General features: G+C 71.9%; 77 protein-coding genes (1 of these 77 running past the window's edge). 62 read left to right on the forward strand and 15 right to left on the reverse strand.

Translation table 11 applies throughout. From position 1 onward, the window contains the following. The 4 genes in view from aroC to aroQ are tightly spaced (at most 41 nt apart) and all read left to right on the forward strand, a layout consistent with a single transcriptional unit that may run on beyond the window. Positions 1-747 carry the 3' portion of a chorismate synthase gene (gene aroC / locus J2S42_RS32885; protein ID WP_307245483.1) on the forward strand. 432 nt of this gene lie to the left of the window's left edge, so 747 of the gene's 1,179 nt are visible here — the last part of the coding sequence; its start codon lies off the left edge, out of view; the stop codon is at positions 745-747. A gap of 5 nt (positions 748-752) precedes the next feature. Further along, entirely contained in the window at positions 753-1,256 is a 504-nt protein-coding gene (locus J2S42_RS32890; protein WP_307249166.1) for a shikimate kinase, read from the forward strand. 41 nt (positions 1,257-1,297) lie between these two features. Further along, positions 1,298-2,374 (forward strand): 3-dehydroquinate synthase, encoded by a 1,077-nt coding sequence (gene aroB, locus J2S42_RS32895; protein ID WP_370879454.1) that lies wholly within the window; start codon positions 1,298-1,300, stop codon positions 2,372-2,374. Next, on the forward strand, positions 2,371-2,808 hold the full coding sequence (gene aroQ, locus J2S42_RS32900) for a type II 3-dehydroquinate dehydratase (protein WP_307245487.1): 438 nt from the start codon (positions 2,371-2,373) through the stop codon (positions 2,806-2,808). The genes aroB and aroQ overlap by 4 nt, the downstream gene beginning before the upstream one ends. Positions 2,809-2,856: 48 nt before the next feature. Here the strand turns inward: aroQ and mptB are convergent, their stop codons facing one another. Next, positions 2,857-4,413, reverse strand: coding sequence for a polyprenol phosphomannose-dependent alpha 1,6 mannosyltransferase MptB (gene mptB / locus J2S42_RS32905; RefSeq protein WP_307245489.1), 1,557 nt, complete (start codon positions 4,411-4,413; stop codon positions 2,857-2,859). Between the two features lie 196 nt (positions 4,414-4,609). Here mptB and efp point away from each other — a divergent pair, with 196 nt between their 5' ends. Further along, positions 4,610-5,170, forward strand: a complete 561-nt coding sequence (efp, locus tag J2S42_RS32910; protein ID WP_307245490.1) for an elongation factor P — start codon at positions 4,610-4,612, stop codon at positions 5,168-5,170. Positions 5,171-5,193: 23 nt separating this feature from the next. Beyond that, entirely contained in the window at positions 5,194-5,604 is a 411-nt protein-coding gene (gene nusB, locus J2S42_RS32915; protein WP_307245492.1) for a transcription antitermination factor NusB, read from the forward strand. Between the two features lie 555 nt (positions 5,605-6,159). On the opposite strand, the gene bldD is transcribed toward nusB, so the two are convergent. Further along, entirely contained in the window at positions 6,160-6,648 is a 489-nt protein-coding gene (gene bldD, locus J2S42_RS32920; RefSeq protein ID WP_033341766.1) for a transcriptional regulator BldD, read from the reverse strand. A gap of 306 nt (positions 6,649-6,954) precedes the next feature. Between bldD and pyrR the strand changes: the two genes are divergently transcribed. From pyrR to J2S42_RS33015, 19 genes are all read left to right on the forward strand, one after another. After that, complete coding sequence (gene pyrR / locus J2S42_RS32925; RefSeq protein WP_307245494.1) at positions 6,955-7,518, forward strand: bifunctional pyr operon transcriptional regulator/uracil phosphoribosyltransferase PyrR; 564 nt, start codon at positions 6,955-6,957, stop codon at positions 7,516-7,518. Further along, complete coding sequence (locus J2S42_RS32930) at positions 7,515-8,438, forward strand: aspartate carbamoyltransferase catalytic subunit (protein ID WP_307245496.1); 924 nt, start codon at positions 7,515-7,517, stop codon at positions 8,436-8,438. The genes pyrR and J2S42_RS32930 overlap by 4 nt, the downstream gene beginning before the upstream one ends. After that, positions 8,439-9,725: a dihydroorotase gene (locus J2S42_RS32935; protein ID WP_307245498.1), complete on the forward strand. Its 1,287-nt coding sequence runs from the start codon at positions 8,439-8,441 to the stop codon at positions 9,723-9,725. Continuing rightward, positions 9,722-10,840 carry a glutamine-hydrolyzing carbamoyl-phosphate synthase small subunit gene (carA, locus tag J2S42_RS32940; protein ID WP_307245500.1) on the forward strand — a complete coding sequence of 373 codons (1,119 nt, stop codon included), beginning with the start codon at positions 9,722-9,724 and terminating at the stop codon, positions 10,838-10,840. Before J2S42_RS32935 ends, carA begins: the two co-directional genes overlap by 4 nt. Further along, complete coding sequence (carB, locus tag J2S42_RS32945; protein ID WP_307245502.1) at positions 10,833-14,168, forward strand: carbamoyl-phosphate synthase large subunit; 3,336 nt, start codon at positions 10,833-10,835, stop codon at positions 14,166-14,168. Before carA ends, carB begins: the two co-directional genes overlap by 8 nt. Next, positions 14,168-15,184 carry a quinone-dependent dihydroorotate dehydrogenase gene (locus tag J2S42_RS32950; protein WP_370879455.1) on the forward strand — a complete coding sequence of 339 codons (1,017 nt, stop codon included), beginning with the start codon at positions 14,168-14,170 and terminating at the stop codon, positions 15,182-15,184. Before carB ends, J2S42_RS32950 begins: the two co-directional genes overlap by 1 nt. Next, a complete protein-coding gene (locus tag J2S42_RS32955; protein ID WP_307245506.1) occupies positions 15,181-16,467 on the forward strand; it encodes an adenosylmethionine--8-amino-7-oxononanoate transaminase in 1,287 nt (428 codons plus the stop codon). The genes J2S42_RS32950 and J2S42_RS32955 overlap by 4 nt, the downstream gene beginning before the upstream one ends. A 187-nt stretch (positions 16,468-16,654) precedes the next feature. Continuing rightward, a complete protein-coding gene (pyrF, locus tag J2S42_RS32960) occupies positions 16,655-17,494 on the forward strand; it encodes an orotidine-5'-phosphate decarboxylase (RefSeq protein WP_307249168.1) in 840 nt (279 codons plus the stop codon). Positions 17,495-17,667: 173 nt separating this feature from the next. After that, positions 17,668-17,985, forward strand: coding sequence for an integration host factor, actinobacterial type (gene mihF / locus J2S42_RS32965; protein WP_307245508.1), 318 nt, complete (start codon positions 17,668-17,670; stop codon positions 17,983-17,985). A 97-nt stretch (positions 17,986-18,082) separates the two neighbouring features. Then, the gene (gmk, locus tag J2S42_RS32970; RefSeq protein ID WP_307245509.1) at positions 18,083-18,685 is read left to right on the forward strand and encodes a guanylate kinase; all 603 of its coding nucleotides are present in this window, start codon (positions 18,083-18,085) and stop codon (positions 18,683-18,685) included. A 33-nt stretch (positions 18,686-18,718) separates the two neighbouring features. After that, positions 18,719-18,982, forward strand: coding sequence for a DNA-directed RNA polymerase subunit omega (rpoZ, locus tag J2S42_RS32975; RefSeq protein ID WP_307245511.1), 264 nt, complete (start codon positions 18,719-18,721; stop codon positions 18,980-18,982). A gap of 5 nt (positions 18,983-18,987) precedes the next feature. Then, positions 18,988-20,199, forward strand: a complete 1,212-nt coding sequence (gene coaBC / locus J2S42_RS32980) for a bifunctional phosphopantothenoylcysteine decarboxylase/phosphopantothenate--cysteine ligase CoaBC (protein WP_307245513.1) — start codon at positions 18,988-18,990, stop codon at positions 20,197-20,199. Positions 20,200-20,280: 81 nt separating this feature from the next. Beyond that, complete coding sequence (gene metK, locus J2S42_RS32985) at positions 20,281-21,474, forward strand: methionine adenosyltransferase (protein WP_307245515.1); 1,194 nt, start codon at positions 20,281-20,283, stop codon at positions 21,472-21,474. 175 nt (positions 21,475-21,649) lie between these two features. Further along, a complete protein-coding gene (locus tag J2S42_RS32990) occupies positions 21,650-22,036 on the forward strand; it encodes an NUDIX domain-containing protein (protein WP_307249171.1) in 387 nt (128 codons plus the stop codon). Positions 22,037-22,083: 47 nt separating this feature from the next. Then, positions 22,084-22,665, forward strand: a complete 582-nt coding sequence (locus J2S42_RS32995; protein WP_307245516.1) for a PadR family transcriptional regulator — start codon at positions 22,084-22,086, stop codon at positions 22,663-22,665. Beyond that, positions 22,662-23,384: an ABC transporter ATP-binding protein gene (locus J2S42_RS33000; protein WP_307245518.1), complete on the forward strand. Its 723-nt coding sequence runs from the start codon at positions 22,662-22,664 to the stop codon at positions 23,382-23,384. The genes J2S42_RS32995 and J2S42_RS33000 overlap by 4 nt, the downstream gene beginning before the upstream one ends. Continuing rightward, positions 23,381-26,080: an FtsX-like permease family protein gene (locus J2S42_RS33005; protein ID WP_307245520.1), complete on the forward strand. Its 2,700-nt coding sequence runs from the start codon at positions 23,381-23,383 to the stop codon at positions 26,078-26,080. Before J2S42_RS33000 ends, J2S42_RS33005 begins: the two co-directional genes overlap by 4 nt. A gap of 57 nt (positions 26,081-26,137) precedes the next feature. Further along, positions 26,138-26,545 carry a VOC family protein gene (locus J2S42_RS33010; protein WP_307245522.1) on the forward strand — a complete coding sequence of 136 codons (408 nt, stop codon included), beginning with the start codon at positions 26,138-26,140 and terminating at the stop codon, positions 26,543-26,545. A gap of 94 nt (positions 26,546-26,639) precedes the next feature. Next, positions 26,640-27,485, forward strand: coding sequence for an NAD(P)-dependent oxidoreductase (locus J2S42_RS33015; protein WP_307245524.1), 846 nt, complete (start codon positions 26,640-26,642; stop codon positions 27,483-27,485). Positions 27,486-27,500: 15 nt separating this feature from the next. On the opposite strand, the gene J2S42_RS33020 is transcribed toward J2S42_RS33015, so the two are convergent. Continuing rightward, complete coding sequence (locus J2S42_RS33020; RefSeq protein WP_307245526.1) at positions 27,501-27,911, reverse strand: hypothetical protein; 411 nt, start codon at positions 27,909-27,911, stop codon at positions 27,501-27,503. A 184-nt stretch (positions 27,912-28,095) separates the two neighbouring features. Here J2S42_RS33020 and J2S42_RS33025 point away from each other — a divergent pair, with 184 nt between their 5' ends. The 5 genes from J2S42_RS33025 (at position 28,096) to J2S42_RS33045 (ending at position 33,353) form a co-directional block, all read left to right on the forward strand. Then, the gene (locus J2S42_RS33025; RefSeq protein ID WP_307245528.1) at positions 28,096-28,938 is read left to right on the forward strand and encodes a zf-HC2 domain-containing protein; all 843 of its coding nucleotides are present in this window, start codon (positions 28,096-28,098) and stop codon (positions 28,936-28,938) included. 79 nt (positions 28,939-29,017) lie between these two features. After that, a complete protein-coding gene (locus tag J2S42_RS33030; RefSeq protein WP_307245531.1) occupies positions 29,018-29,599 on the forward strand; it encodes a sigma-70 family RNA polymerase sigma factor in 582 nt (193 codons plus the stop codon). Further along, positions 29,586-30,938 (forward strand): S8 family serine peptidase, encoded by a 1,353-nt coding sequence (locus J2S42_RS33035; RefSeq protein WP_307245533.1) that lies wholly within the window; start codon positions 29,586-29,588, stop codon positions 30,936-30,938. Before J2S42_RS33030 ends, J2S42_RS33035 begins: the two co-directional genes overlap by 14 nt. 199 nt (positions 30,939-31,137) lie before the next feature. Continuing rightward, positions 31,138-32,688, forward strand: a complete 1,551-nt coding sequence (locus tag J2S42_RS33040) for a GGDEF domain-containing protein (RefSeq protein ID WP_307245535.1) — start codon at positions 31,138-31,140, stop codon at positions 32,686-32,688. A 125-nt stretch (positions 32,689-32,813) separates the two neighbouring features. Next, the gene (locus J2S42_RS33045; protein ID WP_307245537.1) at positions 32,814-33,353 is read left to right on the forward strand and encodes a sigma-70 family RNA polymerase sigma factor; all 540 of its coding nucleotides are present in this window, start codon (positions 32,814-32,816) and stop codon (positions 33,351-33,353) included. Here J2S42_RS33045 and J2S42_RS33050 read toward each other — a convergent pair. Continuing rightward, a complete protein-coding gene (locus J2S42_RS33050; protein WP_307245539.1) occupies positions 33,295-34,623 on the reverse strand; it encodes a sensor histidine kinase in 1,329 nt (442 codons plus the stop codon). The two genes, J2S42_RS33045 and J2S42_RS33050, sit on opposite strands and share 59 nt — an antisense overlap. After that, positions 34,620-35,282: a response regulator transcription factor gene (locus J2S42_RS33055; protein ID WP_307245541.1), complete on the reverse strand. Its 663-nt coding sequence runs from the start codon at positions 35,280-35,282 to the stop codon at positions 34,620-34,622. The genes J2S42_RS33050 and J2S42_RS33055 overlap by 4 nt, the downstream gene beginning before the upstream one ends. Positions 35,283-35,471: 189 nt before the next feature. On the opposite strand from J2S42_RS33055, the gene J2S42_RS33060 reads away from it, so the two are divergent. The 10 genes from J2S42_RS33060 (at position 35,472) to J2S42_RS33105 (ending at position 66,692) form a co-directional block, all read left to right on the forward strand. Next, positions 35,472-36,614 (forward strand): branched-chain amino acid ABC transporter substrate-binding protein, encoded by a 1,143-nt coding sequence (locus J2S42_RS33060; protein ID WP_307245543.1) that lies wholly within the window; start codon positions 35,472-35,474, stop codon positions 36,612-36,614. A 66-nt stretch (positions 36,615-36,680) separates the two neighbouring features. Further along, positions 36,681-37,631 carry a branched-chain amino acid ABC transporter permease gene (locus J2S42_RS33065; RefSeq protein WP_307245545.1) on the forward strand — a complete coding sequence of 317 codons (951 nt, stop codon included), beginning with the start codon at positions 36,681-36,683 and terminating at the stop codon, positions 37,629-37,631. Then, a complete protein-coding gene (locus J2S42_RS33070) occupies positions 37,628-38,713 on the forward strand; it encodes a branched-chain amino acid ABC transporter permease (RefSeq protein ID WP_307245547.1) in 1,086 nt (361 codons plus the stop codon). Before J2S42_RS33065 ends, J2S42_RS33070 begins: the two co-directional genes overlap by 4 nt. A gap of 4 nt (positions 38,714-38,717) precedes the next feature. Then, on the forward strand, positions 38,718-39,596 hold the full coding sequence (locus J2S42_RS33075) for an ABC transporter ATP-binding protein (RefSeq protein ID WP_307249172.1): 879 nt from the start codon (positions 38,718-38,720) through the stop codon (positions 39,594-39,596). 1 nt (position 39,597) lies between these two features. Continuing rightward, positions 39,598-40,308, forward strand: a complete 711-nt coding sequence (locus J2S42_RS33080) for an ABC transporter ATP-binding protein (protein WP_307249174.1) — start codon at positions 39,598-39,600, stop codon at positions 40,306-40,308. A gap of 181 nt (positions 40,309-40,489) precedes the next feature. Then, on the forward strand, positions 40,490-50,935 hold the full coding sequence (locus tag J2S42_RS33085) for a hypothetical protein (protein ID WP_307245549.1): 10,446 nt from the start codon (positions 40,490-40,492) through the stop codon (positions 50,933-50,935). 13 nt (positions 50,936-50,948) lie between these two features. Next, entirely contained in the window at positions 50,949-52,991 is a 2,043-nt protein-coding gene (locus J2S42_RS33090; protein ID WP_307245551.1) for a class-II aminoacyl-tRNA synthetase family protein, read from the forward strand. Between the two features lie 202 nt (positions 52,992-53,193). Continuing rightward, positions 53,194-63,504, forward strand: coding sequence for a hypothetical protein (locus tag J2S42_RS33095; RefSeq protein WP_307245554.1), 10,311 nt, complete (start codon positions 53,194-53,196; stop codon positions 63,502-63,504). A gap of 13 nt (positions 63,505-63,517) precedes the next feature. Beyond that, positions 63,518-65,539, forward strand: coding sequence for a hypothetical protein (locus tag J2S42_RS33100; protein WP_307245555.1), 2,022 nt, complete (start codon positions 63,518-63,520; stop codon positions 65,537-65,539). A gap of 238 nt (positions 65,540-65,777) precedes the next feature. Beyond that, positions 65,778-66,692 carry a Kelch repeat-containing protein gene (locus J2S42_RS33105; RefSeq protein WP_307245557.1) on the forward strand — a complete coding sequence of 305 codons (915 nt, stop codon included), beginning with the start codon at positions 65,778-65,780 and terminating at the stop codon, positions 66,690-66,692. Here the strand turns inward: J2S42_RS33105 and J2S42_RS33110 are convergent. Both J2S42_RS33110 and J2S42_RS33115 read right to left on the reverse strand, forming a co-directional pair. Beyond that, positions 66,653-67,621, reverse strand: coding sequence for a LysR family transcriptional regulator (locus tag J2S42_RS33110; RefSeq protein WP_307245559.1), 969 nt, complete (start codon positions 67,619-67,621; stop codon positions 66,653-66,655). The genes J2S42_RS33105 and J2S42_RS33110 overlap by 40 nt on opposite strands. Before the next feature lie 18 nt (positions 67,622-67,639). After that, positions 67,640-69,619 carry an APC family permease gene (locus J2S42_RS33115; protein ID WP_307245561.1) on the reverse strand — a complete coding sequence of 660 codons (1,980 nt, stop codon included), beginning with the start codon at positions 69,617-69,619 and terminating at the stop codon, positions 67,640-67,642. Positions 69,620-69,714: 95 nt separating this feature from the next. Between J2S42_RS33115 and J2S42_RS33120 the strand changes: the two genes are divergently transcribed. Next, entirely contained in the window at positions 69,715-70,668 is a 954-nt protein-coding gene (locus tag J2S42_RS33120; RefSeq protein ID WP_307245563.1) for an alpha/beta hydrolase, read from the forward strand. Positions 70,669-70,742: 74 nt separating this feature from the next. Here J2S42_RS33120 and J2S42_RS33125 read toward each other — a convergent pair whose 3' ends face one another. Genes J2S42_RS33125 through J2S42_RS33135 form a run of 3 tightly spaced genes read right to left on the reverse strand, consistent with a single transcriptional unit; the run spans position 70,743 to position 72,305 of the window. Next, positions 70,743-71,228 (reverse strand): hypothetical protein, encoded by a 486-nt coding sequence (locus J2S42_RS33125; protein WP_307245564.1) that lies wholly within the window; start codon positions 71,226-71,228, stop codon positions 70,743-70,745. Positions 71,229-71,266: 38 nt separating this feature from the next. Beyond that, the gene (locus J2S42_RS33130; protein ID WP_307245566.1) at positions 71,267-72,007 is read right to left on the reverse strand and encodes a VOC family protein; all 741 of its coding nucleotides are present in this window, start codon (positions 72,005-72,007) and stop codon (positions 71,267-71,269) included. Positions 72,008-72,047: 40 nt separating this feature from the next. After that, the gene (locus J2S42_RS33135; RefSeq protein WP_307245568.1) at positions 72,048-72,305 is read right to left on the reverse strand and encodes a hypothetical protein; all 258 of its coding nucleotides are present in this window, start codon (positions 72,303-72,305) and stop codon (positions 72,048-72,050) included. 115 nt (positions 72,306-72,420) lie between these two features. Between J2S42_RS33135 and J2S42_RS33140 the strand changes: the two genes are divergently transcribed. Both J2S42_RS33140 and J2S42_RS33145 read left to right on the forward strand, forming a co-directional pair. After that, positions 72,421-72,657: a hypothetical protein gene (locus J2S42_RS33140; protein WP_307245570.1), complete on the forward strand. Its 237-nt coding sequence runs from the start codon at positions 72,421-72,423 to the stop codon at positions 72,655-72,657. 137 nt (positions 72,658-72,794) lie between these two features. After that, positions 72,795-73,187 carry a nuclear transport factor 2 family protein gene (locus J2S42_RS33145; RefSeq protein ID WP_307245572.1) on the forward strand — a complete coding sequence of 131 codons (393 nt, stop codon included), beginning with the start codon at positions 72,795-72,797 and terminating at the stop codon, positions 73,185-73,187. Positions 73,188-73,197: 10 nt separating this feature from the next. Here J2S42_RS33145 and J2S42_RS33150 read toward each other — a convergent pair whose 3' ends face one another. Then, positions 73,198-73,935 (reverse strand): GntR family transcriptional regulator, encoded by a 738-nt coding sequence (locus tag J2S42_RS33150; protein WP_307245574.1) that lies wholly within the window; start codon positions 73,933-73,935, stop codon positions 73,198-73,200. Positions 73,936-74,066: 131 nt separating this feature from the next. Between J2S42_RS33150 and iolC the strand changes: the two genes are divergently transcribed. From iolC to J2S42_RS33225, 15 genes are all read left to right on the forward strand, one after another. Further along, a complete protein-coding gene (gene iolC, locus J2S42_RS33155) occupies positions 74,067-75,014 on the forward strand; it encodes a 5-dehydro-2-deoxygluconokinase (protein ID WP_307245576.1) in 948 nt (315 codons plus the stop codon). Further along, complete coding sequence (locus J2S42_RS33160; RefSeq protein ID WP_307245577.1) at positions 75,007-75,894, forward strand: Cgl0159 family (beta/alpha)8-fold protein; 888 nt, start codon at positions 75,007-75,009, stop codon at positions 75,892-75,894. The genes iolC and J2S42_RS33160 overlap by 8 nt, the downstream gene beginning before the upstream one ends. Continuing rightward, positions 75,891-76,712, forward strand: a complete 822-nt coding sequence (gene iolB, locus J2S42_RS33165; protein WP_307245579.1) for a 5-deoxy-glucuronate isomerase — start codon at positions 75,891-75,893, stop codon at positions 76,710-76,712. Before J2S42_RS33160 ends, iolB begins: the two co-directional genes overlap by 4 nt. Further along, entirely contained in the window at positions 76,709-78,574 is a 1,866-nt protein-coding gene (gene iolD, locus J2S42_RS33170; protein ID WP_307245581.1) for a 3D-(3,5/4)-trihydroxycyclohexane-1,2-dione acylhydrolase (decyclizing), read from the forward strand. Before iolB ends, iolD begins: the two co-directional genes overlap by 4 nt. 92 nt (positions 78,575-78,666) lie before the next feature. Further along, positions 78,667-79,629, forward strand: coding sequence for a sugar ABC transporter substrate-binding protein (locus tag J2S42_RS33175; protein WP_307245583.1), 963 nt, complete (start codon positions 78,667-78,669; stop codon positions 79,627-79,629). Continuing rightward, on the forward strand, positions 79,629-80,678 hold the full coding sequence (locus J2S42_RS33180) for an ABC transporter permease (RefSeq protein ID WP_307245585.1): 1,050 nt from the start codon (positions 79,629-79,631) through the stop codon (positions 80,676-80,678). The genes J2S42_RS33175 and J2S42_RS33180 overlap by 1 nt, the downstream gene beginning before the upstream one ends. 2 nt (positions 80,679-80,680) lie before the next feature. After that, positions 80,681-81,517, forward strand: a complete 837-nt coding sequence (locus J2S42_RS33185; protein WP_307245586.1) for an ATP-binding cassette domain-containing protein — start codon at positions 80,681-80,683, stop codon at positions 81,515-81,517. Between the two features lie 44 nt (positions 81,518-81,561). After that, positions 81,562-82,377 carry a TIM barrel protein gene (locus J2S42_RS33190; protein WP_307245588.1) on the forward strand — a complete coding sequence of 272 codons (816 nt, stop codon included), beginning with the start codon at positions 81,562-81,564 and terminating at the stop codon, positions 82,375-82,377. Continuing rightward, entirely contained in the window at positions 82,374-83,528 is a 1,155-nt protein-coding gene (locus J2S42_RS33195; protein ID WP_307245590.1) for a Gfo/Idh/MocA family protein, read from the forward strand. The genes J2S42_RS33190 and J2S42_RS33195 overlap by 4 nt, the downstream gene beginning before the upstream one ends. Further along, positions 83,525-84,514 carry a Gfo/Idh/MocA family oxidoreductase gene (locus tag J2S42_RS33200; RefSeq protein ID WP_307245592.1) on the forward strand — a complete coding sequence of 330 codons (990 nt, stop codon included), beginning with the start codon at positions 83,525-83,527 and terminating at the stop codon, positions 84,512-84,514. Before J2S42_RS33195 ends, J2S42_RS33200 begins: the two co-directional genes overlap by 4 nt. Positions 84,515-84,798: 284 nt before the next feature. After that, positions 84,799-86,148 (forward strand): NAD(P)/FAD-dependent oxidoreductase, encoded by a 1,350-nt coding sequence (locus tag J2S42_RS33205; protein WP_307249176.1) that lies wholly within the window; start codon positions 84,799-84,801, stop codon positions 86,146-86,148. Between the two features lie 306 nt (positions 86,149-86,454). Continuing rightward, positions 86,455-88,602: a hypothetical protein gene (locus J2S42_RS33210; RefSeq protein WP_307245594.1), complete on the forward strand. Its 2,148-nt coding sequence runs from the start codon at positions 86,455-86,457 to the stop codon at positions 88,600-88,602. 86 nt (positions 88,603-88,688) lie between these two features. Further along, positions 88,689-105,995, forward strand: coding sequence for a hypothetical protein (locus J2S42_RS33215; protein WP_307245597.1), 17,307 nt, complete (start codon positions 88,689-88,691; stop codon positions 105,993-105,995). Between the two features lie 32 nt (positions 105,996-106,027). Continuing rightward, positions 106,028-106,219, forward strand: coding sequence for an MmyB family transcriptional regulator (locus tag J2S42_RS33220; RefSeq protein WP_370879456.1), 192 nt, complete (start codon positions 106,028-106,030; stop codon positions 106,217-106,219). 224 nt (positions 106,220-106,443) lie between these two features. Further along, positions 106,444-107,442, forward strand: coding sequence for a glycosyl hydrolase family 18 protein (locus J2S42_RS33225; RefSeq protein ID WP_307245599.1), 999 nt, complete (start codon positions 106,444-106,446; stop codon positions 107,440-107,442). 54 nt (positions 107,443-107,496) lie between these two features. Here the strand turns inward: J2S42_RS33225 and J2S42_RS33230 are convergent, their stop codons facing one another. Further along, a complete protein-coding gene (locus tag J2S42_RS33230) occupies positions 107,497-108,699 on the reverse strand; it encodes a cytochrome P450 family protein (protein WP_307245601.1) in 1,203 nt (400 codons plus the stop codon). 278 nt (positions 108,700-108,977) lie between these two features. On the opposite strand from J2S42_RS33230, the gene J2S42_RS33235 reads away from it, so the two are divergent. Both J2S42_RS33235 and J2S42_RS33240 read left to right on the forward strand, forming a co-directional pair. After that, positions 108,978-109,655 carry a GOLPH3/VPS74 family protein gene (locus J2S42_RS33235; protein ID WP_307245603.1) on the forward strand — a complete coding sequence of 226 codons (678 nt, stop codon included), beginning with the start codon at positions 108,978-108,980 and terminating at the stop codon, positions 109,653-109,655. A gap of 171 nt (positions 109,656-109,826) precedes the next feature. Then, a complete protein-coding gene (locus J2S42_RS33240) occupies positions 109,827-110,555 on the forward strand; it encodes an SDR family oxidoreductase (RefSeq protein WP_307245604.1) in 729 nt (242 codons plus the stop codon). 166 nt (positions 110,556-110,721) lie between these two features. Here the strand turns inward: J2S42_RS33240 and J2S42_RS33245 are convergent, their stop codons facing one another. Both J2S42_RS33245 and J2S42_RS33250 read right to left on the reverse strand, forming a co-directional pair. Then, the gene (locus J2S42_RS33245; protein ID WP_307245606.1) at positions 110,722-111,063 is read right to left on the reverse strand and encodes a hypothetical protein; all 342 of its coding nucleotides are present in this window, start codon (positions 111,061-111,063) and stop codon (positions 110,722-110,724) included. Positions 111,064-111,369: 306 nt separating this feature from the next. Beyond that, the gene (locus J2S42_RS33250; RefSeq protein WP_307245608.1) at positions 111,370-111,771 is read right to left on the reverse strand and encodes an SRPBCC family protein; all 402 of its coding nucleotides are present in this window, start codon (positions 111,769-111,771) and stop codon (positions 111,370-111,372) included. An 87-nt stretch (positions 111,772-111,858) separates the two neighbouring features. On the opposite strand from J2S42_RS33250, the gene J2S42_RS33255 reads away from it, so the two are divergent. Further along, positions 111,859-112,806, forward strand: a complete 948-nt coding sequence (locus J2S42_RS33255; protein ID WP_307245610.1) for an asparaginase — start codon at positions 111,859-111,861, stop codon at positions 112,804-112,806. A gap of 26 nt (positions 112,807-112,832) precedes the next feature. Continuing rightward, positions 112,833-113,447, forward strand: coding sequence for a formylglycine-generating enzyme family protein (locus J2S42_RS33260; RefSeq protein WP_307245612.1), 615 nt, complete (start codon positions 112,833-112,835; stop codon positions 113,445-113,447). Here J2S42_RS33260 and J2S42_RS33265 read toward each other — a convergent pair whose 3' ends face one another. Then, a complete protein-coding gene (locus tag J2S42_RS33265; RefSeq protein ID WP_307245614.1) occupies positions 113,448-115,169 on the reverse strand; it encodes a CocE/NonD family hydrolase in 1,722 nt (573 codons plus the stop codon). Between the last annotated feature and the right edge of the window lie 174 nt (positions 115,170-115,343).

The raw sequence follows: 115,343 nt of genomic DNA on the forward strand, positions 1-115,343 counted from the left end.
GTCGCGGTCGGCACCGTGGCCAAGGCGATCATCGAGCAGACGCTCGGCATCCGGATCGTGTCGCACGTGGTCGAGCTCGGCTCGGTCGCGGCCAAGCCCGGCCTGCAACCGCGCCCGGAGGACTTCGACCGGATCGACGCGGACCCGCTGCGCTGCCTCGACCCGGAGGCGTCCGCGCGGATGGTCGCGGAGGTGGACGCGGCGAAGAAGGACGCGGACACGCTCGGCGGCATCGTGGAGGTGCTGGCGTACGACGTACCGCCGGGCCTCGGTTCTCATGTCCAGTGGGACCGCAAGCTGGACGCGCGGCTGGCCACCGCGCTGATGTCGATCCAGGCGATCAAGGGCGTGGAGATCGGCGACGCGTGGCTGCAGGCCCGCTCGCGCGGCTCGGTCGCGCACGACGAGATCGCGCCGACCGCGACCGGCGTCAAGCGTCTCACCGACCGGGCCGGCGGCCTGGAGGGCGGCATCACCACCGGCGAGCCGCTGCGGGTGAAGGCCGCGATGAAGCCGATCTCGTCGCTGAACCGCGCGCTCTCCACGGTCGACGTGGCCACCGGCGAGGTCGCCACCGCGATCAACCAGCGCTCGGACGTCTGCGCGGTCCCGGCCGCCGCGGTCGTCGCGGAGGCGATGGTGGCGCTGGTGCTGGCCGAGGCCGCGACGGAGAAGTTCGGTGGCGACTCGGCCGACGAGATCCGCCGCAACCTGGCCGGGTACGTCGACCACCTGATCATCCGGTGAGCCCGGTGCGGCCCGCCTGCGTGCTCGTCGGCCTGATGGGCGCGGGCAAGACCACGGTCGGCACCGCGCTGGCCGAGCGGCTCGGCGTCGCGTTCCGGGACACCGATCACGACGTCGAGGCGGTCGCCGGCAAGCCGGTCTCGGAGATCTTCATCGAGGACGGCGAGGACCGGTTCCGCGCGCTGGAACGCGCGGCGGTCGCGACCGCGCTGGAGACGTTCGGCGGCGTGCTCGCGCTCGGCGGCGGCGCGATCCTGGCCGAGGAGACCCGGGCCCGGCTGGCCGGGCACACCGTGGTCTTCCTGTCGGTAGAGCTGGCCGACGCGGTCAAGCGCGTCGGCCTGGGCGCTGGCCGGCCGCTGCTGGCGATCAACCCGCGCGCCACGCTCCGGCACCTGATGTCGCAGCGCGCCCCGCTCTACCGCGAGGTGGCCACGCACGTGGTGGTGACGGACGGCCGCGAGCCCGCCGAGGTCACCGACGAGATCCTGGCGCTGCTCAAGCGATGACCCGCGAGACGCTAGGCTCAGCGCCGATGGATGAGCTGACTGTGACCGAGCCGACGCGGATCGACGTCGGCGGCGAAACCCCGTACCAGGTGCTGATCGGCCGTGGCCTGCTCGGCGAGCTGCCCGCGCTGCTGACCGGCGCGGAGCAGGCCGCGCTCCTCTACGCCGAACCGCTCAAGGCGCACGCCGAGGCGCTGGCCGCCGGGCTCGACCGGGCCGGGTTGCGGACGCTGCCGATCGAGGTGCCGGACGCGGAGGACGGCAAGAGCATCGGCGTCGCGGCCGGCTGCTGGGACGCGCTCGGCGCGAACGGCTTCACCCGCAGCGACGCGGTGATCGGCCTCGGCGGCGGTGCGGTGACCGACCTGGCCGGGTTCGTGGCCGCGGCCTGGCTGCGCGGCGTGCGCTGGGTACCGGTGTCCACATCGCTGCTCGGCATGGTGGACGCCGCGGTCGGCGGCAAGACCGGCGTGAACACCGCGGCCGGCAAGAACCTGGTCGGCGCGTTCCACCCACCGGCCGGCGTGCTCTGCGACCTGGCGATGCTGGACACGCTGCCGCACGCCGACCTGGTCGCCGGCCTGGCCGAGGTGGTCAAGTGCGGGTTCATCGCGGACCCGGCGATCCTGGACCTGATCGAGGTCGATCCGGCCGCGGCGCAGGACCCGGCCTCGCCCGCGCTGCGCGAGCTGGTCGAGCGCGCGATCCGGGTGAAGGCGCACGTGGTCACGCACGACCTGCGCGAGTCCGGGCTGCGCGAGTTCCTCAACTACGGGCACACGCTGGCGCACGCGATCGAGAAGGTCGAGCACTACCGCTGGCGGCACGGCCACGCGGTCTCGGTCGGCCTGGTCTACGCGGCCGCGCTGTCGGTCGCGACCGGGCACCTGAGCCCGGACGTCGCGGCCCGCCACCGCGCCGTGCTGACGTCGCTCGGCCTGCCGGTCACCTACGAGGCGGACGCGTGGCCCGCGCTGCTCGCCGCCATGCGGGTGGACAAGAAGGCGCGCGGCAGCAAGCTGCGGTTCGTGGTGCTGGACGGGCTGGCCGCCCCCACGATCCTGGCCGGGCCCGCGGACGACGTGCTGGCCGCCGCCTACCGCGAGGTGGTCGCGTGACGCGCGCGCTGGTGCTCAACGGCCCGAACCTGGGCCGGCTCGGCAAGCGGCAGGTGGACGTGTACGGGCTGACGTCGTACGACGCGCTCGTGAATTTCTGCGTGGACGCGGGCCGCGAGGCAGGCCTGGACGTCGAGGTCCGGCAGACCGACGCGGAGCACGAGATGCTGGCCTGGCTCTACGAGGCGGCGGACGGCGGGATTCCCGTCGTGCTCAACGCGGGCGCCTGGACGCACTACAACTACGCGGTCCGCGACGCCTGCGCGATGCTCACCGCGCCGCTGGTCGAGGTGCACATCTCCAACATCCACGCGCGCGAGGAGTTCCGGCACCACTCGGTGCTCTCCGCGGTCGCCACCGGCGTCATCGCGGGCCTCGGCATCGAGGGCTACCGGCTCGCGCTGCGCTACGTCGCGGCCACCGAAGATCGATAACCCGCGCCGGTACGCCGTGCGGCGTACCGGCGAAGGGTTCTGTCCGTTCTAGGCGGCCGTCTCGGCCGGGATCGCACGCTCGCGGTAGAGCGACTCGGCCCGCTCCACCACGGGTTCGCGGCGCGGCAGCCACCACAGCAGCACCGCACCCGTGGTCACCAGCACCACCGCGCCGCCGGTCAGCCCGACCGCCACGTCCACGGCCGAGGCCGGGCCGCCGGTCGGCACCACCAGCACGGCCAGCAGCGAGCTGCCCAGCGCCACCCAGCGCCGCACCGGGCTGTCCTCCTGATGCGGCGCGCCGGCTGCGACCAGCAGCACGCCCCACAGCAGGTACCAGGGGTGCACCACCGGGCCGAGCAGCACCACCGCGAGCAGACCCAGGCCGACCGCGTAGACCGGGCCGAGCACCCGCGCCCGGACCCAGACCAGCAGCCCGCAGCCGACCGCGGCCGCGAGTCCCACGCCGCGCCAGAACGGCACCGCGTGATGTGCGACCCCGGAGCCGATCGCGTCCAGCAGCTGCGCGGTCAGCGCGCCCGCGGTGGTGCTCAGCGACATCCAGTTGTGCACCACCGCGGGCGTGTCCAGCGCGCCGATCCAGCCGATGCCGGTGCCGGCCAGCGCGTGCACCACGATCGCGGCCGCGGCCGCGATCAGCACGGTCAGCGGCGCGGTCCGCAGGAACGCCAGGATCGGCCACCGCTCCCGCGCCGCCGGCGTCCGCTGCGCGCGTTGCGCCCACAGCAGCGCGCAGAACGGCAGCGCCAGCGCGGCCGGTGCCTTCACCAGCGCGGCCAGCGTCACCAGGATCACGCCCAGCACCGGCCAGATCGCGCCGGGCCGCCGGGAGACCGTCGCGGCCAGGCCGGCGGCCAGCAGGCCCAGCATCAGCGCGTCGTTGTGCGCGCCCGCCACCAGGTGCGTCAGCACCAGCGGGTTCAGCACGCCGAGCCAGAGCGCGGCCCCGGGTGAGACGCCCAGCCGGCGGGCGAGCACCGGCACCGCGAACGCCATCAGCGCCACCCCGGCCACCGCGACCAGGCGCATGCCGAACACACCCGCGATCACGTGCGTTCCGGTCAGCGTGGTGACCGCCGCGGCCACGGCCAGGAACAGCGGACCGTACGGCGCGGGGGTGTGCTGCCAGATGCCCGGCACCTCGGCCGCGAGCGGGCCGCCCAGGCTCGACGGCCCGTACACGTAGACGTCCAGCCCGCGCGCGAACATCGTGCCCTGCGCGAGGTAGCTGTAGACGTCCCGGCTGAACAGCGGCGGCGCCACCACCAGCGGCGCCGCCCAGAGCCCGAGCGTGATCTGCATCGAGCGCGCGGCCGGGTTCTCCGTACCCAGCCGCCACCAGGCGACCACCAGCAGAGCCAGTCCCGCGTACGCCACGACCAGGCCGGGACCGATCAGCCCGGCCCGCTCCGCCGCCTGTTGATAGGGCAGCGCGCCGGCCGTGGTTCCACCGAGCGCGAGCATCACGGCGCCGGCGAAGCCGAGCCATCGGGGCACGCCACCGATCACGATCGGGCGGGCGGCCGGCAGGAGGCGCGATGCGCGGTGCGGCAGGCTGTTCGGCAGGCTGGAGGCAGTCGGCACGCCCGCAACTTGCCAGTAACGGGTGTCTATTCGGCGACGACGAGGTAACGATTGATTGATCGTCAACGGGCGGCCGGGCAGGTTACCGGCGCATGACCGGCCCGGGAAGCGGCGGGCCGGGTGCGCCGGTAGACTGGGCTATTGTCCGCGAACGTAGTGCCGGTTTCACACACACGGCTTCACACCAAGGCAGGAAATGGCGACCACCAACGACCTCAAGAACGGCCTGGTCCTCAACCTCGACAAGGAGCTGTGGTCCGTCGTCGAGTTCCAGCACGTGAAGCCCGGCAAGGGCCCGGCCTTCGTGCGCACCAAGCTGAAGAGCGTGATGTCCGGCAAGGTCGTCGACAAGACCTTCAACGCCGGCACGAAGGTCGAGACCGCGACGGTCGACAAGCGGACCATGCAGTACCTCTACCTCGACGGTGAAGAGTTCGTCTTCATGGACCACCTCGACACGTTCGAGCAGTTCCACGTGCCGAAGGCGGTCGTCGGGTCGAACGCCGACTTCCTCCTCCCGGAGGCGGAGGTCACGGTCGCGTTCCACGAGGGCGTCCCGCTCTACGTCGAGCTGCCGACCTCCGTGATGATCGAGGTCACCTACACCGAGCCGGGCCTGCAGGGCGATCGCTCCACCGGCGGCACCAAGCCCGCCACCGTGGAGACCGGCGCGACGGTCCAGGTGCCGCTGTTCATCACCACCGGCGAGAAGATCAAGGTCGACACCCGCGACGGCCGCTACCTCGGCCGCTCCTAATGGCGGAGGGTCCCAAGCAGTCGATGCCCGCCCGCCGAAAGGCGCGCAAGCGGGCGCTCGACGTCCTCTACGAGGCCGACCTGCGTGACCTCCCGCCGGTCGAGGTCCTGGCGAGCTACCTCGAGCGCATCGAGCAGCCCCGCCCCGACCACATCGGCTACACGATCCACCTCGTCGAGGGCGTCGCCGCCCACCTCGACCGGGTCGACGAGCTGCTGGCCAGCTACGCCGAGGGCTGGACGATCGACCGCATGCCGGTCGTCGACCGGAACCTGGCGCGGATCGCGGTCTACGAGCTGCTCTACGCGGACGACATCGACGACGCGGTCGCGATCACCGAGGCGGTCGAGCTGGCCCGCCAGATGTCCACCGACGATTCGCCCCGCTTCCTCAACGGCATCCTCGGCCGCATCGCCGAGTACGCCACGCGCTGAGTTCTTCGGAAGCCCGTCCGGCCCCCTTGGGTCCGGGCGGGCTTCTTCTTCGCCTCCGGCGGGCCGGGTCGATGCGGCAGGCGAAAGCTGAGCCGGTGCGGCGGGTGGGCGTGCCTTTGAAGATCCTTTCATACGTCAGGGCCCTTTCGAGTCGCCTGAAAGGGCCCTGACGTATGGAAGGATCTTGATACGCGCCTGACTTCCGGAGACGGGCGCTGAGCGCAAACCTGTCGCGGCCGGTCGGCGAGATCGGGGGCGATGCCGGAAGTGGGCCGGTGGGGCCCGGGGGCGGGGCCGGTCGAAGGGCTGGTGCCCGGGGCTTGCCGCTGCGCGGGGGAGGAGTGCGAAAAACCGCGCAGCGACGATGGCTGCGCGGGGGCCGGGGCGCTCTGCGTAGCGATGCGCGGCGCGGTGGGCCGGAAGCGTGAGGGGGATGGAGTATGCGGTCGGCGGAGGGGGTGGCCGGCCGGTTTGGCGGGTGGGCGGTCCGTGCTGGGTCGGGGCACGGGCCGCCCGGTGCTGATAACGGCCCGGGGAAGGCGGGCCGGAAGCGCCTTAGGAGGCGAAGAAGGCGCGCGGGTCGGCGACCAGCACACCGGCCTCGGTGAGGCGCTCGATCAGGCCGGAGGGGGAGATGTCGTAGACGATGGCGAGCGCGCGCAGGTCGTCGGCCCTTATCGAGAGGACGCGGCCGTTGTAGTCGCCGCGCTGCTGCTGGATGGCGCGGGCGTAGCGGGCGACGTACGCGAGGTCCTCGCCGGCCTCGTCGTAGAGCTTCTCGAGGTCAAGGACGATCTTGTTGGTCGGCTCGTGCCGGATGCCGCTGCCGTCGGGCAGCAGCTCGGAGACCGGAACCCGGTAGAAGTCGGCCAGCTCGGCCAGGCGGGAGACGGTGACCGCGCGGTCGCCGCGCTCGTAGGAGCCGACGACGACGGCCTTCCAGCGCCCGTTCGACTTCTCCTCCACACCCTGCAGGGAGAGACCCTGCTGCTGGCGGATAGAGCGCAGGCGGGCGCCCAAAGACTTGGCGTACTCAGAGGGCATCAGGACACTCCAGTGCTGGCGTGGGCTTCGGGCCCACCGCGCGATCGCTACGCTGCGTGACGGTACGTCGCTAAAGACACGCGGTCAAGTGGCGATTACGGTCCAGTTGGCGAGATCATAGGACTTGACCGGTTTTTCGCTTTCCTGAGTCGGCAGTCAGTCAGATCACTCCCAGGTCAACCGGAGTGACGTGTGGGAACACTGGTAACGTAGCGTGCTGACCGGCGCAGACATCCTTTAACGACCCGTCCAGTGAGGCGGGGAAGGAGGTCCCACGTGGCGTTGCCAGACGCTGCCCCAGACCAGGTGAGAACAGGCCCAAAGCAGGCTAGAACGGGCAAAGTGATTCTCGCCGATACCGACGTCTCCCGCGTCGTCGACCGGATCGCGCATCAGATCCTGGAGAAGACCGAGGGCGCGCGGGACACCGTGCTCTTCGGGATTCCCACCAGAGGTGTACCGCTGGCGCGACGGCTCGCGGCGCGAATTCACGCTTTCGAGGGTATCGACGTTCCGGTCGGCATCCTCGACGTGACGCTCTACCGCGACGATCTCCGGCTGAAGGCGGCCCGCGCGCTCGGGCCCACCGACGTGCCCCCGGGGGGCGTCGACGGCCGCCGGGTGATCCTCGTCGACGACGTGCTCTTCTCCGGCCGCACGGTCCGGGCCGCGCTGGACGCGCTCGGCGACCTCGGCCGGCCGTCCTCGGTGCAGCTTGCCGTGCTGGTCGACCGCGGCCACCGCGAGCTGCCGATCCGCGCCGACTACGTCGGCAAGAACATCCCGACCGCGCTGAGCGAGAGCGTCCGGGTCACGCTCGCCGAGACCGACGGCACGGACGAGGTCAAGCTGTACGGGAGCGACTCATGATCCGGCACCTGCGCGAGGCGGGCGACCTGGACGCCGCCGACGCCACGCTGATCCTGGACACCGCCCGCGAGCTGGCCCGGCTGACCGGCGGCCGCGAGGTGAAGAAGCTGCCCACGTTGCGCGGGCGGACCGTGGTGAACCTGTTCTACGAGGACTCCACCCGTACCCGGATCAGCTTCGAAGCGGCCGCGAAGCGGCTCTCCGCCGACGTGATCAACTTTTCCGCCAAGGGTTCCAGCGTCTCCAAGGGCGAGAGCCTGAAGGACACCGCGCTGACGCTGCAGGCGATGGGCGCGGACGCGGTGGTGGTCCGGCACGGCGCGTCCGGCGCCCCGCACCGGCTGGCGAACTGGGTGGACGGCTCGGTGGTGAACGCCGGCGACGGCACGCACGAGCACCCGACCCAGGCGCTGCTGGACGCGTTCACCATGCGCGAGCGGCTCGGCCGGCTCGCCGGGCTGAACGTGACGATCGTCGGTGACGTGCTGCACAGCCGCGTCGCCCGGTCGAACGTGGTGCTGCTGAACACGCTCGGTGCCAAGGTGACGCTGGTCGGCCCGCCCACGCTGATCCCGGTGGACATCGCGAGCGCCCTCGGGTCCGGCATGACGGTCAGCTACGACCTGGACGCGGTGCTGCCGGCCAGCGACGTGGTGATGATGCTGCGCGTGCAGACCGAGCGGATGAACGCGTCCTACTTCCCGTCCGCCCGGGAGTACAGCCGCCGCTACGGCATGGACGGCGCACGCATGCGCCGGTTGCCGGAGCACGCGATCGTCATGCACCCCGGCCCGATGAACCGGGGCATGGAGATCTCCCCGGAGGTGGCGGACTCGCCCCGATCCACGATCGTCGAACAGGTCGCCAACGGCGTGAGCGTCCGGATGGCCGTCCTCTACCTGCTGCTCGGAGGAAAGTAAGTGGCGTACCTGATCAAGAACGTCAGCGTCCTCGGTGGCGCTGCCCGTGATCTCCTGATCGAGGACGGGGTGATCAAGGAGCCGGCCGGCGAGAACCCGCAGAACATCATCGACGGTACGGGTCTGGTCGCGCTTCCCGGCCTGGTCGACCTGCACACCCACCTGCGCGAGCCCGGCCGCGAGGACGCGGAGACCGTGGAGACCGGCTCCCGGGCCGCGGCGCTCGGCGGCTACACCGCGGTCTGCGCGATGGCGAACACGTCGCCGGTCGCGGACACCGCGGGTGTGGTCGAGCAGGTCTGGCGGCTCGGCCGCGAGGCGGGCCTGGTCGACGTGCAGCCGATCGGCGCGGTCACCGTCGGGCTGGCCGGTGAGCGGCTGGCCGAACTGGGCGCGATGGCCGACTCGGCCGCGACCGTGCGGATCTTCTCCGACGACGGTCACTGCGTCGCCGACCCGCGGCTGATGCGCCGGGCGCTGGAGTACGTGAAGGCGTTCGGCGGCGTGATCGCGCAGCACGCGGAGGAGCCGCGGCTGACCGAGGGCGCCCAGATGCACGAGGGCGAGGTCGCCACCCGCCTCGGCCTGACCGGCTGGCCCGCGGTCGCCGAGGAGGCGATCATCGCGCGCGACGTGCTGCTGGCCGAGCACGTCGGCTCCCGCCTGCACGTCTGCCACCTCTCCACGGCCGGCAGCGTCGAGGTGGTCCGGCAGGCGAAGGCGCGCGGCGTCCGGGTGACGGCCGAGGTCACGCCGCACCACCTGGTGCTCACGCACGACCGCGCGGAGAGCTACGACCCGGTCTACAAGGTCAACCCGCCGCTGCGTACCGCCGATGACGTGAAGGCTCTTCGGGCGGCGCTGGCGGAGGGCATCATCGACATCGTGGCCACCGATCACGCGCCGCACGCGGTGGAGGACAAGGAATGCGAGTGGGCGTACGCGCGCCCCGGCATGGTCGGCCTGGAGACCGCGCTCTCCGTGGTGCTCTCCACTGGCGCGCTGACGACCGGCGACGGCACCATTGACTGGGACCTGATCGCGGAGCGCATGTCGCGCACGCCGGCCCGGATCGCGGGGCTGACCGAGCACGGGCACGACCCGCTGCCCGGCGCACCGGCCACGTTCACGCTGGTGGACCCGGCGGCGACCCGGACCGTGGACCCCACGGAGACGGCCAGCCGCAGCACGAACAACCCCTACGCGGGCATGAGCCTGCCCGGACGGATCGTCGCCACGTTCCTGCGCGGCGAGCCGACGGTACTGGACGGAAAGGCACAGAAGTGAGGAAGCCGGCGATATTGGTCCTGGAGGACGGCCGCGCGTTCCGCGGTGAGTCCTACGGCGCGGAGGGGGAGACGTTCGGCGAGGCCGTCTTCACCACCGGCATGACCGGTTACCAGGAGACGCTGACCGACCCGTCGTTCCACCGCCAGGTCGTGGTGCAGACCGCGCCGCACATCGGCAACACCGGCGTCAACGGCGAGGACGACGAGTCGTCCAGGATCTGGGTCGCCGGGTACGTGGTGCGCGACCCCGCCCGGATCGGCTCCAACTGGCGCGCGACCGGCGGGCTGGGCGAGCGCCTGGCCGCCGAGGGCGTGGTCGGCATCTCCGGCATCGACACCCGCGCGCTCACCCGCCACCTGCGCGAGCGCGGCGCGATGCGGGTCGGCGTCTCCACCGTCGACCTGGACCCGGCGTCGCTGCAGGCCCGCGTGCAGGCCCAGCCGGAGATGCTCGGCGCGGACCTCTCCGCCGAGGTGACCACCGCGAAGCCGTACACGGTCGAGGCCGAGGGCGAGCACCGCTACACGGTCGCGGCCGTCGACCTGGGCATCAAGGCGAACGTCGCCCGCCGGCTCGCGGCCCGCGGCGTGACCACGCACATCATGCCGGCCACCTCGACGCTGGAGGAACTGCTGGCGGTCTCGCCGGACGCGGTGTTCTTCTCGCCCGGCCCCGGCGACCCGGCCACGGCCGACCACCCGGTGGCGCTGGCCCGCGAGGTGATGAACCGGAAGGTGCCGCTGTTCGGCATCTGCTTCGGCAGCCAGATCCTGGGCCGTGCGCTCGGCTTCGACACCTACAAGCTCGGGTACGGCCATCGCGGCATCAACCAGCCGGTGCTGGACCGGACCACCGGCAAGGTGGAGGTCACGTCGCACAACCACGGGTTCGCCGTGCAGGCGCCGCTGAACACCGTGATCGACACCGACTTCGGCGGCGTCGAGGTCTCCCATGTCTGCCTTAACGACAACGTGGTCGAAGGGCTGCGGGCGCTCGAGGTGCCCGCCTTCACCGTGCAGTACCACCCCGAGGCGGCGGCCGGCACGCACGATGCCGACTACCTGTTCGACCGCTTCGTCGAGCTTGTCGAAGGGCGTAAGGCCAATGCCTAAGCGGGACGATCTCAAGCACATCCTCGTCATCGGCTCCGGCCCGATCGTCATCGGCCAGGCCTGCGAGTTCGACTACTCCGGCACCCAGGCCTGCCGCGTGCTGCGCAGCGAGGGCATCCGGGTCAGCCTGGTCAACTCGAACCCGGCGACGATCATGACGGACCCGGAGTTCGCGGACGCCACCTACATCGAGCCGATCACGCCGGAGTTCGTCGAGCTGGTCATCGCGAAGGAGCGCCCGGACGCGATCCTGCCCACGCTCGGCGGCCAGACCGCGCTGAACACCGCGGTCGCGCTGCACGAGAACGGTGTGCTGGAGAAGTACGGCGTGGAGCTGATCGGCGCGAACATCGACGCGATCCAGCGCGGCGAGGACCGGCAGCTGTTCAAGGAGATCGTGGCCAAGGCCGGTGCCGAGACCCCGCGCTCCCGCGTCTGCAAGTCGATGGACGAGGTCCGCCAGACCGTGGCCGAGCTGGGCCTGCCGGTCGTGGTGCGCCCGTCGTTCACCATGGGCGGCCTCGGCTCCGGCATGCCGCACACCGAGGAGGACCTGGAGCGCATCGCCGGCGCCGGCCTGGCCGCGTCCCCGGTGCACGAGGTACTCATCGAGGAGAGCGTGCTCGGCTGGAAGGAGTACGAGCTCGAGCTGATGCGCGACCGCAACGACAACGTGGTGGTCGTCTGCTCGATCGAGAACGTCGACCCGATGGGCGTGCACACCGGCGACTCGGTCACGGTCGCGCCGGCCATGACGCTCACCGACCGCGAGTACCAGACGCTGCGCGACGTCGGCATCGCGGTGCTGCGCGAGGTCGGCGTGGACACCGGCGGCTGCAACATCCAGTTCGCGATCAACCCGCGGGACGGCCGTCTGGTCGTGATCGAGATGAACCCGCGGGTGTCCCGGTCGTCCGCGCTGGCGTCCAAGGCGACCGGCTTCCCGATCGCGAAGATCGCGGCGAAGCTGGCCATCGGCTACACGCTGGACGAGATCCCGAACGACATCACCGAGGAGACGCCGGCCGCGTTCGAGCCCGCGCTCGACTACGTGGTGGTGAAGATCCCGCGGTTCGCGTTCGAGAAGTTCCCGGGCGCGGACGCGGAGCTGACCACCACGATGAAGTCGGTCGGCGAGGCGATGAGCCTGGGCCGCAACTTCACCGAGGCGCTGAACAAGGCGATGCGCTCGATGGAGACGAAGTCCGGCGGCTTCTGGACCACGCCGGACCCGACCTCCTCGGTGGAGGAGACGCTGGAGGCACTCCGGGTCCCGCACGACGGCCGTCTCTACACGGTGGAGCGTGCGCTTCGCCTGGGCGCCAGCATCGAGCAGGTGCACGAGGCCAGCGGCGGCATCGACCCCTGGTTCCTGGACCAGATCGTCTCGCTGCTGGAACTGCGCGCCGAGATCGAGGCCGCGCCGGTGCTGGACGAGACGCTGCTGCGGGCCGCCAAGCGGGCCGGGCTCTCCGACCGGCAGATCGCCGCGATCCGGCCCGAGCTGGCCGGTGAGGACGGCGTCCGCGCGCTGCGCCACCGGCTCGGCCTGCGCCCGGTCTACAAGACCGTGGACACCTGCGCGGCCGAGTTCGCCGCGAAGACGCCGTACCACTACTCCACGTACGACGAGGAGACCGAGGTCGAGCCGTCGGACCGGCCCAAGGTGCTGATCCTCGGCTCCGGCCCGAACCGGATCGGCCAGGGCATCGAGTTCGACTACTCGTGCGTGCACGCGGTGATGGCGCTGCGCGGTGGGGGTCCCCTCGGGGGTGCCGGTTTCGAGACCGTCATGGTCAACTGCAACCCGGAGACGGTCTCCACCGACTACGACACCGCGGACCGGCTCTACTTCGAGCCGCTGACGTTCGAGGACGTGCTGGAGGTGTTCCACTCCGAGGACAGCTCCGGCAAGGCCGCGGGCGGGCCCGGCGTGATCGGCGTGATCGTGCAGCTCGGCGGCCAGACCCCGCTCGGCCTGGCGCAGCGGCTCAAGGACGCGGGTGTGCCGATCGTCGGCACCAGCCCGGAGTCGATCCACCTGGCCGAGCACCGCGGCGCGTTCGGCGCGGTCCTGGCCAAGGCCGGGCTGCGCGCGCCGGAGCACGGCACCGCGGTCAGCTTCGACGACGCCAAGGCGATCGCGGACGAGATCGGCTACCCGGTCCTGGTGCGTCCGTCCTACGTGCTCGGCGGGCGCGGCATGGAGATCGTCTACGACGAGCCCACGCTGGCCGACTACATCGGACGGTCCACCGAGATCTCCGAGGACCACCCGGTGCTGGTCGACCGGTTCCTGGACGACGCGATCGAGATCGACGTGGACGCGCTCTGCGACGCGACCGGCGAGGTCTACCTCGGCGGCGTGATGGAGCACATCGAGGAGGCCGGCATCCACTCCGGCGACTCCTCCTGTGTGCTGCCGCCGATCACCCTCGCGGGCCCGCACCTGGAGCAGGTCCGCCGGTACACCGTGGAGATCGCCCGCGGCATCGGCGTCCGTGGCCTGCTCAACGTGCAGTACGCGCTCAAGGACGACGTGCTCTACGTGCTGGAGGCGAACCCGCGCGCGTCGCGGACCGTGCCGTTCGTCTCCAAGGCCACGGCGGTGCCGCTGGCCAAGGCGGCCGCCCGGATCATGCTCGGCGCCACCATCGCGGACCTGCGCACCGAGGGCCTGCTGCCGGCCGAGGGCGACGGCGGCCACCTGCCGGACACCGCGCCGATCGCGGTCAAGGAGGCGGTGCTGCCGTTCAAGCGGTTCCGCACGCCGGCCGGCAAGGGCGTGGACAGCCTGCTCGGCCCGGAGATGAAGTCGACCGGCGAGGTGATGGGCATCGACACCGGCTTCGGCCAGGCGTTCGCGAAGTCGCAGGCCGGCGCGTACGGCTCGCTGCCCACGTCCGGCAAGGTGTTCGTCTCCGTCGCCAACCGGGACAAGCGCGGCATGATCTTCCCGATCAAGCGGCTGGCCGACCTGGGCTTCGAGATCATCACGACCGCCGGGACCGGGGAGGTGCTGAAGCGGTACGGGATCCCGTGCGAGATCGTGCCGAAGCACTACGAGGGCCCGGGCACGAACGCGGTCGAGCTGATCGCGCGCGGTGAGATCACGCTGGTGATCAACACGCCGCAGGGCTCGGGTGCGCACGCCCGCTCGGACGGCTACGAGATCCGCAGCGCCGCGGTGACCGCGGACATCCCGTGCATCACCACGGTGCCGGGCGCGTCCGCCGCGGTGATGGGCATCGAGGCCACGATCAACGGCCAGATGCAGGTACGTCCGCTGCAGGACCTGCACGCCCAGCTCAAGGCGTCCGCGAAGTGATCTGGGAGCAGTTCACCCGCCCCGCCCTCTTCCGGATCGGGGGCGGGGACGCGGAGACCGCGCACGAGTGGACGCTGCACCGGCTGGCGCAGCTGTCCGGCGTACCGTCGGCGCTGGTGGCGCTGTCGCGCCGGTATGCGACGGACAATCCGGTCGAGGTGTTCGGCGTGCGGTTCCCGAACCCGGTCGGGCTTGCGGCCGGCATGGACAAGAACGGGATCGCGCTGCCCGCGTGGCCCGCGCTCGGCTTCGGCTTCGTCGAGGCCGGCACGGTGACCGCGCTGGCCCAGCCGGGCAACGACAAACCGCGGGTGTTCCGGCTGCGCGAGTCCGCCGCGATCATCAACCGGATGGGGTTCAACAACGAGGGCGCGGCGGTGCTGGCCGAACGGCTCGCCGCGCTCCCGGCGAAGCTGCCCGTCCCGCTCGGCATCAGCCTGGGCAAGTCCAAGATCACGCCGCTTCCCGGCGCGGTCGAGGATTACCTGACCTCGCTGCGGCTGCTGCACCCGTACGCGGACTACATCGCGGTCAACGTCTCCTCGCCGAACACGCCCGGCCTGCGGCAGCTCCAGGGGCGCGAGCACCTGGACGAGTTGCTCGGCGCGCTGGTCAAGGAGGCGAACGGGCTGCCCGTCCTGGTGAAGATCGCTCCTGATCTGACCGACGACGCGATCGGCGAGGCGCTGGCGGTCTGCGCGGACACCGGCGTGGCCGGCGTCATCGCGACCAACACCACGCTGGCCCGCAACGGCCTGGCGCCGATCGACCAGGAGCTGTCGGCACAGGCCGGTGGTCTCTCCGGCCGGCCGGTAACCCGGCGGGCGCGTGAGGTGGTGGCGTTCGTGCACCGGGAGACCGGCGGCCGGCTGCCGATCATCGGCGTCGGCGGGATCATGACACCGGACGACGCGGCCCGGATGTTCGACGCGGGCGCCTCGCTGATCCAGCTCTACACCGGATTCATCTACGGCGGGCCCGCGCTGGTGCGGGCCGCCGCGTCGGTCCGGCGATGACCGCGCCGGACGAGCTGCTGCGGCTGGACCGGGCGCACGTCTGGCACCCCTACGGCCCGATGCCCGGCCGCTCCGAGCCCTTCGTGGTCTCGGAAGCGGCCGGCGCGGTGCTCACGCTCGCGGACGGACGCGAGCTGATCGACGGCATGTCCAGCTGGTGGTCCGCGATCCACGGCTACCGGCACCCGGTGCTGGACGAGGCGGTGCGCGACCAGCTCGGCCGGATGAGCCACGTGATGTTCGGCGGGCTCACCCACGAGCCCGCGGTCACGCTGGCCCGCACGCTGGTCGAGCTGACGCCGGACGGGCTGGAGCACGTGTTCCTCTGCGACTCCGGCTCGGTCAGCGTCGAGGTCGCGGTCAAGATGGCGCTGCAGTACCAGCGCGGCGCCGGCCGGCCGGAGCGGCAGCGGCTGGCCACCTGGCGAGGCGGGTACCACGGCGACACCTGGCACCCGATGAGCGTGACCGACCCGGACGGCGGCATGCATGCGCTGTGGACCGGTGTGCTGCCCCGGCAGGTCTTCGCGCCGCCCCCACCGGGTGGTTTCGGCTCCCCGATCGAGGGTTCCTATGCGGACTCACTCGTTCGCATGGTGGAGGAGCACGCGGACGAGCTGGCCGCGGTGATCGTCGAGCCGGTGGTGCAGGGCGCCGGCGGCATGCGGTTCCACAACCCGGGCTACCTGCGGATCCTGCGGGAGATCACGGCGCGGCACGGCATTCTGCTCATCTTCGACGAGATCGCGACCGGCTTCGGCCGTACCGGTGCGTTCTTCGCCGCCGACCACGCGGGCGTCGCGCCGGACGTGATGTGCGTGGGCAAGGCGCTGACCGGCGGCTACCTCACGCTGGCGGCCGCGCTGTGCACGACCGAGGTGGCGCGGGCGATCTCGGACGGCGAGGGCGGCGGGCTGGCGCACGGTCCGACGTTCATGGGCAACCCGCTGGCCTGCGCGGTGGCGAACGCCTCCATCGCGCTGCTGCGCAGTCAGGACTGGTCAGGGCGGGTGCACGGGCTGGAGAAAGGGCTCACGGCCGCTCTGGAGCCGCTCAGCGGGTTTGCCGGGGTTCGTGAGGTGCGCGTGCTCGGCGGCATCGGCGTGGTGCAGCTGGACCGGCCGGTGGACATGCGGAAGGCCACGGACGCGGCCGCTCGCGAGGGCGTCTGGCTGCGGCCGTTCCGGGATCTGATCTACACGATGCCGCCGTACGTCAGCACGGACGCGCAGATCGCCCGGATCGGACGCGGCATCGCGGCCGCGGTCGCCGCCCAAGCCTGACCGAGCGTCGTCTGATCTGCAAGTTGCACGTCGGTGAACGCCTCGCGGTGAGTGCGGCGGGAAAAGCAAGACCCCCGATCGGGGGTAGGGCCGCAGGTTGCCCTGTCGGTTATCGGACTAAAACGCGATTTAGTGGCAGGAATGCCACGTGGCCGCCTCGTGGCGGCTCGACGAGAGGGGTGTGCCGGTGGAGAGCTTCGGAACCCGGCTGGAGCGGCTGACGGCCGCGCGCGGCCCGCTGTGCGTGGGGATCGACCCGCACGCGGGTCTGCTGGAGCGATGGGGTCTGGCCAACGACGTGGCCGGTCTGACGCGGTTCAGCGAGACCGTGGTGGAGGCGCTCGCGGACCGGGTCGCGGTGTTCAAGCCGCAATCGGCCTTTTACGAGCAATTCGGATCTAAGGGACTCGCCGTCCTTGAGTCAACTATCCGACAGTTACGCGAGGCCGGAGCGCTTGTCCTGCTGGACGTGAAGCGCGGCGACATCGGCTCGACGGTCGCGGCGTACGCGGCGGCGTACCTCGATCCATCCAGCCCGCTCTATGTCGATGCGATCACCGCCAGCCCGTTCCTCGGCGTCGGATCGCTGGCTCCGATGTTCGACCTCGCGGCGAAGAATGGCGGCGGCGTTTTCGTTCTGGCGCTCACGTCAAATCCGGAAGGCGGTTCCGTTCAGCGCGCGGTCGCCGCGGACGGCCGGACCGTCGCGCAAACTGTGATTGACGAGATTTCCCAGCTCAACGCGGGTTCGACGCCGATCGGCAGCATGGGTCTCGTGGTGGGCGCCACGGTGGGTGACACCGGACATGATCTTTCTCGGGTGAACGGTCCGCTGCTCGCGCCGGGTCTCGGGGCCCAGGGTGGTACCGCTCAGGACCTACGCACCGTGTTCGGCTCCGCGATCGGCTCGGTGCTTCCGTCGTACTCCCGTGAAGTTCTCGGAAAGGGTCCGGAAATCGCGGGGCTGCGCGCTGCCGCGGACCGCGTGCTGGACGACGTCCGGGCGGCATTGTCCGCCGCGAGCTGAGTAATTCCCTAGTCACGCTTAGTCGATCATGGTGTGCCCACGTTGCCGAATGCGGCGCTGACCGCTAGTTTTCCCCGCGCTGGGAACCACATGCCCCTTTGGTTCCTGGTCACACCACGTTTCACAGAGCGCCGGTAGTGGATGCCGGCGCGTAAGGGACCTGAGGAGAACTGGTGCCGCTCCCGTCACTGAGCCCCGAACAGCGTGCTGCCGCGCTGGAGAAGGCTGCTGAGATCCGTAAGGCTCGTGCTCAGCTCAAGGAGGAGCTCAAGCAGGGCAAGACGACCCTGGCTTCCGTGCTGAACCGTGCTGAGGGCGACGACGTCGTCGGCAAGCTGAAGGTTTCGGCCGTCCTCCAGGCGCTGCCGGGCATCGGCAAGATCCGGGCCACCCAGATCATGGAGAAGCTCAAGATCGCCGAGAGCCGTCGCCTTCGTGGCCTCGGCGAGCAGCAGCGTAAGGCTCTGCTCGCGGAGTTCGCGTCGAACTGACCGCGGAATTCGCTCCGTGCGGGACTGCTCCGGCGCCGGGAATCCGGGGTTCGCTGCAGGCCCGTACGGGGCACCGTGTAGGAATTAGCTTGTGAGCATGAGTGACGACGCCCGCCCGCCAGCCCGGCTCACCGTCCTCTCCGGCCCGTCAGGGGTCGGCAAGGACAGCGTGATCGAGCTGATCCGTCTGCGCGCGCCCTGGATCTGGCTGTCGGTCTCGGCGACCACCCGGCGCATGCGCGACTACGAGGTCGAGGGCGAGCACTACTTCTTCGTCGACCGCCCCGAGTTCGAACGGCTGCGGGTCGGCGACCAGCTGCTGGAGTGGGCCGAGTTCGCCGGCAACCTCTACGGCACGCCCCGCGGCCCGGTCGAGGCCCGGCTGCGCGAGGGCGCACCCGTGCTCCTGAAGATCGACCTTCAGGGCGCGCGGCAGGTCAAGGCCGCGATGCCCGACGCCCAGCTGGTCTTCCTGGCCCCGCCCTCGGTCGAGGAACTGCGCCGCCGCCTGATCGGCCGCGGCACGGACGACGAGGAGACGATCCGCCGCCGGCTGGCGCACGCGGACGAGGAGCTGGCCGCGCAGTCGCTGTTCGACGTGACCATCGTCAACGACTACGTCGAGCGTGCCGCGGACGAGCTGGTAGGGTTGCTCAGTTCGCCGGTCTTGACACCGGCGCAACCACAGCCTCAAGCTTGATCGTTTGTCACGACCCGAGGGGTTTGAAACACCGTGGGAATCATCGCTGACCCGCAAGGCATCACCAGCCCGCCCATCGACGAGCTGCTGGAGAAGACCACCTCCAAGTACGCGCTCGTCATCTTCGCCGCGAAGCGCGCCCGCCAGGTGAACGCGTACTACAGCCAGCTCGGCGAGGGCCTGCTGGAGTACGTCGGTCCGCTGGTCGAGACCACGCCGCAGGAGAAGCCGCTCTCCATCGCGATGCGCGAGATCAACACCGGCCTGCTCACGGCCGAGCCGACCGACCAGCCGTAAGACCGATGAGTGGTCCGCAGGTCGTCCTCGGGGTCGGGGGCGGAATCGCCGCGTACAAGGCGTGCGAGCTCCTGCGGCTCTTCACCGAGTCCGGTCACCGGGTCCGGGTGGTGCCCACCGCTTCCGCGCTGCGGTTCGTGGGCGCCCCGACCTGGGCCGCGCTCTCCGGGCAGCCGGTCTCCGACGAGGTGTGGGACGGCGTGCACGAGGTCCCGCACGTGCGCATCGGCAAGTCCGCCGACCTGGTCGTGGTGGCACCGGCCACCGCGGACCTGCTGGCCAAGGCCGCGCACGGTCTCGCCGACGACCTGCTGACCAACACGCTGCTCACCGCGCGATGCCCGGTCGTCCTCGCGCCGGCCATGCACACCGAGATGTGGGAGCACCCGGCCACGGTGGCGAACGTGGCGCTGCTGCGGTCCCGCGGCAATCTGGTGATCGAGCCCGCGTCCGGGCGTCTCACCGGTACGGACACCGGCAAGGGCCGGCTGCCGGACCCGTCCGCGATCTTCGCGTTCGCCCGGCGGGTGCTGGCCCGTGGCGTGCCGGTGCACGATCTTTCCGGGAAGCACGTGGTGGTCACCGCCGGCGGCACGCGGGAGCCGCTCGACCCGGTCCGGTTCCTCGGGAACCGGTCGTCCGGCAAGCAGGGCTACGCGTTCGCCACCGCCGCGCTCGCCCGCGGAGCCCGGGTGACGCTCGTCTCAGCCAACGTCTCGCTGCCCGACCCGGCCGGTGCGGACATGGTCCGGGTGGGCACCACCGAGGAGCTGCGCAAGGCGGTCGTCGCGGCCGCGGACGGCGCGGACGTGGTGGTGATGGCCGCGGCGCCGGCCGACTTCCGGCCCGCCGGGGTGGCCGACCGAAAGATCAAAAAATCCGACGACGGTACGGCGCCGGTGATCGAGCTGGTGACGAACCCGGACATCGCGGCCGAACTCGGGGCGCGCAAGGCGCCCGGGCAGGTGCTGGTCGCGTTCGCGGCCGAGACGCACGACGCGATCGACAACGCGCGCGGCAAGCTGCTGCGCAAGCGGGCGGACATGATCGTCGTCAACGAGGTCGGCGTGCACAAGGCCTTCGGGTTTGACACCAACGCCGCTACCGTTTTAGCTGCTGACGGTTCCGTGACAGAGTTGGGCGAGCGGCCCAAGGAAGATCTGGCGGACGCCGTACTGGATCTGGTAGTCAGGCAGCTAAGCTCGACCACCGCATAGGGTTTGCCCCCCAAACCCAGGGGTTTGGTAGACAACTAGGCTGCATCCGCAGTTCCAATTCGACTTACCTTGAGGAGCACCGTGGCACGCCGTCTGTTCACCTCCGAATCGGTCACGGAGGGCCACCCAGACAAGATCGCTGACCAGATCAGCGACGGCATTCTGGACGCGCTGCTCGCGCAGGACCCGGCCTCCCGGGTCGCCGTGGAGACGCTCATCACCACCGGTCAGGTGCACGTCGCCGGCGAGGTGACCACGAAGGCGTACGCCGACATCCCGACGATCGTCCGCGACACGATCCTGAAGATCGGCTACGACTCCTCGAAGAAGGGCTTCGACGGCGCGTCGTGCGGCGTCAGCATCTCGATCGGCGCGCAGTCCCCGGACATCGCGCAGGGCGTCGACACCGCGATCGAGGCCCGTGAGGGCGAGTCCGACCACCTGCTCGACTCGCAGGGCGCCGGCGACCAGGGCATGATGTTCGGCTTCGCCTGCTCGGAGACGCCCGAGCTGATGCCGCTGCCGATCGCGCTGGCCCACCGTCTGGCCCGCCGCCTGTCCCAGGTCCGCAAGGACGGCACCGTGCCGTACCTGCGGCCGGACGGCAAGACCCAGGTCACCATCGAGTACGACGGGCTCCGCCCGGTCCGCCTCGACACGATCGTCGTGTCCACCCAGCACGCCTCGGACATCTCGCTCGAGTCGCTGCTCACGCCGGACATCCGCGAGCACGTGATCGCGCCGGAGCTGGAGGGCCTCGGTATCGACACCGAGGGCTACCGCCTGCTGGTCAACCCGACCGGCCGCTTCGAGATCGGCGGCCCGATGGGCGACGCCGGCCTCACCGGTCGCAAGATCATCGTTGACACGTACGGCGGCTACTCCCGCCACGGCGGCGGCGCGTTCTCCGGCAAGGACCCGTCCAAGGTCGACCGCTCCGCCGCGTACGCGACGCGCTGGGTCGCCAAGAACGTCGTGGCCGCCGGCCTGGCCGAGCGCTGCGAGGTCCAGGTCGCCTACGCGATCGGCAAGGCGCACCCGGTCAGCCTGTTCGTCGAGACGTTCGGCACCGAGAACGTGCCCGTCGAGCGGATCGAGAAGGCCATCACCGAGGTCTTCGACCTCCGCCCGGCCGCGATCATCCGCGACCTCGACCTGAAGCGCCCGATCTACCAGCAGACCGCCGCCTACGGCCACTTCGGCCGCGAGCTGCCGGAGCTGCGCTGGGAGTCCACCGACCGCGCCGCCGACCTGAAGTCGGCCGCGGGCGCCTGACCCTCCCGCCTCACCTGGCCCGGAAGCACCGTGGGTGCTTCCGGGCCTTCGTGTTGCCCGGAGCCCGCGGCGCGCGCCGGGCGCTTCGGTGGGCGCGGCGCCGCGGAAAACCGGTCGGGGTGCCGGGGCGGGGGCGGTAGCGTGCCGGGACGTGGAGCTTTCCGGCGTACCGCGGGTGTCGTGTGTTTTCGTGTGTCATGACGGGGGTGGGCGGGTGCTGCTGGCCCGGCGCGCGGCGGGTGCGCGCGACGAACCCGGGACGTGGGACACCGGGGCCGGCGCGCTCGAGTTCGGGGAGACGTTCGAGCGGGCGGTGACGCGCGAGGTCACCGAGGAGTACACGGCGCAGCCGCAGGAGATCGTGACGCTGGGCGTGCGGAACGTGCTGCGGTCCGATCCGCCGTCGCACTGGGTGGCCGTGGTGTTCGCGGTGCGCGTCGACCCGGCGGAGGTGCGGATCGGCGAGCCGCACAAATTCGACGCGATCGGCTGGTTCGCGCCGGACGCGCTGCCGGAGCCGGCCCACTCGCAACTCGCCGGGACGCTGGCGCTCTGGCGCTGAGCCGCACTCCTTGCGCGATGCATACTCGGTATGCATACTCCGTAGGCATGTCCATTCGTCATGGCCTGCTGGCGCTCCTGGAGCGCGGTCCCATGTACGGCTATCAGTTGCGCGCCGCGTTCGAGGAGAGCGTGGGCGGCACCTGGTCGCTGAACATCGGGCAGGTCTACACCACGTTGTCCCGGCTCGAACGGGACGGGTTCGTGCACCCCCTCCCGGAGAACGAGGGCGGGCAGCGGCCGTACGAGATCGCCGAGGCCGGGCGCACCGAGCTGGCTCGCTGGTTCGCCACGCCGATCGAGCGCACCGACCGGCCCCGCGACGAGCTCGCGATCAAGCTCGCGCTCGCGATGACCACGCCGGGTGTGGACGTCGCCGCGGTCGTGCAGAGCCAGCGGACCGCGGGCGTCCGGGCACTGCAGGAGTACACCCGGCTCAAGCGCGGCCAGGACGCCGGAGATCTGCCCTGGCTGCTGGTGCTGGACGCGATGATCTTCCAGTGCGAGGCGGAGATCCGCTGGCTGGACCACTGCGAGGCCATGGTCCTGCGCCACCGCCCGCCCACCGCCGTCCGGAGCACCGCGCCGGCCGCCGAGCCGGCCCATGACCGGGAAGGAGCCGGTCGATGAGCGACGCGGTACTGGAGATCGTCGACGTGCACCGTACGCACGGCACCGGCCCGGCCGCGGTGCACGCGCTGCGCGGCGTCGCGCTGCGGGTCCGGCCCGGTGAACTGGTCGCGATCATGGGACCGTCCGGGTCCGGCAAGTCCACGCTGCTCAACCTGGCCGGTGGCCTGGACCGCCCGACCGGCGGCGAGGTGCTGGTCGAGGGCCGGTCGCTCGGCACGCTGAGCAACCGCGAGCTGTCCCGCGTGCGCCGCCGCACGATCGGCTACGTGTTCCAGGACTTCAACCTGCTGCCCAGCCTCACCGCGGCGGAGAACGTGGCGCTCCCGCTCGAACTCGACGGCACCGGCATCCGCGCGGCCCGCCGCGCCGCCATCGCGTCGCTGACCGAGGTCGGGCTCGCGGACCTGGCCACCCGCTTCCCGGACGAGATGTCCGGCGGTCAGCAGCAGCGCGTCGCGATCGCCCGCGCGCTGGTCGGCGAGCGCCGCCTGGTGCTGGCGGACGAGCCGACCGGCGCGCTGGACTCGCAGACCGGCGAGGCCGTGCTGCGGGTGCTGCGCGAGCGGGTGGACGCGGGCGCGGCCGGCCTGCTGGTCACGCACGAGGCCCGGCACGCGGGCTGGGGGGACCGGGTGATCTTCTTGCGGGACGGCCTGGTCGTCGACTCGTCGGGCCCGCTCGGCAGTGCGGACGACCTTCTGGAGCGCACCTCATGAGGTCCTGGCTGACCGCGCTGCGCATCTCCCGCCGCGAGATGCGCCGCGCCAAGGGCCGGTCCGCGCTCGTGGTCGCCATGATCGCGGTGCCGGTCTGCGCGCTCGGCTACGCGGCCGCGTCGTACGACATGTACACGCTCACGCCGGCCGAGACCGCCACCCGCACGCTCGGCGCGGCCGACGCGCTGCTGCTGCCCAGGCTCGACGAGCCGATCATGCAGGGTGCGGACGCCGAACTGTGGATGCCCGCCGCGCCCCAGGACGAGGAGGGAAGCGGGCGTGCCGGCATGACCGAGGCACAGGCGCTCGACGTGCTGCCGGCCGGCAGCCGGGTCGTACCGATGTCGTTCGGCGGGCTGGAGTTCCGCACCGCCGCCGGTGGCCTCGCACCGGCCGAGTTCGCGCAGCTGGACCTGGCTGATCCGATCTTCGACGGGATGGCCGAGCTGCTGGACGGCCGGGCACCGTCCGCGCCCGGCGAGGTCGCGATGTCCGAGGCCGCCCGCGACCGGTTCGGCGACACCATCGAGTCCCGCGAACGGGACCGCTCCTGGACCGTGGTCGGCACCATGGAGTTCCACGCCGACCTCGGCGAGTTCCTGATCTTCCCGACCGGCACGTTCCCGGAGCCCGGCGTCGAGGGCGCGAGCCAGTGGCTGGCGGACACGCCGCAGCCGGTCGACTGGTCCCAGGTCAACCAGATCAACCGGCGGGGCGTCGCGGTCACCTCCCGCGCCGTGCTGCTCGACCCGCCGGACCCGTCGATCACGGCGCTGCCCTGGGACGGCATCGCCCCGCCGGAGCGTGGCCTGAACCTGGTGACGATCGTCGCCGGCCTCGCCATGCTGGAGATCATCCTGCTGGCCGGGCCGGCGTTCGCGGTCGGCGCGCGGCACCGGCAACGGTCGCTGGCGCTGGTCGCCGCGAACGGCGGCACCCGCGCCCATCTGCGGCGCATCGTGCTCGCGGACGGGCTGACGCTCGGCGGCACCGGCGCGGTCCTCGGCGCGGTCGCCGCGGTGCTGCTCGCCGTGCTGGCCCGCCCGGTCACGGAGCAGCTGGTGGTCGGCGCCCGGTTCGGCGGATACCGGTTCGACCTGCCCACGCTGGCCGGGATCGTGGGGCTGGCGGTGCTCACCGGGCTGCTCGCCGCGGCCGTGCCCGCGTTCACGGCCGCGCGCGCCGACGTGGTGGCCGCGCTGACCGGACGGCGTGGCGTGGTCCGGTCCAAGCGCCGCTGGCTGATCACCGGTGTGGTGACGACCGCCGCAGGCGTGGCCGTCGTCGCGCTCGGCCCGCAGGACGGTGCGGACTGGGGCGCCGAACGGATCGTGGCCGGGCTGGTTCTCGCCCAGCTCGGGCTGGTGCTGTGCACGCCGTCGCTGGTCGGGCTGATCGCCCGGCTCGGTGGCGTGCTGCCGCCCGCGCCGCGGATCGCGCTGCGCGACACCGCGCGCAACCGGTCGTCGTCCGCACCGGCCGTCTCCGCCGTGATGGCCGCGGTCGCGGGCACCGTCGCGATCGGCGTCTACCTGGTCAGTGCCACGGAGAAGGACGAGGCCGGCTACCTGGCCGGCCTGCCGCAGGGGTACGTCGGCGTCGACTACCAGAGCTACCGCGACGACTACGACCCGGCGTCCGAGGACCGGGCACGCGCCGCGGTCGCACGGCTGCTCCCGGGCGCCGCCGTGACCGAGATGTCCCAGGTCGCGTGCGCGGATCCGGCCACCTACCAGGGCTGCAACCTGGTCGCGGTGCGGCCACCGGCCAAGCGGTGCCCCGGCGAGGCGAACGAGCCCACCAGCCGCGAACAGGTGCTGGCGCTGGCCGAGGATCCGCGGTGCGAGCGGACCTGGCACTACAGCAGCCCCACGTTCCGGGAGGCGGTCGGCGGCCGGGAGACGCTGGTCGCGCTGACCGGTGCGTCCGGTGCCGACCTCGACCGGGCCGTGGCCGTGCTCGACCGCGGCGGCGTCGTGGTCGGCGATCCGTCGCTGATCGACAACGGCACGGCCGTGCTGCAGGTGCTCGCCACCCCGGCCGGGGCGGACGAGTCGGAGAGCCGCGAGATCACCGTCCCCGGTCACCTGCTGGAGTCCGGCCGGTTCGGCGCCACCGTCGTGCTCTCCCCGGCCGTGGTGCGGCAGGCCGGGTTCGCCGTCGCACCGGCCGGGCTCGTGGTCGCGGCCGGGACCACGCCGGCGGTCGGCGAGATCGACCGGCTCAACCTGGCGCTGGCCGAGGCGGGCAGCGGTGCCGCGTTCGTCGAGCGCGGGCCGGCCGGCAACGAGTCGCCGATGCTGTGGATGCTGGCCGCCGCGTCCACGCTGATCACGCTGGGCGCGGCCGGGATAGCGACCGGCCTGGCCGCGGCGGACGGGCGCGCCGATCTGTCCACACTGGCCGCGATCGGAGCGGCGCCGCGGGTCCGGCGGCTGCTGTCGCTGAGCCAGTCCGGTGTCATCGCCGGGCTCGGGTCACTGCTCGGCCTCGCGGCCGGCATCGGGTCCGCGTTCGCCGTGCTGGCCGCGCGCAACGCGGCGATCGCCGGCGAGTGGCCGCTGGTGGCGCTCTACCCGCTGTCCGTACCGTGGGCGAACCTGGTGTTGATCCTGGTCGTGCCGCTGGTCGCGATGCTCGGCGCGGGCCTGCTCACCCGGTCCCGGTTGCCGATCGAGCGCCGCCGCCCGACCTGACCCGGCACCCCGCCGCCGGGCCGTGTCATCCGGCCCGGCGGCGGGCAGAATGCCGTCATGAGACTGCGGCAGACCGTCCTCGACACCACGGACCCGCGCGCGCTTGCCGAGTTCTACCGGGAGCTGCTCGGCCTGGCGTACCGTCCGGGCGACGAGCCACCGGCACCCGGCGCGGACGACCCGCTCGGCCGCGACTGGCTGGTGCTGCGCGAGCCCGGCGGCGTGCCGAGGCTCGCGTTCCAGTACGTGTCCGAGCTGCCCCGGCCCACCTGGCCGGTCTCCCACGAGATTCCCCAGCAGCTGCACCTGGACATCGCCGTCGACACCGCCGCCGAGCTGGACGCGCAGCACCCGCGCGTGCTCGCGCTCGGTGGCACGCTGCTGCTGGAACGCCTGGACGACGACGAGCCGCTGCGCGTCTACGCCGACCCGTCCGGCCACCCGTTCTGCGTCTTCGTAGGCTGAGGGCGTGAGCTGAGCCATAACCGTCGAACCAGGAACGGTTACAGTGACGTTTCTTCGGTCACCTGACGTGGCATCGGAGGACACTGTGACAACCGTGGGTTTCATCGGGCTGGGCACCATGGGTCAGCTGATGGCGCTGAACCTGGTCCGGGCCGGCACCGACCTCGTCGTCTGGAATCGCACGGCGTCCCGCGCCGAGCCGCTGCGCGCCGCCGGTGCCCGCGTCGCCGGGACCTCGGCCGAGGTCTTCACCGGTTCCCAGGTGATCATCCTGATGCTCGCCAACGCCGCCGCGGCGGACGCGGTCCTGGAGGACGCCGACGTCGCCGGGCGGATCGTGGTCCACATGGGAACGATCGCGCCGGAGGACTCCCAGCGTCTGGAGTCGGCCGTCCGGGCCGGCGGCGGCAGCTACGTCGAGGCGCCGGTCTCCGGCTCCCGCGTCCCGGCCGAGCAGGGCGCGCTGGTGGCCATGCTGGCCGGCGACCCCGAGGCGATCGGGACGGTACGCCCGCTGCTCGCCCCGATGTGCCGCGAGACCATCGTCTGCGGCCCGGTCCCGGACGCGCTCACCATGAAGCTGGCCACCAACATCTTCATGCTGAGCAGCGTCATGGGCCTGGTCGAGGCGTTCCACTTCGCCGCCCGCAACCACCTCGACCTGGGCACGCTGCGCAGCATCGTCGACAACAGCCAGATGACCAGCGACATCTCCCGGGTCAAGTCCGGCAACCTGGTCGCCCGCGACTTCACCGTCCAGGGCGGCGCCGCCGACGTCCTGAAGAACCTCGCGCTGGTCGCCGGCGCGGCCCGCGCCGCCGGTGTCTCCGCGCCGCTCACCGAGACCATGCACCGCCTGATGGAGGAGACCGTCGTTCTGGGCCACGGCTCCGACGACTTCACCGCGGCCATCAAGGCCCTCGAGGCCCGCGACGCCTGAACGGGCCGGCGCGGGTCAGCGGAGCCAGTCGTTGACGTCGTCGTGGAACAGGAGGCGGATGAGGGCGATGTTGATGACGATGCCGAGGATGGACTGGAGGGCGGCGCCGGTGAGGATGTTGATGACGCCGCCGAGGACGTTGAGGCCGCAGATGGCGGCCGCGGCCGTGCGGGCCCACGCGACGCCGCGCCAGATCAGGATGCCGGTGACGATCTGGACGGCGGAGATGACCAGCTGGGCGATGAGCAGCGCGTAGGACCACGCGGGTACGTCGGAGCCGCGGCCGGCCTCCTCGCCGAGCAGCGCGATGAGCGCGACCGAGACGACCAGGCCGAGCGCACCGAGGACGGCCAGCATGACGGAGACGAGTTTGACCTGACGGGGGCGGGTGCGCGGCGGCACCGGCGAGTGCTGGATGTCACTCATCGACCCATGCTATTGTCCCGCGTCAATGTTTTTGATCTTGCGGCCGTGGATCGTGCCGGGAGGCGGATCGTCCGGCCGGCGGTGTCGGGTATCGAGGCTCACCGGTTGTTGCTCCAGTGGCCACAGTGGTGGGAGCATCGTGACTCGCGGTTCCTGCCCCGAAGACCCGAGGTTCAACGTGCTGATGGACGACACGGATCGGCATCCGGTCACCGAGCTGCTCGGTGCCTACTACATGGATGCGCTGCCGATCGAGCAGGGTGACGAGATCGAGCGTCACCTCGCCGAGTGCGCCCGCTGCCGGGAGACCGCGGACGAGGTGATCGAGCTGGTCGCGACGCTCGCGCTGGTCGAGGGGGAGGGCCGGCAGCAGGTCATCGACGAGTTCGGTGCCGGGGCGGCGACGTCCGTGGCCGGGGCCGCGCCGGAGGTCGTGCCGGTGGTCTCGGTGCGGCGCCCGGAGGAGCAGCCGGAGAGCCGCCCGGAGCAGCGTCCGGATCAGCCGGCGCGCGGGAGCCGGGACCGGACCGGGCCGCCCGGCAGCCGGCGGCCGTCGGGGGCGCCGGGGCCCGGCAGTCAGCGGCCGCGCAGCCGGCGGCGGGCGCTGGCCGTGACCGGCGCGCTCTTCGCGGTGGCGGTCATCGCGGCCGGTCTGGCCGGGGTGGCGCTGTTCCGTGGGCTGACCGGGTCGCCCGCGGACGGGTACGAGACGGTCGCGGCCACCGGCCGGGAGGGCGCGGCCTCGCTCTCCGTGGTGGTGAGCGAGCAGGAGGAGGGCGACGTGCTCGTCGAGGCGACGGTGTCCGGTCTGACCGCCGGCACCGGTTACCGCCTCTACGCCACGACGGCCGACGGGGAGATCGCCCTGGTCGCGAGCTGGACCGACACCGGGCAGGCGCAGAACCCGTCCGGCCGGCTGGACGTCGAGATCGCCGCACTCGTGTCGTTCACCGTGACCGGCCCGGGTGGCGGCCCGGTGGTGACCGCCGACTTCCGCACCGCGACCAGCAGCACGCCGCCGCGCTGACCCGCGAGCGGCGCACGGATCACGCAATCAGACGACGGACATGCCCACACGCGCGTCCACCTGATCTCCTTGGTGGTGAATGGTGAACAGCACGTCCTCGATCCCTCGCAAGGACGCCGGGGACTCCGAAGCGACGGGTGAGACGCCGGAGGCGGCGCTCGAACACCTGCAGCGGGTGCACCGGCCGGTGCTGCTCGCCTACGTCCGGCAGCTCGTCAAGGGCGACGTCCACTGGGCCGAGGACGTGGTCCAGGAGACGATGGTGCGCGCCTGGAAGAACCCGGACGCGCGCATGCAGGACGGCCGGTGGAGCCGCGGCTGGCTGTGCACCGTGGCCCGGCGGATCGTGATCGACAACATCCGCGCGGCCGCAGCGCGCCCGGCGGAGGCGCCGGACGAGCTGATGCCGGAGATCGCCGCGGCCGAGGTCGATCTGGCCGCCCGGCTGGACGACCGGGAGATCCGGGCCGCGATCGCGATGCTGCCGGAGCGGCTCCGGACGGTCCTGGTGGAGATCTTCTACCAGGAGCGGACGGTCGCGGAGGCAGCCGAGGTGCTGGACGTGCCGGCCGGGACCGTGAAGTCGCGGACGTTCTACGCGCTGCGGGCGCTGCGGGGCGCGCTGGACGAGCGGGGCTACAAGCGGCATGACCAGGATTGACCGGCTGACCCACGCGGCCGCGGCGGTGCTGGTCGTGCTGGCGCTGGCCGGGGCGCCGGCCGGTGCCGCGCCGCCGGAGCAGAGCTTCGTGAAGTACTACGTGGTGCGGGACGGCGGCGAGACGCTGTACGACCTGGCGGCACGCCTGCTCGACGACCGCGACCGGTACTCGCAGATCATGCACCTGAACACCGGGCGTGCCCAGCCGGACGGCACCGTGCTGACCGACCCGGGGCGCCTGCGGGCCGGGTGGGTGCTGGTGCTGCCGTGGGACGCGTACGGCGAGGGCGTGACGTACGGGATCCCGCCGGCGAGCGAGCCACGGCGCCCGGACCCACCCGAGGACGCGTGCGCGCGCGACGGGTCCGGCGCCGACCCGGACTGGGCGGTGCTGCGGGTGGCCGCGAACCAGGCCTGGGGACACAGCCGCGGCGAGGAGCAGGTGGTCGCCGTGGTCGGCTCCGGCGTCGACGGCACGCTCCCGGAGCTGACCGGCCGGGTCGAGCCGGGCGTGAACGCGGCCGGCACGCCGGACCGGGCCGACGCGGACTGCCTCGGCCCGGGCACCGCGATGGCGGCGATCATCGCGGGCCGCGCGCCCGGTGCCGGCGGGTTCAACGGCGTGGCACCGGACGCGACCGTGCTGCCGGTGCGGATCCTGACCACCGCGCCGGACGCTTCACCCGAGGTGCAGGCCGCCGGCGTCGAGGCCGCGGCGGAGGCGGACGTGGCGGTGCTGGCGCTGAGCGCGGCCGTGGACGTCACCCGCGCCGACGTGGCCGAGGCGGTCGCGTCCGCGGTCGAGGGCGGCGCGGTCGTGGTGGTGGCCGCACCGGCCGGGCCACCGGCCGGGCCGACGCTGTCGGACGGCGTCATCCGGGTGGCCGGCGTCGGCGCGGACGGCCGGACCGCGGCGGAGTACCGGCACGGCGCGGTGGACATCGCCGCGCCGGGTGTGAACGTCGTCACTCCGGGCACGGACGGGCCGGTCAGCGGCGGTGACTACGCGGTCGCCTACGTGGCCGGCGCGGTGGCGCTGGTCCGTGCCGCGTACCCGGAGCTGACCGTGACCGAGGTGCGGCACCGGGTGCTGGACACCGCGGAGCCGATGACCGAGGCCGGGCGCCCGGACGCGCGGTACGGCTGGGGCATGGTGGACCCGGCCGAGGCGGTGAGCCGGGATCTGCCGGGTGAGACCGGCGGTGATCCGGGTACGCCGCTGACCGCCGGTGGGCGGCCCGGCGGGGACGGCTCGGTCGCGCTGGTGATCGTCGTCCTGGCCGGGCTGGTCGCTGCCGCGCTGCTCGGCCTGCGCTTCCGGCGTCTCTGGCAGGAGTGACGCCGAGCTACAGTTCGTCCGACAACGAACCGGACACCGCGCGTTCCCGGGCCGTCGGGGTACGAACGGTGCGTACAATCCGCGTCTGCGGATCGGCGATGTCGTGAACCCGCGCGGGACACCTCACCTTCACGGTTTCGCCGCCGACCGTAGGGGTCGGCCGGAGTTCGAGCACGGGGCAGGACGGGAGGACACGCTGGTGCGTAGTGACCGCCTGCCGGTGCCCGTGTCCCCGTACGGCCCGTGGCCCGGCCTCGCGCTGCACGTGCACGACCTGACCATCCGTGGTCACCACACCGAGGGGCTCGCCGCGGCGGACGAGTCCGAGGGGATCCTGCTGATCCTCGGCGACCAGCGCACCTGGCGGGTGGCCCGGCTCGGCCGGATGTACGCGCTGGCCGCGCTGGGCCGGCACGAGGAGGCGCTGGGCATCGGCGAGGCGCTGATCGCGGACACCTACTACGGCGGGCCGCGGGCCACCGATGCCAAGATCATGGCGGACACCGCGCGGGCGTACATCAGCATCGCCCGGATCGACGAGGGCCTGAACTACATCGCGCGCGCCACGCTGGTGCTGGACACCGTGCCGACCGGTGGGCCGCGCTACTTCTCCGCGATGGCGTCGCTGTGCGAGGCCGCGAAGTACGCGGAGCTGTTCGAGCTGGCCGACGACATCATGCGGCGGACGCTGAGCGCGTCCGAGGCGCCGGAGCTGTGGCGCACCTCCGCGGAGCTGCAGTACGTGGAGCTGCTGCTGGAGTGGGCGGTCCGGCTGGAGCAGGTGGACCGGGCCGAGGAGGCGGCGGTCGAGGTCGCCAAGGCGGTGACGCTGGTCCGCCGGTGGACCGACCTGGACATCGACTCACCGCTCGCGTTCGCGCTCCTCGCGCTGGGCGCGGCCAAGCAGGGCGACCACGCGGAGGCGATGAAGCAGGTCGACCGGCTGCTGGTGGCCATGCGCGCGGCTGGGCAGAGCCACGAGGCGCGGCTGCTGCACCTCGCACACGGCATCGTGCTGCGCGACCAGGGCGACCTGCGCGGCGCGCGCCGGGAGTTCCAGGCCGGCCTGGAACTGGCCGTGCTCGCGTCGCAGCGGCTGCTCTACCGGTACGAGCTGGCCCGTCTCGCGCTGCGCGAGTCGCCCGGCGAGGCCACCGCGACCGTGTTCGCCGCGCTGCGCGTGCACGTGGAGTCGCTGTGGCGGCTGCGGCTGGACCGGCGCACCATGCTGCGCCAGGCGATGCGCCGGGTGGAGCTGGAGGCGGCGAGGTTCCGCGCCGACCTGGCGGCCAGCTCGGACGCGCTGACCGGGCTCGGCAACCGGCGGATGTTCGACCGCCGGATGGAGCACCTGAACGACGTCGGCTCGCTGCTGCTGATCGACGTGGACGAGTTCAAGGGCATCAACGACCGGTACTCGCACGGCGTCGGCGACCGGGTGCTCGGCGAGATCGCGGCCGTGCTGCGCGCGCACTGCCGCGCGGACGAGGTCGCGATCCGGTTCGGCGGCGACGAGTTCGCCATGTTCCTCGCGGTCGGCGAACGCGAGGCCCGGGTGGTCGCGGAGCGCATCCGCCAGGTGATCCTGTCCCGCGACTGGCACCAGATCGCGCCCGGCCTGCGGGTCACGCTGTCCATGGGCCTGGCCCAGTGCGTGGCCGGTGAATCCGGGCGCGACCTCTACGACCGCGCGGACGCCCGGCTCTACCTCGCCAAGCGCGGTGGACGTAACCAGCTGGCTGCGGCCTGACCACTTACCCGCCGGTGGGTGGGTTGCCAGGCTCATCGAATCCTCATCTTCCGTCGCACAAACTGTCGCGCAACCGGCGGAGCTGCCGGACCATCGGATCGGATCGGCGAACCCGAGGGGCGAGGATGAACGCAGCCACCGACATGATCAGCCGCATCTACCTGGAGTACCGCACGGTGCTGATGCACGACGTGCTGTCGATGACCAAGGGCGACTGGCAGTGGGCCGAGGACGTGGTCCAGGAGACGCTGATCCGCGCCTGGCAGCACGCGGACACACTGGACCCGGCCAAGGGCTCGGTGCGCGCCTGGCTCGGCCGGGTCGCCCGAAACGTGCTGATCGACAGCGTCCGGACCAACCGGGCCCGGCCGTCCGGCGACTCCTGGCCGGTGCCCTCGGGCGAGCAGCGCGACCGGGAGACATGGCGGCACGAGTCCCGGTTCCGGACCAGCGGCGACCCGGCGGACCGGGTGGCGACCGCGATGCTGCTCTCGACGGCCGTCGGGCGGCTGCGCCCGGAGTACCGGGACGTGCTGATCCAGCTGTACTACCTGGACCGGACGGCGGCACAGGCGGCGGACGCGCTCGGCATCCCGGTCGGCACCGTCAAGTCCCGGGCGTTTCACGGGCTGAACGCGCTGCGCCGGCTCGTACCCCGGCACTGAGCCTCTCGGGTTCGGGGAGGCGTAGACGGGCGATGGTGCCGCCGCCGGGGCGCGGGATCAGGTCGAGCCGGCCCTGGTGCAGGCGGGCGACCCAGTCGACGATCGCCAGCCCGAGTCCGGTGCCGTCCGCGCTGCCGGAGCGGAACCGGCCGGTGAGCACGCGCGGGTCGGCGCCGGGGCCGGGGCCGCGGTCGGCCACCACCACCTCGCCCGGGTGGACCGAGACCGTGAGCTCCGCGCGCCGGCCGTCCGTGCGGCCGTGCCGGACCGCGTTCTCGATCAGGTTGCGCACCGCGATCCGGACCACGGCAGGGTCGCCGTGCGCGATGGTGGCCGGCAGCTTGGCACCGACCGTGTTGGGCGGGCGGACCGTCTCCGTGACCACCTCCTCGACCAGCTGATCCAGCCGGAACGGCTCCTTCTGCAGCGTGCGCGTGCCGGCCACCATCCGGGCCCGGGTGAGCAGCGCCTCCACCGAGGCGGTGAGCCGGTCGGCGGAGCGGACGATGCGGGGGAGGAGTTCGCCTGCCCGGTCCGGGTCGCGGATCATGGTCTCCGCGCCGGCCCTGATCGCGGCGAGCGGGTTGCGCAGCTCGTGCGCGGCGTCCGCCAGGAACTGCTCCTGCTGGGCCAGCGACTCCAGGCCGGGCCGGGTGCTGCGGCGCGCGATCAGATGGCCGCCGAACGCGCAGAGCAGTGCGAACGCGGCGCCGCCGCCGAAGAGCGCGCCGAGCAGCAGCCGGTGCTCGCCCTCGGCCGGGCGCGGGTCCGCGGTGGTGATCACCACGCCGGTCGGCCGGGACACGGACTGCACCTCGAACGGGATGGCCAGCATGCGCAGCATGGTGCCGTCCACGGCCTGCACCTCGCCGGTGACCTCGAGTCCGCCGTTCATGGCGGTGGTGGCGAGCGGACGCAGCCGTTCCATGTCGACGCCGGCGTCGTCGCCGTGCCGGGCGAACGCGGGACCGAGACCGGCGCCGCGCAGCTCGAAGACGTACAGGCCGGTGGTGGTGCCGCTGGCGGTCTCGCCGACGCCGGAGAGCCGTAGCGTGCCGGCCTCGCGATAGATGAGCGCGGTGACCGTGTTCGCGGTGATCCGCAGGTCGGCGTCGAGTGCTTCGTGCCGCTGCCGGTTGTCCACATAGGCCGCGACCGTGCCCATGCCGATCAACCCGGCCACGTTGAGCGCGGTGAACAGCACCGTGATCCGGCGCTGCAGCGCGACCAGACGTCCGGCGGTCTGCAGCCGGGCCGGATCCGGGCTCACCGGGCGGCCACGCGGTACCCGACGCCACGGACCGTCTCGATGACCGGCGGGTCACCGAGCTTGCGGCGCAGCTGGGCGATGACCACGTCGACCACGTTGGAGTTCGGGTCGGTGAACTCGTCCCAGCAGTGCTCGCGCAGCGCGGATCGGCTGACCGCCGCCGGATGCCTGGTGACCAGCGCCTCCAGCACGCCGAACTCCTTGGGGGTGAGCGTGAGCAGTACGCCGTCCCGGCGCGCCTCGCGGCGGGCGGTGTCCACCGAGAGGCCACCGACCCGCTGGACCGCGGGCATGGTGCGGGCGTTTCGCCGGCAGAGCGCGCGTACCCGGACCACCAGTTCTTCGATGGCGAACGGCTTGGGCAGATAGTCGTCCGCGCCGGCCTCGAAGCCGGCCACCCGGTCGGCCAGCTCGTCCAGCGCGGTCAGGAACAGCGCCGGCACGGCGCAGCCCTGCTCCCGCCGCTGTCGCAGGTGGGTGACGGTGTCGCCGTCTGGCAGCATCCGGTCGAGGACCATGCAGTCGTACTCGTTGACGCTGAGCTCCAGGTCGGCCTGGACCCAGTGGCCCGCCTCGTCGACCGCCATCCCGGCGGAGCGCAGTGCGGAGACGACCGCGAACCGTAGATCGGGGTCGTCCTCCACGACCAGAATTCGCATAGCGGGAGGTTAGATCCTCATCCGCGCACGGCACCATTCGTAACGTGCTGTTAACGCAACGTTGACGGACTGGCCAGTGTGGACGCCTGTTCATGAGGATTCCGTGAGATCGGGGTGTGATATTTACCGAGAACTCTTCGGCGGCTCCGCTGCGTATATGCGGCAACACACCATCTCGAGGAGTTCACGGTGAACAGACTTTCGAAGATCGCCGCCGCCGCGCTGGCCGTGACGGTCGGTCTCTCCGGCTGCGTGTCCACGAACGCGGCCGCGGGTGGCGACGCCACCTGTGGTTTCAAGATCGGCTACTTCGGCGCGCTGACCGGTGACAACGCGAACATCGGCCTGGCGCCCCGGGACGGCGCGAAGCTCGCGGTCGACCAGTACAACGCGAAGCACGCGGACTGCACGGCGGAGCTGGTCAACTTCGACTCGCAGGGTGACCCGAAGCAGGCACCCGGCCTGGCGCAGCAGATCGTCCAGGACCCCAAGGTGCTGGGCGTGGTCGGTCCCGGTTTCTCCGGCGAGTCGGAGGCGGCGAACCCCATCCTGAACCAGGGCGGCGTCACGATCATCACGCCGTCCGCGACCCGGCCGAGCCTGGCCAGCCAGGGCTGGCAGGTGTTCCACCGGGCGGTCGGCAACGACGCGACCCAGGGCCCGGCCGCCGGCAAGTACCTCCAGGGCGTGCTGAAGACACAGAAGACCTTCGTCATCGACGACACCGGTGCGTACGGCAAGGGCCTGGCCGACGAGGTGCGCACCGTGCTCGGCGCGGCCGTGGTCAAGAGCGCGACCATCCAGCCGAAGCAGACCGACTTCTCCGCCGTGGTCACCGAGATCAAGTCGACCGGCGCGGACGCGGTCTTCTTCGGCGGCTACTACGCGGAGGCCGGCCCGCTACTGCGCCAGATGCGCACGGCCGGCATCAAGGCCACGTTCGTGGCCGGTGACGGCGTCAAGGACCAGGGCCTGATCGAGGGCGCGGGCGTCGAGGCGGCGCAGGGCGCGGTCCTGACCTGCCCGTGCACGCCGGCGGAGAAGGCCAAGGGCACGTTCCCGGCGGACTTCAAGGCCGCGTTCGGCCGTGACGCCGGCACGTACAGCGCGGAGGGCTACGACGCCGCGAACATCCTGCTGGCCGGCCTCGAGTCCGGCGCCACCACCCGCAAGGCGCTGCTCGACTTCGTGAAGGGCTACTCCGGCGAGGGCGTCGCGGGCCGCTACAAGTTCGACGCCACCGGCGAGAACGACATCTCCGCGGTCTCGGTCTGGGCATACAAGGTCGAGGGCGAGGCGATCGTCGCCGACCAGCAGATCCCGCTCGGCTGACGTCATCCGCCAGGGGACCCGCCGGACTGCGGTCCGGCGGGCCCCGGACAAATCCTGGAGTTCCGCGTGAACATCGACTTCCTGCTCTCCGATTTCGGGGAGCTGACCATCACCGGCCTGACCCAGGGCGCCATCTACGCCCTGATCGCCCTCGGATACACGCTGGTCTACGGCGTGCTCCGCCTGATCAACTTCGCCCACTCCGAAGTCTTCATGATCGGTACGTTCGCGTCGCTCGGCGTCTGGACCGCGGCCGGCTTCGGCCTCAACTCCGGCGACCCGGGCACGCTCGCGGTGCTCGGCCTGCTGGGCCTGGCGATCGTGGCCGCGATGCTGGCGTCCGGTGCCACCGCCGCCGTGCTGGAGATGGTCGCCTACCGGCCGCTGCGCCGGCGCAACGCCCCCAACCTGGTCTTCCTGATCACCGCGATCGGTGCGTCCGTGGTGATCGCGGAGGCGGCCGGTGTGCTCACCGGCCGTCGCCCGAGCGGCCTGCCCACGCTGGTCCGCCCGGTCGAGGTGCTCAACATCGGCGGCGCGTCCATCACCAACCTGCAACTCGGCATCCTGGCCTGCGCGCTGGCGATGATGGTGGCGCTGGACCTGTTCATCAACCGCACCCGGATGGGCCGCGGCGTGCGCGCCGTCGCCCAGGACCCGCAGACCTCCGCGCTGATGGGCGTGGACAAGGACCGGGTCATTCTGCTGATCTTCGTGCTCGGCGGCATGATGGCCGGCGTCGCGGCGGTGCTCTACAACATCAAGATCGGCAGCACCACGTACAACGTGGGCTTCCTGCTGGGCATCAAGGCGTTCGCGGCCGCGGTGCTCGGCGGCATCGGCAACCTGCGGGGCGCGCTGCTCGGCGGCCTGCTCATCGGCCTGGTGGAGAACTATGGCGCCGGCCTGTTCGGCAACGAGTGGATGAACGCGGTCGCCTTCGTGGCGCTCGTCGGGGTGCTGCTGTTCCGCCCGACCGGCCTGCTCGGCGAGTCGCTGAGGGGAGCCCGGGCATGATGGACGCACTCCGCGCGGCGGACGGCCGACGGCTGGCCGCGCTGGCCGCCATGCGCGAGCGCTGGCGGGCCTTGCCCAAGCCGATGCGCTTCGCCGTGGTGGTGGCGCTGGTGGCGCTGCTCTACGGCCTGCCCAACCTGAACATCCCGCTGATCCGTACGCCGGACACGGACTTCACCTCCGTGCTCTTCCTGGTCGCCATCTACGTGCTGGTCGCGGTCGGGCTGAACGTGGTGATCGGCCTGGCGGGCCTGCTCGACCTCGGCTACATCGGGTTCTACGCGGTCGGCGCGTACACCGTGGCGATCTTCGCGTCGCCGTCGTCCGTGGTGGCCACGAAGCTGCCGTGGCTGGCCTGCATCCCGCTGGCGATCGGCATCGCGATGCTCTCCGGCGTCATCCTGGGCTGGCCCACGCTGCGGTTGCGCGGTGACTACCTGGCGATCGTCACGCTCGGCTTCGGCGAGATCGTCCGGCTGATCGCGGTGAACTGGGACGTGCCGAACGGTCAGCGTGGCATCTCCGGCATCCCCGGCCCGCCCGGGACCTGGGCGGACGGCTCGCCGCTGTTCGGGCTGATCGACGTGCGGCCGTTCTACTGGCTGGCGCTCACGGTCGTGATCGTCTGCATGCTCGCGGTCGGCCGGCTGGAGCACAGCCGGGTCGGCCGGTCCTGGCTGGCGATCCGCGAGGACGAGGACGCGGCCGAGGTTATGGGCGTGAACACGTTCAAGTTCAAGCTCTGGGCGTTCGCGATCGGCGCGGCGCTGGGCGGGCTCTCCGGCGCGCTCTTCGCCAGCAAGCAGGCGTTCATCAACTCGGACAGCTTCGACCTGCTCACCTCGATCCTGTTCGTGGCCGCGGTCGTGCTCGGCGGCTCCGGGAACATGGCCGGCGTGACGGTCGGCGCGATCCTCATCTCGTACCTGCCGGAGCGGTTCCGGGGATTCGCCGACTACCGCCTGCTGGTGTTCGGCATCGCATTGGTCGCCATCATGGTCTTCCGTCCGCAGGGGCTGATCCCGAGCCGGCGTCGCGCGGTCGAACTCAAGGACAAGCGAGAGGAGGCCGTCGTTGTCTGAGCAGATGCTGCTGGCGGATCCGGCGCGGACCGAGGTCGGCGACACGCTGTTGCACATGGAGAACGTCACGATGCGCTTCGGCGGCGTGGTCGCGCTGGACGGCGTCGACTTCGCGCTCCGGCGTGGTGAGATCCTCGGACTGATCGGCCCGAACGGCGCCGGCAAGACCACCTGTTTCAACGCGATGACCGGTGTGTACACGCCCACCTCGGGCCGGATCACGTTCGACGGCCAGAAGGTGAGCGGGCGCAAGCGGCACCGGATCACGCAGCTGGGCATCGCCCGCACATTCCAGAACATCCGGCTCTTCCCGGAGCTGACGGCGCTGGAGAACGTGATGGTCGGCGTGGACAGCCGGCACCACACCAGCGTGCCCGGCACGCTCTTTCCGGTCTGGCGCACGCCGCGCCGCCAGGACGAGTTCACCGGCGACCCGCGCTGGCACGGGCTGCAGCGCCTGGTAGGCATCTCCCGGTTCGCCCGGGAGGAGCGGCGGGCCCGGGAGACCGCGTACGACCTGCTGCGCTTCGTCGGCATCGAGAAGCGGGCCGGCGAGGCCGCGCGCAACCTGCCCTACGGCGACCAGCGGCGCCTGGAGATCGCGCGTGCGCTGGCCACCGATCCGAAGCTGCTCTGCCTGGACGAGCCGGCCGCCGGGTTCAACCCGGCGGAGAAGGAACGGCTGCTGGAGTTGATCCGCGCGATCCGGGACCGAGGCCCGAGCGTGCTGGTCATCGAGCACGACATGCGCCTGGTGATGGGCGTGACCGACCGGATCGTGGTGCTCGAGTTCGGCCGCAAGATCGCTGAGGGGACGCCGGCCGAGATCCGTGAGGACCCGGCCGTCATCGCCGCCTACCTGGGAGTTCCGGACGATGAGTGACCTGCTGCTGGAGATCGATGACATCTCCGTGAAGTACGGCCGGATCGAGGCGCTGCACGGCGTCACCATCACGGTCGGGCGTGGCGAGATCGTGGCGCTGATCGGCGCGAACGGCGCCGGCAAGAGCACCACCATGCGGGCCATCTCCGGCCTGCGCCCGCTGGCCACGGGCGCGATCCGGTTCGACGGCACGGACATCTCCCGCATGCCCGCGCACAAGCGGGTCGGTCTCGGCCTGTGCCAGGCGCCGGAGGGGCGGGGCGTGTTCCCCGGCATGACGGTAATGGAGAACCTGGACATGGGCGCGTACGGCCGCCGTGACCGGGCCGGGATCAGGGAGGACCTGGACCGGGTGTTCGGCCTGTTCCCGCGCCTGGCCCAGCGCAAGGGCCAGCTCGGCGGCACCATGTCCGGCGGCGAGCAGCAGATGCTGACGATCGGCCGCGCGCTGATGGCTCGGCCGCAGTTGCTGTTGCTGGACGAGCCGTCGATGGGCCTGGCGCCGATGCTGATCAAACAGATCTTCACCATCATCAAGGAGATCAATGCGCAGGGCACCACCGTCCTGGTGGTGGAGCAGAACGCACAGCAGGCACTGGCGCTGGCCGATCGCGCCTACGTCCTGGAGACCGGCCGGATCGTCGGCACCGGACCAGGGGCGGAGCTGCTGCACGACCCGGCGGTACGAGAGGCCTACCTCGGCGCCGTGTGAACGCTTCTGTGGCACGCGGCGGGTGCCTCTCAGTCACCGCCGCGTGCCACTAAACATGTGAGACATGTTTAGGTGCTGAACATTTAACAAACCGGTCGTGAACCAGTCCTGACGCAGCGTCGTAATCGGCGGTTGACGTGGGGCTATGCCCCAGACACGGCATTGGTGAAGGGGCGAATGCATGGCTGGCCCAGCGATTCTCAATCCCTCAGCCCAGCTCTGCCCGGACGGCCACCTCATTCCGACCGGCGGCGGAAGCATGTTCTACCACCCGTTCCCGCTGGGTACGCCGGTCGACCTGGTCGCGGTGATCCACGCGATGAACGCGCCGAAGGAGGCCGGGCCGACGTTCTCGATGGGCCACTCCGGGCTGGTCGACGTGGGTGCGCTGGAGACCGCCTCACGGGTCGTGCACGACCTGATGGAGAACATGGGCACCGCCCGCCGGATTTCCACCCAGCTGCCCGCCGGCGCCGAGCAGACCGCGATCACGACCTGGCAGAAGGCTTCTGACATGGTCGGGGTGCCGATCAGCACCGGCTACCAGCCGTGGATGGAGACCTCGCCGCGCGTTGTCCGGGTGGGCGCGGAGGGCCACCCGGACGCGGCCGGCGGGTTCGTCCGGGTACTGCCGAAGGGGCTGGCCGTGATGCGCGGCGCGCTCGACGCGGCGTCCCGGCTCGCCGGCGGGACCGCCGCGTCGCCGTGGGACCGGCTGCAGGAGCTGATCGCCGCGGTCGCCGAGATCCGTGAGGAGCTGAGGGTGCCGCGCTCCGGCACCCCGGCCGGCGCGCAGTACTGGCAGGCCGGTTACCAGCTGGCAGCCGGCATCGCGCTCGGCCTGACGGTTCCCGCCGAGCTCGCCACCGCGGTCACCCCGATCGCGCCGGAGCAGCTGGCCGCGCTGCTCGGCGACGCGGTGCCCGTGACCGACGCGCGGCAGCTGGCCGCACGCCTGGCCGCCGAGCCGGGCGCGCGGGCGCTGGTGCACCGGGCCGGCAGCGGCGGCGGCGGATCGTCGCGCTGGCTGGTCTCGCACGACGGCGCACTGTGGTGGGTGGACCTGGCCGCGTCCGCGGACGAGGCGACCACCCGGTTCGACCCCGAGGACTCCCGGCATCTCGCCGCGCTGACCGAGGCCGGCGTCTCGGTCCGGATGCTCACCCCGGCCCCCTCGCCGGAACCGTCCTTCGCACCGAAGTCCGGTCTGGTCGACGCGCTGATCGATCCGGTTCTCGGCCGCCGTGCCGCCGGCATGCTGAACACCCGGCCCCGCCCGCAGGCCGGTGAGGTCCCCGGCATCGGTACCGGGGCGACCGGGCCGGAGGCACTGATCCAGGCCGAGTTCGACGCGGTCGCGGCGGACCTGCGCGGCAGCGACCCCCGCCGCCAGTTCGACGCGGTCGACGACCTGATCAGTACCCGACTGCCCGCGGTCCGGGCCCGGTTCGCCGCCCAGGAGACCGCCCAGGAGCAGGCACGGATCGTCGCGATGCGGGCGGTCACCGCGCACACCCGTGCGATCAGCCGCCTGGACGACGCCATCCGTGATCGCGAGCGGGAGATCGCGGACAACGAGGACACGCTCCGCGAATTCGGGCGGCGGATCGAGGAGGCGGAGTCCAACCTCGCCATCCGGAGGACCAGGCACGAGGAGGAGGTCCTCGCGTTCAACGAGGCCGAGCGGGCCGCCCGCACCGCACCCGCCGGCACGACCCCGGCACAGCGGCAGACCCTCGCGGGGGCGGTACAGGACGCGATGAAGGCGGTCGGCGAGGCCAAGGCGGAGATCACCGCGGTGACGCGCCAGATCAAGAAGCTGACGATCGCCAGGGACTCGCTGATCTCGGACATCCGGGATGCGCGGGCGGCGAACGCGGCGGACCGGGCGTCCAGGGCCGCCGAGGGTGGCCAGCGGAACCTGCAGCAGCGGGCCGGGCGCGCGGCGATCGAGGCCCGGGACACCGCCCTGGCCGACCAGCAGCTGGTCGACGCGAACCTGGCCTACCTGCGGTCGCTCGCCGCGGACTGGGCCGGGCTCGAGTACGGCGATGTGGTCCGCACCGCCGACCGGGTGGCAGCCAGCGAGACGGCCGGCTCGGCCACGCGCACGCTCCACGACACGGCCGCGGCGGAGGTGACCGCCATCTTCGGCCGGGCGGCCGCGGTCACGCCGGAGGACGTCGGCCGGCTCGCCTACCTCGGGCACCTGGACAAGGCGCGGACCAGGGTCGAGACCGCGCACCGGGCCGGGCTGCCCGCGCTGCGGGCCACCACCCAGGCACATATCGACCGGCTGGTCCGGCTGACCGGTCGCGCGGCCCCGAGTGCGGCCGAGATGACCCGGATGGTCGACGCGGCCGTGTCGCTCAAGCTCTGGACCGATCTCTCGGACGCGTTCGACTCGGCCCGCCCGGCCGCCGAGCAGGCCCGGGCGGACGCGGCCGACCAGACCCGGGTCCTGATCGAGCAGGGCGGCAACCTGGGCGAGCTGCTGAACCGGTTCACGGACCGGGCCACCCGGCGGGTCAGCCTGCCGCAGACCGGCGGGTACGTGGCCAGTCTCGGAACCCGCACCGAACTGGTCAACGCCCCGTCCGCGCCCTGGTTCCTGCGGGAGAGGGGCGTGCTCGGCGACGGCTACGTCCGACGCGTCAACGACCACCCGCAGGCGAACGGCATCGCGACGTTCGCCCGGACGCTGACCACCGCGGTGAAGAGCCGGCTCGGCTCGTCCACGCGGCCCTGGAAGTCGGTGCCGAACGAGGTCGAGACGTGGCTGACCAAACAGCTCGTCAGCAAGGACGAGCGGCACTGGGAGAAGATGATCGAGTCCGGCGTCGGCCGCGACTTCAACGGCCGCTTCGTCCGCGTGCACGTGCGGCCGGCCAACCCGGCGTACCAGATCCAGGATCCGCAGGGTCTCAAGCCCGGCGAGGCGAACATGCACGTCCGGGGCGCCGACATCGCCTACTCCCGGAGCCGGGGCGGGGGCGGTGGCTGGGGACTGCCGCTCGGCGCGGCCGTCTTCTTCGAGACCGCCAGCGAGATCGTCCGGTTCGCCATCGGCCCGATCGCCCGCTTCTTCGTCGGCGGCTCGCGGCGCTGGTCCGAGACGGCGAGCGGCAGCGTGCAGGCCGAGAACATGATCTTCACCGGAGACTTCGCCACCCACCAGTTCGGTGCGGACGCCCAGGTGATCGTCGAAGTCGACGGGCAGCAGATCGTCAGCCAGGACCTGGCCGGTCACCTGGTGCTGGCCATGCCGCAGCTGCTGTCCAGCAAGCGCGACGAGGTGGACCCGGCCACGGTGGGCGCGGCCACCCGGGTGAACAACCCGGCTGCGCTGCTCGGTCAGGACTTCGCGGTCAGCGCGGCCACATTCGAGGATCCGCTGACCGAACTGCAGAACCAGCTGCAGCGGCATCCCGACTTCAAGCTGTCCGCCCGCAACGCGGCCCGGGTGGTGGACAAGCTGCGCCGGGAGATGATGAACCAGAAGTCGGCCAAGGACTCGAACCAGTGGTGGACCTCGAACAGCTGGGTCTCGCCGTTCGTGTCGATGAAGGTGGGCAAGCTTCGCCGGCTGGAGGGGCACCTGCGGACCGGTGGGAAGCTGGTCGACCTGCGCCGGATCACCGACACCGCCGGCCTGATCCGCAACGACATGGCGGTCACCGCCGGCCGGGGCCGGGGCTCCGGCGGCAGTTCCGCGGCGGCCGGCCGGATCGGCGGCGAGCCGCCACTGTCGCTCGGCGAGCACCTGGTGCTGCCGCGCTGGGACGTCGCGTTCATGGCCAGCAACCGGTCCACCGGACGGTCACTGTCCGCGGAGTCGACCGCCCGGACCATGCTCACCCGCAAGGCTACGATGATCCGCTACCTGGCCACGGTCGCCACCGACATGACGCTGGACTCCAGCCGCGGGCAGCTGGGGGTGCGGCGGAACGCGACCGTGGAGCTGGTCGTGCCGGCCCCGTACGCGGACGCGTTCGAGGAGCAGATCCTGGCCACGCCGGCGCTGCGCGAGGTCTTCGCGAAGCCGCCCCACACGGTCGTCACCATGCCGGAGACCGGCCGGAGCTGGCGGAACCCGATGAGCAGCCCGGCGCCCAAGGCGTGGCCGGGCAAGGGCGCGCGCACCCCGGCGGACCTGCGGAAGATCGCCGAGAAGCACCGGATCGAGGTGTCGGTTCCGGACCCGGACAATCCCGGGCCGGCCTGGGCCTGGGCGCATCGGGGCACACCGGCCCGGACCTGGGCGCAGACCGGCAAGTTCAAGGTGCGGTTCCGCCACCCGGAGAACGGCGACTTCGAGTATGCCGGCGTGGACGAGGTCCCGGTGTTCCGTTACCGCACCGACCCGGCGAACACCGGCCGGATCATCGGCGCCACCGTGTTCACGAAGGGCACGGTGCACCCGCCCGGCGGGACGCCGCAGACGGACGTGGTCGCGGTGGAGTTCGTGCGGAACCCGGCGTTCCCCGCACCGGCCGCGGCCGCGGTGGCCGGTGACGGTGCCGCCGTAACGCCGCCGCCGTGGCACTCCTCCGGCGTGCGGGACGCGATCGACCTGTACGTGCTCGCCAAGCAGCATCCGATCGAGATCGCGGTCGCCGGGCGGTCCGGCGCGCGGACGCCGCAGCTGATCGAGAATCTGCCGGACAGCCTGCACACGCTGTGGCTGTCCCGGCAGTCGGTGCTGCTGCGCGGCGACGGCGACTACACCTATGCCGCGGGCGACTCCACCGCGGCGCGTTTCCGGTACGTGGTGGACGAGCGCGGCATGGTGGTCTCCGCGATCCCGCTCGGCAACCCGGTCACCAACGCGGGCGTGACCACCCGGGCGGCCGGGACCGCGGTGCCGAACCCGGCGCTGTCGCTGCCCGCCCGGCAGCCCTCGGCCACCCCGGCCGAGGCGGTCCGCCAGGTGCAGCGCTACCTCGACGGTGTGACCGCCTACACCCAGATCCAGCTCTCCACCGGGGTGCCGGCGCAGGTGACCGCGCTGCTGAGCGCGCATCCGCAGGTCGAGCTGCTCGACCAGACCGGCGCCCGGGTGCCCGGCCAGGTGCTGCCGACCGGGCCGCGGCCCGCCGAGGCGACCCGCGGCGTGGTGCACTCCGACGGCTGGGTTAACCAAGGGCTCAAGCCGCTCTCCGGCCCGACCCGGGAGCCGTGGGCACTGGCCGCACGCAGCGGACTCGGGCCGGGCGCGCTGAAGGAGATGCCCGGCACCGAACTCATCTTCGCGGACGTGCTCATGCTGGTGGAGCAACAGATGCGGGCGGTCGGCAAGAAGCTGACGGCGCAGGCACGGCAGGAGCGGTTCTGGGAGCTGGCCGCGAAGTTCGGCGCGCCGGGCCTGCGCGGCGGGCAGCGGTCACTTTTCGACGGCGGCATCACGGACACGTACACGGTCGGTGATCTCACCTTCCACGTCAACCTGACCGGCACGCTCGGCGACCTGCGGGACATCGAGACCATTCCGGATTACTGGGTGGACAACCGGAACGTCGGCGCGGGCGGGCACTCGGTCTCGGAGAGCCTGTCCCGGCGGTGGGGCACCCGGCTGGACCTGTCCACCCGCCTCGGCATCAAGGACTTCTTCGGCATGCGGGTCCGGGTGGCGGACGTGCAGCTCGCCTGGGACCGGACGCACGCCCGCAGTGCCGCCCAGTCGTCGGAGAGCGGCCGGCGTCGCAAGATCGGCGGACTGGTCACCGCGTTCAACCACGGCACGCACTACCAGCTGACCGTGACCGTGACCGACAAGAACGGCAAGGAGATCAAGCCGGCCAGCTCGCGAGCGTACGACGGCGAGGCGCTGGTGCACGTGGCCGACACCGACCTGGCGCCGCTGCCCGCCCCGGCCCCGGCCCCGGCGAGCGACGGCATCACGCCGGTCGTCCCGCCACCGCCGACCGGACCGCCGCCGCTGCTCACCGACGAGCAGGCGGTGAGCCGGCTGACCCCGGCTGAGGCAGCCGACATGGAACGGTGGCTGGCCGGTGCGGACGTCACCGGCGGAGCCGGCGAGCTGGTCTCCGGCGTCCGGGACAACAGCGAGGGAATGTACATCTGGCTGAACCGGGTCGGGAAGCTCGCCGAAGGGCTCCAGCGGTTCGTCGACGTGGTCGACGGCCACCTCAAGGCGCCGAAGGCGGGCAGCCTGGACGAGTTGCTCGCCGCGCTGGCGCCGGGCGGTGAGCGGCACCACCTCGAGGAGGGCATCGCCTCCGGGATCACGCCGGACTTCCTGGAACCGAGAGCCGGCGACATGATGAGCCGCACCGGTGCGGTCGTGCCGCTGGCAAAGGACGGCGACATCGTCCGCCAGCTGCGCGTCTTCATGGTGCCGGCACACGCGCGGTACGTCCGGCCGACCGACGACCCGACGCTCAAGGAGTACTCGCGGACCGGTGTCCGCGCGGCCGCGTCCGAGACGTCGGGCCGGGGCTTCTCGCTCCAGACCGGTCCCGCGCTGATCTTCCAGACCGGCAAGGGCGCGGCCGGGCTCCACGACCAGGACGCGCACGTCGCCGCGTCCAGCCGGATGGCCGACCACATCAACGTCACCGCCGACGTGAACGTCGTCCAGCGCAGCAGCGAGACCGAGACCGTGGTGACCGGCGGCAAGGAGGGCACCCGGGCGTCGTTCGAGGGTCGCAGCTACACGCACTCGTCGGATGCGCTCTTCATGGTCTTCTACGAGCGGTACTCGGACGGGGCGCTCTGGTCGGCGCCGTACGACCTGAAGCTGGCCGGGGGCCTGGAGACCTCCACGCCGTACGTGCTCGCCGGTGACCTGACATTGCCGGTGCCGGCCACGGACCGCAAGACGGTCCCGACGGAGACGCGCGACCTGCGGCCGATCCACCCGGAGCTGGCGTACGCCACCTCGCACGTCTCCACGCTGACCGCGAACCAGACCACCCGTGAGCAGCGGACCAGGACGGTGCTCCAGGGCGACCGGCGGGTTCAGCAGACCCGCGAGGTCACGGTGATCAGGAACGTCTTGCAGGTCGTGGAGGACAAACTCGCCGGGATGGGCGTCGACGTCAAGGATCCGGCCATCTCCGGCGCGCTCGCCACGCTGTTCCGGGACAGCGCGCTCAAGCGGCACTACCGGACCATCCGCAAGGAGGGCATCTATCAGCTGATCACTCTGGAGCGGAAACGCGGTACCCGGCAGATAGGCATCAGGCTCACCGCGCGCGACGACCGGCTGGTGCACGAACGGCCACGGCCGGACGCGAAGACCACGATCAGCGGTGCCTCCACCGCGGCCACCGCGCACACCGAGGGCACGTCGACCACGGTCGTCGCCGGTACCTCGGTGGACGGCCGGTTCATGCAGGACACCGCGCGCATCGTCATCGGCGCCGAGGCCGGCCACGAGTGGGAGCGGGCCGATTCGACCACGGAGAGCACGGCCGTCCAGATGCGCCGCCGGGGCGGCCCGCTCGATCTGGGTAGCCAGGAGTTCGGCGCGGACACCCGCTTCTCGCTGGAGTTCTTCGAGACGACCACGCTGCCGCAGGCGGTCGAGACGCTGAAGGACGTCGCCAAGATCACCGCGAAGGTGGCGGACACGATCACCGACGGCCGCGTCCGCAAGCGGTTCCAGAGCCTCTTCCCGGCCGGGGCCCAACCGTCCGGCCGCGCCCACGTCGGCGGGCATGTCTCGGTGCTCACGCCGAACCACCTGACCCGGATCGGCCCGCCGCGCACGCCGGCCGGCACCATGCCGCTGCCGGCCACGCTCGCCGACCTGCCGCCGTCCCGGGTGACGATCTTGAACGGCGCCGGGCCCGACCCGTCGAGCCTACCGGCCGACCTGCGAGCGGACGCGACGGTGACCCGGTCGCTCGCCCCGGACCTGTTCGGCCTCGAGACCTACGGCTTCGAGAAGTTCGCCGATTTCCTGCCGGCCATCCGGCAGCCCGGTGCGGAGCGGCTGGACACGGACCTCCCGGCGCCCCGGGTCGCTGACTACGGCCCGCTCTCCACAGTGGCCGCGAGCATGAAGGCGGCGCTGGCCGGCGAGAACGTGTCCACCCACATCGGCGAGATGTTCGACGGCAGCTACACCGTGTTCGGCGACGGCGGTGACGCGTTCACCGTTCAGGCGGTGCTGCGCCAGGGCCGCTGGCTGGGCCGGGGCGGGTACGACCAGTCGAACGCGCCGCTGCACGCGGAGGAACTGGAGCAGGAGCACGAGCGCGAGTCCGGCTTCGAGGTCGCGCCGCTCGAGGTCGCCAGCGGTCACTCACAGGGCGGCGAGCGCGCGTTCGTCGGCACCGGTCTCGGCGTGGCGAAGGGCGAGGGAACCGGGTCCGCCAGCGGTGTCAGCGACTACGCGATCCAGATCGCGCGCCGCAAGGGTGACCACGACTACATCTGGTTCGACGTCACGTTGATCGGCCGTTCCAGCAACGGCCGGTCCTGGATCCGCGGCGAGGTGCCGTTCGGGCTGCTGGCCCGGATCCCGTCGGAGAAGGCCGCGGCCGTGTTCGGCCCGCAGATGTCCACGCTGGGCCTGGTGGACCAGGCGTTGCTGCGCGGGCTCAGCGGGGACGTCGTGGTGCCCTATCCGGACCGGCGGTTCCTGGTCGACGCGCTGGCGAAGCAGCGCACCCGGCCGGCCCCGAACCTGAACGACTTCGACGAGCGGGCCGACGCGCTGCGCCGGGCGCTGGACTGGACCCGCGCGACGGAGATGGCCCCGTCGGCCGCCGGTGCCGCGGCGCCGCCGGTCACCCCGGCCGACTGCGTGGACCGGGCGTTCGCGCTGTTCGTCGCCGTGCATCGGCGCACCACGAACGTGACCACGGACGTCGGCAGGGTCGGTCACCGCACGGCGGAGGACGTGGCCCGCGCACTCGGTGGTGAGTTCCTGCGGATCCGGGACCCGCAGGCGATCAAGAACTACCTGGAGAAGCGGCCGGGTGCGATGCTGATGCTGCGGGTGCCGCCGGACCCCGGTGGGGAATCGCACGTGTTCTGGGTGATGTCGATCGGCCAGAGCCGCGACGGCGCCGGGAATCTGACCGGTCCGCGCCGGCTGCGCGTCTTCGACGGCCAGGCGCACGGCGTCTCCTACACCGATGCCGATCTGGGCGACCGGCGGCAGGCGCTGACCGGGACGCTGCCCGGCCGGCAGGCGCTGACCGGAACGCTGCTCGGCCGGCACGCGCAGCTCTTCTGGAAGACCGGCACCGAGGCGCTGCTGCTGGACCCGCGCGGCCAGGCCGTGGACATGCTCAAGGAAGTGTCCGGCGGAACCCAGCTCCGGCAGCCCGGTGACCGGCTCGGACGACGTGAGTCCGGCCGGCTCCAGGCGTCCACGCCGTTCCGCACGGCCGACGCGGAGCTGCGCTCCGTTCTCAGCACCGCGGGCCCCGGCGCGGTCAAGCAGCCGCCGGTCGCCGCGCCCTCACCGGCTGCGGAACTGCCCGGCCGGAACCGTGAACTGCACCCGATCGGTGACTTCTCCAGCCCGGCCGGGCAGCGCACGCTGGACCAGATCCGGGAGGGGATGCGGCACTCGGCCGGCGGCCCGGTGATCGCGGTCAGCCTGACCGGTACACCGGAGACCGCTGCCGCCACGGTCCGGCAGCTGGACGAGATGCTGCGTAACGAGGGCTGGCGCGGCCGGTCGCCGGTGGTGGTCGCCACCATGGGTACGAAGAAGGCGCTCGACGCGTTCGCCGAGGTCCGGGCGGCCCGCCGCCCGGTCACGCTGCAGGAGGGCATGGCCGGCTTCGACCGGGTCTGGCAGCTGCTGGAGCCGGGGGTGGCGCACGCGTCCACGATGGAGCCGGCACCGAACGCGAACCTGTTCCGGCGCGCCGACGCGCTTCCGGCGCACGCGGCCGGGGGTGCGCTGACCCCGGCGCTGGCCGAGTGGATCGGGCAGCCGGGCTGGACGGAGGCGGAGGCGTACCAGCGTGCGCACGACGCGGAGCTGCGGACCGGTACGGTCCGTGCGGAGCTGGCCGAGGTGGTCGCTGCCCACCCGTCCGACCTGCGGTTGCGTTCGTTCCAGACGCTGCTGGCCGCGGCCGACCGGGCGGGCGGTGTGCCGGCCGTGGACTCGCCCCGGCTCAGCCCGCACGTCCGGTCCTTCCTGGACGTGGAGCCGGTCTACGACGCCGCGGCACGCGGCCGCATGCCGGTCTCGTTCCTCTACGACTACCTGCGTTCGTCCGGTGCGACGCGCCGCGAACGGTATCCCTTGGACGGGCTGCTCTTCGGGCTGATGGTGGCCGGTGAGCTGGACTACCGGACCGGCGCGGAGCTGGCCCGTGCCACCTCGCCGCACAAGGTGGACCGCGCGAACGCGACGGTCTTCGAGATCGTCTCGGAGCTGATGCGTACCTCGCACGCGGAGCTGTTGGCCGACCCGGCCGGCGTCACGTACCGGTTCGTGGAGCTGGCCCGCATGATCGCCAGTACGTCGGCCGGCGCGCTGCCCTGGGAGTGCCTGGACCCGGTCGACCGGACTGCCTGGGTCGGCCGGCTGGACATGCTGCGGGACCTGCTGCGCGGCCGGGGCGACGAGGTCTCCACGCTGCTCGCATCCGTGATCGACGCCGTCACCTACACACTGTCGAACTGCTGACCAGGGGATACGTATGAACCTGCCGCTGATCCAGAACCATGCGGATGCCATCTGTATCGACCATGTGTTCCCGACGATGTCCGGCGCGCTGATCCACACCGAGTCGATCTCGGTACGCAACCGGGACCCGCGCGTGCGGGACCTGACGGCCCGGCCCGGCCGGGACGGCCATATCTACCTGGCGTTCGGCCAGGAGATCGATGCGGCGATGGGGCACGGGCGCGGTGAGCCGGGGGCCGCGCGCGGCCAGGCGGTGATGGACCAGTTCCTGCGCAGCCTGCCGGCCGAGGTCGCGGACCGGACCGTGGTGCGGCTGCTGGAACCGGGTGGGCTGTCGCTGGATAAGGCCGCGGCGCGGGCGAACCTGGCCGGCCTACCGGTCGAGGTGCGGGTTTCCGACCTGGCCGAGGCCGGGCCGGGGGAGAAGCCGGTCGACCCGGGCCGGCTGATCGGATTCGACGAGGCGATGGGGCTGACGCCGGTCGCGGACGCGGAGACGCTGTGGATCGTGCCGGAGCGGCACTGGGCGCCGGACGCCTACGCCGGCGCGGACCCGGAGGCGGTGCGGGCCGCGCTGCTGTCGCCGTACCCGACGGCCGCGATCGTGTTCGACGGTTCCGGCACGGTGCGGCTGGGCATGCCGGCGCCGCTGGTCAGCGCGGCCTACGGCGCGGTGCTGTCCGGGCTCGGCCGGCAGCTGGACACCCATGACCTGCCCGGCACCGGAGGCCGTGCGATCCCCGGGTACGGCGATCTGATCACCGCGATGTCCGCGCCGGGCAGCCGCGGTTTCGTCGAGGTGCACACGCCGGACGGGGCCAGCGTGGTCGTACTCGCCCACCACGACCACCACGGACTGTCGTTCCTGGACCCGGGTACGGCGGGCGCGGCCGTGTTGCCGGCGAGCACGTCCTCGATCGTGCTGCACCCGGTCGAGGGCGCGCCGGAGCTGGCCGGCTGGCTGGCTGAGATCGCGGCGAACCGGCCGCTGCCGCCGATGCGTCAGATCCGGCACACGTCCGGGGTGCACTCGCTGCCGATCGGCGACGGGAACCGGTCGGTCGACGTGATCGGCGATCAGGCCGCGGTGACCGGCAGGTTCCGGACCGAGCTGATCGCCGCGGCCGAGGGGGCGGACGGGCCGGTCATCGTGATCGCCACGCCGCGGCCGTCCGACCGGCCCTCGGCGCGACAGCTGTTCGACCTGGAGCACCTGCTGTTCCAGCATCGGCAGAACCAGCTGGCCGGGGGGCCGCCGCCGACCGTGATCATCCGCGGCGACGCGCCGGCCGCGGTGCTGGACCTGGTCGGCACGTACCCGTTCGCGGTGGTGCAGCAGCCGTCCAACACCGGGCGGACCGGCACCGGGTTCGGGCTGAACCTGGACAACCTGTGGATCGGCCGGGATGCGACCGGCAAACAGGTCTCCGCACCGGTCCGCAGTCTGACCGCGGACTTCCTGCGCACGGTGGGCGCGGCCCGGCCGGAGGTCACGGCCGTGGTCGCGCCGGAGCTGGCCGAGCTGCTCTCCACCCCGCTGGACGACGTCGTCGGGCTGAAGTCGGTGCTGGCCGAGCACGGATCCACGCTGAAGACGCTGGCGCCGCAGATCGACGGGCTGAGCGTGCAGCCGGACCTGTTCGCCGGCTGGCAGGCGATCCTGCGCATCGAGGGGCGCGCTGACGAGACACTGTCGCGGGCCGCGTTCGACTACCTGGGTGCGGGCGACGCACGTGGCCGGACCGCGTTGTCGCAGGTGCCGTTGCTGGTGGACCGGGATCCGGCGTCGCGCGCGGAGGGCTTCTCCGACCTGATCGACCTGACCAGGGGGCCGTTGGACGACGGCGCCAGCCGGGCCATCCTCGGCGCGATCAAGCTGGGTATGGAGGGCGCGCCGCTGGAGTCGATCAAGCACCAGATCTACCAGCACTCGGCGTACCTGCCGGAGAGCGGCCGGACCGACATCATCCGCGAGGTGCGCGCCATGATGCAGCAGAGACCGGAGCACAGTGAGCTCTTCGAACACGTCGCGGTATATGTCGAGACCTGTCCCTGACATGTTGCCGATGTGCGGAGTCGGTTACCTTCCGGAAACCGGATCCACCGGGTCCACGGGTGGGTTGATCTGCCTTTGCACAGGTCGGACAGTTGGTACGAACGAGACGGGAGTGAAGACTTTGTAAAACCTGTGTGAACCAGCTGCGCTGACGAGACGTTAAGCAGGATCCGTACGCCTCGCAGCACAGTTGGGAGACGGCATGTCCGGAACCGGCACCCTTGATGCTTTTGCGGCGCTGTGTCCGGACGGGCGGCTGATCCCGATCGACAACGGCGTCTACTTCCACCCGTACCCGATGGGGACGCCGGTCGACCTGATCGAGCTGCAGCGCGCCATGAACGTGGGCACGCGCGCGGGCGGGCCGGCGTTCTTCATGGACCCGCGCGGGCTGAGCGACGTGGCCGCGCTGGAGACCGTCCAGCGGGTGACCCGGGATCTGCTCGGCGAACTGGGCGCCGGTGCGCGGATCACCACGGTCGCCACCGGCGGCGCGGAACGGACCTGGCTGACCGCGGCCGACCTGGTCGGCGTGCCGATCACGGTGCTGGACGCGCCGGACGCGCAGCCGTCGGCGCGCCTGGTCCGCGACGGCGACCAGCTGCACGTCCTGCCGAAGGGGCTGGCCGCGATGCGCGCGGTGCTGGCCACCGCCGCGGAGCTGGCCGTGGACCGGCGCACGCCGCTCTGGACCCGGCTGGAGCGGCTGGTCGCGCGGGTGGCCGAGGCCCGTGAGGAGTACCGGGTGCCGCGCTCCGGCTCGGTCTCCGGCGCCGCGGTGTGGCAGGCCGGATATCAGCTCGCGGCCGGGCTGGTGCTCGGTGCGCCACCCGGCACGAACCTGACGGCGCTGCCCGCGGCCGTGCAGCCGGTGTCCGAGGCGGAGCTGCTCCGGCTGTTCGGCGGCGAGCCGCGCACGCCCGAGTCGCTGACCGGGACGACACTGGACGCACCCGCGCTGGTGCACGTGCCGGGCACGAACGGCGGGCCGGGCACGGTCCGCTGGCTGGTGCCGCGCGACGGCGCACTGTGGTGGGTGGACCTCTCGGCCGACCCTGCCGACGCGGTCCGCCGGTTCGACCCGGCCGACGCGGCGAACCCGCCGGCCGGCACCACGGTCCGGGTGCTGCGGCCGGAACCCGCGAGGTCCGTGCTGGACACCCCGACCAGCCTGGTGGACGCGCTGATCGACGCGCCGCTCGGCCGGGCCGCCGCCGGTGCGCTGCAGCCGACCCGGCCGGCCCCGCGCACCGCCCCGGCCGCCGGTGTCACGCCCGGCGCGGAGGGCCCGGAGGAGCTGGTCCGGGCGCAGGTCGAGGCGGTCGGCGAGGCGCTCCGGGAGGGCACCCCGGAGCAGCAGTTCACCGCGCTCGACGACCTGCTGACCCGTCGGCTGCCGCCGATCCGGGACCGGTACGAGACGACCCGCGCCGAGCACGACGCCACGGTCCGGGCGGCCGGCACCGCGATCGCCGCGCACGACGCCCGGAGCGCCGAGCTGGACACCCGCATCCCGGCCGAGGAGGCACGCGTCACGGCCGCGGACACCGCGTTCACCGCGGCCCAGGACGCGCGCGCCGCGGCGGAGCGGGCGCGGGCCGCGCTGACCGCGCAGATCGAGGCGGCCCAGGTGGCGCGCGGCCGGGCCTTCGAGGCGCTGTCCCAGAGCACACGGGACGATCACGTCCGTCTGCAGGCGGCCTCCGTCGCGGCGAGCCAGCGCGTGAACCAGCTCGTCCGGCAGGCCGAAGCGGACGACGCGGAGATCGTCCGGCTGCGCGAGGCCGAGGAGGCGGCCTGGGTGCACGTCACGGACCTCCGGGGCGGCGTCGCCGCGCTGCGCGCCGAGCACGGCCGGATCCCCGGCCTGCGCGCCGAGGAGGTGCGGCGCCGGACGGAGGCGACCGCGCTCCGGGACACCGCGGTTGCGAACCGCGACCTGCTCGACACGCACCTCACCCACCTGCGGGACACCGCCGCGGACTGGGCCCGGCTGGAACTCGGCGACGCACGCCGGCTGGACACCCGGATGCAGGCGGCCGAGGCGGACGGATCCGCGCTGCGCCGGGCCCACCGCGACGCGGCGGCCGGGGTCGGCACGATCGCGGCGCGCGGTGGGACGATCACGGTGGCGGACGTCGGCCGGCTCGCCTACCTGCGTCACATGTCCCTCGCCGGCGGGGCGGTGCGCCGTGAGCAGGCCGAGGCAGCTCCCGAGCTGGAGCGGGCGTACGTGGAGTACGTGGGCATGCTGACCGCGTACGCCGGCACGCCCGCGGTGGACGGCGAGGCCGCGCGGCTGGCCGGCCGGCAGTCGACGCTGGCGCTGTGGAACGCGCTCGCGGACCGGTTCGACGTGGAGCAGGCCGCGGCGGAGGCGGCCCGCACCGAGGCGATGGACCTGGCCCGGAACGAGGAAGCGGCCGCGCGGCGCAGCGGCCGGCCGGCCGACCTGGCCGGCGTCGCCACCCGGCTGCTGGACCCGGACGGCCGGCTGCGCGGCGAGCCGTGGCACGGCGCGTCCGACCTGGCCGGCCGGCTCCGCTGGATGCTGGCCGAGACCGCCGCGGACATGGCGACGCTGCGCGCCCGGATCGAGGCGGCGACCGCGCCGTCCGCGCCGTGGTTCCTGCGCGAGCGGCACGTGCTCGGCGACAGCTACGTCCGGGACGTCCAGCCGCTCGACGCGGCCGACGTGCAGGCGCTGACTTCCGCGATCGCACCGGCCGTCGGCGACTCGATGCGGCCGTGGCGGGCCGACAGCGGGGACCTGGCACCGTGGCTGACCAGCACGCTCGGCTCGCGGGAGGCGGCGGACTGGGAACGGCTGATCGACACCGGCGTGGCCGAGGAGTTCAACGGCAAGTACGTCCGGGTCTTCGTCCGCCCGTCGAACCCGCGGTTCCGCCGGGCCCGCCCGGTGCGTCCCGGCCGGACCGGCCAGGACGTGCAGCTCCAGCTGCGGTTCGGGGAGAAGACGTTCAGCCAGTCGCGCGGTGGCTCGCGCGCCTGGAACCTGCCGGTCGGCCTGATCACGGTGCTGGCCGTCACGAACGACCTGCTCCAGGCCGTGGTCGGCCCGACGCTGCGGCTGTTCACCGGCGGTTCCCGGCGCTGGGCCGAGGTGGCCGGCGGCCGGATCAACTCGGAGAACTTCGCGTTCACCGGTGACTGGGCGATGAACGAGTACGACACGGACGCCCAGGTGGTCGTGGAGGTGGACGGCCGCGAGGTGGCCGCCCACGACCTCGACGACCACCTGCTGATCCTGTCGCCGCAGCTGGTCTCCACGGACCGGGACGCGGTGGACCCGATGACGATCGGCGAGCCGACCCGGGTGACGAACCCGGGCGCACTGCACCATCAGGACTACGTCTTCACCGCGGCCGACTTCACCGACCCGCTGGCCGAGCTCGGCCGGCGGCTGCGCACCGACCCGGCGTTCACGCTCAGCGACACCCAGGCCGCGCGCGTTGTCGACAAGCTCCGGCAGCAGTTCCTGAACCCCCGGGTGGTCAAGGAACAGAACCAGTGGTGGACCACGGACGCCGGGGTGTCGCCGCACGTCTCGCTGGGGCTCGGCAAGGGCCGGCACCTCGACGGGCACGTGCGGACCGGCGGCAAGCTGATCGACCTACGCCGGATCGAGCGGACGCCGGACGCGATGATCCGTAACGACGCGGGCGCCGCCACCAGCCGGTCGGCCGGACGCGGTGGCAGCTCGGCGGTGGGCGGCCGGCTCGGCGTGGAGTTCCCGCTCAGCGTCGGCGACCACCTGATCCTGCCCCGGCTGGACGTCCTCACGCTCAAGCTGAACCGGGACGTGGACCGGTCCGCCAACATCGAGTCCTCCGCGCAGTACCTGCTGGTCCGCGGGGACAAACTGATCCGGTACGCGGCCACGTTCGCCACCGAGCTGACGCTGGACTCGAACCGCGGCCAGCTCACCGTGCGCCACCCCACGGTCGTCGAGCTGGCCGTGCCGGAGCGGCACGCGGCCGCGTTCGAGGAGCAGTTGCTGTCCACGCCGGAGCTGCGCGACGCGGTGGTGCTGCCGGAGGGCACGCTGACGCTCGCGGCGAAGGGCGCCAAGCCGGTCAAGCCGTTCCCGCGGGCCGGTGTGACCGCACCGGCCGATCTGCAGAAGATCGCCGCGACGCACCGGATCGAGATCATGCTGCCCGAGGGCCGGAGCGCGGACGGGCCGTGGGCCTGGGCGGCGAACCACGCCAACGTGGACATCTCGCATCCGGGCGACAGCTACGCGAGCGTGGCCGACGTGCCCGTCATCCGCTACCAGACCGACCCGGCGGACGGGGACCGGATCCTGGGCGCGACCGTGTTCACCCGGTCCGCCGACCCCACGCACCCGGATCCGGTCACCGCGGAGTACGTGCCCAACCCGGCCCATCCGGCCGCCGGCCCGGCCGCGCGGGCGGCGGCCGCGCCGGATCCGTGGGGCGCGCACGGCGTGCGGGACGCGGTCGACCTGTTCGCGCTCGCCAGGAAGGCGCCGATCGAGCTGGCCGTGCAGGGCCGGGGCACCGCACCGGCCGCGTTCACCGAGCTGCCGCCCGCGCTGCACAGCCTGTCCGTGCTGACCGGCCGGGTGCGGCTGCGCGGCGACGGCGCCTACCCGGCGGCGGCCGAGGGACAGCCCGCGGCGGCGTTCCGCTACCTGGTCGACGACCGGGGGCTGGTACTCGGTGCGATCCCGCTGCGCGCCTCGGGCGGGCCGGGCGCGCTGGTGCCGAACCCGGCGCTCTACCTGCCGGCGCAGCAGCACACGTCCGTACCGGTGGACGACGCCCTGGAATCGGTGCAGCGCTTCCTGGACGGGCTGGACGTGCCCGGGTACGCGCAGGTGCAGCTGGCCGACGGGGTGCCGGCCGCGATCGTCGCGGCGCTGTCCGCGGATCCGCGGGTGGAGGTGGTCGACCACACCGGCACCCGGCTGGCCGGGCAGACGCTGCCGGACGCGGTGCGAGAGGGCGTGGAACCGGCCGGCGTGCGGCGGCACGTCGTCTCCGCGGACGGCTGGGTGAACGGTGGCCTCCGGCCGCTGACCGGGCCGACCCGGGAGCCGTGGGCGATGGCCGCCCGCACCGGCCTGGGTCCTGGCGTGATGAAGGAGATGCCGGGCGCCGAGATGATCTTCGGGGACGCGTTGCGGCTGCTCCAGTTCCAGATGGCGAAGGTCGGCAAGACGCTGAAGCGCGGGCAGCGGACCAAGCGGTTCGCCGAGCTGGCCGCGAAGCTCGGCGTGCCCGGCCTGCGCGGGTTCCAGCGGTCCCTCTTCGACGGCGGGATCACCGACACGTACACGATCGGCGACCTCACGTTCCGGGTGAACCTGACCGGTGAGCTGGGCGACCTGCGCGAGGTGCGCACCGTCCCGGACTACCTGCTGGACACCAAGCGCACCGGCCGGTCCGGGCTCAGCGTGCGCGAGCTGCTGGCCTACCAGGTCGGCGCGCGGGTGGACGGCTCCGGCCGGGTCAGCATCAAGGACTTCTTCGGCTTGCGGGTCCGGCTGGTCGACCTCCAGGCCGCGTTCGACCGGGAGTACGCGAACCTGATCGGCCTGGCCCAGGCCGGTGCGCGGCGGCGCAAGGTCCGCGGCACGCTCACCGAGTTCGACTACGACGTGCGGTACCAGCTCACCGTGTCGGTGACGGACAAGAAGGGCAAGGTGCTCACCGACGTCAGCACCCGCACGTACGGCGGCGAGGCGTTCCACGCCCCGGTCCGGGTGGCCGAGGAGGACCTCGCGCCCGCCCCCGGCACCGCGCACAGTCAGGAGCCGCTGCCGGGTGACCGGCCCACGGTCACCCGGCTCACCCGGGACGAGTCGCGTGCCGCCCGGTCCTGGCTGGACGGCGCGGAGCCGGACGGCTTCGTTTCCACGGTGGACGGCAACACCGAGGGCATGTACGTCTGGCTGAATCAGGTCGGCACGCTGGCCGAGTCGGTGCAGGCGTTCGTCAACGGCGTCGACGACGCGCGGCAGGACACCTCCGCCACCACCGCCATGCTGCGCGACCTCGCGCCGGGCGGCGGTCGGCTGGCGCTGGAGGCCGGCGTCGCGGACGGCATCCGGCCCGACTTCCTGGAGCCGCGGGCCAGCGACCTGATGACCCGCCTCGGCATCGTGGTACCGCTGCGCCGGAGCCGGGGCGGCACGGTCCGCCAGCTCCGGATCCGCCTGCTGCCGGCGAACCCGCGCTTCACCCGGCCCACCGACGGCGCCACCAACCGCGACTACCAGGACTCGAACGTGCAGAGCGGCGGCAGCGAGGGCGACGCGATCAGCGGCGCGGCCACCGTCGGCGCCGGCGGCATCTTCCAGTGGGGACCCGGTGCCGCGGCCGTGCCGGACGACGGCGACGGTGCCAAGGGCACCGGCTACGTACCCGGTCAGGACCCGGAGCCGGGCCAGCGGATCCCGGCGTCCAGCCGGGGCGCCGACCACGTCAACCTCGGGGTGGACGCGTCCGTCTCCGGGCGCTGGGGCGTGACCACGTCCGCGCTGGCCGGGGGCACGACCACCACCCGCGCCGGGTACGAGGGCCGCTCCTACAACCACTCGGCGGACGCGGTCTACCTGATCACATACGAGCGGTACTCGCGCGGCGGGAAGCTCACCAGGTACGAGCACGACCTGCGGATCGCGCACGGGATGGACATGTCCACGCCGCACGTGACCGCGCAGGAGCTCGGGCTGCCGATCCCGGACGCGGACGCGCGGCAGATGCCGGCGAAGACGGCCCCGCTGACGCCGATCCACAAGGAGCTGGCGTTCGCCGCCTCCCCGGTGGAGAAGCTGACCGCGACCCGCACCAAGAACGGTGTGACCCAGGACGTCCTGGCCGTGGTCAAGGAGCGGCTGCGCGGGATGGACGTGGCGATCGACGACCCGTCGCTCTCGCTGGCCGTGGAGAACCTGTTCCGGACCAGCGCGATCAAGGCGCACTACCGGACCATCCGCCGGGACGGGCTGGAGGCGCTGATCACGCTGAACCGGCCGCTCGGCGGCGTGAAGCGGATCGGCATCCGGCTCACCGCGGACGACGGGCCGCTCACCTACCGCCGGCCGCGCCCGGACGTGAAGGGCACGATCAGCAAGGGCGGTCTGGACCAGCGCGGCTGGTCCGAGGCGAAGGACCGGTCCGCCAAGATCGGGCCGGCCGGTGACGCGCGGTTCGGTCCCGGCGATGCCCGGATGGCGATCGGCGCCGGCGCGGAGGCGGAGTGGGGCCGGACCACGGTGGACGGCCGCACCGACTCCGACCAGCCGTACCTGCGGGTGTCCCCGACGAACCCGGACAGCCAGGAGTTCGGCACGCACACCGTACTCAAGCTGGAGTTCTTCGAGGCGTCCGACCTGCCGCAGGCGCTCGAGGCGTTCGTCTCGGCCGGATCGGCCACGGCCAAGATGGTCGACACGATCTCCGACGGCTGGCTGCGCACGCTGCTCCAGGAGGCGGTCACCGGGAAGCGGAAGCCGAAGCACACCGAGACCGTCCCCGGCCGGCTGCGGCTGATCACGCCGAGTCACCTGACCCAGGAACGGCCACCGTTCGAGGCCGTGCCGCACCTGCGCAGCGAGCTGCCGAAGACGGCCGCGGACATCAAGCCCGCCTCGGTGCGGGTCCTCAACCGCAACCCACCGCCCGGCGGCCCGGCCGACCTGCAAGCCGACCTGGCGGTGACCGCGCGGCTGGCCGGGCACGTACAGGCGCTGGAGATCTTCGGGTTCGACGCGTTCACCACCTGGCTGCCGACTACTCGGATGCCCGGCGCGGAGCGGTACGACACGACCAAGCCGGTGCCGCGGCTTCCCGGATACGCGCCCTGGTCGACCGCGCTCACCTCGGTGAAAGCGGCGCTGAGCAGCACCAACGTCACGCCGAACATCAGCCGGCTGCTGACCGGCGGCTACACGGTCAAGGGCGACGGCGCGGACGAGTTCACGGTCCGGGCCGTGCTGCGCGGCGGCACCTGGCTGTCCCGCGGCGACTACCGCGCGACGAACATGCCGATCAAGGTGACCGCCCTCTCCCAGCGGCGGGACCAGCGGTCCGGGCTGAGCATCCGGCCGGTCGAGGTCGAGGCCGGCCCGCGCGAGGGGGACGAGAAGCTGATCGTCGCGACCGGTATCGCCGGCGGCGGCTCCCACTCCGCCGGGGACGCCAGCGGCGTGGGCAATGTGGAGATCACCTACGAGAAGAAGGCCGGCGACTACGACTACTTCTGGTTCGACCTGACGCTGATCGGCACCTCCTCGAACGGCCGGGCCTGGGTGCGCAGCGACGTGCCGCACGGGCTGATCGCGCGCATCCCGTCGGAGAAGGCCGCCGAGGTCTTCGGCCCGCGGGCCACGCTCGGGATCATCGACCAGGCGCTGGTCCAGGCGCTCGCGGACGACGCGCCACCGGCCTTCGTTGCGGACCGGCGGTTCATGATCGAACGGCTCGCCGGACGCGGGCCGGCCGCGCCGAACCTGCTCCGGCAGGAGGAGCTGGACGCGGCGGTGCAGCGGCTGCGCGACTGGCTCGCGGCGACCGAGGTACCGGCGCCGGTCCCGGGCGCGCCCCGGCCCGCGGTGACGCCGGAGGACTGCGTGATCCGCGCGTTCGGCGCGTTCATCGCGGTCCACCGCCGCACCGCCAACGGCACCACCGACACCGACCGGGCCGGGGACGGCGGGGCCGAGGACCTGGCCACGTCGCTGCGCGGCGACTTCGCCCGGCTGCGCGACCCGGACTCGCTCTGGCGCTACGCGGCGAGCCGTCCCGGCACCATGATCGCGTTCCGGGTGCCGCCGCCGCCCGCGGGCAACTCGCACCTGTTCTGGGTGATGTCGATCGGCGGCGGCCGGATGATGTGGGTGGACGGCCAGCGGCACGGCGCGGGCAACCTGGCCGCGTCGATCGGCACGCCGCTGGACAACCTGCGCGGGCTGATCACCGACCAGCACGCGCGGATGTTCCGCAAGTCCGGCACCGAGGTGCTGATGCTGGACGAGCGCGGCCGGTCGATCGACCTGCGGGCCGCGCTGCCCGACGTGCTGACCAACCGGGCCTCCGGCGACCGGCTGGGCCGGCGCGCGTCCGGCGAGCTGCCGCAGCAACACGTCGCACCGTCGCTGGATCTCGCGGCCTCCACGCTCCCCGGCATCAAGGCGCCCCTGTCAGATGTCAAGGCGCAGCTGTCGGGTGTCAAGGCGCCGCTGTCGGGCGTCAAGGCGCAGCTGTCGGGTGTCAAGGCGCCGCTGTCGGGCGTCAAGGCGCAGCTGTCGGGTGTCAAGGCGCCGGTCCCGGCCGGCACGCCGCCGCTGCCGCAGATCCAGAACACGCCTCCGGCGATCGTCGCCCCGGATCGCGAGATCATGACGCTCGGTGACTTCACGACGCAGCGCGCCGGCCAGGCGCTCGAGAGGATCACCGCATCCGCGCGCGGCGTGGCCGGCCCGCCGGTGCGGGTGATCAACCTGGGCGGTCCGGCGGAGAGCGCGCTGGCGGCGGTCCGGCGACTCGACGAGACGCTGCGCAACGACGCGTGGCGCGGTGTCGCGCCGATCGTGGTCGCGACCATGGGCACGAAGCGCACCGAGGACGCGTTCGCGCTGGTCCGCCACGCCCGTGGCGCGGTCACCGTGCAGGAGACGATGGACGCCGACTTCAAGCAGGTGTGGCAGTTGCTCGGGCCGCACGCCGCGCAGGCCGACACCATGGTGGCCGCGCCGACCGTGGAGCTGTTCCGGCGGGCCGGCACGCTGGTCCGTCCGGCCGGCGGCACGCTCACGCCGGAGCTGGCCGCGTGGATCAGCGCGCCGGACTGGGCCGCCACGGAGGCGTACCACCGGGCGTACGCACCGGCGCTGCACACGCCGGGCGTCGCGGACGAGCTGCGCCGCGTTATCGCGGAGAACCCGGCCGACCAGCGCCTGCCCGGCCTGCTGCTCGCGCTGGAGACCGGGCGGCGGGCCGGTGGCGTGCCGGACACCCGGCTGACGCCGCGCGCGGTCTCGTTCCTGGAGGCGGAGCCCGCCTACCGGGGTGGACCGGTCCCGCCCACGTTCGTCTACGACTACCTGGCCGGCGCCGGACGCGGCCGCCGTGATCGCTTCACCATGGACGGCCTGCTCTTCCAGCTCATGCTGGCCGGGCAGTTGAGCCCGGACGAGACGCTGGCGCTGGCGCGCACCGGCACCGCGAACCGGCTCGACCGGGCCAACGTGACCGTCATCGAGATGGTGGCGGACCTGCTCGCGGTGTCGCCGGACCGGCTGCGCACCGACTCGGCCGCGGTCACCGCGGAGTTCGTGGCCCGGGCCAGGCGGGTGGCCAGCACGCAGACCGGTGTCAAGCCGGAGGAGTGCCTCGACCCGGTGGACCGGACCGCCTGGGTCGGCCGGCTGGACGGGCTCCGCGACGACCTGCGGGCCCGCGGCGAGACCGCGCGCGCGGCGATCCTCGACGCCCTCACCTACACACTGTCGAACTGCTGAACCGGGGAGAACCGTGGATCTGCCGCTCACCGTCAAGAACTCGGAAGCGATCTGCATCGACCACATGCTGCCGACCGCGACCGGTGCCCACCTGCACACCGAGTCGATCTCCACCCGGAACCGGGACACCCGGCTGCGTACGATGACGAACCTGCCGGCGATGGACCGGTTCGCCTACCTGACGCTCGGCCGGGAGATCTCGGACGCGCTGGGCGACAGCACCGCACTGGGCGCCGACCGGGCGCGGGCCGTGCTGCGCCAGTTCCTGGCGGGCATCCCGATCGAGACGGCGGATCGCTACGTGGTGCGCCTCGACCCGGAAGGCCTGTCCCTGGCCGATGTGGTGACCCGCGCGGACCGGCTCGGCCTGCCGATCGAGGTGCCCCGGGCCGGGCTGCGCGCCGGACCGCCGGTCGACCCGCACCGGCTGCTCGGCGTGGACGGCGGCATGCGGCCGGCCCCGGTCGACGGCGCGGAGTTCGTGCGCGTGATGCCGTCCCGGCACCGTGCGGCGGACGCCTACGCGGACGTCCCGCCGGAGATGCGCGAGCTGGCGCTGGCCAAGCCGTACCCGTGGGCGCGAATGATTTTCGGCGACGACGGCGTGCGGCTCGGCCTCCCCGCGCCGCTGGCCCGGCACGCCTACGCGGAGACGCTGCGGCGCCTGCCCCGGCCGCTGCGGCCCGCGGACGCCACCGGCGCACCGGCCCGGGACCTAGCCGGGTACGGCGACCTGCTCGCCGCGCTGGCCACGCCCGGCACGCGCGCGTTCGTCACGGTCACCGCGCCGTCCGGCGACACGCTGACCGTGCTCGCGCTGCACGACGCGCACGGGGTGTCCGTGCTGGACCCGGGCACCGGCGACGCCGCGCTGCTGCCGGCCGCGCCGGAGCGGATCACGCTCACCCCGGTCGAGGGCTCCCCGGATTTGGCGACCTGGCTGGACGAGATCCGGGCGGCCGGGCCCGCCATGGCCGCCCGGCCGATCAGCCGCACGCCGACCGTCCACGCGCTGCCGATCGGCGACACCGGCCGCAGCGTCGACGTGATCGGGGCACCCGGCACGCTGAGCGAGCGGTTCCGGTCCGAGATCGCGGCCGCGGCCGAGGGCGTGGCCGCGCCGGTGGTGGTCGTCGCCAGGGACCGCAAGCTGCGCGGGCCGTCCGCCGGGCAGCTCGCCAACCTCGAGTGGCTGCTGTTCCAGCACCGGCAGAACCAGCTGGCCGGCGGCGACGCGCCGATCGTGGTGATCCACGGCGAGGCGCCGCCGGGCGTCACCGGGCTGCTCGGCGGGTACGACTTCGCGATGGTGCACCAGCCGCGCACCTCCGGCGGGCAGAGCCTGAATCTGGACAACCTGTGGTCGGCACGGGACGCGGCGGGCAACCCGGTCGCCGCGCCGGTCCGGACGATCACCTCCGATCTGCTGCGCAAAGCCGGTGCGGTCCGGCCCCCGCTCACCCCGGCCGGTCCACCGGCCGACGAGCGGCTGCTCACGTTCCTCACCACGCCGGTCAGTGACGTGAGCGCGATCCGGGCGGTGCTGGACGAGCACGGCTCCGCGCTGAAGACGCTGCTGCCGCAGATCGGCACGCTCGGCACGGTGCAGCAGGACCTGTTCGCGGCGTGGGAGGCGATCCTGCGCATCGAGCAGCGCGGCGACACCGCGCTGGCCGGCCGCGCGTTCGACTACCTCGGCGCGGGGGAGACGCGGCACCTGCGCGCGCTCGCGGTGGTGCCGTCGCTGCTGGAGAAGGACCCGCAGACGCGCGGCGGCGCGCTGACCGACCTGATCGACCTGACCCGGGGGACGCTCGACGACGGCGCCAGCCGGGCGATCCTGGACGCGATCCGGCGCGGCATGGACGGAGCGCCGGACGAGGAGCTGAAGCACCTCATCTATCAGCACTCCGTCTATCTGCCCGAGCACGGCCGTACCGACTGGATCCGGCAGCTGCGGGAACTGGCCGGGCAGAAGCCGGAGCAGACCGCGCTGTTCGAGAAGATCGCGCTCTACGTGGAAACGTGTCCCTGAGACGGTCACCCGGCCTATGTGCGCGGTGCAGATCGCCTATGTGAAATATGCATGTCAATCGGCTCGGCGAAACGGAGACAACTGGATAGCGTGGCCATCGGACCGACAATTCCGCGTCCTTTCGGAAAGGACTGTCATGAAGACTGTCATAGCGGCCGTATCCGCGTTGACCCTTGTTGCCGGTGCGGGTGCCAGCGCCGCCACCGCTCCCCGGCCGACCTGGGAGCAGCGCGCTCCAATGGCCGTTGAGCGGCAGGAACTCTACCCCGAGGCGGCCGGTGGAAAGGTCTACGTCGCGGGCGGACTGCTCAATCCGAACACCGGCGCCTCCGCGCATTTCGACGCCTACGATCCGGTCGCCGACGAATGGACGCAGCTGGCCACGCTGCCCGACGCACGCCACCACATCGGACTGGCCGCGACCGGTGGCCGGATATACGGCGTCGGCGGATTCACCGGCGGATTCCCGAGCTGGCGGGCGCAGGCGGACACGTACGTCTACTCGATCGCGGACGACACCTGGTCGGCCGGTCCGGCCCTGCCCGCGCCGCGCGCCGAGTTCGTCATCGAGAGTGTCGGCGACCGGGTCTACGTGATCGGCGGCCGGGTGCGCGCCACCCCGGACGCGGGCAGCTTCACCGCCCATGTCGACAGCCGCGCGAACGAGGTGCTCGACCCGGCCACCGGTGCCTGGCGGGCGCTCGCCCCCGCGCCCACCGCCCGCAACAGCGCCGCGTCGGCGGTGGTGGACGGGAAGATCTACGTCCTCGGTGGCCGGCGGTTCTCGCTGCACCCGGACGGCACGCCGCGGCAGGACAACGTGGCCACCGTCGAGGTGTTCGACCCGCGGACCGGCCGGTGGCAGACCCGGGCACCGATGCCGGCGCCGCGCGGCGGGCTGGCGGCCGCGGTGCACGACGGCCAGATCTACGCCTTCGGCGGTGAACTGCAGGGCCCGTCGCCGGCCGTGTACGGGGACGTGTGGCGCTACGACCCGAGGCAGGACCGCTGGACCGGCGTCGGTGCGCTGCCCACCCCGCGGCACGGGCTCGGCGCCGCGACCGTCGGCGACACCGTCTACACGTTCGGCGGCGGCACTCGGGCGGGCGGCAACTACGCCACCGACCTGACCGAGGCGCTGGTGCTCGGCTGAGCGTCCGCGGCACCGTCCCCGTCGAGCTCACCGGCCGCGGCGAGGACGGTGTCGCGCAGCCAGCGGTGCGCCGGATCGTGGTCGAGCCGGGGGTGCCAGGCCATCCGGTACGTCATCGTGTCGATCTCCGGCGGCGCCGGCACCGTGCACAGTCCGGGCAGGCCGGCGAACGTGGCCACCATCCGGGCCGGGAACGTGAGCACCAGCGACGTACCGGACAGCATGCGCGGCGCCACCGCGTGGAACGGCGTGACCGAGCCGGCGTCCCGCGGCGTGCCCCGGGTCTCCAGCACCCGGTCGACCGCGGGCTGCCGGCCCTCCGCGATGTCGATCACCAGATGCCGGTACGACAGGTAGTCCGCCAGCTCGACCGTCCGCGCCCGGGCCAGCGGATGGGTGTCCGCGACCACGCAGACGAACCGCTCCTCGAACAGCGCGGCACTGCGCAGCGGCGCCGGCGGCTCCGCGCCGAACAGCGCGAGGTCCAGGTCGCCCCGGACCAGCAGGTCGAAGGTGTCCCGCCCGGCCGGGTGGAAGCGCACCGTCGACCGCGGCGACGCGGCCAGCAGGCGCCGCGACAGTGCGGTGCCGAGCAGGTCGGCCGCGTAGTCGGTGCCGGCCAGGTGAATGGTCTGGCTCACCGCGCCGGGATCGAACGCCTGCCCGTCGAAGATGTCGCCGAGCACCGGCAGCAGCGCGGCCAGCTGCGCGTGGATGCGCTCGGCCCGGGGGGTCAGCCGGTAGCCGACGCCCTCCCGGATCAGCAGGTCGTCGCCGAGCGTGCGGCGCAGCCGGTGGAAGGCGCGGCTCATCGCCGACTGGCTCAGCCCGGCCCGCTCGGCGGCACGGGAGATCTGCCGCTCGTCCAGCAGCGCGGACAGGGCGGGCAGCAGATTGAGGTCGACCCGCTCCAGACGCGTCCCGTGCATGATCCGAGTGTAGGCAGATCAGCCGACGTGGATGCCGGGCCGGCGGGCCGCGTCCCGCTCGTTCTGCCGGATGATCTCGCGGACCACCGGCGCGGTGTCGCCGCGGCCGAGCAGCAGGTAGCGCAGCAGGTGCACGACCGGGCTGCCCTCGGCCCACTCGAAGTAGCAGTGCGGGCGCACGCCGGTCGCGTCGCGCAGCGCGAGGAGCACGGCCGCGATCGCGTTCGGCGCGGCCGGACTGCTGGTGCGCAGGATCCGGTACGGCCCGACCTGCACGCCGCGGACCCGCAGCGCGTCGCTGAACGTGGACGGGTCGGCCACGTCGACCTCCAGGAACAGCACGTCGGCGCGGCCCGGCACCGGGTTCATTCCGCGCTGCTCGCCCTCCTTCTCCGCGTACTCGGCCTCGTCGTCGGCCTGCCGCCGGTGCGCGATCAGGTTCAGCGCGCCGTCGTGCGCGATCGAGTCGGCGATGAACCGCCGGGCCGCGTCGTCGAACTCGATCCGGTCCGCGCGCAGCTCGGTCGTGCGCGTCACCCGGGAGACCAGCGACACCACGATGATGCCGGCGATGAACAGCGCGGAGATGGCGATGCCGTCCGGCTTCGCGATGATGTTCTCCGCCATCGCGTACACCAGCACCAGCGTCAGCACGGTGAACCCGGCACTGGCCCAGCGCTTGCGGTGCCGGATCGCGAACACGGTGACCGCGACCGCGCCGGACACCATCATCGCCAGGATGCCGGTCGCGTACGCACCGGCCTGCGCGTTCACGTCCGCGCCGAACGCGATCGTCAGCACCACGCTGATCAGCGTGTAGACCAGCACCACCGGCCGGACCGCGCGCGACCACTCCGGCGCCATGCCGTAACTCGGCAGGTAGCGCGGCACGATATTGATCAGCCCGGCCATCGCGGACGCACCGGCGAACCAGAGGATCAAAATCGTGCTGATGTCGTACGCCGTGCCGAACGCCTCACCGAGCCGCTCGTGCGCCAGGTAGGCCAGCGCCCGGCCGTTCGCCGGCCCGCCCTCCTGGAACGCCGCCGGCGGGATCAGCACGCTGGTCACGAAGCTGGTCGCGATCAGGTAGAAACTCATGATCACGGCGGCCGCGGTGAGCAGCCGCCGGGTGTTGCGCACCCGGTTCTCCAGCCGCTGCCGCGCGTCCGCGCCCCTCGCCGCGACCAGCGGCATCATGCTCACGCCGGTCTCGAACCCGGACAGTCCGAGCACCAGCAGCGGGAACGCGATCACCGCGGTGGTCAGCACGCCGAAGAGGCCGTCCTGCCCGGTGGTCAGCGCGGTCGTCCAGCCGGCCAGCGCGCCGGGCGTGGTGAACACGTCGGTCAGGCCCACGCCGACCACGATCAGGTTCAGCCCGAGGAACACCGCGACCAGCGGGATCGCGACGCCGACCGCCTCGCTGAAGCCGAGCAGGAACACGCCGCCGAGGATCAGCAGCATGACGACGGTGATCAGCACGGCCTGCCCGTGGAGCGCGCTCGGCAGGTACGGGTTCTCCAGCAGGTGCACGGACGCGTCCGCGGCGGAGAGCGTGATCGTGACGATCCAGGACGTGGCCACGAAGCCCAGCAGGATCAGCACGAACAGCTTGCCCCACCAGAACGGCAGCAGGTTCTCCAGCATCGCCACCGACCCCTGGCCGTGCGGGCTCTCCCGGGCGACCCTGCGGTACATCGGCAGCATGCCGAGCAGCGTCAGCGCCACGATCAGCAGCGTGGCCAGCGGCGACAGCACGCCCGCGGCCAGCGCCGCGATGCCGGGCAGGTAGGCGAGCGTGGAGAAGTAGTCCACGCCGGTCAGGCACATCACCTTCCACCAGGCCTGCGGCCGCGCGTGCGACTCGTCGGCCTCCGGCCCGGCCGGCTGCACCCGGTCCTTCAGCAGCCACCGCCCCAGCGGCGTGCCCGGCGGCCGTTTCCGTGCCGGGCTCTCCACGTACGCCGGTATCGCCGGCTCGGGGCTGCCGCCCATGTTCTCCCCCTCGATCGAGAAACACCGCAGGGCACGGTACCCGGCCGTCGCCTCCCGTCAACGTGGTGTCGATGTACGCGTGATCCACTGGGAGCATGCGACCTCCCTACGACGCGGCCGTCGAGGCGGTGCTCACCGCCGCCGGCCTGGCCGACGACGCACCGGTGCCGACCGCCGACTCGCTGATCGCCGGGCTGCGCACCGCGAACCACGAGGATCTGAGCGTGTTCGAGGTGGCGCGGCGGGACATCACCGTCGACGGCCACCGGGGCGCCGCGCTGACCGGCACCGTGTTCAGCCGTCCCGACCACACCGGCAGCGGGCCCGGCCTGTTCGTGCTGCACGGCGGCGGGATGGTCGGCGGCACCCGGTTCACCGGCCTGTCGCTGATCCTGCCGCTGCTGGCCGCACACGACGTGGTGGTGGTCTCGGTCGACCACCGGCTGGCGCCGGAGCACCCGGACCCGTTCCCGGTGGAGGACGCGTACGCGGCGCTGAACTGGACCGCGCGGAACGCGGGCGACCTCGGCATCGACCCGGGCCGGCTGATCGTCGCGGGGATCAGCTCCGGCGGTGGCCTGGCCGCCGGCGCCGCGCTGCTGGCCCGCGACCGCGGCGGCCCGGCGCTGCTGGGTCAGCTGCTGATCTGCCCGATGCTCGACGACCGGGATCGGACCGTGTCGGCCCGGCAGTTCGAGCGCAGCGGCACCTGGACCCGGGCGCACAACCGGCTCGCCTGGACCGCGCTGCTCGGTGCGCGGGCCGGCACGTTCGACGTCTCCGCCTACGCGGCACCGGCCCGGGCCGCGGACCTGTCCGGGTTGCCGCCCGCGTTCATCGACGTGGGCTCGGCGGACGTGCTGCGGGACGAGGCGGTGGCGTACGCCGGCCGGATCTGGGCCGACGGCGGCGCCGCGGAACTGCACGTCTGGCCCGGCGGCACGCACGCGTGGGACGCGCTGGTCCCGGAGTCGCCGATGGCCCGCGCCGCGGCCCGTGCCCGGTCGGACTGGCTGGGACGGCTGATCGCCGCCCCGGCCCTCGTCTGATTCATCGGTCAATCACTGCTGATCCACCGGTCGATCCGTGCTGACCCTTCGGTCGGTTCACGCCGATCGGTCGATCAGTCACCACCGCCACCACCGCCACCGCCACCACCGCCACCGCCGTCTCCGCCGCCGCCGTCTCCACCGCCGTCGCCGACCTCCCAGCCGCCGCCGGACGACCGCCGGCCGCGCCGGGAGAAGACCATGACCAGACCGGCGAGCACGAACAGCAGCGGTGTGCAGTAGAGGAGCAGCGTGAGCGGCTCGGCGAGCACGATCGCGGAGGTGCCGTCGACGCGCGCGGCCACCCGCTCGCCCGCGGCCAGCCCGTGGCCGCGGAGCTCACCGCGCGCCGCGGTGTCGCCGACCGTCCAGGAGGCCGCGCAGACCTGCTCCGACTCGTTCATGCCCTGCTTGCACGGCCCGTCCACGGTCACCGTGCGCTCCGCCCGGAGATACGCGGTCAGGTACGGCCAGCCGATCTGGGTGAACACGAGGGCGCCGACGGCACCGAGGGTCAGTCCCAGCAGGACCCGGACGACGGCCGACAGGAAGTTGCCCATGGGCCGCAGGCTATCGGCCACCGTCCACTTTTATCGAGCTATGTCGGTTTCGCGGTCTCGGCCGCACGCGCGTGGAACCGGTTGCCCTCCGGGTCCGCCAGCAGCCAGCCGTCCTCGTCACCGTCCGGCCCGGAGATCAGCCGCGCACCGTGCTTGAGCAGCTCGGCCGGCGTCTCGTCCCGCAGCGTGACGTGCCAGTGCAGGTGCGGGCGGACCGGGCGCGGGTCCGGCACCGGGTCGAACACCATGAAGTCCCAGGGGAACTCGGGTGCGCCGACCACCAGCACCGCCTCGCCCTCCTGCTCGATCCGGCCGCCGAGCACCGTGCCCCACCACTTCGCGAGATCGTGCGCCACCTCGCACTTCACCACCAGCTCGAAGATCCCCGGCGGCCGCTCGTCGACCGCCGGGTAGGCACAGAACTGGTTGCCCTCCGGGTCGGCCATCACGAACCACGGATCGTCGCCCGGCTTCCGCACCACGGTCGCACCGGCCTCGATCAGCTCGTCCGGCTGATCGCCGGCCAGCCGCAGATCCAGGTGCACGCGGGCGCCGTCCGGCGACAGGTCCGGCACCTGCCGCAGGCGGAGGATCTCCGCGTCCGGGCGCCGCGGTATCCGGTCGATCCGGGCCCGTCCCGGCCCTTCCGGCCGAAGTGTGCCGCCGCCCAGCGCGGCATGCCAGAACGCGGCCTGTGAGTCCAGGTTCCTGACGTCGAGTGACAACCCGTCGAACTGCACCGTCGGGTGTGTCGCCCGGAGCAAATCTTCCTTCTTCATGGCCGGGAGTTCCTCTTCGGACAGATCGGCAAACGGGGATTCACGAAAGAGTAGGCGTGGTGGGTGACTCCAGGCGATCCCGGTACCACGACTCGATCAGCGGCCAGAGGCCGGCGTCATTGTGATCGAGTGCCCGAGCGGCCCGCTCACCGCATCGTGCCGGCAGGTATTCCCACAGGTGATTGCCGTCCGCTGCCTGCACCGACCCCTTGGCCAGCAGTGGTTCGTACCGTGCGGTCCCGGCCGGTCCGGATACCGTGTAGACGCCGTTCGCGCATCGGCGTTCGAGATCCGTCATCGTCTTTCTCCTTTCCTCCCGGGCACTCGTACCCGTGGGTTCGGCGCGTTGCACCACGCTCACGGGTGATTGCACCGGCGGGTTTTGCGGCCACCGGCGCGGGTAGCGGTACGGCATGACGACAGACCCGCAGTACACCGCCGCCGGACTGGCCGCCGCCCGCGCGGCCGCGGACCGCGAGGCACTCGACGACACCCCGGACGGCGGCGAGATCGTCGGCGCCGACGACGCCCGCGCCGACGCGATTCGCGCCGGTGCCGACGACACCCTCCGCGGCGCCACCCGCGACACCGACCCCACCCCGGTCGGCCGCGCCGACGCCGCCGCCGACCGCGATCGGGCGGCCGGCTGACCGTCCCCTCCGAAGGCGTGGCCGTGGTCCGGGTGGGGCGCCCGGGCCGCGGCCATTTCCATGCCGACAGCCGGAAACGGCCAGATATCGGCATTGGTGCCGATGCGCGGCCGGCGGCGATCGACGATCATGTCCGGATGACCGTCGTCTCCCCGCACCCGAACGCGGAACTGCTCCGGCTCCTCTACACCGACTTCAGCCAGATCCACCGGTACGCGGCGCCGGACGTCCGGCTCCATCCGGCCGACCGCACACCGGGCACGGTGCCGCTGGTGGGCGTGGCAGCCTTCCTGAGCCGGGAGAAGGCGCTGGTCGACGCGACCCGCGGCACGCTTTTCATGGACGTGGAGTCGGTGTACGCCAACGACTTCTACGGCACGGTGATCGGCACGCTGCGCGCCACCGTCGACGGCGAGATCGCGATGCCGTTCTGCGGCCTGTGGCGGTTCGCCGACGGCCGGATCGTCGAGCACTGGCAGAACGCCTACGACGCTCCCGCACTGGTGCGCGCGCTCAACGGGGAGTGGTAGCCGCCGTTGATCAGCGGGTGTAGACGGTGACGTCGATGGCGTAGTGGTCGGCGCGGTACAGGTTGTCGGCGAATTCCACCGGGGAGCCGGCGGCGTCGAACGCGGTGCGCTGCATGCTGATCAGCGGGGCGCCGTGGCCGATGTCGAGCAGGCGGGCCTGGGCCGCGGTGGCCGCGCGGGCGGTGATCCGCTGCGTGGCCACCGCGGGCCGGCCGCCGCGCTCGCCGAGCAGGTGGTAGAGGCCGTGGGCCGCGAGGTCGGCGGCGGTCACGGCGCCGAACCGGGGCGGCAGCCAGTTGCGGAGGATGGCGAGCGGCTCGCCGTCGGCATAGCGCAGCCGCTCGCAGTGGACCAGTCGCTCGCCGTCGGGTAGGCCGAGCATGCGGCTGGCGTGCCGGTCGACGGCGCCGGGGTCGAAGCCGAGCACCCGGGTGGTCGGGTGCCGGCCGGCCGCGGTGAGGTCGTCGTGCAGGCTGGTGAGCGCGACCCGGCGGCGGACCTGGACGTCGTTGACCCGGGTGCCGGCGCCGCGTTTGCGGGTGAGCAGGCCGTCCGCGACCAGTTCCTCGATCGCGCGGCGCATGGTGGGCCGGGAGACGCCGAGCGACGAGGCGAACGAGACCTCGTCCGGCAGGCGTTCGCCGGGAGCCAGCAGGCCGTTCTCGATAGCGTCGACCAGAGCGGTGCTGACCTGCAGATACAGCGGTTCGGACGCGGTGCGGTCGAGGTCGATGGACGGGAGTGGCACGCGATCACCCCGGACAAGCGAGCGTGTTTGTCAGGACAAAGTATTGACCGGGGGGCAGGGTGAGCGGAAGCTCGCGGAACAGAAACGTTCCCGACACCTGAGCGCAATCCATCGGGGAGGATTCGTACCTTATGGCCGGGTTTGAGGTTGTCACGATGGGGCGCGTCGGCGTCGACATCTACCCGCTGCAGACCGGGGTCGGGCTGGAGGACGTCGAGACGTTCGGGAAGTTCCTCGGTGGCAGCGCGACGAACGTGGCGGTGGCGGCGGCGCGGCACGGGCGGCGGACCGCGGTGATCACCCGGGTCGGGCCGGACCCGTTCGGGCGCTACGTGCGGCGGACGCTGACCGAGCTGGGCGTGGACAACCGCTTCGTGACCGAGGTCGAGGGCCTGGCCACGCCGGTGACGTTCTGCGAGATCTTCCCGCCGGACGACTTCCCGCTCTACTTCTACCGCCAGCCGATCGCCCCCGATCTGGTGATGAAGCCGGAAGAGCTGGACCAGGAAACCATAAAAGCGGCAAGCCTCTTCTGGTGTACGGTGACCGGCCTCTCCAGGGAACCGAGCCGCGCAGCCCACCACGCGGCATGGGAAGCCCGGGAGAAGAGGAGCCACACCGTCCTGGACCTCGACTACCGGCCGATGTTCTGGGACTCACCCGCCGAAGCACGAAGTGAGATCGAGAAGGCGCTGCCGCACGTCACCGTCGCGGTCGGCAATCTCACCGAGTGCACCGTCGCCACCGGCGAGACCGACCCGGAGAAGGCCGCCGACGCGCTGCTGAGGACCGGCGTCGAGCTGGCGATCGTCAAGCTCGGCCCCGACGGCGTGCTGGCCAGGACGCACACCGGGTCGGTACGCGTCCCGAGCACCCCGGTCGACGTGGTCAACGGCCTCGGCGCCGGTGACGGGTTCGGCGGCGCGCTCTGCCACGGCCTCCTGAACGACTGGCCGTTGACCAGACTGATCAGTTTCGCGAACACCGCCGGTGCGATCGTCGCCGGCCGGCTGGAGTGCTCCACCGCGATGCCCACCACCGCCGAGGTCGAACGCGCGCTGGAGGCCGGCCGTGCCTGACTTCGACAAGCTGCGCGAACTGCGCGCCACCCGCCCGGAGGCGATCGCGGAAGCGGCCGCGAACCGGCGCAGGGGCTCGCTGCACACGCCGGACGGCCGCCTCATGCTGGTGGCCGCGGACCACCCGGCCCGGGGCGCGCTCGCGGTCCGCGGCGACCGCACCGCGATGGCCGACCGGTACACGCTGCTGACCCGCCTGATGACGGCGCTGGACCGCCCCGGCGTGGACGGCGTGCTCGGCACCGCGGACGTGCTGGAGGACCTGCTGCTGCTCGGCGCGCTGGACGGCAAGGTCGCGATCGGCTCGATGAACCGCGGCGGCCTGGCCGGTGCGGTCTTCGAGCTGGACGACCGGTTCACCGGCTACGACGCCGAGTCGGTGGCGCGGATGGGCTTCGACGGCGGCAAGATGCTGGTCCGGATCGATCCCGGGGACCCGGCCACGGTACGCACGCTGGAGTCCGCCGCGACGGCGGTCGACGCGCTCGCACTGCACGGCAGGATGGCCATGGTCGAGCCGTTCCTGTCCCACCGCACCGACGGGAAGGTGCGCAACGACCTGAGCACCGAGGCCGTGATCAAGTCGGTGGCGATCGCATCCGGGCTCGGCGGCACCAGCGCGTACACCTGGCTGAAGCTCCCGGTCGTCGACGACATGGCGGCCGTGATGTCCGCGACCACGCTGCCCACGCTGCTGCTCGGCGGCGACCCGTCCGGCAGCCTGGAGGAGACCTACGCGCGCTGGGGCCGCGCCCTGGCCGCGCCCGGCGTGCGCGGGCTGATGGTCGGCCGAGCGCTGCTCTACCCGCCGGACGGCGACGTGGAGTCCGCCGTCGACACGGCGGTCTCGCTGGTCCACGGCCGGGGGGTGCGGGCATGACCGTGATCACCGACCTGACGCCGCAGCACGCCGGCTGGACCTACTCCGGGCTGCGGATCATCGCGCTGGAGCCGGGGGAGACCTACACCACGGACACCGGCGACACCGAGGTGATCGTGGTCCCGCTGAGTGGGGGATGCGAGGTGTCCACCGGCGCCGGCGACCGGGCGACCCTCGCCGGACGCGCGAGCGTGTTCGACGGCCCGACCGACGTCGTCTATGTCCCCATCGGCACGACGCTGACGATTGTCGCCACCGGCCAGCTCAAACTTGCGATCACCTCCGCGAGAGCCACGAACCCCAAGCCCTTCCGGTACGTGCCGGTGGCGGCCGTCCCGGTCGAGCTGCGCGGCGCCGGGAACTGTTCCCGGCAGGTGCACAACTTCGGCGTCCCGGACGTGCTGGACGCGGACCGGATCATCGCGTGCGAGGTGCTCACCCCCGGCGGCAACTGGTCGTCCTACCCGCCGCACAAGCACGACGAGGAGCGCGACGGCGAGTCCGTCCTCGAGGAGATCTACTACTTCGAGGTGGCCGGCGGCGGCCCCGGCTACCAGCGCGTCTACGGCACGCCGGAGCGCCCGATCGACGTCACCACCGAGGTCCGCAGCGGCGAGATCGTGCTGGTCCCGTACGGCTGGCACGGCCCGTCGATGGCCGCGCCCGGCTACGACCTGTACTACCTGAACGTGATGGCCGGGCCGGGCGCCCGCGCCTGGCTGATCCGCGACGACCCGGAGCACGCCTGGATCCGCGGCACCTGGGCGGACCAGGAGATCGACCCGCGACTGCCCTTCGGGAAGGGGAACCCGGCATGAGACTGACCGTGGGACAGGCGACCGTGCGGTTCCTGGCCGCGCAGCGCACCGAGCGGGACGGTGCCGAGCACCGGCTGATCGACGGCTGGTTCGGCATCTTCGGGCACGGCAACGTGGCCGGGCTGGGCCAGGCGCTGCTGGAGGCGGAGCTGACCGATCCGGGCGCGGCACCGTACCGGCAGGCCCGCAACGAGCAGGGCATGGTGCACGCCGCGGCCGGGTTCGCCCGGATGCGCAACCGGATGTCGACGCTGGCCTGCACCTCGTCGATCGGCCCGGGTGCCACGAACATGGTGACCGGCGCGGCGCTGGCCACGGTGAACCGGCTGCCGGTGCTGCTGTTCCCGGGCGACGTGTTCGCCACCCGGGTCGCGGACCCGGTGTTGCAGCAGCTGGAGGACCCGCGGGCCGGGGACGTCTCGGTCAACGACACGTTCCGGCCGGTGAGCCGCTACTTCGACCGGGTGTGGCGGCCGGAGCAGCTGCCGTCCGCGCTGCTCAACGCGGCGCGGGTGCTGACCGACCCGGTGGAGACCGGCGCGGTCACGATCGCGCTGCCGCAGGACGTGCAGGCGGAGGCGTACGACTGGCCGGACGAGCTGTTCGCGCCGCGCGTCTGGCACATCCCGCGCCCGGTGCCGGAGCCGGCGGCGCTGAGCCGGGCGCTGGACGTGATCAGAACCGCGCGGAAGCCGCTGATCATCGCGGGCGGCGGCGTCATCTACTCCGAGGCGACCGACGCGCTCAGGACCTTCGCGGAAGCGACCGGCGTCCCGGTGGCGGAGACGCAGGCCGGTAAGGGCTCGCTGTCCTACGACCACCCGCTCAGCCTCGGCGCGGTCGGCGCGACCGGTACCACGGCCGCGAACGAGTTCGCCCGCGAGGCCGACGTGGTGATCGGCATCGGCACCCGCTACAGCGACTTCACCACCGCGTCCCGCACGGCGTTCGCCGCGGAGGATGTCCGGTTCGTCAACATCAACGTCGCGGCGTTCGATGCCGCCAAGCACGCCGGCGCCATGGTGGTCGCGGACGCCCGCGTCGCACTGGAGCAGCTGACGGAAGCACTGGCCGGATACCGGACGGACGACGCGTACCGGGAGAAGGCGGGCCGGCTCGCGGCCGAGTGGGACGCGACCGTGGAGCGCGCCTACCGCCTGGAGCACAAGCCGCTGCCGGCGCAGACCGAGGTGATCGGCGCGGTCAACGACGCGGCCGAGCCGCGCGACGTGGTCGTCTGCGCCGCCGGTTCGATGCCCGGTGACCTGCACAAACTGTGGCGCACCCGGGATCCCAAGGGCTACCACGTGGAGTACGGCTACTCGTGCATGGGCTACGAGATCGCCGGTGGCCTGGGCGTGAAGCTGGCCGCGCCGGACCGGGAGGTGTTCGTCCTGGTCGGCGACGGCTCGTACCTGATGATGTCGCAGGAACTGGTCACCGCGGTCCAGGAGCGGATCAAGCTGATCGTGGTGCTGGTGCAGAACCACGGCTACGCCTCGATCGGCCGGCTCTCCGAGTCGGTCGGCGCGCAGCGGTTCGGCACCGCCTACCGGTTCCGCGACGACGAGGGCCGACTGGCCGGTGACACGCTCCCGGTCGACCTGGCCGCGAACGCCCGCAGCCTCGGCGCCGAGGTGATCCGCGCCACCACCGTCGGTGAGCTGACCGACGCGCTGGCCGCCGCACGCAAGGCGGAAGGCGTCATCGTGGTGCATGTCGACGCAGATCCGTACCAGGATTCTCCCGGAAGTGGATCGTGGTGGGACGTGCCGGTCGCGGCCTCATCTACCTTGAACACCGTGCGCGACGCGAACGCACGGTATCGGGAGGGCAAACGCGCCCAGAAGCACTACCTGTAACCGTGTGAACGCGGAGGGCACACCGCGTATTGCGCGCTGTATTCCTGAAAGGACTCTCGGTAATGAAGTCTCTTTATCGGGTCGGGGCCTCCGTGGCTGCCCTGGCCCTCCTCGTGACCGCCGCCGCCTGTTCGAGCGAGAACGCGGTAAATCGTGACGACGATGACACCTCCGGCGGCAAGGGCGGTGGCACCTACGGCCTGAAGATCGCGGTCGTCACGCACGGCGCGGCCGGCGACGCGTTCTGGAGCATCGTCAAGAACGGCGTCGAGAAGGCCGGCACCGACCTCGGCGACACCGTCCAGTACAGCAGCGACGGCGACCCGCAGAAGCAGGCGCAGCTGATCGACGCGGCCGTGAACCAGAAGGTCGACGGCCTGGTCGTGTCGATGGCGAACCCGGACGCGCTGAAGGCGTCCGTGGAGAAGGCGGTGGCGGCCGGCATCCCGGTGATCACCATCAACTCCGGCGCGTCCCGCTCGAAGGAGTTCGGCGCGCTCACCCACATCGGCCAGGACGAGAAGGTCGCCGGTGAGGCGGTCGGCACGGAGCTTGCGAACCAGGGCGTCAAGAACGTCGTCTGCGTGATCCACGAGGCCGGCAACGTGGGCCTCGAGGAGCGCTGCGCCGCGGTCGGCGCCACGCTCGGCGGCCAGATCCAGAACCTCCAGGTGGACATCAACAACCTCCAGGCCGCGCAGTCGACGATCAAGGCGAAGCTGCAGTCGGACACCGCGATCGACGGCGTCGTCACGCTCGGCGGCCCGGTCGCGAACGTGGCCGCCGCCGGTATCGCCGAGGCCGCGTCGCCGGCCAAGCTCGCCACGTTCGACCTCAACGCGGAGGTCGCCAAGGGCGTGCAGGACGGCAAGATCCTGTTCGCGGTCGACCAGCAGCCCTACCTCCAGGGCTACATGGCGGTCACCATGCTCACCCAGTACAAGGCGAACCTGAACGTGCTCGGCGGCGGCCAGCAGGTGCTCACCGGCCCCGCGCTGGTCACCAAGGAGAACGCGGCGCAGGTCGCCGAGCTGGCCGCGGCCGGAACCCGCTGATGACCAGCGCCGTTGCGGCAACCGAGGCGGGCGACGAACGCGTCGCCCGCGTCGGGCCGCTCACCCGCCTGCTGCTCAAGCCGGAACTGGGCGCGCTGATCGGCGCGGTGCTGGTCTTCGCGTTCTTCGCGCTGCTCTCCGACGTGTTCCGGTCGGCCAGCGGCGTGGCGAACTGGCTCGACCCGGCGTCCACGCTCGGCATCATGGCGGTCGCGGTGGCGCTGCTGATGATCGGCGGGCACTTCGACCTGTCCGCCGGCGTGCAGACCGGCACGGCCGCGATCACCGGCGGCATCCTGACCACGTACTACGGCGTGAACACCTGGGTCGCGCTGCTGCTGTCGCTGGCACTGTGCCTGGCGATCGGCTTCGTCAACGGCTACCTGGTGGTGCGCACGAAGCTGCCCAGCTTCATCATCACGCTCGGCACGTTCCTGATGCTCCAGGGCCTGAACCTGGGCGTGACGAAGCTGGTCACCAACACCGTCCAGGTCAACAACTTCGACAAGATCCAGGGGTACGGCGTCCTCAAGACGATCTTCGCCAGTGAGATCACCATCGCGGGCGCGCCGTTCCAGATCGCCATCGTCTGGTGGGTGCTCGCCACGATCCTCGGGTCGTGGGTCCTGCTGCGTACCCGGTTCGGGAACTGGATCTTCGCGGTCGGCGGTGACCTGACCGCGGCCCGCAACGTCGGCGTGCCGGTGCAGCGCACCACGATCGCGCTGTTCATGACCACGTCGTTCGCCGCCTGGTTCGTCGGCACCACGCAGATCGTCCGGCTCACCTCGATCCAGGCACAGGCCGGCTTCGGCCAGGAGCTGATCTACATCGTGGCCGCGGTGATCGGCGGATGCCTGCTGACCGGCGGTTTCGGCTCCGCGGTCGGCGCGTCGATCGGCGCGCTGATCTTCGGCATGACGTCGCAGGGCATCGTCTACGCCGGCTGGGACGCGGACTGGTTCAAGTTCTTCCTCGGCGCGATGCTGCTGCTCGCCGTGCTGGCCAACCAGTACATCCGCCGCTTCGCCGAACAGTCGCGGAGGTAGCGATGTCTTCCGGTAAGGGCGCTCCGCTCCTGGAGATCAAGAACGTCGCCAAGACGTTCGGCACGGTCATCTCGCTGGCCGGCGTCTCCACCACGGTACGGGCCGGCGAGGTCACCTGCGTGCTCGGCGACAACGGCGCCGGCAAGTCCACGCTCATCAAGATTCTGTCCGGCGTGCACCGGCCGGACGGCGGCGAGCTGCTGATGAACGGCGCCCCGGTGTCGCTGTCCAACCCGCGCGCGGCGCTGGACGCCGGGATCGCCACGGTCTACCAGGACCTGGCGATGGTGCCGCTGATGGCGATCTGGCGGAACTTCTTCCTCGGCTCCGAGCCGACGAAGGGGTGGGGGCCGTTCCGGCGGTTCGACCGGCAGAAGGCCGTCGAGATCACCCGGCGCGAGCTGAGCTCGATGGGCATCGACATCCGCGACCCGGAGCAGCCGGTCGGCACGCTCTCCGGCGGCGAGCGGCAGTCGGTGGCGATCGCGCGTGCGGTGTACTTCGGCGCGAAGCTGCTGATCCTGGACGAGCCCACGTCGGCGCTGGGCGTGAAGCAGGCCGGTGTCGTGCTGCGCTACATCGCGGCCGCACGCGACCGTGGGCTGGGGGTCGTCTTCATCACCCACAACCCGCACCACGCGTACCCCATCGGTGATCGCTTTCTGCTCCTGAACCGGGGCCGGAGCCTGGGTGACCTGGCGAAGTCCGAGATCTCCCTGGCCGAGCTGACCCGGCTGATGGCCGGTGGTGCCGAGCTGGAGGAGCTGGCCCACGAGCTGGAGCGCGATCCGTCCACCAGTGACACGGCGCGCCTGTACCAGGAGGAGGCGAAGGGATGACCGCAGCGGCGGAACGAATCGGTGGTGCACCGATTTCCTGGGGTGTGTGTGAAGCACCGGGCTGGGGGCTGGAACTGCCCGCGGACCGGGTGCTGTCCGAGATGAGTTCGCTGGGCCTCGCGGCCACCGAGCTGGGGCCGACCGGATACCTGGGCAAGGACGCCGCGGACGTGCGTGCGCTGCTGGACCGCAGCGGCCTGCGCCTGATCGGCGGGTTCCTGCCGGTGCCCATGCACATCGCCACCGCCGCGGACCTGGACGAGGCTGCGACCGCGATGGACACGCTGGCCGCGGCCGGTGCGTCCGTGGTCGTCCTCGCCGCCCGCTCCGCCGACGGCAGCTACGACCACGCGGTCACGCTGACCGAGACCGAGTGGCAGACGCTGTTCGCCACGCTCACCACGCTCCAGGCGATGGCGCGCGAGCGTGGCCTGCTGCCGGCGCTGCACCCGCACGTCGGCACCGCGATCGAGTCCCGGGACGCGGTGCTGCGCCTGCTGGCCGGCAGCGACGTGCCGATCTGCCTGGACACCGGCCACCTGCTGCTCGGCGGCATGCGGCCGGCGGAGCTGATCGCGCTGGCCGCGGACCGGATCGCGCACGTCCACCTCAAGGACGTGGACACCTCGGTCGCCGGCCGGGGCCTGCCCTACATCGACGCGGTCCGGTCCGGGCTCTACCGGCCGCTCGGCGACGGTGACCTGGACATACCCGGGATCGTCCGGAGCCTGGAGGCCGTAGGCTACCGCGGCTGGTACGTACTGGAACAGGACTGCGCGCTGCACGACGTACCGCCGGTGGGCGAGGGCCCGATCGACGACGTGCGGCGCAGCGTGAACTACCTGAAGGAGAACGTGTGACCGCGTCCGACCGGATCGGCGTCGGCGTGGTGGGTTTCGGCTGGATGGGCGAGGTGCACGCCCGCTCCTACCAGCGAGTCCGCCACCACTTCCCGGATCTGCCGCTGATCCCGTCGCTCGTCGCGGTGGCGGATCCGGCGCCGGGCCGGGCCGCGGCCGCCGCCGCGCAGTACGGCTTCGCGTCTTTTGATGCGGACTGGCGCGCGTTGGTCGCGGACGACCGGATCGGTGCCATCAGCGTGACCGCGCCGAACTTCCTGCACCGCGAGATCGGCACCGCGGTCGTCGCGGCCGGCAAGCACCTGTGGATCGAGAAGCCGGTCGGGGTGAACGCCGCCGACACCCGCGCGGTCTTCGATGCTGCTTCTGCGGCCGGTGTGCAGAGCACGGTGGGGTTCAACTACCGGGCCGCGCCCGCGGTCGCGCACGCCCGCGAGCTGATCGCGGCCGGGGAGATCGGCACGGTCACCAACGCGCGGATCCGGTTCTTCAGCGACTACGCGGCGCACCCGGACGGCGGGCTGTCCTGGCGGTTCACCCGCGCGTCCGGCGGCAACGGCGTGCTCGGCGACCTCGCCTCGCACGCGGTCGACCTGGGCCGGTATCTGCTGGGGGACCTCTCGTCGCTGGTCGCGGACACCTCCGTGATCATCCCGTCGCGGCCTGCCGTCTCCGGCGCCGGCAGCCACTTCTCCCGCGCGGACGGCCCGCCCGGCGACGTGGAGAACGAGGACTACGTCTCCGCGCTGCTCCGGTTCGCCTCCGGGGCCCGCGGGGTGCTGGAGGCGAGCCGGGTCGCGGTCGGCGAGCAGAACACGTACGGCTTCGAGATCCACGGCACCACCGGCGCGCTGTCCTGGGACTTCCGCCGGATGGGCGAGCTCGCGCTGAGTACCGGCGCGGACTATCAGGACCAGAGCTACAAGACGATCTACGCGACGGCCGGGCACGGCGACCTGCGCGCGTTCCAGCCCGGCGCCGGCATCCCGATGGGGTACGACGACCTGAAGGTGATCGAGGCGGCCGGTTTCCTCACCTCGATCGCGACCGGCAAGCCGCACGGGCCCACGCTCGACGACGCGCTCGCCGCCGCCACCGCGCTCGACGCCATGTCCGAGTCCGTCCGTACCGGAAAGTGGGTTTCGCTGTGAAGCGAGTCGGCATCATCGGCACCGGGATCATGGGCACCGATCACGCCCGGCTGCTCACCTCGTCCGTCTCCGGCGCACGTGTGGCCGGCGTCCACGACCTCGACCCGGTGCGGGCCGCCGAGGTCGCGCTGGCCAGCGGCGGTGCCCGGGTGTTCGGCAACCCGTACGAGCTGATCGTCGACGACGACATCGACGCGGTGCTGGTCGCGTCGTCCGACGACACCCACGAGGAGTACGTGCTGGCCTGCATCAACGCGGGCAAGCCGGTGCTCTGCGAGAAGCCGCTGGCACCCACGGTCGAGGCGTGCGGGCGCATCCTGGACGCCGAGGACAAGTCCGGTACCCGCCTGGTCTCGGTCGGCTTCATGCGCCGCTTCGACCCCGGCTACACGCAGATGAAGCGCATGCTCCAGCTCGGCGAGATCGGCGCGCCGCTGATCCTGCACTGCGTGCACCGCAACCCGGCCGCGGTCCCCGGCCTGCCCGGCGCCGCGGTGATCACCAACTCGGCCGTGCACGAGCTGGACATCACCCGGTGGCTCCTGGACGAGGAGATCATCGAGGTCTCCGTGCACGCGCCGCGCGCGACCAGCCACGGCGGCGGCACGCCGGACCCGCAGATCCTGCTGCTGCGCACCGCGTCCGGCGCGGTCGCGGACGTCGAGGTCTTCGTCAACGCCCGGTACGGCTACGACGTGCGCGCCGAACTCGTCGGCGAACTGGGCACGGTCACGCTGGACGGCCCGCCGCCCACGGTGCTGCGCCGCTCCGGCATGGACGGCCGTGCACTGCCGGCCGACTGGCGCCCGCGCTTCGCCGAGGCGTACCGCCTGGAGCTGCAGGACTGGGTGGACGGCACCGGCGGCGCAGCCACCGCGTGGGACGGCTTCGCCGCCACGTTCGTCGCCCAGGCGTGCGTGCGCGCGCTGGAGACGGGCACCGCGCAGCCGGTCGCGCTGCCACCGATGCCGGAGCTGTACCGCTGATCGCCGCGCCGGCGGTCCCGCGCCCGCGACGGGACCGGGCCGGCCGGCCGTGGTCCACCCGGATCACGGTGTGGCGTCACGGCGATCATCCGATCGACATCCCTCGGTGGACCGGGCGCGGGGCGGGCGTATCGTCCGGCGCGACGTTCGTCCACCGGCATAGGGAACAGATCCGTCATGAAGTACCGCACGGGCCCGCACGGCGCGGGCACGACTCGCCATGTCGCAGGACCCGGGGCGTTGCCGTCCCGGGCGTGTCCGGCTCCCACCCGTGGGAGGGCCTGATGGACTACCGCGACGTCTCGTTCTGGATGGCCACGTCCGGTGACGACCTGACGCCTCGTCCCGCGCTGCCCGGGGACCGCGACGTGGACGTCGCGATCGTCGGCGCCGGTTACACCGGCCTGTGGACCGCGTACTACCTGGCTGCCGCCGACCCGTCGCTGCGGATCGCGGTGCTGGAGAAGGACATCGCCGGGTACGGCGCGTCCGGCCGCAACGGTGGCTGGTGCTCCTCGCTGTTCTCCCTCACCCCCGCCGGGGTCGCGCGCCGGCACGGTCAGGACGGTGCCGACGCGTTGCAGCGGGCACTGGAGGCCACCGTGGACGAGGTGGGCCGGGTCATCGGCGTGGAGGGCATCGACTGTCACTGGACCAAGGGCGGCAGCGTCACGCTCGCCCGCACGCCGGCCCAGCTGGCGCGGGCTCGCGCGGCGGCCGGTCCCGGCTCCGGGCTGCAGCTGCTGGACGCCGGCGAGGCGTCCGCCCGCTGCGGTGCGTCCGGTGTGCTCGGCGGGGTCTGGACGCCGCACTGCGCGGTCGTGCAGCCGGCTCGGCTGGTCCGCGGCCTGGCCCGGGCGGTGGAACGGCGAGGTGTCACGATCTACGAGCGCACCCCGGTCACGTCACTGCCGCCCGGGGCCGCGGTGACGCCGCACGGGCGGGTGCGTGCCGACGTGGTGGTGCGGGCCACCGAGGGATACACGGCCGCGCTGCCGGGCGGGCGGCGGGCACTGGTGCCACTGCACTCGCTGATGTTCGTCACCGAACCACTGCCGGCCTCGTTCTGGGCGCGCGCCGGGTTGGCCGGACGCGAGACGTTCACCGACTTCCGGCACATGGTCATCTACGGTCAGCGGACCGCGGACGACCGGCTGGCGTTCGGTGGGCGCGGCGCACCGTACCGCTTCGGCTCGACGGTGCCGCCCGCGTTCGACCGGGACCCGCGCGTGCTCGCCGCGCACCGGGCCGCACTCGTCGACCTCTTCCCCACGCTGCCGGACGACGTACGGATCTCCCACGTGTGGGGCGGCCCGATGGGCATCCCCGCCGACTGGCACGCATCCGTCGGCCGGGACGGCGCGTTCGCCTGGGCCGGCGGATACGTCGGGGACGGCGTGGGGGCCAGCAACCTCGCGGGACGCACCCTCGCCGACCTGATCCGGGGCGAGTCCACCGACCTCACCCGGCTGCCCTGGGTCGGCCACCGGTCCCCGCGCTGGGTGCCCGAACCGTTGCGCTGGCTGGGCATCACCGCCGGCCTGGGACTGATCGGCCGGCTGGACGCGGCCGAGGCCCGCTCCGGCCGGACGTCCCGTGGTGCCGCGATCCTGGGCCGCCTGCTCGGCGAATGAACCGCCTCGTCCGCCGGCCGGGTGGACTGCCCGCGCGGAGGCTCGCCAAGCGGTCCACAGTGGAGGTGAGTGGGCCGGGGCCGTGGTGCGACGCCGCGTCTGGGTACGTTTCCGGACCGTCTAGGTATGCCTATTCGTCTGTGCTGTCTCAGGCCCGTGACCACCGTTTTCGCGCCGGAGCCGGTGATGTGACGGCCCTCGGCCGTCGGGCACGATCAACCGCGGTGAACCACGCAGGTGTGCGCGCCGTCAGTCGTGGGTCGTCGCCCCATGTCCCGGCGCTCACCGCTGACCCGGAGGTTCTTCATGACGCTGCCGCTGTCTCAGCGCACCATGGACGCGATCTGCCTCGAGCACGTCCTCCCGACCGCGGGCGGAAACTACGTGTTCAACGCGCCGACGTCGAGCCTCGGACGAGATCGGCTGCTGCGGGCGACGAAGAACCAGCCGACGGTCAAGGGTTACTCCACCGTGTCGTTCGGCCTCAACATCGGCGACGCGCTGCGGAATACGAGCCCGGCCACGGAGATCGCCGAGGACGGCGTTCCCCGTCCGAGCGGCAAGGTCACCGCGGAGGAGACCCGGGCGCGTAACCTGGCCGGCCAGTACTTCCGGGGTCTGCCGCCCGAGGTGATGGACCTGATGGTTCTCCGGATCCCGCTCGACGCCGAAGACCCGGCCAGGTTCAGCGTGGACATGCTCGGAGCCCGCGCCGACATGACCGGGGTCCGGGAGGACATGCTGGTCGAGCGGCTGACCGATGCACCGATCACCATCAACCCGAACCGGGTGGTCTACGTCGACGAGACGGGCAACCCCGTCGATCGGGCGAGCGCGCTGGTGGCCTGGGTGGCGGCGGAGGATCCCTGGCACTCGGAGCCGTACGCCACTGCGGACCCGGACGTGCTGGCGGAGGCGCTGAAGAGCGGCTATCCGAGCGCCGCCCGGATCGTCTTCGACCCGGACGGCCGGGTGCAGCTCGGTATGCCCGAGGCGCTGACCCGGTATGTGCACCGGACGGCGCCCGGCGCCGGTGCCTTCAGCGGGCCGGCGAGCTTCGGGAACTACGGTGACCTGCTCGCGCACCTGGCCCGCCATGAGCAGCAGGCACGGATCGAGGTGCGCGCACTCGGCGCGGACACCGTTGAGGTGTTCCGGGCGGCCCACGACGAGTTCGGCACGCGATTCACCGACTGGCACACCGGGGATTTCGCGCGCTTCCCGGCCTGGACGGACAGCATCCAGATCACCGAGGTTCCGGCGGAGATGTCCCCGGCCGAGGCCCAGGCCGGCCCGGCCACCTCGCACGCCGAAGCCGGCGCGGAGCCAATGCCGATCACCCGGCCGCCGGGTGTCGCGACGTACCGCAGTTTCGGCCCGGGCGGCCGGCTGTCCGTCGACGTGGTCGGATCGTCGCAGACCCTGCCGGACGGACTGCTCGATCACGTCGCCGCGCTGGCCGAGGATCACGGCACGTCCGTCGTGGTCATCGGCAAGCCCGCGGGGAAGGTGGAGGGCGGCCGCCACCGGGCCGGCGTGGAGTTCCTGCTGTTCCAGCACGCGCAGCATGCCCTTCGTGGGCAGGAACCGGGGCCGATGCCGGTTGTCGTCGACTTCGGCAGCGGCAGTGCCGATCTCGGTGCATCGGCCGCACGCCTGGGCGCTCCGGTGCTTCGCTGGGCACCGGGCGCCGGGCTCGACTTCGGGTTCTCCTGGCGGACCGTCGGCTCTGACGGGGCCAGTGTCGGGCAACCGCAGAAGACCATCACCCAGGCCGCGTTCACCGGTGCCGGGGAGCTGAGCCGGGCGAAGCCGGAAGCACAGGTCGATGCGACGCTCGCGGCGTACCTGTCGACCGGGCTTGAGGACGTCTCGGCGCTCACGACGATGCTCGAGACGAACGGCAGCGCCCTCAAGACGCTCCGGCCGGTGATCGACGCCCTCCCGGTGAGCTCGGGATTGTTCGCCGCGCACGCCAAACTGCTCGACCTGTTCGGCCGGCCGGACGAGGACCCGCTGCCAGGGCTCCCGGCGGGAGTCGACGCGACCAGGTACCGGCAGGTCGTGTTCGACACGGCCGTCGACTACCTGAACCGGGTCAAGGGCGGCGCCGTCGAGGCGGTGCCGGACGTCATGCGGCTCGTCGCGCTCGGCCCGGTCGCCGCCCCCGCCGCGGTCGCCGACCTGTCCGACATCACTCTCGGCACGATGGACGACGGCGCCTCCCGAAGCATTCTCGACGCCGTCATCAAGGGGCTTCAGGGCGGTGAGAACTGGGACGCCCGGATGAAGAAGGAGATCTTCGATCACAAGGACTACCTGCCGGAGAGGGGCGGTCGCGTCAACTACGTCCGCCAGCTGACGCAGTGGGCGGCGCAGTTGGAGCAGCGTGCGGACAACGATCACTTCCAGGCGGTGCTCAACGCCGCCGCACTTTACGTGACGACCTGTTAGCCGGTCAGTGATGAGACCGGTGAGCGGTCTCATCGTCAACAGCCCAACGGTTGTTCGCCTAGGAGCCTCCCTTGTCCCGTGCGTCGTTGCCCGACATCCACTGCCGTGACGGCATCCTGCTGCCGCTGCCCGAGGGCCGCGCCTACTGGCACCCCGGTCCGACGATGGCGACGCTCGACCTCAGGGCGCTGGAAGCGGCCAAGAGGGCGCTCCAGCCGCCGGGCCGGGGCGTCATCGTCGTACCGGCGAGCGGTCTGGCTCATCGTTCCGCACGGGCGGCACTCGCCCGCACGCTGAGTCTGGTGGACGAGCCGAACGATCTCGCCCTCGCCTCGGTGCCGGGGGAGCACGTCGATCCGGCGGTGTGGTCGCACCTGGTGACGGAATCCGGTGTCCAGGCATATCTGCCGGTCGCCGCCGAGGCCACCCGGGACGAGCGGTACGTCTGGGCGGGGTCCGACGGCCGGGCGGCCGACGGTGAGCCGGTCGCCATGCTTCTGCTTCCGCCGACGGACGTCGCGGCTCGAGAGCTCCTGCGGACGGCTGCCCGGCTCGCCGCGGACATCACCAGGGCGCCGCTGGAGCGAGTGCGGGAACTCGACGCGTCACCGTCGACGGCGCACCAGTTCGCGGTCGGCATGGTGCTGACCGGAGCCGCCGGCATCTGGGACCCGGCCCGCCTGGTACCGCCCACCGTCGACGAGGTCTGGAGTCGTTTCGGCAGCGACGGACCGGTTCCGGACGATCTTCTCGCCGCGCTGCTCGATTCTCCGGGCTCGGCCGCGTTGATCCGCACGCCCGGCCCCGGCGGGGACCAGCTCGCCTGGCTCGTCTCCGACGGCTCGACCGTGTGGACCCCCGGCCCGGAACTCACGCCGGCGCCGCCCCACCTCCTGGCCCGGGCGACCGCACCCGGCACGTCCGTCGCCTTCATCCCCGGCCTCACCGTGGACAGCAGGCTGTCCGCCGCGATGGCCGGCCTTCCGCCGTGGGACTCCCGGACACCGGACTGCGCGGACCGCGTCGAGCAGCTACTCCGTGCGATCGCCGCGCCCGGCCTGGCCCGCCCCGCCGTGGCCGACGACATCCGCCGCCCTCGCGACCGGGTGGCCGAGCTGCTCGACGGCTGGTTCAGCCCGGCGGGAAGCTTCGATGGCTGGGACGACATGACCATCGCCGGTGTCACGGCCGTCTGGCTCGAGCCGCTGCCCGAGGGCATGCTGACGCGGGAAGACGCGGCCGCGCACATGGTCGCGGTCGAGCGCTCGGGCGAGGACCGCTATCTGTTGTACGAAACGCAGAACAAGACGGTCACCTCCCTTACGCTGCGCGAGTTGCAGCGGGCGATGTCCGGCATCGTTCACGTGGTCACCGACGCGGAGGGGCGCCTGCGGCAGTTGGACGTGGCGTCCGGTGCCCGGGTGGCCGGTGCACAAGGTACGGCCACCGTTTCCCACACCGTGGACGCGTTGCTCGACCCGCATTCCGCCGTATCGCGCCAGCCTGGATACGCGGGCTTCGAGCTGGAGACCATGGTTCGCCTCGGTCCGGCACTACCGGCGGGCGCGAAGCCGATTTTCGCACAGGAGGTGGTCGCGACCATCGCTTCGCTGGGCCTCCGTATCGACGGAGACATGGCGGAACCTGTGCAAGGTGTCTCAGGAACGTGGTATGCGGAGAAGGAGCAGGCGCTGGCGGCGGGTGACCGCATCGTCGCCGAGGAGAGGTGGGAGATCATCGAGGTCGTCACCGCACCCGGAGCGGCGTCGCCCGGTGAGATCCGCACCGTGCCGTTCAGCGCGTCGCGTGTGCAGACGCTGGCCACCACGGCGATTCGCTGGCTGCAGCACGCGGGTAGGACCGGTCTGACGCTTCGCCAGGCGCTCGTTCCGGACAGTGCGGGGCTGGAGGCGCTCGACGGGTGGGCGGCGGCAGCGCCCTCGGCCCGGCAACGTGCAGACGCGCGAACGCTCAGGGAAGCGCTCCTCACCCCGGGCAATGTGACGCTCGACCCGCGGAAGGAAACGCCGAGGCGGTCGCTTCCAGCGGGGTTCGAGGACACGCCACTGTTCTTCCCGGACAAGGTCGCTTCAGCGACCGTCCACATGCAGGCGACGTTGGGCAATGACCTCATCGCCGAGGCTACGACGCAAGAGCTGATCCAACGGGAATCCGCCGGGCGGCATGTGTTGTCCCCGCGGGACGAACCGGAGCACAACTACGAGACGCTCTCCTACCTTCAGCAGGACATCGAGGCCGCCGCGTGGGAGATCGCCGAGTTCTACCTTCAGTCGCTGACCGATCAGCCGCTCTCTGCGGAGGCGGTGACCTGGCTGCTGCGCAGCGCGGAGACGACCGCCCTGCGCGCCAAGATCGTGAGCGCGGTCACCGAAATGTTCCGGTTCGCGTATGCGCGGCAGGTGGCCACGTTCGCCAAGAACGGCGTGCTGCAGCTCGGCCGGCAGAGTTTGCACGAAATGGGCGCCGAGCTGCTGGAGCTGACTGACGGCTGGAGCGGCGACAACGCACACAAAATCATCACGCTGCTCGAGGAGCGTCTCGCGGCCCAGATGAGGGAACTCGACCCGGAGCTGGAGCCGGGGCAGAGCCTCTTCGACGTCGAGGAGGTGCCGCCCTCGAGGGACGATGAATCCGACCGGGAAAGTCACAGCGGCTCGGACATGTCCATCCCGGACGTCGACGAGTCCGGCTCCGAGGGGTCCGAGAGTTCCGGCGGCCGGCCGGCGGGGTTCACCGGTTACGAAGTCATATTGCTTGCTCTCAGGGGAAACACCGAGGCTGGCAAGCGCCATCTCACCAACTTCACGGACCATGCCACGGTGCCGTCCGATGCGCCGGTAGGCGATGAGATGCGGCGGTTCTCAAGGGAAGTGCGCTTCATCCCGAACCTCCGGAATCCGACGCAGCCCTTCGACCAGTACATGACACTGGAGGACACGGCTACGGCAACGCAATGGGTTCTCGACGTCCTCCACGAGGGAACTCGCCGGTCACGTGCGGCGCGGGAGTGGTCACGCAGCCAGGGCGGCATCAAGAACGCCGTTCAGCGAGCCGCGACGATGCAGAGTTTCCCGCCGCCGCCGGCGCGCCCCCTGTGGCGCCGGGGCCGGGAGTCTTCCCTGGTCCCCATCGGTGACGCGGTACGCCGCGGACAGGCCACACCGCGGGAACGCGCGGATGGACTACGCGAGGCACTCCGCCTCGCGACCGGGCCGGTCCGTGGATTCATCGGATGGAGACTCGGTGGCAACGTGGCCCCGCAGGTGATCACCGTGATCCGCCTCTCCTGGGAGTCAGCGCTCGCCGCGAGCAACCGAGCGTTCGCGTTCGTCGGCAGCCTGGACCCGGCCGGCACCACTGCGGCGCAGACGGAGACCGCGCACATGCGGCTGGACTACGCTGAGCTGGCCTTGGACCGTCTTGCCGAACTGGTCCTGGCCGAGGAGCCCCGGCTCGCTCAGTTCCTTCCCCCTCAGCACAAGTCCGACGACGAGCTGCTGCTCGAGGCGATCAAGGGTCTCCCCGCCTGGGACGGAACCGATCCCGACTGTGTCGACCGGGTCGAGCAGGTGCTCAGCCGGCTGGGGATCGCCATGGCCGGAGCAGTCGCGGATGCCTTGCGAGGCCGTGACCGGCTGGCGGCCCGGATGGGTGGCGAGTTCTTCCCGCCGGCCTCCGCCGCGCTGCTGTCCGAGCTGAGAATCGGTGCGATCACCCCGGTATGGTCCGTGGAACAGGCGCACATGGTCCTGGTCTATCGCCGTGACGCGATGCATTACGCCCTGATCGAAACCCAGGAGAGCGGGGCCGATCGGCTGCAGCCGTTCACGTTCGCCGAGCAGGACGGCTGGCTGCCGGAACCACTGCGCGGCACGATCCGTCTGCTGGGTGATCAGAACGCGGCACTGCTGCAGGCGGATATCCGTACGCGCACGCTCGCCGTTGGACCGCACGGCTCGGCAAGCCCGGGCGACGGCCGCACCTCGGCCGCACTCATCGACCCGGGAACGGCCGGGACCGAGCCGAAGACGATGCGCGAACGAGCCCGCCCGGGGCGCCCCGACCCGTTGATCGAGACTGCCGCACGACGCGGTGCATCGGCGCCGGGTAGTGACCTGTTCACCCCGTTCGGTCTGGAACCGGCAGGTGAGGGTACGGATCTGGCGTCTGCCGTCCTCGCCTCCGCCCGGTCGATGCATCCCGGGCTCGGCCTCTCCGATGTGGCGCCCGCGAACGATCCCGAGGTGATGGCGAGCCGGCATGACGTGCGGATGTACGTCTGGGACCCGGACGGCACGGCACATCGGTACGGACGTGACGGCGCCCCGGAAGTCTTCCTGACCAGCGCGCGTGGCGCCGACGGCGCCACCGTGTACCAGCCGCTCGCCGCGGCCGCGGCCCGCACCAGCGCGACGGTGATCGAGAGCGCCGGCCTCGGCCCCGGCCGGCCCTCGCTCGGGCGGCCCTCGGTCGTCGGTGAGCCGGGGGCGAAGGACGGCGCGACGCTCGCTCGGTCCGTCGCTGCCGAGCTGCGAGAGCACGCCGCACTGGAGGACGACTGGGACAGCTGGCGCCCGGTGCGTACGACCGGACCGGGCTTGCCTCTTGCGGCCCTGCCGGCCGCCGGAGCGTCCGACGCGCGCCGGGGTGCGTCGCCGGACCATCCCATCGAGCTGGCCCCGGCCCCGGCCGAGGGCGACCGGGACGTTCCGGACGCGCTCCGGGATGTCCGGATCACGGTCCGGGCAGACCGGGAGGGTGTGTACCGGCCGTCCGGGGTGTCCGCCGAGGACATCGCATTCAGCGGAGGTCTCCGGGTCTCCGCCGGGCTCACCGGCCTTCCCGGAGCCACCGGCACGATCGGGCCGGTCCTGCAGTGGGACACCGTCGTTCCGGACGAACCGCCACCGCTGTTCACCGGTGTCGAGCTGGCTCGCGATGTCGAACGACCGTTCAACGTCGACGCGTCCGCCTGGAAGGACGGCTGGGCGGTTATCGGCGGAATCGACGCCGGCGCGCTACCGGAGCAGCTGCGCAGTCGTTTCCTGCTTCGTGGACTGCTCGCACCGAGAAACGGCCCGGTCAACCCCTTTCCACGGGGCTCGCTGAGGAACGCGGTGCCGGTGGGCCCGGTGCGAATCGGCGCACAGCTGCGCTTCGCGGCGCGGGCGGATCTGCTGGTGGAAACCCTCGATGCGCGGCGCCGGAGCACATCGACCGTGTTCCCGGGCGCGATCGAGCTGCTTCTCGATCTGCCGACCGCGGTCGGCATGCGTGACGACTTCGTACCGTCCGGGGGCGCCGCGGCGCCGGTTCCCGGCCGTACGGAGGCGCTGCAGGCGTTGCCGGGCTCCGGCGGAGCCTCCGCCGATCGGCTGCGCCACTGGCTTCAGGTCATCGGCCGGACGCCGCACGATATCGGTGTCAGCGCCGGCCGGATCGCTCTTCGGATCCCCGGTCCGCTCTTCGACATCGCGATCGATCTCGGCGTCGACCCCGACGCCCTGGCGATCTTCGGCGCACAGATCCGTGACCTGGTGAACGCGGGCCCGGCGGACGGGGATCAGCTGCTGGACCGGCTGCGCCCGCACGGCGTCCGGAGCAGGGACGACATCGTGCACCTGAGCGACATCGGCGCCCGGCTCGGACTTGACGAGTCCGCGCTGCCCGCTCTGACGTCGTTCCTGCACGAGAAGGTGCCGCTGGAACTGCTGCTCGTGCTGCCGGATACGTCGCTGGCGGCGGCCGTGGAGGTCGCACGCATCCGGCAGGCGATGGTCGTGGACCCCGCTCGTGGGGCGGACCTGCTCGGCCTGCGTCACCCGGCCGAGGTGGCCGCCGTCGCCGCCAAGCTCGGTGTGGAACCGCGGCACCTGGCCGGCGTCGCCTCGGAGATCGAGGCCACCCTGGGCATCCTCGACCGGTCGCAGGGCAACGAGCTGCAACGCCGGCTGGGAACCGGCGGGGAGGAATACCGGGAGAGTGACGACGCCGGACGGTGGGGGCCATGGCAGCGCTTCCCCTCGGGAAGCGAGGCGCACGCCGCGCTGGACGCGAGGTTCCACGCGCAGTGGACCGCCCGGGGGGAGTGGATCGCCGAGGAGGTCAGTGCGCTGCTGACCGTGGAAGGACGTGCGACTCCCGAGACCGTCAGCCGGTACGTCACGCTCTCCGCACGACTCGGCGTCCCGGTGACGGATCTCGGGTTCCTGCTGCCCTCTCGGCACGTCGAGCTGCTGCTGCACGAGTTCCTCGCCGACGTGCCGCTGGAAATGGTGGTCGAAGGCGCGCACTGGGAGGCGTTGCTGGGTCACGGAGAGCCGGAGATGAGTTCCGTGTTGCAGCGGGGCCTGCCCAGAAAGGATTACTCGGACGCCGAGATCGTGGAGTGGCGGTCACGCTTCGGGCTCGATCGCAACCCGGAGCTGTTCCGCGACTTCATCGGTGCGCGGTGGAGTGATCCGGAAAAGCTGTTGACCATCATGAGCCGAGCCGGCCTGAACGACCGGGATCTGCCCGACCTCGTCGGCCTGTCCGTGTGGATCGGCTGGATGCCCGATTGGCTGGGTCGAACCACCTTCCGGATGGGAGTGCGGACGAGAGGACTCTTCGAGGTGGCGACGAGTGGGCGCAACCTCATCGATCCGGCGCACCTCACCGCGTTCTCGCATCTGGTCTCGCAGGCCGTCACCGGTGACATGGCGGCCGCATCGAACGGGCTGCGGCCGGGAAATCTGGCGACGCAGCTCATCGAGGCCGCACGACGATGGTCACCGATTCGTGACCCCCGTCATCACGTGGGCTGGATGTTGCGGCAGGCGTCCCGGTGGAGTGCGCGCGATGCGCGCGGGTGGCCCGATGTGTACCAGCTCGGGCTCTGGCTCAGCCAGTTGCCGCTCGCCGCACCCGACAGCTTCGATCAGGCCCGGGAAGACCTGGACGATTCCGTCGAGTCGATCGACATGGCGGACAGGGACGCCCGGGAAGCGCGCAACGAGGCCTCGCTGGGCGCCTTGCTCGAAGCGCTCGCGGACTGGGTGCACGCAATCCGTGATGAAACGAACGCGGACCTGACGTCAGTCCGTGAGGCCGAGGCACCACCGGGATCCGCAGCCCCGCTGGAGAGAGGCCTGCGGGAGCCGCTCGATCGCCTGCGACGACTTCGGGATCACGGGGTGCGACTGCGGGAGGCCGCGGACCGTGCCCTCGCGGAACACGACGGAGCCGACGTCGGATATGCCTTGCAGCCACCGTCGGTGCTCGGGATGCCGTCGCTGGACGAGGCGGCTGAGCGCTTCAGGTGGGCACATGAACAAGCGGTCAAGCGGACGGGCACGGACAGCGCCGGTACGCCACTGACCGACGGGAATCGACGCTACTCCGTCACCGTGAACTGGAGCCTGGCCTACACCCGGGCGTTGGCCGCATATGTCAGCCAGGTCCTCGGGGTGCTCGATGACGGCGAGCGTGGACCGCTGAGCGAGCTTGCCGGCCGGCTCACCGGCGTAGTGGCGAGTTACGCGCGAGCGCTCCAGCTCCTTCCGGTCCAGCGTGCCGCGGACACGCTGAGCGACGCCGAGATCAGCACCTACCTGACACGCTTCGACGGAGAAAGCCCGGGGCGGCTGACCGCGGAGCGGGCCGAACACGCCGCTGAGCTGTGGTTGCGTGATCGCTGGCGAGAGGAGTTCGCCGGTGACGGCTTTGACCCCGACATCACCATGCCCGAGCTCAGCGAAGACTTCTTCGACCGGCCCTGGCTCGACCCGCGCCGGCTCGCGGCGTTGGCCCGGGAGACCGCACGAGTACCGAGTTTGCTTCGCCGGCTCGCCATTGCCACGGACCTGATCCCCGGCCCTCTGTCGGAGCTGCGGCAACGCACCGGGCTGGGCAAGTCCTTCCTGATCGATCTGGCCCTGCGCTGGCAGATCGACCCGAGTCGTCTGCACGTGCTCAACTCCGACATCGGATACGGCAACAGTAATGTCACCGCCGCCGCGGTACGCGAGGTCAGGGAGGCGGCCGCGGCGTACGGCAAGACGGTGCCCGGATATCTCGACGCGCTGGCGGTGACGGGCTTCACCCATGACCGCAAGCCGGGCGGTTCACTGCGGAACAACGCGAGGGTGCTGTCCGCGCTGCTGGGCATCAATCTCGAGGACGCGGCGGAGTTCACCGATGGTGGCGGCGACGTCGACGCGGCGATCACACAGTGGGAGCCCGTGCTGGCCGATTTGGCGAGCGCGTTCCACCTCGACCGGCACCGGATCGCCGCGGTTGCCGCCGCGCTGCGGGTGCCACCCCTCTGGGTGCGAGCGCTCAGCATTCGGCTGGGCGAGGTCCCGGCGCAACTCCCGGAAGCGGCGGCACGCCTGGGAGTGCAGGACGGTGGCGTGCTGTTCGCGTTCGCCGCGCGAGTCGGTGTGCGCCCGTCGGTCTTCACGGCCGAGGACAACCTGAGCAGGCTCAACGAGGAGGGCGATCCGGCGCAGGGCAGATTCGGCCCGGTCGAGCGCCTCTACCGGAGCCTCGGACCGGACGGGGTCGATCAGATCCGCCGGCGCCCGGGTGCGCTCCCGAATCCGGGCTGGGACGGGCAGGGCGAGACACTTCCCGCCGTCACGGACTCCATCTGGTCGGTCTTCCGGACGCAGAACTTCAGCGGATCAGCGTTGCCCCGGCAACTCGGGGTACGGGCCGCGGAGTCCGGGATCGACGTACGGGTTCTCGCGCACATAGGCTCCCGGATGGGTATGCGTGGCGACAACGTGGCCGTTGCGGCCGGCTATTTCCCCGGCCCGCCGACGAGCCTCCTCGATCGGCTGACCGCGGGCTACCGGCCGTGGCTCAGCCGATTGCAGCAGCATGTCGAGTTCGAGGAGCACGAACTGGCATGGGCTCACGACCAATTCCGGCAGACCGGGGGAACCGCCGGATTGAACCGGCTCGCCGAGACGGACTCGCACACCGCTCGCCGGATCTTCTTCCGCAGTCGCCTGCGTGACCGCAGGCTGATCCCCGCCACGATCACCGGCCTGATCGCCAATCACCCGGAAAACGTCAATACCATAATCCGCGAAGCGACCTACCGAAATCCTTTCCCGGCCCACAGCGTTCCGTTGCTGCCGGATCTGCCGCTTCGCAGTGACATCGAAATCGTGCTGTCGATCCCGAAAGAGGCCGATGCCACGGTCGTGCGCAGGCGTGCCTCGGCGGCGGCACGATCCAGCAGAGTGGACGAGCGGGCGCGTACCGTCTCGGTGGTGCCTTCGGCGCTCAATGATCGCTGGCAAGGGCTGAGCGAGCTCATCGGGAGTGTGTTCGGACCGCACAGTGAGAAGCTGCCGGGACCGCGCATGGCCGCGCTCCGGATTCGGACCGGATTCGACGGCGATGCGGCCGCGTACCTCCGCTTGGCCCGGCTGTTCTACGCCCATCTGCCGGTACTGCGCGATCTTGGCCTGATCGCGCCCTCGGAGCAGTCCGGCGAGCCGTCCGCCGCCCGGCCGGGTTGGGCCTTCTTCGCGGATCTGGTCGCCGATCACCAAACGTCCACCTGGTCGATGCGACTGGACCTGGCGTGGCGAAGCACGGACTCGGTCGTGTTCGACCTGGACGCCGTGGGTCACGGTCAGATCCAGGCCGCCGCGATGTTGTTCGGCGCGATGGTCGACACTGCCCGCGAACCCGGCCGCTATCCCGGCGTGGACGACCTCACCCTGCCCGGTCCGGGCGAACGCGTCACGGAGCAGGCCGTACAGAAGCTGCTGGACCTCGTCGACGACGCCGCCGCGCGAGTCCAGCTCGCGGTTCTCCTTCAGCACGACGGCAGCATGCCGGGTCCGAGACCGGACGGACTGCTGGATGTGGTGTCACCGGTCGAGGTCGGCCCGGTTCATGCCGATCCGGCACTCCACCTCAAGCAGGTGTGGCCGGTCACCGACCCGCTGCACATTCGTGCTGCGCACCTGGGCGCTCAAGTCGGTCTCTCCGTATATGAACTCGTGCTGAGCCTGTTCTCGCAGCACGAGGTGCTCCCGGTTTTCGAAGGACGAGGCTGGACTCGCGGCGACGCACTGCGCGTGCTGTTGACCGGGCGAATCGCGCTGCCGCGGGATCTGCTGGAGCGCGCGGCCGACCGACTCGACGAGATGACGGCTGCCCGGGCTGAATCGCTGCGGTCGGCGTTCCAGCGAGAATGGGCGCCTCTCCTGCACGACACCACCCTGCTGTATGCGCCACCGGAATGGAGCGTCGCGCCCGGCATCGACAGCTCCTGGACAGCACCGGATCGTGGGGTGCCAGCCGGCTTCTCGCCGCTCGAGATCGAACGCTGGGTCGATGAGAGAGCGCGAGGCGGGCTGCCGTCCGTGCCGCACACGGACGACGCCTCGGTCCCTGGCCTGGTCCGGCCGGTCACCGTCGCATTCGACGTGGAGCTACCGGTCCGGCGTACCGGCGACGACTGGACCGCCACCTCCGCGGCCCGCCGCCGGGAACGGATGACGGCCGAATTGGCGGCCGCGGGAGTGGACGTGAACGTCCGTCCGCTGGCCGGGTCCACCGATCGCTTCCGTATCGTTCTGCCCGGCTTGAGCAGGACGGCACGGCCGTGGCATCAGCTCGCTCATGTGCTGGCAACGCTGCGGAAGAACGCGGCGGTGGCACTCCCGGGGACGATGGCCGTCGACGCACAGGCCCTGACCCCGGGCATGGCCGGCGCTGTCGCCGCGTTCGCCGGAGCACATGGCGACGTGCTGACCCGCCTCGGCACCCAGACACCGGACGGCCGGGTGAACGTCCGGGCGGACGACGCTGTCGTCAGCTATGCCGGCCTCGACCCGAGCCTGTCTCTCGGCGAGATGCAGGCTCTGATCAAAATCGTGCTGTCCAGCGTCGACGCCGTCACCGACGGTCGCGCCGCGGCCGTGCGGGTGACGACTGACGGTGCTTCTTCGGTCAGTGCGATCGGCGACGGCCCGCTCCGCTTGGTGCGTGCGCCGGATGCGCAGGTGTCCGAGCTGCTGTGGGCGTTGTTCCCCGAGCCGGACGACCACGCGCAGATGGCGGCGCTGTTCACCGTCCGTACGTGGGTGTCCGACCGGCTGGTCTTGAGCGCCCTGGACACGTTGTCGAACTGGAACGGATTCGATCCGGATTGCGTGCGGCGAGTGGCGGCAGTGCTGGCCGCACTGGGGTTGCCGCTGTCCGGCTCCGCCATGCAGCTGTACCGGGATCGGGACGACCTGGCCCAGCGCTTGGGCGGCTTCTTCAGAGCGGAAGTCGATCCGGCCAGGCTGATGGAGATGAAGATCGGCATCACACCGGTGTGGTCCGTCACCGGCGGCTCCCAGCACATGATGCTGGTGCGCAAGCGCGACGCCAAGCACTTCGACCTCATCGAGTCGCAGGAGACCGGCAGCGCCCGGATCCAGCCGTTCACCTTCGACGGCCCGCGGGACCAGTTGCCCGAAGCGCTGCGGGGCATGATTCGCCTGGTCGGTGACCTGGACGATGCCATAGTGCAGGTGGACGTCCGGACCGGCAGCATCATCACGGGCGCCCCTGACTCGGCCGCCCCGTCGGCGGACCGGACGGTGTCCGCGCTGCTCGACTCGAGCACCGCCGGCACGGAGCCGACGATGTTGCGCCGCCGCGACCGCCGTGCGCCCGAGCGAACCGTGATCATCGCGGATGACGCCGTGCCGCATTTCAGCGCGCTGGCCAAGCGGAACGGCTTCATCGCGACCAACTCCCTGGAACGCGCACTACTTCCATCGGCGGAGAAGGACCGTAAGCGTGCCAAGCACCTGATCGAGAAGGCTCTCCAGCACGATCCCGCACCGCTACGGCCCGACCTGGTGGAGCGCGACGTGCAGTTCTACCGGGTCAGGGTCGAGACGGTCGACGTGGCCTTCCGGGTCAAGCAGGACAACGGTCCGGGCCTGACGGTGATGGCGCCGCTCCCGATCGATGACTACCTGAGGGATCGGAACATCGAATGGCTGGTGGAGAGCCTACAGACGGCCGGCTGGACGGTGCGGCACAGCGACGCCGGTGCACCTCCCGACGTAGAGGCCAAGGTGATCACCGTGAACACCCAGGAGCCGCGGGAGGCAACGAGCCGGGCGCTGTGGCACGCGTACGCGCTGAATCTCGGATTGGCCGGCTACGCCGACGACCGCCCGTTCGGTCTCGTTCAGGGACCGGCCGCATTGCCCGGCTCGGACCGGCAGGACGCATCGAAGAAGGTTCGCCGCCTCGACGATCTGCACGCGCAGATGATGAGACCGGACCGCGTACGTGGCGCATGGCTGCGCCGCCGGCTCGCGGACGAGGAGTCCTTCTGGCGACGGCAGCACGCCGAGGCACGACTGCGAGCGGCACAGCAGCCTGACCAGGCCCTCGATCGCGCGCTCCGCCGCGACCGTGCCAAGGCGGCTCCGAAGATGGACTGGAGCGGGATGTGGCCTCAGCCACCCGGGTTCACGACATATCCACTGGTGTCGGCGACAGGGCAGGCCGGGTTCCGGCTCTACATGCCGCACCTGACGGACGGCACGGACGACCGGCCGGTCGCCCCGGAGCGCCGTTCGCCGGAGACCGGCCCGCTCATCTACCTCGAATTCCCGTATCGTGCCGTCAGGAACGGGACGATCCGCGAGACGATCGGCTGGTTGCGGCGTTCCCTGCGTGCGGGATCGGTGGTCGAACTGCGGCCCAACACCCAGATGGACCACAACGCCGTCATCGACCTCGCCAGAGTGCTCGGAGTGGACCATCACCTCAGCATCGGCAAGGACATGCTCGATCTGCGGTGGGCGAACGACAGCCAGAGACACTTCGCCGCGTACGGGTTGAACCACCGGCCCGCGCTCGGTCCCTTCGCCACCCAGTACCGAGTCGGCCCCGAACCGTTCGACTCAGCCGTTCACGTCACCGCCCCCACGGACGCCGACGCCCGCTACACCCTCGGCCCGGACATCGAGGCGGTGGTGGCAGACCGTAACCACCTGTGGATCGGTAAACCCGGCAAGTCGCCGAAGATCGCCGAGAGTGACCCGCGTGTGGTCATCGGCACGCCGGATGCGCCGACTCCATGGTACGTATGGCAGACCGCGCTCGAGTGGGTGGCAGAGTTCGCGAGTGCGGCCGGAGAGTCATTCCGTCTGCACGACGTGCGAATCCACAATCCGGAGCCGGCGCGAGTGGCGACGGAGAGCGCGGTCGAGGACATCCTCGTCCCGAGGGGAACGGAACTAGACCTCTTCCCCTACCTTCTGGGCGACGATCTCGCGCCGGAATCCCTCACGGTGCGTGACCCGGCCGGTCGCGTGGTCACCGGTTATCACATGCTCGACGCGCTGCTGGACATGGCGCGGGTGTCCACGGGGACGACCGACGAGGCGACGATCGACGTGGCGGTCGGCAGGCTGGCCGAGGACATCACCGGCGCCGGCACAATGGATGCGCGGGTCCGCCTCATCCGGTTGGTGAAGACGACGGTGGCGTACGCCGGACTCGCCGACATCACACCCAACCTGCTCAGGGCGATGCAATGGCCCGGATTCGAGCAGCGCTTCGCACATCGGGCGTATCAGACGGCGAGCACGACCGCACTCGAGCTGGCCAGACAGGTCACGGCCGAGAACTACGCAGCGCTGGCCGCCGGTGACGAACACGCGTGGACCCGGGTGGCACACAGCCTGGTGCACGCCGATGCCCTGCCGCCCCTGGAGAAGGTGGTGCTCTCAAGCTCGGCTTCGATCGGGGACGGGCATCTCGACGTCGCCGACTGGTCGCTGACGCTACGCCGGGGTGGCACCGTCGACGAGCTGCTGGCGTCCCTGCTCCGCGGTCTGCTCAGAGCCGAGCAGCACGTGGCGTCCGAGACGGCCCGCGTGCAGCTACAGAGAATCACGGCCGAGCAGGTGGCCGGCATCGACCGGGTGCGAGATCACGTGCTCAGCCGCGCAGGCACCGACGATCCCCGTGCGAACCTCTTCCTCTCGGACGGCGAGGCGGCGGACTGGTACTGGCGAAACGATCTGGATCGGCTCGCCGCAGAACTCGACGCGATCCGGCCACCGGCACCCGGGCCGGGCGGGAACCGGCTCAGGCGACGTCTGACCGAAGCAGAGCGTGCCTGGCGGAAGATGCACGATCGCCTTGAGACCATCCGGCAGTTCGGCCAGCACACCGGGGCGGAGGTGTGGAGCAGGCGTGTCCTGCGCTCCGGTGGATCGGTGCGCGACTGGACGGGCACCACCGTGGTGCCGCCGCGCGGCTACCAAACGACCGGCCTCGGGCGGGCCGGTGTCCACATCCATCCCGAAGGAACGCAGTCCTCGATAACGCGTCGGCCACCGGCAAGCGGCCCCCTCATCGTGATCGAGCCGCAGGCCGACGAGGACCCGGCCCGGCTGTCCCGCATGCTGGCGTCCCAGCCCGAGGGCACCGTGATCGAACTGGTACCGGCCGCGCCGATGACCCCGGACGACGCGGTGCGGATGGCCACGATGCTCCGCACGAGGCACGCCGTCACGATCGGCCGCAGCCGGCTGCACGGCGTGCCGGACGAACGCTTCGCGTCCTACGGCCTCAATCACCAGCCGGCCCTCGGCTCGGACACCGATCACTACCGGATCACCACGGCGATGCCCGCCGTGGGACGCGAACGCACCGCCGTGACAGATCGCGATTCCGGCCGGTACGACCTCGGCTCGGGCCTGGCCGCCCAGATCGTCGGCAGCCGTCTCTGGTTCGGCGAACCCGGTGCCCAGCCGGACATCGGACCGAATGACCCGGAATTCGTGATCGGTGTACCCGGCCGGCCGACGGCATGGCTGACATGGCAGACCGCGCTGAGCTGGATAGCCGAGTCCGCGGCAGCAGCCGGCCGGGAATTCGACCCGCGCCGCATCCGGGTGCACGATCCCGAGCAGCGACCGCTTGACGTACCGGCCGTGACGGACGGTGCCGACCTGTACCAGGTCGACGAGGCGGACCGTGCGCTCTTCTGGCACCTCTTCGGTGTTGATCCGTCCAGGTTCGCCGATTCGGGTCCCGGGGGCGGGGCGATCCCGTTCCTGCTGACCGATGCGCTTGCCGACCACGCCGGTGTGCGCACCGATACGACCAACGAGAACGTGATCGCGACGGCGCTGGACGCACTGGTCAGGGAAGCCGGCCGCACCCCCGGCCGTCCCGGACGGCTGGCACTTCTGGAGAGCCTGCACACCGAGAGCAGAGGTAAAATCGCGCGTATCGCGGCCCTCCCGGTCCAGGCATCGCTCGCTCAGCGCGAGACCGGGCCAGCCTCGCGTCCGAACGACCGGCACGTCTTCATGCAGGACGAGCTGATCTACGGCGCGGACGCCGGTGGCAACTCGGCAACGTCGGAGGCGGCGTTCTCGAGGCCGACGGGCGATCAGGATGCGCGAGCGGTCCATGCCAATGCGCGGCAGCGGTGGCTGTCCGTCTTTACCGCGGCGAAGGACTACCTGGACCGTATCGGCGTGCCGCATGCGCCTGTGGTGCTGGGGACGGTCAGCCTGGCGCGTGCGGAGCTGAGGACCGTCGGCATGGTGTTGGGCACCGAGACCGGCGAGCTGTCCGATGACGCGTTGTGGTCGATGATCGGCACCGCGGTGACCGCATACGGATCGGCGGCGGCGCGGCTGTCGGCCGCCCTCGGGGAGCCTTCGCCGATTCCGGCCGGGGCGGAGCTGTTCGGTGCGGATTGGGACCGGCTGACCGTCGCGTTCGCTGTGCCGCAGTCCCGGAATGACAGCGGCCGGCACGGGGATTCCACGGACAGCCTCCCGCGATCCACCGCGAATGACCTCGTAATCCATTCCGCCGAGGTGGTTGACCGGCGGGACCACCCGGCGGGGCTGTCGCAGCCGCATCTCTCGCCCCAGCGGGTGATGTTGAGTGACGTGTTGTTCGCTGCCGGCGTGGCCCGAACCGGAGTGGAAAGCCTGGTCCGGGCGGATCGGGACGTGTCGCGCGCGTGGGCGACGTTGATGGAGGATCTCGACCGGCTGTCCCAGGGCTCCGAGCTCGAGTTCTGGATGCGGCTGCCCGAGTTGGGAGCGGCGGACACCATTCGCCGGGTCGCCCGGCTGGTGCCGGACGGGAGCCACGCGGCGGTTCGTCCGTTGCTGGCCCTCGACGCGGCGCTGCGGACCGGCGTGTTCCCGGGAGCGTTCTGGCCGTCGTCGATGCCGCGGCTGGAGTTCGGCTCGTGGAGGCGGCAGCCGGAGGGCATCCTGGCGGCCATTCGCGCGCACGCGGCCCGCGCTGACCGGCCGGTGATCGCCGTCGACCTGGCGGAGAGCACGGAGGAGGTCGCTGCGTCGATCGAGAGGCTGCGGGACGCGCTGCGGTGGTTCGGCCGGCTCGGCTCGGCCCCGCTCGTGGTCGGGTCGCAGGCCACCGGGCACGGGACCCGGCTGCTCGAGGAGGTGCTCACGGAGTTTCGGCCGGTGGCCTTGACCGTCGAGCTGGCGGGTTCCCGGCCGGCGTGGCGACTCCGCGACACGGGCGGCGGGACGGTCGGCGACCTTCATGAAGCGCCGGCCGCCGAGGTGTTCGATGCCGCTCGGTCACTCTCGCGCCGGAGGTCCGGGTTGCCGACGGCGCTGGAGGAGTGGCTGATGAGCCATGATCCAGAACCGGCGTGGCAGTACCTGCGGGAGAACTGGACGCGCTTGAACGACGCCGCGGTGTTCACGAGCCTGGACGCGCTGATCGAGGCGAGCCCGGACGATACTCGGCTTCCCGTGTTCCGTACCGCGTGGGAACTCGCCCGCAGCAGTGGCATGGAGCCGAAGATCAAGCCGCAGCCGGTGGTGACACAGTCACTCGATGTGGAGCCTGTCTGGTCCGAGGCTCGAGGAGAGGTGACGGCGGCTCTCGTCTTCGACTACGTGCAGGAGATGGGCAGATCGACGGAACGGAAGGATCGGTTCCGGTGGGACGCCATGCTGTTCAAGGCGTTCCTCGGCGGCAAGCTGACCGAGCGGCAGGTGCTGTCCATGATGCGGGCGGTGGCCGTGACCGGTCAGGACCGGGCGAGTGTGACGATGATGAAATCCGTCATGGACATCCTGGCGCTGCCGGATGACGAGGAGCTGCTCGACGCGAAACCGTTGGAGCACGTGCGGCTGAAGCCGATCTTCGACCCGATCCGCGGGATCGCGGAGGGCGTCAACGGTTCCTACAGCGATTGCATGGACCGGTACGACCGCGTGTCATGGACCGTCAACCTGATGGCTCTCAAGGACAGCGCACCGGCTGCTGACCCGTTCCAGCAGATGCGCGTCGAACAGCTGCGGGTGGCAGCCGAGATAGCGTCGAACTGCTGAGCCGGCCATGAGAAACGCCGGCCGCCCGGGGCATCCGATCGACGCCCCGGGCGGCCACCGGGCCGGAGTTCGGCCGCCGGTGGGCGCGTCGCGACGTGGCGGTACGGCGCCGAGAACTCAAGCGCTTCGTCGACCCGGTGCGAGGACTGTTGAGCTACGACTGCCGGGATCTGCTCAGCGAGGACGGCCGGGTACGGCTCAACTGGTTCACCCCGATCCCGTGACGCCGGCTCGGCCGCAGGCCGGCACGTGTGCCTGCGCGCCGACGGCAATGGGTGGGGAAGGGGCGTGCCGACCGGTTCACAAAAGCGACACGTCTCACAAACATCGACAAAGTCGAACTATCGCCGCCGTGCCGCTCGTCCCGGGTGAAGAGCGAGCGGCCGTCGCGTACCCCGGGTGACGGTTTCCGCTCGTGCCAGTCCATCCCGCAGAGAGGCGTTCACGCATGGCATCCCGTCGCCTATGGGCCTCCGTCACGGCTCTGGCCGTCGCCGTCACCGGCACCGCACTCGCACTGTCGACCGCCGGCACCTCCGGCGCGGAGGTCCAGCCCGCCGCCGCGGCCGCGGCCCTGCCGGACGGCTTCAAGCACGTCGGCTACTCCACCGCGTCCGGCGGCACCGCCGCGGCCATCCCGTACGACAAGCTCACCCACGTCATGTACTCGTTCGCACGTCCCAACGCGGACGGCTCGCTGCAGCCGCTGCAGAACACCGCGAAGCTCGAGCAGATCGTTCAGCTCGCCCGGCCGCACGGGGTCAAGGTGATGATCGCGGTCGGTGGCTGGATGGACGGCGACGACTCCGCGTTCGAGACGCTCGCCGCCACCCCGGAGGGCCGCGCGCGGCACGTCCAGGCCCTGGTCGGCCTGGTCGACCAGTACGGCCTGGACGGTGTCGACATGGACTGGGAGTATCCGGATCCGGGGGTGTCGGCCGAGCGGTTCACGCTGCTGATGAGCGAGCTGAGCACCGCGCTGCACGGCCGCGGCAAGCTGCTCACCGCGGCGGTCTCGTCGAAGAACGCGGGCTCGGGCGTGCAGCCGGAGGTCTTCGCGCTCGTCGACTTCCTCAACATCATGACGTACGACGGCGGGACCCCGCACGCCAACGTCGACTGGACGGTCGACGCCGTGAACTGGTGGAAGGGCCGCGGTCTGCCGGCCGGGAAGGCCGTCGTCGGCGTGCCGTTCTACAGCCGGCCGAGCTTTCTCACGTTCGCGGACCTGGTCGCGCGCGACCAGGCCAACGCCGACCGTGACTGCGTCGTCGTCAACGGCAAGGACGAGTGCTACAACGGCCTGCCGAACCTGCGTACCAAGACCAGCTGGGCACTGGCGAACGCCGGCGGCATGATGAACTGGCAGCTGGCGATGGACGCGACCGGCACGTACTCCGCCGTCACCGCGATCTACGAGACCGCGACGGCGGCTTCGGGCAGCTGACCGGCTGCGCGCCGGTGGCCCGGGCGGGCCACCGGCGCGCGATCGTCGGGCGCGTCACCCGGCCGTGAGGCGCACCGGCAGACTGCGGGGGCCGCGCATCATGCCGCCCGGGATCCATGGGATCTCCGCGACCGGGCCGGTCGCCCGCAGGTGCGGGAAACGGCGCAGCAGCTTGCCGATCGCGGTGGCGGCCTCCAGCCGGGCCAGCGGCGCGCCGAGGCAGTGGTGGATGCCGTGGCCGAACGCGAGATGCCGGGGCACGGCCCGGGCCACGTCGAGCCGGTCCGCGGGTGCGCCGCCCTGCTGCTGCGGCGCGTCCCGGCTCGCCGAGCCGAGCGCGACCACCACCACGTCGCCCTTGGTGATCCGTACACCGTCCAGGTCCAGGTCCGCGTGGGCGTAGCGGAACGACGACTGTTCGACCGAGGGGTCGTACCGGAGGAACTCCTCCACCGCGTTCTGGATCAGCTCCGGCCGGGCCCGCAGCAGCTCGGCCTGCCCCGGCTGGCGCAGCAGCGCCACCACCGCGTTGCCGATCAGGTTGACCGTGGTGTCGTGACCGGCGATCACCAGCAGCGCGGCCGTGCCGATGAGCTCCTCGCGGGTCAGCCGGCCGTCCTCCGCGTTCTCCTCCTGCGCCAGCGCGGAGAGCAGGTCGTCGCCGGGCCGGGCCCGTTTGCGGGCGACCAGCTCGGCGAGGTACCCGATCAGGCTCGCCGTGGCCGCGCGCTGCTGCTCCGACGGCGGGCTCAGCGCCAGGCTGGACCAGCCCCGGAACTGGCCGCGTTCGGCCCCCTCGGGCACGCCGAGCAGCTCGCAGATCACCGTGATCGGCAGTGGCTCGGTGTACGCCGCGACCAGGTCCACCTCGTCGTGCTCCCGCATCGCGTCCAGCAGCTCGTCCGCGATCTGCCGGACCCGGGGCGCCAGGTCCTGGGTACGGCGCGGGCTGAACGCGCCGGCGACCAGGCGGCGCAGGCGGGTGTGCGTGGGCGGGTCCGACTCCAGCATGTTGCCGCCCAGCCCGACGCCGGCCCGGTGCGCCGTGAAGCCGATGCGGGCGAGCGCGTCCTCCGCCGGCGCCGGGTCCTTCAGCAGGTCCGGGTGCGTCAATGCGGTCCGCGCCGCGTCGTAGCCGACGACGATCCAGGCCTCCACCCCGCTGGTCAGCCGCGCCCGGTGCACCGGGCCGTGCTCGCGAAGTTGCGCATATCGGTGGGGGGAGTCCGCCTTGAACTCCGGCGTGACGACGAGCATACGGGTCCTCCTGAGCCGGGCGACTGTACACAGTGGAGACGGCTGGGGTGGCTTCGCGGTTCATTTCCGCATCCCGATGTGTTGCGGTCCATCTAGGTATGCCTAATCTTTCCGTCTCCATGGTCCGCTCAGTACGTTTTATCGGGCAATATGGGTATTGCGAGCCTTGTGGTGAGCCAATAGCGTCCTAGGGAATGAGGTCAATGCGTCCGCCGTCGGCGGTGCGTGACCGCTCCGCCGCCCCGGGCGGCATCCCGCGAGCCTGGAGGAGATGCCACATGCTGATCGTCGAGGACCTGCTGCTGCTCCTGCTGGACGACGAGACCGGCACGCCGGCCAAGGCCGGGACGCTGCCGTACACGCTCGGCGGCGCCGTCCTGGTCGAACTCGCGATGCTCGGCCGGATCGACGTCGAGGGAGCCGGCTCGGTACTGACCGGCCCGAAGGTCGTCGCCGTCGGCGACGGCCCGCTGCCGGACCCGCTGCTGCAGGCGGCCTACGACGAGATCGCCCGCAAGCCGCGGACCGTGCAGACGCTGCTGCTCGCGATCGGCGGCGACCTGTGGACGACCGTGACCGGCCGGCTCGTCGAGCGCGGCGAGCTGCGCCGGGAGAGCAAGCGCGTACTCGGCCTGTTCCGGACCACGCGGTTGCCGTCCGTGGACACCGGCCACGAGGCGCAACTCCGCGCCGCGATCCGCGCCGTGCTGGTCGACGGCGCGGAGCCGGACGCGCGTACCGCCGCGATCACCGCGCTGCTGTCCGGCAGTGGCGCGCTGCCGGAGCTGCGCCCACGGCTCGCCTGGTCCGGCGACGTCCACCGGCGCGCGAAGGAACTGGAGAAGGGCCACTGGGGCGCGTCCGCGGTCGGCACCGCGGTGGCCCGCACCACCGCGGCCGTCGCGGCCGCCAGTGCCGCGGCCACCGCGGCCGTCATCACCACGGTCACGACCTGACCCGGCCGGCCGGGCCCCGCCGCACCGGAAGCGGTGTGGTCTTCCGGCACGCTGACGGACCCCGGACGCCGGGTCGGTCAGCGCGCCGGCGCGGAAGTCCAGCGCGGGTGTGCCGGTCGGCGATGGTTCCGATGTCGCGACGGCGCACCTCCCGGCCGTACCGTCGTGCTCATGAAGGTCTGTGTGGTCACCGGCGGGACGCGAGGGATCGGCGCGGCGATCGCGCGGGCGCAGGCGGGCGTGCCGGGGCGGGCGCTGGTGCTGGGCTATCGCGGCGACCATGCGCGGGCGCGGGCGATCGTGGCGGAGCTGGACCGGCCGGACAGTCCGGTGCGGGCGGTGGCCTGTGACGTGGCCGTGCCGGAGCAGGTGGGCCGGCTGTTCGCGGCGGCGGACGAACTCGGCGAGCTGACCGGCCTGGTGAACAGCGCGGCCGTGCTGGAACGGCAGTGCGGGTTCGACGAGATCAGCGCGGACCGCTGGGCACGCATCCTCGGCGTGAACGTGATCGGCCTGGCCACCTGCTGCACCCACGCGCTGGACCGGATGCGCCGCGGCGGCGTGATCGTCAACCTGTCGTCGCGGGCCGCGGTACTCGGGGCGCCGGGCGAGTACGTGGACTACGCGGCCAGCAAGGCCGCGGTCGACACGATCACCCGCGGCCTGGGGCTGGAGGCGGCGGCGCGCGGCATCCGCGTGGTGGGCATTCGGCCGGGCGTCATCGATACCGAGATCCACGCATCCGGCGGCGACCCGGATCGCGCGAAACGTGTCGGCCCGACGCTGCCGCTGGGCCGCGCGGGTACGCCGGAGGACATCGCGCGCGCCGTCACCTGGCTGCTCTCCCCGGCCGCGGACTACATCACCGCGACTACGATCGACGTCTCAGGCGGCCGCTGACACCCTAGAACCAGACAAAACCCGCGTCGGAAATATCGCCACATCTAGCGCCGCCTTCAGGCGTCGGTCTCCGCGGGAATCCCGCCTTCTCGGCTGAGTGATCAATCAGTGGTACAAAAAGGAGGTCAACTTCGATATTCGATCTCCCTTTTGCACCACTGATTGATCACTCAGGGCTGGCGGCGCCGCCTTCGCGCCGGGCCGGCGGGGAGCCGCCGGGCGCCTCGCCCCCCAATATCGCGATATTTCGGGCGTGAGGTGCGGCAGTCGCCGGCTTGGAGGTGCGGTGCGAGAACCGCACGCCGCTGCTCGCAGCTTCCACCCGTGCGAAACGGGCCACCACCACACCTGGATCTTCGATCCCCGGCACGGATGGAAGATCATCCTGGGTATCGGCCCGCGGTGGCGAGCGAAACGCGCGGATCACCAGCACCACGGCCTGCACCGCCGGCATTGATGCGAGACCGGCGACGTGCGAAGCACGCGCGACCACCGGAAGTGCGGACATGCACCGCCGGCCTCGGTCCGGGGTGGCGTGCGAACACGCGACCGGGGCAGTGTGGGTTTGCTCTGCCGGTGTTTGAGGCGGGACCGGCAGGCGGGAGCGCCGGCGACGACCGGTGCCCCATGCCGCTCAGCTCACGTTGATCACGGGTCCTGGCCAAAGCACCCCACCGCGTCCGCCCCCGGCCCGCCGAACCGCACGGGACGGCATCTGCGCCGGTCGGGGACTCGCGGCCTCACCAGGTCCGATTCAAGATCGAAATATGCTGAGTGGCATTGGGCGCCGGTCCCGCGTCGCAAGGGCGGGAACCTAGCGGCGCTCGGCTGCGAGGCGGGCGAGTGCGCCGGCGTGGTGCTGGATGACGCGGCCGTTGACCCGGGCCCAGAACGGGTCGAGCAGGCTGGGGCGGCTGCGGAACGTGGCGTGCCAGCGGATGCGGGAGCCGCCGTCCGGGGCCGGTGTGACCTCGATCGTGGCGCGGTAGTCGCGCCACAGCGTCTCCGAGGTCTCGACGTAGCGCAGCGAGCGGTCCGGCACGACCTCGGTGACCCGGATGACGGTCCGGGGGCCGCCGCCGAGGATCCACTGGTCGCCGTCCGGCCGGATGCTCGTGATCGCCTGCCAGGACGGCCAGGTGGTCAGGTCGGCGACGAGGGCGAAGACGGCGGCGGGCGGCGCGGCGGAGACGGCCTGGACGTCGTAGGACGACATATCGGTTGTTCCTCCCGCAAGCGGCATCGAAGTGCGCAGACGTTAGCTCCGCGTTGAATGATCGGCAACTCCGGTAGCGTGTGGATCATGAGTGACGGGTATCGGGGCGGGGCCGTGCTGGCCGAGGTGGTGCGGTCCGGGTTCGCGGAGAGTGTGCACCGTGGGTCGGTCGTGGTGCTCGACGCCGGTGGGGCGCCGGTCGCGGTGCGCGGCGACGGGCGCGGCCCGGTCTTCCCGCGGTCGTCGAACAAGCCGCTGCAGAGCGTCGGCATGCTGCGCGCCGGGCTGCGGCTGGACGACGACGCCGATCTCGCGCTCACCTGCGCCAGCCACTGGGGCGAGGACGTGCACGTGACCCGGGTGGAGCGGCTGCTGGAGCGGCACGGGTTCGCCGGTGCGGACCTGCACTGCCCGCCGGACCTGCCGGCCGGCCCGGCCGTGCGGGACGAGGCGCTGCGGGCCGGGCAGGCGCCGACGCGTACCCGGATGAACTGCTCCGGCAAGCACACCGGCATGCTGCTCACCTGCCGGGCGGCGGGCTGGCCGACGGACGGCTACTGGGAGCCGGCGCACCCGTTGCAGCGCACGCTGCGGGCCACGGCGGAGGAGCTGACCGGCGAGCCGGTCGCGGCCGTCGGCGTGGACGGGTGCGGCGCGCCGGTGTTCGCGTTCTCGCTGACCGGGATGGCGCAGGCGTTCCTGCGGCTGGTGCACGCGGCGCCGGGATCGTTCGAGCGGCAGGTGGCGGACGCGATGCGCGCCCACCCGCGGCTGATCGCCGGGACCGGCGCGTTGGACACCGTGATCATGACGGACGTGCCGGGCCTGCTGGCCAAGGGCGGCGCGGAGGGCTTCGCGGCGGTGGCGGTGCCCGGCGCCGGCGCGGTCGCAATGAAGATCGACGACGGGAACATGCGCGCGATCCCGGTGGTGCTGCGGGCCGCGCTGGGCGCGCTCGGCGTCGCCTGGACCCCGCCGCCGTCGCCGGTACTGGGCGGCGGGCACATCGTCGGTGAACTCTCGTCGACGTGGTAGCAACACGTTCGCTCTAAAATGCTGCGATGGACAACTCCGAGCGCATGATCGCGGTCCCGGCGTGCGAGGGCCTGGAGTCGTTCCGGCTCGCGGCGCTGCCGGTCACCCGCGGGCTGTACGCGGAGATCATCGGACGCTGCCCGGCCGGCGGTGGCGACGACCGGCTCCCGGTCACGGACGTGACCTGGTGGGACACGGTGCTGTTCTGCAACGCGCTGTCCGCACGTGACCGGCTGACCGCGGTCTACCGGGTCGAGGACGGCCGCGTCACCTGGGACCGGGGCGCGGACGGCTACCGGCTGCCGTCCGAGGCGGAGTGGGAGCACGCGTGCCGTGCCGGGACCAGCGGGCCGCACTACGGCCCGCTGGACGAGGTGGCCTGGTTCCGCGACAACTCCGGCGACCGGCTGCGCACGGCCGGTGACAAGGTCCCGAACGCGTGGGGCTTCCACGACATGCTCGGCAACGCGTGGGACTGGTGCTGGGACGTCTACGACCCGCGGGCGCTCGGCGGGTACCGGGTGCTGCGCGGCGGCGGCTGGTTCGACGAGCGCTGGAGCTGCCGCGCGTCGGCCCGCCGCCGCAGCCACCCGAGCCTGACGCTGGACGACGTCGGGTTCCGGGTGGCCCGCAACGCCTGACTACCGGATCGGCAGCTGGATCGTGCTGCTGACCGGCCGCACCGACACCCGCGTACCGGGCAGCGGCCGCAGCGTGTAGTCGTAGTCGGTGGAGATGACCACCACGCCGAGGCGGTGCCCGGCCGGGATCGTCCGGTCCACCGGCTGCATGTCCCAGCGCAACCGGTACGTCTTGCCCGGTGTGACCGGCTCCGAGCGCCACACCGACCGGCGGTTCTGCGGGTCCGTCCAGCCGCGGGTGAGGATCGTGGCGGTCCCGTCCGGCGCGTAGGAGACGAGCAGCGCGGTCAGGTTCGCCGCGGTCCGGTCGATGCTGACGTCCGCGGTGATCCACGGCGTACCGCTGAGCCGGGTGTCCGTCGTCAGGACCGGCAGCCGGTACGTCAGCGCGTGCTCCGGCTGCGACAGCAACTGCTCCGCGGTCTGCGTCCGCCCGTCGTCGACCAGCGTGTCCGTCCGCGGCCGCCCGGTGGCCAGCGGATACGTCATCGCGCGGGTCCCCGGCACCGGCCACGCCGTGGCCGTCTCGGTGACCGTGCACGCGTCGTCCTCCAGCGTCACCGGCGCCTCGTCCTCGATGCCGCTGTCCACCCGGTACAGGTAGTGGTCGACCCAGCGGTGCATGGCCGGTGCGAACTCCGGCGCGCAGGACGAGCCGTGCCCGCGGTCGTAGAGCCAGAGCTTCTTGTCGCCACGCAGCGCGTCCCACAGCTGCACGCCCTGCTTCGGCTTGACGTTCCAGTCCTGCAACCCCTGCACCACGAAGACACTGGCCCGGATCTTGTCGGCCTGCGCGGTGTAGTCGCGCGCGGCCCACACCCGGGAGTAGTCGCCGGTGACGCGGTCCTGGTTCTCGGACAGCCACGCCATGTTCGGCGCGCACGCCTCCGGGTTCGCGCGGCTCAGCACGTACTTCGCCATGATGTCCAGGTCCTCGCCCTGCCACCCGCCGGGCGCCACCACCAGGCCGTTCGCCCGGTAATAGTCGTACCAGCTGGTGACCGCGGACATCGGGATGATCGTCCGGAGCGCGGACCGGCCGGTGATCGCCGCCATGATCGGCAGCGTGCCGTTGTAGGAGACGCCGTACATGCCGACGCTGCGCGCGGACCAGCGTGCGGAGACGACGTTGCCGTCCGCGTCGAACGCGCGCCCCTTGCCGTCCAGCCAGTCGACGACCGCGCGGGTGGAGGCGATCTCGTCGGGCCCGCCCGCGTCCGGGCAGCCGGTGGAGGTCGCGGTGCCGATGCTGTCCATCGCGATCATCGCGTACCCGCGGGTGGTGTAGTACTCCCACGTGCTGACCGCGGCCGGCGCCGCGTTCAGGCTGGTCAGCGCGCGGTTCGCGGCGACCGCGGCGGCGGACCTGGCGTGGACGCCCTCCTGCGGCAGCCGGTCCACGTCGACGCTCGGGTAGGGCACCTCCGGCGCGACCCCGCCGTACGGCGTCGGCATGATCAGCGAGGCGACGCGCAGGCCCGCCGTCGCGGTCTCGCCGGGCCGGGTGATGTTCAGGTGGATCCGGTCCCGGACGCCGTCGCGGTCGTTGTCGGTCGGCGACTCGACCCAGACGTCCTCGTTGATCGCGGTCGCGTAGTCGAAGACCGGCTGCGTGGCGCCGTCCCGGACCACGATCGTCGGGTGGCCGCCGGCGGCCTGCGCGGGTGACCCGGCGGCGACCGCCACCAGGACCAGAGAAGCGGCGATGACGGTACGTACCACGCGTCCTCCACCCAGGTAGGGAGATGTCTCGATGCTCTCCGCACGCTAGCGCGTGTCGCGGGTCCGTGGGGGAAATGAAATCCGCCAATGTGTTTCCGTCGAGTCGCGGACGCATTTACTCGGCGTGAACTGTGCGATTACCCGGCCTTAATCAATGGTTCAACTGGGGTGCTG

Source organism: Catenuloplanes indicus (genome assembly GCF_030813715.1).
Classification (GTDB): domain Bacteria; phylum Actinomycetota; class Actinomycetes; order Mycobacteriales; family Micromonosporaceae; genus Catenuloplanes; species Catenuloplanes indicus.

Coding starts and splice junctions, on each gene's coding strand:
- J2S42_RS33010 (WP_307245522.1), top strand. CDS start 26,138: ATGAGACTGCGGCAGACCGTCCTCGACACCACGGACCCGCGCGCGCTT.
- J2S42_RS33185 (WP_307245586.1), top strand. CDS start 80,681: ATGTCTTCCGGTAAGGGCGCTCCGCTCCTGGAGATCAAGAACGTCGCC.
- iolC (WP_307245576.1), top strand. CDS start 74,067: ATGGCCGGGTTTGAGGTTGTCACGATGGGGCGCGTCGGCGTCGACATC.
- J2S42_RS33240 (WP_307245604.1), top strand. CDS start 109,827: ATGAAGGTCTGTGTGGTCACCGGCGGGACGCGAGGGATCGGCGCGGCG.
- J2S42_RS33250 (WP_307245608.1), bottom strand. CDS start 111,771: ATGTCGTCCTACGACGTCCAGGCCGTCTCCGCCGCGCCGCCCGCCGCC.
- J2S42_RS33000 (WP_307245518.1), top strand. CDS start 22,662: ATGAGCGACGCGGTACTGGAGATCGTCGACGTGCACCGTACGCACGGC.
- J2S42_RS33205 (WP_307249176.1), top strand. CDS start 84,799: ATGGACTACCGCGACGTCTCGTTCTGGATGGCCACGTCCGGTGACGAC.
- J2S42_RS33005 (WP_307245520.1), top strand. CDS start 23,381: ATGAGGTCCTGGCTGACCGCGCTGCGCATCTCCCGCCGCGAGATGCGC.
- iolD (WP_307245581.1), top strand. CDS start 76,709: ATGAGACTGACCGTGGGACAGGCGACCGTGCGGTTCCTGGCCGCGCAG.
- J2S42_RS33070 (WP_307245547.1), top strand. CDS start 37,628: ATGATGGACGCACTCCGCGCGGCGGACGGCCGACGGCTGGCCGCGCTG.
- J2S42_RS33120 (WP_307245563.1), top strand. CDS start 69,715: ATGCGACCTCCCTACGACGCGGCCGTCGAGGCGGTGCTCACCGCCGCC.
- J2S42_RS33140 (WP_307245570.1), top strand. CDS start 72,421: ATGACGACAGACCCGCAGTACACCGCCGCCGGACTGGCCGCCGCCCGC.
- gmk (WP_307245509.1), top strand. CDS start 18,083: ATGAGTGACGACGCCCGCCCGCCAGCCCGGCTCACCGTCCTCTCCGGC.
- J2S42_RS32995 (WP_307245516.1), top strand. CDS start 22,084: ATGTCCATTCGTCATGGCCTGCTGGCGCTCCTGGAGCGCGGTCCCATG.
- J2S42_RS33105 (WP_307245557.1), top strand. CDS start 65,778: ATGGCCGTTGAGCGGCAGGAACTCTACCCCGAGGCGGCCGGTGGAAAG.
- J2S42_RS33135 (WP_307245568.1), bottom strand. CDS start 72,305: ATGACGGATCTCGAACGCCGATGCGCGAACGGCGTCTACACGGTATCC.
- coaBC (WP_307245513.1), top strand. CDS start 18,988: ATGAGTGGTCCGCAGGTCGTCCTCGGGGTCGGGGGCGGAATCGCCGCG.
- J2S42_RS33090 (WP_307245551.1), top strand. CDS start 50,949: ATGAACCTGCCGCTGATCCAGAACCATGCGGATGCCATCTGTATCGAC.
- J2S42_RS33025 (WP_307245528.1), top strand. CDS start 28,096: ATGGACGACACGGATCGGCATCCGGTCACCGAGCTGCTCGGTGCCTAC.
- J2S42_RS33115 (WP_307245561.1), bottom strand. CDS start 69,619: ATGGGCGGCAGCCCCGAGCCGGCGATACCGGCGTACGTGGAGAGCCCG.
- J2S42_RS33245 (WP_307245606.1), bottom strand. CDS start 111,063: ATGTCCGCACTTCCGGTGGTCGCGCGTGCTTCGCACGTCGCCGGTCTC.
- J2S42_RS33045 (WP_307245537.1), top strand. CDS start 32,814: ATGAACGCAGCCACCGACATGATCAGCCGCATCTACCTGGAGTACCGC.
- J2S42_RS33085 (WP_307245549.1), top strand. CDS start 40,490: ATGGCTGGCCCAGCGATTCTCAATCCCTCAGCCCAGCTCTGCCCGGAC.
- J2S42_RS32930 (WP_307245496.1), top strand. CDS start 7,515: ATGATCCGGCACCTGCGCGAGGCGGGCGACCTGGACGCCGCCGACGCC.
- J2S42_RS32955 (WP_307245506.1), top strand. CDS start 15,181: ATGACCGCGCCGGACGAGCTGCTGCGGCTGGACCGGGCGCACGTCTGG.
- carB (WP_307245502.1), top strand. CDS start 10,833: ATGCCTAAGCGGGACGATCTCAAGCACATCCTCGTCATCGGCTCCGGC.
- J2S42_RS33225 (WP_307245599.1), top strand. CDS start 106,444: ATGGCATCCCGTCGCCTATGGGCCTCCGTCACGGCTCTGGCCGTCGCC.
- J2S42_RS33255 (WP_307245610.1), top strand. CDS start 111,859: ATGAGTGACGGGTATCGGGGCGGGGCCGTGCTGGCCGAGGTGGTGCGG.
- nusB (WP_307245492.1), top strand. CDS start 5,194: ATGCCCGCCCGCCGAAAGGCGCGCAAGCGGGCGCTCGACGTCCTCTAC.
- J2S42_RS33130 (WP_307245566.1), bottom strand. CDS start 72,007: ATGAAGAAGGAAGATTTGCTCCGGGCGACACACCCGACGGTGCAGTTC.
- J2S42_RS33260 (WP_307245612.1), top strand. CDS start 112,833: ATGGACAACTCCGAGCGCATGATCGCGGTCCCGGCGTGCGAGGGCCTG.
- J2S42_RS33075 (WP_307249172.1), top strand. CDS start 38,718: ATGCTGCTGGCGGATCCGGCGCGGACCGAGGTCGGCGACACGCTGTTG.
- J2S42_RS33110 (WP_307245559.1), bottom strand. CDS start 67,621: ATGCACGGGACGCGTCTGGAGCGGGTCGACCTCAATCTGCTGCCCGCC.
- J2S42_RS33020 (WP_307245526.1), bottom strand. CDS start 27,911: ATGAGTGACATCCAGCACTCGCCGGTGCCGCCGCGCACCCGCCCCCGT.
- J2S42_RS33035 (WP_307245533.1), top strand. CDS start 29,586: ATGACCAGGATTGACCGGCTGACCCACGCGGCCGCGGCGGTGCTGGTC.
- J2S42_RS33210 (WP_307245594.1), top strand. CDS start 86,455: ATGACGCTGCCGCTGTCTCAGCGCACCATGGACGCGATCTGCCTCGAG.
- J2S42_RS33095 (WP_307245554.1), top strand. CDS start 53,194: ATGTCCGGAACCGGCACCCTTGATGCTTTTGCGGCGCTGTGTCCGGAC.
- J2S42_RS33125 (WP_307245564.1), bottom strand. CDS start 71,228: ATGGGCAACTTCCTGTCGGCCGTCGTCCGGGTCCTGCTGGGACTGACC.
- J2S42_RS33145 (WP_307245572.1), top strand. CDS start 72,795: ATGACCGTCGTCTCCCCGCACCCGAACGCGGAACTGCTCCGGCTCCTC.
- efp (WP_307245490.1), top strand. CDS start 4,610: ATGGCGACCACCAACGACCTCAAGAACGGCCTGGTCCTCAACCTCGAC.
- J2S42_RS33055 (WP_307245541.1), bottom strand. CDS start 35,282: ATGCGAATTCTGGTCGTGGAGGACGACCCCGATCTACGGTTCGCGGTC.
- J2S42_RS33030 (WP_307245531.1), top strand. CDS start 29,018: ATGGTGAACAGCACGTCCTCGATCCCTCGCAAGGACGCCGGGGACTCC.
- J2S42_RS33180 (WP_307245585.1), top strand. CDS start 79,629: ATGACCAGCGCCGTTGCGGCAACCGAGGCGGGCGACGAACGCGTCGCC.
- J2S42_RS33230 (WP_307245601.1), bottom strand. CDS start 108,699: ATGCTCGTCGTCACGCCGGAGTTCAAGGCGGACTCCCCCCACCGATAT.
- bldD (WP_033341766.1), bottom strand. CDS start 6,648: ATGCCCTCTGAGTACGCCAAGTCTTTGGGCGCCCGCCTGCGCTCTATC.
- J2S42_RS33235 (WP_307245603.1), top strand. CDS start 108,978: ATGCTGATCGTCGAGGACCTGCTGCTGCTCCTGCTGGACGACGAGACC.
- iolB (WP_307245579.1), top strand. CDS start 75,891: ATGACCGTGATCACCGACCTGACGCCGCAGCACGCCGGCTGGACCTAC.